Annotated in this window: 92 protein-coding genes and 4 pseudogenes (1 of these 96 running past the window's edge); 42 read left to right on the top strand and 54 right to left on the bottom strand. The window is 61.5% G+C overall.

The genetic code is table 11. The features are described from left to right. Window positions 1-973, top strand: partial view of a linear amide C-N hydrolase gene (locus tag BH683_RS25485; RefSeq protein WP_084839092.1) — the 3' portion only. 47 nt of this gene lie to the left of the window's left edge; 973 of the gene's 1,020 nt are visible here — the last part of the coding sequence; the start codon falls outside the window, past its left edge; the stop codon is at window positions 971-973. A gap of 805 nt (window positions 974-1,778) precedes the next feature. On the opposite strand, the gene BH683_RS25480 is transcribed toward BH683_RS25485, so the two are convergent. The 4 genes and pseudogenes from BH683_RS25480 to BH683_RS25465 form a co-directional block, all read right to left on the bottom strand. Then, complete coding sequence (locus BH683_RS25480; protein ID WP_084839091.1) at window positions 1,779-2,204, bottom strand: cupin domain-containing protein; 426 nt, start codon at window positions 2,202-2,204, stop codon at window positions 1,779-1,781. 34 nt (window positions 2,205-2,238) lie between these two features. Beyond that, window positions 2,239-2,677: pseudogene (locus tag BH683_RS25475) on the bottom strand (transcriptional regulator); the annotation flags it as partial. 348 nt (window positions 2,678-3,025) lie between these two features. Beyond that, entirely contained in the window at window positions 3,026-6,418 is a 3,393-nt protein-coding gene (locus tag BH683_RS25470) for a pyruvate carboxylase (RefSeq protein WP_084839090.1), read from the bottom strand. 97 nt (window positions 6,419-6,515) lie between these two features. Beyond that, the gene (locus tag BH683_RS25465; protein WP_084839252.1) at window positions 6,516-7,940 is read right to left on the bottom strand and encodes an aldehyde dehydrogenase family protein; all 1,425 of its coding nucleotides are present in this window, start codon (window positions 7,938-7,940) and stop codon (window positions 6,516-6,518) included. A gap of 178 nt (window positions 7,941-8,118) precedes the next feature. On the opposite strand from BH683_RS25465, the gene BH683_RS25460 reads away from it, so the two are divergent. The 5 genes from BH683_RS25460 (at window position 8,119) to BH683_RS25440 (ending at window position 14,014) form a co-directional block, all read left to right on the top strand. After that, window positions 8,119-9,318 (top strand): mandelate racemase/muconate lactonizing enzyme family protein, encoded by a 1,200-nt coding sequence (locus tag BH683_RS25460; protein WP_084839251.1) that lies wholly within the window; start codon window positions 8,119-8,121, stop codon window positions 9,316-9,318. 76 nt (window positions 9,319-9,394) lie between these two features. Continuing rightward, window positions 9,395-10,525, top strand: a complete 1,131-nt coding sequence (locus BH683_RS25455) for an NDMA-dependent alcohol dehydrogenase (protein ID WP_084839089.1) — start codon at window positions 9,395-9,397, stop codon at window positions 10,523-10,525. A gap of 26 nt (window positions 10,526-10,551) precedes the next feature. Next, window positions 10,552-11,952: an MFS transporter gene (locus BH683_RS25450; protein WP_084839088.1), complete on the top strand. Its 1,401-nt coding sequence runs from the start codon at window positions 10,552-10,554 to the stop codon at window positions 11,950-11,952. 97 nt (window positions 11,953-12,049) lie between these two features. Beyond that, a complete protein-coding gene (locus BH683_RS25445; RefSeq protein WP_084839087.1) occupies window positions 12,050-13,279 on the top strand; it encodes an MFS transporter in 1,230 nt (409 codons plus the stop codon). Window positions 13,280-13,312: 33 nt separating this feature from the next. Next, complete coding sequence (locus BH683_RS25440; protein ID WP_084839086.1) at window positions 13,313-14,014, top strand: GntR family transcriptional regulator; 702 nt, start codon at window positions 13,313-13,315, stop codon at window positions 14,012-14,014. A gap of 207 nt (window positions 14,015-14,221) precedes the next feature. Here BH683_RS25440 and BH683_RS25435 read toward each other — a convergent pair whose 3' ends face one another. From BH683_RS25435 to BH683_RS25400, 8 genes are all read right to left on the bottom strand, one after another. Continuing rightward, window positions 14,222-16,972, bottom strand: coding sequence for a branched-chain amino acid ABC transporter permease/ATP-binding protein (locus BH683_RS25435; RefSeq protein WP_084839085.1), 2,751 nt, complete (start codon window positions 16,970-16,972; stop codon window positions 14,222-14,224). Window positions 16,973-17,021: 49 nt separating this feature from the next. Continuing rightward, window positions 17,022-18,281, bottom strand: coding sequence for an ABC transporter substrate-binding protein (locus tag BH683_RS25430; protein ID WP_084839084.1), 1,260 nt, complete (start codon window positions 18,279-18,281; stop codon window positions 17,022-17,024). A gap of 24 nt (window positions 18,282-18,305) precedes the next feature. Further along, complete coding sequence (locus BH683_RS25425; protein ID WP_084839250.1) at window positions 18,306-19,007, bottom strand: ATP-binding cassette domain-containing protein; 702 nt, start codon at window positions 19,005-19,007, stop codon at window positions 18,306-18,308. A 51-nt stretch (window positions 19,008-19,058) separates the two neighbouring features. Further along, on the bottom strand, window positions 19,059-19,898 hold the full coding sequence (locus BH683_RS25420; RefSeq protein WP_084839249.1) for a mycofactocin-coupled SDR family oxidoreductase: 840 nt from the start codon (window positions 19,896-19,898) through the stop codon (window positions 19,059-19,061). Window positions 19,899-19,903: 5 nt separating this feature from the next. Further along, a complete protein-coding gene (locus tag BH683_RS25415; protein WP_143696131.1) occupies window positions 19,904-20,353 on the bottom strand; it encodes an iron-sulfur cluster assembly protein in 450 nt (149 codons plus the stop codon). Window positions 20,354-20,358: 5 nt separating this feature from the next. After that, window positions 20,359-21,462, bottom strand: coding sequence for an amidohydrolase family protein (locus tag BH683_RS25410; RefSeq protein ID WP_084839082.1), 1,104 nt, complete (start codon window positions 21,460-21,462; stop codon window positions 20,359-20,361). A gap of 72 nt (window positions 21,463-21,534) precedes the next feature. Beyond that, a complete protein-coding gene (locus BH683_RS25405) occupies window positions 21,535-21,960 on the bottom strand; it encodes a heme-binding protein (RefSeq protein WP_084839081.1) in 426 nt (141 codons plus the stop codon). A gap of 46 nt (window positions 21,961-22,006) precedes the next feature. Continuing rightward, window positions 22,007-23,212: a CoA transferase gene (locus BH683_RS25400; RefSeq protein WP_084839080.1), complete on the bottom strand. Its 1,206-nt coding sequence runs from the start codon at window positions 23,210-23,212 to the stop codon at window positions 22,007-22,009. Between the two features lie 190 nt (window positions 23,213-23,402). On the opposite strand from BH683_RS25400, the gene BH683_RS25395 reads away from it, so the two are divergent. Continuing rightward, on the top strand, window positions 23,403-24,296 hold the full coding sequence (locus BH683_RS25395) for a hydroxymethylglutaryl-CoA lyase (RefSeq protein WP_084839079.1): 894 nt from the start codon (window positions 23,403-23,405) through the stop codon (window positions 24,294-24,296). Between the two features lie 130 nt (window positions 24,297-24,426). Next, on the top strand, window positions 24,427-25,092 hold the full coding sequence (locus tag BH683_RS25390; RefSeq protein WP_084839078.1) for a GntR family transcriptional regulator: 666 nt from the start codon (window positions 24,427-24,429) through the stop codon (window positions 25,090-25,092). An 865-nt stretch (window positions 25,093-25,957) separates the two neighbouring features. Here the strand turns inward: BH683_RS25390 and BH683_RS25385 are convergent. Next, window positions 25,958-26,650, bottom strand: a complete 693-nt coding sequence (locus tag BH683_RS25385; RefSeq protein WP_246833592.1) for a TetR/AcrR family transcriptional regulator — start codon at window positions 26,648-26,650, stop codon at window positions 25,958-25,960. A gap of 120 nt (window positions 26,651-26,770) precedes the next feature. Between BH683_RS25385 and BH683_RS25380 the strand changes: the two genes are divergently transcribed. From BH683_RS25380 to BH683_RS25320, 13 genes are read left to right on the top strand one after another with little or no spacing between them, the layout of a single operon-like run. Further along, window positions 26,771-28,054 (top strand): ABC transporter substrate-binding protein, encoded by a 1,284-nt coding sequence (locus tag BH683_RS25380; protein WP_168187129.1) that lies wholly within the window; start codon window positions 26,771-26,773, stop codon window positions 28,052-28,054. Window positions 28,055-28,088: 34 nt separating this feature from the next. Next, window positions 28,089-28,976 carry a branched-chain amino acid ABC transporter permease gene (locus tag BH683_RS25375; protein WP_168187128.1) on the top strand — a complete coding sequence of 296 codons (888 nt, stop codon included), beginning with the start codon at window positions 28,089-28,091 and terminating at the stop codon, window positions 28,974-28,976. A gap of 4 nt (window positions 28,977-28,980) precedes the next feature. Then, window positions 28,981-29,892 carry a branched-chain amino acid ABC transporter permease gene (locus BH683_RS25370; RefSeq protein WP_084839075.1) on the top strand — a complete coding sequence of 304 codons (912 nt, stop codon included), beginning with the start codon at window positions 28,981-28,983 and terminating at the stop codon, window positions 29,890-29,892. Continuing rightward, on the top strand, window positions 29,889-30,725 hold the full coding sequence (locus BH683_RS25365) for an ATP-binding cassette domain-containing protein (protein ID WP_084839074.1): 837 nt from the start codon (window positions 29,889-29,891) through the stop codon (window positions 30,723-30,725). Before BH683_RS25370 ends, BH683_RS25365 begins: the two co-directional genes overlap by 4 nt. Beyond that, on the top strand, window positions 30,709-31,401 hold the full coding sequence (locus BH683_RS25360) for an ABC transporter ATP-binding protein (RefSeq protein ID WP_084839073.1): 693 nt from the start codon (window positions 30,709-30,711) through the stop codon (window positions 31,399-31,401). The genes BH683_RS25365 and BH683_RS25360 overlap by 17 nt, the downstream gene beginning before the upstream one ends. A gap of 31 nt (window positions 31,402-31,432) precedes the next feature. Next, the gene (locus tag BH683_RS25355; protein ID WP_084839072.1) at window positions 31,433-32,968 is read left to right on the top strand and encodes an AMP-binding protein; all 1,536 of its coding nucleotides are present in this window, start codon (window positions 31,433-31,435) and stop codon (window positions 32,966-32,968) included. Beyond that, window positions 32,965-34,179: a CoA transferase gene (locus tag BH683_RS25350; protein ID WP_143696130.1), complete on the top strand. Its 1,215-nt coding sequence runs from the start codon at window positions 32,965-32,967 to the stop codon at window positions 34,177-34,179. Before BH683_RS25355 ends, BH683_RS25350 begins: the two co-directional genes overlap by 4 nt. Window positions 34,180-34,194: 15 nt before the next feature. Further along, the gene (locus tag BH683_RS25345) at window positions 34,195-34,971 is read left to right on the top strand and encodes an enoyl-CoA hydratase/isomerase family protein (protein ID WP_084839070.1); all 777 of its coding nucleotides are present in this window, start codon (window positions 34,195-34,197) and stop codon (window positions 34,969-34,971) included. Between the two features lie 52 nt (window positions 34,972-35,023). Then, window positions 35,024-36,205, top strand: coding sequence for an acyl-CoA dehydrogenase family protein (locus BH683_RS25340; RefSeq protein ID WP_084839069.1), 1,182 nt, complete (start codon window positions 35,024-35,026; stop codon window positions 36,203-36,205). A gap of 4 nt (window positions 36,206-36,209) precedes the next feature. Further along, window positions 36,210-37,205 carry a phosphotransferase family protein gene (locus BH683_RS25335; protein WP_094647760.1) on the top strand — a complete coding sequence of 332 codons (996 nt, stop codon included), beginning with the start codon at window positions 36,210-36,212 and terminating at the stop codon, window positions 37,203-37,205. Then, on the top strand, window positions 37,198-37,581 hold the full coding sequence (locus BH683_RS25330) for a DUF6285 domain-containing protein (RefSeq protein WP_084839068.1): 384 nt from the start codon (window positions 37,198-37,200) through the stop codon (window positions 37,579-37,581). The genes BH683_RS25335 and BH683_RS25330 overlap by 8 nt, the downstream gene beginning before the upstream one ends. Continuing rightward, on the top strand, window positions 37,574-38,329 hold the full coding sequence (locus BH683_RS25325; RefSeq protein WP_084839067.1) for an SDR family NAD(P)-dependent oxidoreductase: 756 nt from the start codon (window positions 37,574-37,576) through the stop codon (window positions 38,327-38,329). The genes BH683_RS25330 and BH683_RS25325 overlap by 8 nt, the downstream gene beginning before the upstream one ends. Window positions 38,330-38,388: 59 nt before the next feature. After that, window positions 38,389-39,363, top strand: a complete 975-nt coding sequence (locus tag BH683_RS25320) for an NADPH:quinone oxidoreductase family protein (protein ID WP_084839246.1) — start codon at window positions 38,389-38,391, stop codon at window positions 39,361-39,363. Here BH683_RS25320 and BH683_RS25315 read toward each other — a convergent pair. Next, the gene (locus tag BH683_RS25315) at window positions 39,360-39,728 is read right to left on the bottom strand and encodes an EthD domain-containing protein (RefSeq protein WP_084839245.1); all 369 of its coding nucleotides are present in this window, start codon (window positions 39,726-39,728) and stop codon (window positions 39,360-39,362) included. The genes BH683_RS25320 and BH683_RS25315 overlap by 4 nt on opposite strands. A gap of 114 nt (window positions 39,729-39,842) precedes the next feature. Between BH683_RS25315 and BH683_RS25310 the strand changes: the two genes are divergently transcribed. Continuing rightward, window positions 39,843-40,640, top strand: a complete 798-nt coding sequence (locus BH683_RS25310; RefSeq protein WP_246833591.1) for an enoyl-CoA hydratase/isomerase family protein — start codon at window positions 39,843-39,845, stop codon at window positions 40,638-40,640. 1,141 nt (window positions 40,641-41,781) lie between these two features. Here the strand turns inward: BH683_RS25310 and BH683_RS25305 are convergent. Further along, entirely contained in the window at window positions 41,782-43,485 is a 1,704-nt protein-coding gene (locus BH683_RS25305; protein WP_094647758.1) for a CocE/NonD family hydrolase, read from the bottom strand. Between the two features lie 232 nt (window positions 43,486-43,717). On the opposite strand from BH683_RS25305, the gene BH683_RS25300 reads away from it, so the two are divergent. The 4 genes from BH683_RS25300 (at window position 43,718) to BH683_RS25285 (ending at window position 47,870) form a co-directional block, all read left to right on the top strand. After that, window positions 43,718-45,283, top strand: coding sequence for an AMP-binding protein (locus BH683_RS25300; protein ID WP_246833603.1), 1,566 nt, complete (start codon window positions 43,718-43,720; stop codon window positions 45,281-45,283). Window positions 45,284-45,306: 23 nt separating this feature from the next. After that, entirely contained in the window at window positions 45,307-46,098 is a 792-nt protein-coding gene (locus BH683_RS25295) for a TIGR03084 family metal-binding protein (protein ID WP_084839065.1), read from the top strand. Between the two features lie 111 nt (window positions 46,099-46,209). Beyond that, entirely contained in the window at window positions 46,210-47,289 is a 1,080-nt protein-coding gene (locus tag BH683_RS25290) for a GAF domain-containing protein (protein WP_143696129.1), read from the top strand. Window positions 47,290-47,297: 8 nt separating this feature from the next. Next, entirely contained in the window at window positions 47,298-47,870 is a 573-nt protein-coding gene (locus BH683_RS25285; RefSeq protein ID WP_168187126.1) for a response regulator transcription factor, read from the top strand. A 423-nt stretch (window positions 47,871-48,293) separates the two neighbouring features. Here BH683_RS25285 and BH683_RS25280 read toward each other — a convergent pair whose 3' ends face one another. Next, on the bottom strand, window positions 48,294-49,193 hold the full coding sequence (locus BH683_RS25280) for a LysR family transcriptional regulator (protein ID WP_084839062.1): 900 nt from the start codon (window positions 49,191-49,193) through the stop codon (window positions 48,294-48,296). A gap of 109 nt (window positions 49,194-49,302) precedes the next feature. On the opposite strand from BH683_RS25280, the gene BH683_RS25275 reads away from it, so the two are divergent. Together BH683_RS25275 and BH683_RS25270 are read left to right on the top strand one after the other, a co-directional pair. Next, entirely contained in the window at window positions 49,303-50,799 is a 1,497-nt protein-coding gene (locus BH683_RS25275) for a CoA-acylating methylmalonate-semialdehyde dehydrogenase (RefSeq protein ID WP_084839061.1), read from the top strand. A gap of 26 nt (window positions 50,800-50,825) precedes the next feature. Next, complete coding sequence (locus tag BH683_RS25270) at window positions 50,826-51,986, top strand: iron-containing alcohol dehydrogenase (protein WP_084839060.1); 1,161 nt, start codon at window positions 50,826-50,828, stop codon at window positions 51,984-51,986. A gap of 150 nt (window positions 51,987-52,136) precedes the next feature. Here the strand turns inward: BH683_RS25270 and BH683_RS25265 are convergent, their stop codons facing one another. From BH683_RS25265 to BH683_RS25250, 4 genes are all read right to left on the bottom strand, one after another. After that, window positions 52,137-53,060: a hydroxymethylglutaryl-CoA lyase gene (locus BH683_RS25265; RefSeq protein WP_084839059.1), complete on the bottom strand. Its 924-nt coding sequence runs from the start codon at window positions 53,058-53,060 to the stop codon at window positions 52,137-52,139. Next, a complete protein-coding gene (locus tag BH683_RS25260) occupies window positions 53,060-54,265 on the bottom strand; it encodes a CoA transferase (protein WP_084839058.1) in 1,206 nt (401 codons plus the stop codon). The genes BH683_RS25265 and BH683_RS25260 overlap by 1 nt, the downstream gene beginning before the upstream one ends. Window positions 54,266-54,340: 75 nt before the next feature. After that, the gene (locus BH683_RS25255; protein ID WP_084839242.1) at window positions 54,341-56,299 is read right to left on the bottom strand and encodes an aconitate hydratase; all 1,959 of its coding nucleotides are present in this window, start codon (window positions 56,297-56,299) and stop codon (window positions 54,341-54,343) included. Between the two features lie 73 nt (window positions 56,300-56,372). After that, complete coding sequence (locus BH683_RS25250; RefSeq protein WP_084839057.1) at window positions 56,373-56,861, bottom strand: heme-binding protein; 489 nt, start codon at window positions 56,859-56,861, stop codon at window positions 56,373-56,375. Window positions 56,862-57,072: 211 nt separating this feature from the next. On the opposite strand from BH683_RS25250, the gene BH683_RS25245 reads away from it, so the two are divergent. The 3 genes from BH683_RS25245 to BH683_RS25235 all read left to right on the top strand — a co-directional run bounded on the left by BH683_RS25245 (window position 57,073) and on the right by BH683_RS25235 (window position 60,849). Beyond that, window positions 57,073-58,470: an FAD-dependent oxidoreductase gene (locus tag BH683_RS25245; RefSeq protein WP_084839056.1), complete on the top strand. Its 1,398-nt coding sequence runs from the start codon at window positions 57,073-57,075 to the stop codon at window positions 58,468-58,470. 526 nt (window positions 58,471-58,996) lie between these two features. Beyond that, the gene (locus tag BH683_RS25240; RefSeq protein ID WP_168187125.1) at window positions 58,997-59,968 is read left to right on the top strand and encodes a substrate-binding domain-containing protein; all 972 of its coding nucleotides are present in this window, start codon (window positions 58,997-58,999) and stop codon (window positions 59,966-59,968) included. 38 nt (window positions 59,969-60,006) lie between these two features. Then, window positions 60,007-60,849, top strand: a complete 843-nt coding sequence (locus BH683_RS25235; protein WP_084839054.1) for a mycofactocin-coupled SDR family oxidoreductase — start codon at window positions 60,007-60,009, stop codon at window positions 60,847-60,849. 46 nt (window positions 60,850-60,895) lie between these two features. Here the strand turns inward: BH683_RS25235 and BH683_RS25230 are convergent, their stop codons facing one another. The 11 genes from BH683_RS25230 to BH683_RS25180 all read right to left on the bottom strand — a co-directional run bounded on the left by BH683_RS25230 (window position 60,896) and on the right by BH683_RS25180 (window position 72,259). Further along, complete coding sequence (locus BH683_RS25230) at window positions 60,896-61,747, bottom strand: fumarylacetoacetate hydrolase family protein (protein ID WP_246833590.1); 852 nt, start codon at window positions 61,745-61,747, stop codon at window positions 60,896-60,898. Between the two features lie 66 nt (window positions 61,748-61,813). Next, window positions 61,814-62,848: a cupin domain-containing protein gene (locus tag BH683_RS25225; protein ID WP_084839052.1), complete on the bottom strand. Its 1,035-nt coding sequence runs from the start codon at window positions 62,846-62,848 to the stop codon at window positions 61,814-61,816. A gap of 34 nt (window positions 62,849-62,882) precedes the next feature. After that, the gene (locus BH683_RS25220) at window positions 62,883-64,067 is read right to left on the bottom strand and encodes an FAD-dependent oxidoreductase (protein WP_084839241.1); all 1,185 of its coding nucleotides are present in this window, start codon (window positions 64,065-64,067) and stop codon (window positions 62,883-62,885) included. Window positions 64,068-64,212: 145 nt separating this feature from the next. After that, the gene (locus BH683_RS25215; RefSeq protein ID WP_094647756.1) at window positions 64,213-64,707 is read right to left on the bottom strand and encodes a nuclear transport factor 2 family protein; all 495 of its coding nucleotides are present in this window, start codon (window positions 64,705-64,707) and stop codon (window positions 64,213-64,215) included. A gap of 107 nt (window positions 64,708-64,814) precedes the next feature. Further along, window positions 64,815-65,396 (bottom strand): nuclear transport factor 2 family protein, encoded by a 582-nt coding sequence (locus tag BH683_RS25210; RefSeq protein WP_084839050.1) that lies wholly within the window; start codon window positions 65,394-65,396, stop codon window positions 64,815-64,817. Between the two features lie 114 nt (window positions 65,397-65,510). Then, window positions 65,511-66,395 (bottom strand): SDR family NAD(P)-dependent oxidoreductase, encoded by an 885-nt coding sequence (locus BH683_RS25205; protein WP_084839049.1) that lies wholly within the window; start codon window positions 66,393-66,395, stop codon window positions 65,511-65,513. 56 nt (window positions 66,396-66,451) lie between these two features. Continuing rightward, window positions 66,452-67,294 (bottom strand): mycofactocin-coupled SDR family oxidoreductase, encoded by an 843-nt coding sequence (locus BH683_RS25200; RefSeq protein WP_084839048.1) that lies wholly within the window; start codon window positions 67,292-67,294, stop codon window positions 66,452-66,454. A 206-nt stretch (window positions 67,295-67,500) separates the two neighbouring features. Beyond that, entirely contained in the window at window positions 67,501-68,460 is a 960-nt protein-coding gene (locus tag BH683_RS25195; RefSeq protein ID WP_246833589.1) for a TIGR03619 family F420-dependent LLM class oxidoreductase, read from the bottom strand. A gap of 76 nt (window positions 68,461-68,536) precedes the next feature. Then, complete coding sequence (locus BH683_RS25190; protein WP_084839046.1) at window positions 68,537-69,979, bottom strand: aldehyde dehydrogenase; 1,443 nt, start codon at window positions 69,977-69,979, stop codon at window positions 68,537-68,539. Window positions 69,980-70,015: 36 nt separating this feature from the next. After that, window positions 70,016-71,128: an NAD(P)-dependent alcohol dehydrogenase gene (locus BH683_RS25185; RefSeq protein WP_084839045.1), complete on the bottom strand. Its 1,113-nt coding sequence runs from the start codon at window positions 71,126-71,128 to the stop codon at window positions 70,016-70,018. 129 nt (window positions 71,129-71,257) lie between these two features. Further along, entirely contained in the window at window positions 71,258-72,259 is a 1,002-nt protein-coding gene (locus BH683_RS25180; protein ID WP_084839044.1) for an enoyl-CoA hydratase/isomerase family protein, read from the bottom strand. A gap of 262 nt (window positions 72,260-72,521) precedes the next feature. Between BH683_RS25180 and BH683_RS25175 the strand changes: the two genes are divergently transcribed. Further along, on the top strand, window positions 72,522-72,986 hold the full coding sequence (locus BH683_RS25175; protein ID WP_168187124.1) for a MarR family transcriptional regulator: 465 nt from the start codon (window positions 72,522-72,524) through the stop codon (window positions 72,984-72,986). An 84-nt stretch (window positions 72,987-73,070) separates the two neighbouring features. On the opposite strand, the gene BH683_RS25170 is transcribed toward BH683_RS25175, so the two are convergent. The 18 genes from BH683_RS25170 to BH683_RS25085 form a co-directional block, all read right to left on the bottom strand. Continuing rightward, window positions 73,071-74,597 (bottom strand): aldehyde dehydrogenase, encoded by a 1,527-nt coding sequence (locus BH683_RS25170; RefSeq protein ID WP_084839042.1) that lies wholly within the window; start codon window positions 74,595-74,597, stop codon window positions 73,071-73,073. Then, window positions 74,594-75,817, bottom strand: coding sequence for a CoA transferase (locus BH683_RS25165; protein ID WP_084839041.1), 1,224 nt, complete (start codon window positions 75,815-75,817; stop codon window positions 74,594-74,596). The genes BH683_RS25170 and BH683_RS25165 overlap by 4 nt, the downstream gene beginning before the upstream one ends. Window positions 75,818-75,821: 4 nt before the next feature. After that, window positions 75,822-77,576, bottom strand: coding sequence for a thiamine pyrophosphate-binding protein (locus tag BH683_RS25160; protein ID WP_168187123.1), 1,755 nt, complete (start codon window positions 77,574-77,576; stop codon window positions 75,822-75,824). Window positions 77,577-77,703: 127 nt separating this feature from the next. Then, entirely contained in the window at window positions 77,704-78,477 is a 774-nt protein-coding gene (locus tag BH683_RS25155) for an enoyl-CoA hydratase/isomerase family protein (protein ID WP_084839039.1), read from the bottom strand. 27 nt (window positions 78,478-78,504) lie between these two features. Continuing rightward, on the bottom strand, window positions 78,505-79,353 hold the full coding sequence (locus BH683_RS25150) for a CoA ester lyase (RefSeq protein WP_084839038.1): 849 nt from the start codon (window positions 79,351-79,353) through the stop codon (window positions 78,505-78,507). Between the two features lie 41 nt (window positions 79,354-79,394). Next, window positions 79,395-82,802: a pyruvate carboxylase gene (locus BH683_RS25145; RefSeq protein ID WP_084839037.1), complete on the bottom strand. Its 3,408-nt coding sequence runs from the start codon at window positions 82,800-82,802 to the stop codon at window positions 79,395-79,397. A 197-nt stretch (window positions 82,803-82,999) separates the two neighbouring features. Beyond that, on the bottom strand, window positions 83,000-83,656 hold the full coding sequence (locus tag BH683_RS25140) for a response regulator transcription factor (RefSeq protein WP_094647754.1): 657 nt from the start codon (window positions 83,654-83,656) through the stop codon (window positions 83,000-83,002). Further along, window positions 83,653-84,816, bottom strand: a complete 1,164-nt coding sequence (locus BH683_RS25135) for a GAF domain-containing protein (RefSeq protein WP_168187122.1) — start codon at window positions 84,814-84,816, stop codon at window positions 83,653-83,655. Before BH683_RS25135 ends, BH683_RS25140 begins: the two co-directional genes overlap by 4 nt. A 92-nt stretch (window positions 84,817-84,908) precedes the next feature. Continuing rightward, complete coding sequence (locus tag BH683_RS25130) at window positions 84,909-86,141, bottom strand: cytochrome P450 (RefSeq protein ID WP_143696128.1); 1,233 nt, start codon at window positions 86,139-86,141, stop codon at window positions 84,909-84,911. A 71-nt stretch (window positions 86,142-86,212) separates the two neighbouring features. Then, window positions 86,213-86,410, bottom strand: a complete 198-nt coding sequence (locus BH683_RS25125; protein ID WP_084839033.1) for a ferredoxin — start codon at window positions 86,408-86,410, stop codon at window positions 86,213-86,215. Window positions 86,411-86,623: 213 nt separating this feature from the next. Beyond that, complete coding sequence (locus tag BH683_RS25120) at window positions 86,624-87,151, bottom strand: nuclear transport factor 2 family protein (RefSeq protein ID WP_084839032.1); 528 nt, start codon at window positions 87,149-87,151, stop codon at window positions 86,624-86,626. Window positions 87,152-87,340: 189 nt separating this feature from the next. After that, on the bottom strand, window positions 87,341-88,276 hold the full coding sequence (locus tag BH683_RS25115; protein ID WP_168187121.1) for an ABC transporter permease: 936 nt from the start codon (window positions 88,274-88,276) through the stop codon (window positions 87,341-87,343). A gap of 113 nt (window positions 88,277-88,389) precedes the next feature. Further along, on the bottom strand, window positions 88,390-89,868 hold the full coding sequence (locus BH683_RS25110) for a sugar ABC transporter ATP-binding protein (protein ID WP_094647772.1): 1,479 nt from the start codon (window positions 89,866-89,868) through the stop codon (window positions 88,390-88,392). Window positions 89,869-91,302: 1,434 nt separating this feature from the next. Further along, a complete protein-coding gene (locus tag BH683_RS25105) occupies window positions 91,303-92,094 on the bottom strand; it encodes an SDR family NAD(P)-dependent oxidoreductase (protein ID WP_084839029.1) in 792 nt (263 codons plus the stop codon). Between the two features lie 179 nt (window positions 92,095-92,273). After that, window positions 92,274-93,293, bottom strand: a complete 1,020-nt coding sequence (locus BH683_RS25100) for a hypothetical protein (protein WP_084839028.1) — start codon at window positions 93,291-93,293, stop codon at window positions 92,274-92,276. A gap of 240 nt (window positions 93,294-93,533) precedes the next feature. Next, on the bottom strand, window positions 93,534-94,730 hold the full coding sequence (locus BH683_RS25095) for a cytochrome P450 (RefSeq protein WP_168187120.1): 1,197 nt from the start codon (window positions 94,728-94,730) through the stop codon (window positions 93,534-93,536). A 309-nt stretch (window positions 94,731-95,039) separates the two neighbouring features. Beyond that, entirely contained in the window at window positions 95,040-96,122 is a 1,083-nt protein-coding gene (locus BH683_RS25090) for a CE1758 family FMN-dependent luciferase-like monooxygenase (RefSeq protein WP_084839026.1), read from the bottom strand. An 89-nt stretch (window positions 96,123-96,211) separates the two neighbouring features. Beyond that, window positions 96,212-96,805: a cupin domain-containing protein gene (locus BH683_RS25085; protein WP_084839025.1), complete on the bottom strand. Its 594-nt coding sequence runs from the start codon at window positions 96,803-96,805 to the stop codon at window positions 96,212-96,214. 206 nt (window positions 96,806-97,011) lie between these two features. Here BH683_RS25085 and BH683_RS25080 point away from each other — a divergent pair, with 206 nt between their 5' ends. Both BH683_RS25080 and BH683_RS25075 read left to right on the top strand, forming a co-directional pair. Next, complete coding sequence (locus BH683_RS25080) at window positions 97,012-98,214, top strand: FAD-dependent oxidoreductase (RefSeq protein WP_084839024.1); 1,203 nt, start codon at window positions 97,012-97,014, stop codon at window positions 98,212-98,214. A gap of 145 nt (window positions 98,215-98,359) precedes the next feature. Further along, window positions 98,360-100,078 (top strand): FAD-dependent oxidoreductase, encoded by a 1,719-nt coding sequence (locus BH683_RS25075; RefSeq protein WP_084839023.1) that lies wholly within the window; start codon window positions 98,360-98,362, stop codon window positions 100,076-100,078. A 377-nt stretch (window positions 100,079-100,455) separates the two neighbouring features. Here the strand turns inward: BH683_RS25075 and BH683_RS25070 are convergent, their stop codons facing one another. Next, the gene (locus BH683_RS25070; RefSeq protein ID WP_084839022.1) at window positions 100,456-101,736 is read right to left on the bottom strand and encodes a multidrug effflux MFS transporter; all 1,281 of its coding nucleotides are present in this window, start codon (window positions 101,734-101,736) and stop codon (window positions 100,456-100,458) included. Window positions 101,737-102,152: 416 nt separating this feature from the next. Here BH683_RS25070 and BH683_RS25065 point away from each other — a divergent pair, with 416 nt between their 5' ends. Further along, window positions 102,153-102,932 carry an SDR family oxidoreductase gene (locus BH683_RS25065; RefSeq protein ID WP_084839240.1) on the top strand — a complete coding sequence of 260 codons (780 nt, stop codon included), beginning with the start codon at window positions 102,153-102,155 and terminating at the stop codon, window positions 102,930-102,932. A 97-nt stretch (window positions 102,933-103,029) separates the two neighbouring features. On the opposite strand, the pseudogene BH683_RS25060 reads toward BH683_RS25065, so the two are convergent. Both BH683_RS25060 and BH683_RS25055 read right to left on the bottom strand, forming a co-directional pair. Next, window positions 103,030-104,193 (bottom strand): annotated as a pseudogene (locus tag BH683_RS25060) (IS3 family transposase). Window positions 104,194-104,981: 788 nt separating this feature from the next. Continuing rightward, window positions 104,982-105,391 (bottom strand): annotated as a pseudogene (locus BH683_RS25055) (RidA family protein). A gap of 78 nt (window positions 105,392-105,469) precedes the next feature. Between BH683_RS25055 and BH683_RS25050 the strand changes: the two are divergent. Next, window positions 105,470-105,849, top strand: a pseudogene (locus tag BH683_RS25050) (helix-turn-helix domain-containing protein). Between the two features lie 648 nt (window positions 105,850-106,497). Then, complete coding sequence (locus BH683_RS25045) at window positions 106,498-107,388, top strand: PE-PPE domain-containing protein (RefSeq protein ID WP_168187119.1); 891 nt, start codon at window positions 106,498-106,500, stop codon at window positions 107,386-107,388. Window positions 107,389-107,457: 69 nt separating this feature from the next. On the opposite strand, the gene BH683_RS25040 is transcribed toward BH683_RS25045, so the two are convergent. Both BH683_RS25040 and BH683_RS25035 read right to left on the bottom strand, forming a co-directional pair. Continuing rightward, window positions 107,458-108,216 (bottom strand): GAF and ANTAR domain-containing protein, encoded by a 759-nt coding sequence (locus BH683_RS25040; RefSeq protein WP_084839020.1) that lies wholly within the window; start codon window positions 108,214-108,216, stop codon window positions 107,458-107,460. Between the two features lie 25 nt (window positions 108,217-108,241). Beyond that, window positions 108,242-108,877, bottom strand: a complete 636-nt coding sequence (locus tag BH683_RS25035; protein ID WP_084839019.1) for a TetR/AcrR family transcriptional regulator — start codon at window positions 108,875-108,877, stop codon at window positions 108,242-108,244. 107 nt (window positions 108,878-108,984) lie between these two features. Between BH683_RS25035 and BH683_RS25030 the strand changes: the two genes are divergently transcribed. The 5 genes from BH683_RS25030 (at window position 108,985) to BH683_RS25010 (ending at window position 115,343) form a co-directional block, all read left to right on the top strand. Beyond that, entirely contained in the window at window positions 108,985-110,109 is a 1,125-nt protein-coding gene (locus BH683_RS25030) for a VOC family protein (protein ID WP_084839018.1), read from the top strand. Continuing rightward, the gene (locus tag BH683_RS25025; protein WP_084839017.1) at window positions 110,106-111,050 is read left to right on the top strand and encodes a fumarylacetoacetate hydrolase family protein; all 945 of its coding nucleotides are present in this window, start codon (window positions 110,106-110,108) and stop codon (window positions 111,048-111,050) included. The genes BH683_RS25030 and BH683_RS25025 overlap by 4 nt, the downstream gene beginning before the upstream one ends. Then, window positions 111,047-112,612 carry a bifunctional 3-(3-hydroxy-phenyl)propionate/3-hydroxycinnamic acid hydroxylase gene (locus BH683_RS25020; RefSeq protein WP_084839016.1) on the top strand — a complete coding sequence of 522 codons (1,566 nt, stop codon included), beginning with the start codon at window positions 111,047-111,049 and terminating at the stop codon, window positions 112,610-112,612. Before BH683_RS25025 ends, BH683_RS25020 begins: the two co-directional genes overlap by 4 nt. After that, window positions 112,609-113,802 (top strand): cytochrome P450, encoded by a 1,194-nt coding sequence (locus BH683_RS25015; protein WP_084839015.1) that lies wholly within the window; start codon window positions 112,609-112,611, stop codon window positions 113,800-113,802. Before BH683_RS25020 ends, BH683_RS25015 begins: the two co-directional genes overlap by 4 nt. A 317-nt stretch (window positions 113,803-114,119) precedes the next feature. Continuing rightward, window positions 114,120-115,343 (top strand): oxygenase MpaB family protein, encoded by a 1,224-nt coding sequence (locus BH683_RS25010; RefSeq protein WP_084839014.1) that lies wholly within the window; start codon window positions 114,120-114,122, stop codon window positions 115,341-115,343.

Genomic DNA, 115,343 nt, shown 5'->3' with positions numbered 1-115,343 from the left:
CGGCCGCAACATGGACTACCACCGCGACACCGCGACCAATCTGTGGAAGTTGCCGCGAGGCATTGTCCGCGACGACGGTGTCCGCGGCGAACTGCAATGGACCGCGCAATACGGAAGCGTGGTGGCCACCGGATTCGACATGATGACTGTCGACGGTATGAACGAAGCCGGGTTGTCGGGACACATCCTCTGGCTTGCCGAGTCGACCTACGGTCCTCGCGACGAGTCCCGCCCGGCATTGAGCATGGCGGTCTGGCTCCAATACTTTCTTGACAACTTCGCTTCCGTCGCCGACGCCGTCGCCTGGATCGATGAGACCGGCGCCCAGGTAGTACCTCTCACCGATCCGACGTCCGGTGAAACACCAGCCATCCATCTCGCACTCGACGACGCCACAGGCGACTCTGCGATCATCGAATACACAGCGGGCAACGCCACGATCTATCACGGTCGCGAGCACCAAGTGATGACCAACTCCCCCACCTACGACCAGCAGATCGAACTCCTCAAAGAGGTCGAGGGCTTCGGCGGGAGTAAACCGCTGCCCGGTTCAACCCTGGCATCTGACAGGTTTGCCCGCGCAGCCTTCTACCTCAGTCGACTCGCGCAACCACAGAGCCAACTCGAAGCAGTTGCCGCGGTATTCAGCGTCATCCGCAACGCGGCTCAACCGTTCCGCAGCCCCGACCCGGGAAAGCCCGACGCTTCCCAGACCATCTGGCAAATTGTTGCAGACCTGACGAACAAGCGGTACGTCTTCGAATCAACCACTCGACCCAACATCGTGTGGGTCAACCTCGATGACCTCGACTTCACCGAGGGATCGGCCGAACTGAAGCTGGATCTCATGAGCAAACTCGCGCTCGAAGGTGGCCTCGCAGGAAACGTCAGCGACAAGTTCGAAGACGACGGCTCGCTCAACCTTCTCTCCCTTGCCATGCTGGAACAACTGGAGACTGGCGCCAAAAGCTAAGCCCCACCGGGAGAGTCACTTTCTTACGGTTTGACGCGAGCAACACCACCGCTCGACCTTCTCCCCAGCGTAGCGTTTCAAGGTCTCAACAAGGTTGTCACCCGGCCCCGCCGCCGATGTGGAGCGCTGTCGGGTGACAGACGATCTGCGACTAGTGACAGCAGTCGACAGTGCCGGCCCGGCGGGTCCCCGATATCTGATGTCGCGCAGTGACATTTGTATCGGACAGCTTCGACGATTTGACCCAATTCTCGACTGTTGTGACGGCCATAGTGGAACCTGCCTCCGCACGGATCCCTAGGGTGGCAGGTTCCGATGTACCACCCCGTGGTCATCAACTGCGCGAGATGAGGTTCAAGCTCTTAATTACGACGCCCATCGGAAGGCAAGGCACTTGGATCAGTGACACCTGGCCGACAGCCTGACCCGCACCAGTCACCGGGGTGATGATTTGTGAAGTCCCGACCGCGTTGCCATCCACAAGCGCGGCCGATGCTCAAGTCAAGGCCAGAGCCTTGAGCTGACGTAATCTTAATTATCGGCGTAACCGTCTGTGACGCACCCCAATTCGTAACCAGTGACGAAATGCTGTTGGCGGTGTTCGGGCAGTTTCCTAGTAGATTCTGACCCGCCAACCAAGCCCTGAACCTCCGCCGGGCCTGCAACCACGGATAGTGGCAGATGGGCTAGACGTTCGTCGAGCCATTCGTCAGTGTCGGAACTGCGGCGTCCGGCGTATTGCTCATTCAGCCGAGTGCCACGAACGAACTCTGGAGTTCCAGTTCCACGGCGGCCTGTCGGCATGTCAGCTAGTGACGCAGGAATGGTCTTTGCTCGCAAGGCCGTACTCTTCGTCGGTGACCGGCGAAAGCCATTCGGCCGCGTCGTGGTCGTCGTCGGCTTCGTTGATGGCCAGATGAACTATGAGACGGTCGGGTGCGGCTCCGTGCCAGTGTTCTTCGTCGGCTTCGAATAGGACTCGATCGCCGGGGCGGATGACCTCGATCGGTCCGCCACGGCGCTGACACAGCCCCACTCCCTCGGTCACGAAGACGGTTTGACCGAGTGCGTGGCGGTGCCAGTGTGTCCGGGCACCGGGCATGAAGTGCACCAGGTTGGCCGACACCCGCGACGGAGATGGCGCAGCGGCGACGACGTCGATGTAGACATCCCCGGTGAACCAGTCCTGGGGGCCCTTGGCGGTCTGGATGGAACTGCGAACGATCTGCATGATCAAGCTCTCCTTCGACGTGGGTTTTGGTGTTTCAGGACTGGACGTCGCTTCGTTCGGCAGCCCACGAGCCGAGCAGCCTCAGTCGCTCAGCGCTCGGCGAGCCCGGTTCTGCGGTGTAGACCATCATGATCGACCCGGGATCGGCGGTGATCACGAGTTCCTCGTACGCCAGGCTCACCTCGCCGACAACGGGGTGGTTGAAACGTTTGGTACCCGACCCGTGGGGTGCGCACGTTGTGCGCACCCCACAAGGTCCGGAATACGTCGCTGCGCGTGGATAGTTCACCGACCAGATCCTGCAGACCCTTGTCGTAGGGATCCCGGCCGGCCTCGGCCCGCATGATCGAGACACACATTTCGGCGAACAGATCCCAGTCGGGGTAGAAGTCTTTCGAGGCCGGGTCGAGGAACTGGAATCGGGCGAGGTTGGGTACACGCCCACCATCACCGATGACCGGTGAATAGAACGCTGCGCCACGAGCCCTAGCCTCTCTCCGCGTTAAAAGTTCTGCAATTTGGTCTGCGGTCGCGTTTGTGTCGCCGCTCGCGTCAGACGTTTATGGGCTACGGCTTCGACGAGAGCCGCTTCATCAGGGGGCAAGTCTGTCCTCTCCGCTGCAAGCAGCTTCGCCACACGCGCGAAGAAGACATGTTCGCGAACTCCAAACTCCACCCAGATATCCTCGGCGAGACCTCCTCCGTAGTGATACCAGCGTCGAGCGAACTCCAACACCCTGCGTGTCTCTGGCGAATCTGCTTCTGTGAGTTCCTCTGTACTCATTAACCGTAGAACCTTTCGATTTCTTCTATGGTCGTCATCACTCCAGTTCGATGAGGAGGTCGCCGCCTTCGACGCTGGTGACCGAGGAAATGGCGACGCGTTTGATGGTGCCGCCTTGGGGTGCGGTGATGGCGGCTTCCATTTTCATGGCTTCGATGGAGCCGATGGCGGCGCCGGCGGCGAGGGTTTCACCGGGTTCGACGACGATGGTCACGACGCCTCCGAAGGGTGCGGCGATGTGTTTGGGGTTACCTGCCACAGCTTTTTCGGCAGCGGTGTCGGTGACATCCAAGGACCGGTCCCGGACCTGGACCGGGCGCAGTTGTCCGTTGAGAATGCACATGACTGTGCGCATCCCCCGCTTGTCGGGTTCGCTGATCGCCTCCAACCCGATCAACAACTCCACACCGGGTTCGAGTTCCACGCGGTGCTCGTCGCCGTAGCGCAGGCCGTAGAAGAACTGATTCGCCGACAACCTGGAGGTGTCGCCGTAGGCCTTCTGGTGTTCTTCGTACTCTTTGGTGGGTCCCGGGAACAGCAACCGATTTAATGCCGCCCGCCGCACCTTCTCCTCAGGCGATTCCAACTGCTCGGTGTCTTCATCTGACAGCTCCACCACAGGTTTGGGTTCCGCTCTTCCTTCCAACGCACGGGTGCGCAGGGGTTCGGGCCAACCACCGGCCGGATCGCCGAGTTCTCCACGCAGGAACCCGATCACCGAATCGGGGATGTCATAGGCGGTGGGATCGGTGGCGAACTCGTCGGCCGAGACCCCGCGCCCGACCAGGGTGAGGGCGAGGTCGCCGACGACCTTCGACGACGGGGTGACCTTGATCAACCGTCCGAGCATCCGGTCGGCGTCGGCGTACGCGCCTTCGACGTCTTCGAACCGGTCCCCCAACCCCAACCCGATGGCTTGCTGGCGCAGGTTCGACAGCTGCCCACCGGGGATCTCGTGGGTGTACACCCGCCCCGTCGGGGCGGGGAGGCCGGACTCGAACGGCGCGTACACCTTGCGCTGCGCTTCCCAATAGGGCTCGATGTCGCACACCGATGCGAGGTCCAGGCCGGTGTCGTAGTCGGTGTGCGCGGTCGCCGCCACGATCGCCGACAACGCCGGCTGCGATGTGGTGCCGGCCATCGCCGCACTGGCGCCGTCAACAGCATCGGCCCCGGCGGTCCAGGCCGCCAAATAGGTCGCGAGCTGCCCGCCGGGGGTGTCGTGGGTGTGCACATGCACCGGCAGGTCAAACCGGCTCCGCAACGCCGACACCAGGATCGACGCCGCCTGCGGCCGCAGCAAGCCGGCCATGTCTTTGATCGCCAGAATGTGTGCGCCCGCCTCGGCGATCTGCTCGGCCAACCGCAGGTAGTAATCGAGGGTGTAGAGATCCTCGCCGGGATTCGACAGATCCCCCGTGTACGAGAGGGCGACTTCGGCGATGGTGGTGCCGGTCTCGTTCACCGCGTCGATCGCCGGCCGCATCTGATCAACGTTGTTGAGGGCGTCGAAGATCCGGAAGATATCGATACCGGTCGCCGCAGCTTCCTTCACGAACGCGGTCGTGACCGATTCCGGGTAGGGGGTGTAGCCGACCGTGTTGCGGCCGCGGAGCAGCATCTGCAGGTTGATGTTCGGCATCGCCTCGCGCAGCTCGGCCAGGCGCTCCCACGGGTCTTCCTTCAGGAACCGCAGTGCGACATCGTAGGTGGCGCCGCCCCAGCACTCGACCGACAACAGTTGCGGCGTCAGCGCGGCCACATACGGCGCCACCGCGACCAAACCGCTGGTCCGCACCCGCGTCGCCAGCAACGACTGATGAGCATCACGGAATGTGGTGTCGGTGACGCCCAACGCTGTCGATGCCCGCAGATCCGCAGCAAACCCGGCGGGGCCGAGTTTCAACAGCCGCTGCCGGGACCCATCGGGCGGCGACGACAGCAACGAGGCGTCAATCTCAGGGAGCTTGTCGCGCGGATACACCGTCGCCGGGCGCTCCCCGTGCGGCTTGTTGACCGTCACATCCGCCAAATAGTTCAAAATCCTGGTGCCGCGGTCCGCCGACACCCGTGAGGTCAGTAGTTGTGGGCGTTCTTCGATGAACGAGGTGGTGACCCGGCCTTCGCGGAAATCGGGATCATCCAAGACCGCTTGCAGGAACGGGATGTTGGTGGCCACCCCGCGGATCCGGAACTCGGCCACCGCCCGCCGTGCTCGTGCTACCGCGGTCTCGAAATCACGCCCACGGCACGTGAGTTTGACCAGCATCGAATCGAAATGCGCACTGACCTCAGCACCCAGGGTGGCGCCACCATCGAGGCGCACTCCCGCACCGCCCGGGGTGCGGTACGCGGTGATCCGGCCCGTATCGGGGCGGAACCCATTCGTCGGGTCTTCGGTGGTGATCCGGCACTGCAACGCCGCACCACGGATCTGCACCGCCTCCTGCGACAACCCCAAATCCTCGAGTGATTCTCCGGAGGCAATGCGCATCTGCGACTGCACCAGATCCACATCGGTGATCTCCTCGGTCACCGTGTGCTCGACCTGGATACGCGGGTTCATCTCGATGAACACATGCTGGCCCTCACGGTCGACGAGGAACTCGACCGTCCCGGCACACGAATATCCGATCTTGCGGGCGAACGCGACGGCATCAGCGCAGATCTTCTCCCGCAACCCCGGCGGCAAATTGGGTGCCGGAGCCAACTCGATGACCTTCTGATGACGACGCTGCACCGAACAATCCCGCTCGAACAAATGCATCACATTGCCGTGCTGATCGGCCAGGATCTGCACCTCGATATGCCGCGGCTCGATCACCGCCTGCTCCAAGAACACCGACGGATCACCAAACGCCGAATCCGCCTCCCGCGCCGCGGCCTCGATCGCCTCCCGCAAACCCTCGATGGTCTCCACCCGCCGCATCCCACGGCCACCACCACCTGCAATCGCCTTCACGAACACCGGGAACGTCATCGCCTGCGCCGCAGCCATCAACGCATCCACATCCGACGACGCCTCGCTCGAGGCCAACACCGGCAGACCCGCCGCCTTCGCCGCAGCGATCGCCCGCGCCTTGTTACCCGTCAACTCCAAAATCTCCGCCGACGGACCCACAAAGACGATCCCCGCCTCCGCGCACGCCGCCGCCAGATCAGGGTTCTCCGACAAAAAGCCGTACCCCGGATAGATCGCATCAGCACCCGCACGCTGCGCGGCGGCGATGATCTCAGGCACCGACAAATACGTCCGCACCGGATGACCCGGCTCCCCGATCTGATACGCCTCATCAGCTTTCAACCGATGAACAGAATTACGGTCCTCATACGGAAACACCGCCACCGTCCCCGCACCCAACTCATACGCCGCACGAAACGCACGAATCGCGATCTCACCACGATTAGCCACCAACACTTTGTTGAACACCCGCTGTCATCCCTTCTTTCAGCGGTGTCGCCGCTGTTCGGTAGTCACGAACGCTCTCGGGTAGGGTCGCGCGCCGGGACGGCCGTGTCGTTTGCTCTCATGCGTGCATGTAAACGGATTTCGTCTCGAGGAACTCTCGGAGTCCGTGTGCGCCGAACTCACGGCCGTTTCCGGACTGCTTGTAGCCGCCGAACGGTGCGCGGTTGTCCAGTGGTGCGCCGTTGATGTGGACCATCCCGGTGCGGAGCCGGCGGGCGACCTCGAGGGCTCTGTCCTCGTTGTCGGAGAATACTTTTCCGGACAGCCCGTACTCGGAGTCGTTGCTCATCGCGATAGCCGCATCCTGGTCGGTGTAGCCCGTCACCACCAACACCGGCCCGAACACTTCTTCGCGCCAGATCCGCATCTCAGGTGTCACGTGACTAAATACAGTTGGTTGCACGTAGTAGCCCCTGTCCATGCCCTCCGGGCGGCCCAGGCCTCCTACCACCAACTGGGCCCCTTCTTTGATCGCCGAGTCGATGAGGTCTTGAACTTTGTCGAACTGCTGTTGAGAGACGACGGGGCCGACCTGGGTTGCTGTATGACTCGGGTCGCCCACCGCGACAGTGGCCGTGGCCTTGCGGGCAATGGCCGCGACGTCGGAAAGAGACTCCGCTGGGACCAGGAGTCGTGAACCGGCGTTGCATGACTGTCCTGAGTTCTGGTACATCGCAAGAACTTCACCGGTGACAACGTGCTCGAGGTCGGCGTCGTCGAGGACGATGCTTGCTGATTTTCCACCGAGCTCCTGGGCAACGCGCTTGACCGTACTCGCGCTTGTGCGTGCCACCTCGACGCCGGCGCGGGTCGAGCCCGTGAACGACATCATCGCCACGTCAGGATGTCGCGACAACGCGGCCCCGACCGTCTGCCCATCGCCGTTCACCAAGTTGAACACCCCCGCGGGCACGCCGGCTGCAGCGAGCGCTTTGGTGAACACGATCGCATTGAGAGGCGCGATCTCTGAAGGTTTCAACACCATCGTGCATCCGGCGGCTAATGCCGGGGCGACCTTCGCCGCGATCTGATTCAACGGCCAATTCCATGGGGTAATCAGGCCGCACACACCGATAGGTTCGTGTACCACGCGGGTCGTGCCGATGCGCTCGTCGAATGCAAACTGCTTGAGAGCCTCCACAGTCGCCGTGAAGTGGCCTAGACCGGAAGGAACGTGCGCCTCGCGGGCGAGCATCACCGGCGCCCCCATCTCCATGCTCAACGTGGTCGCCAATTCCTCCCCGTACTTGCGATACGAGTCGATGACCGCCTCGAGGAGCGCGACACGGTCATCCACGCTGCTGCGACCGTACGTCTCGAACGCATTGCGAGCGGCCTGCACTGCGCGGTCGACGTCGGCGGCATCACCCATCGACACGGTGGCGCATACCGATCCGTCCGCGGGGTTGCTGACCTCGATGGGCGAGCCAGCCAGCGGACCGGTCCATGTGCCGTCGATGTAGAGCGAGCGATCGATATTCATCATTTCCTCCGTCGTCCTTCCTCGGACAGGCTCCGTATTGTCAAGGATTAACAATGAGCTTAGAGTGACCTGCAGCACTGCGTCAACACAGTGGGCTGATCACAACGCGGCAGACTCCGCAGACACCTCTACGACGCATCGAACAGTGCGGCCTGTAAGCGAACACATGGAAGGCAATATGAAGATCACGTCGATCGAGACCCTCGCCTGCGACGCAGGGTGGCGCAACTACCACTTCCTGAAAATCGCCACAGACGAGGGCATCACCGGGTGGGCTGAGTTCGACGAAGCGTTCGGCCCTCCCGGACTGGCAGAGGTCATCGAGCAGTACGGCCGGCGACTGATTGGTCGAGATGCTTTCAGTCACGAACTGCACTATGTGACGCTCGCGTCTACTGCACGCCCAGCGCCACACGGGCTGACCGCGGAAGCATTCGGCGCCATCGAGAACGCGTTGCTCGATATCAAAGCCAAGGCCCTTGGAGTACCGGTCTATGAACTCCTGGGCGGGAAAGTTCGCGATCGCGTCCCGATATATTGGTCGCACTGCGCCAGTTGGCGAATCAATCACCCCCAGTACTACCCGCCGGCGATCCGCGACCTCAACGGCGTACGAGAAGCAGGCATCGAAGCTCGCGAGCGTGGGTTCACCGCGGTCAAGACCAACATGTTCGTTCACCAACCCAGCGGTGCGCGAGCATGGATGGCCGGCTTCGGAGCACCCTTCGAGCCGGGGCTAAACGTCGACCGCACACTCATTGCGAGTGTTGTGGCACACATGGAAGCACTGCGCGACGGCGTAGGCGAGGGCGTAGACATTCTGCTCGATCTGAACTTCAACGCCCGGACCGAAGGATTCCTCAAACTGCTGCGCGCACTTGATGGTTTCGACCTCTTCTGGGTCGAACTCGACCTACATAATCCTGAGGCCCTCGCATACATCCGCCAGCACTCCAAACAGCCGATCGCTTCGCTGGAGACGTTGTTCGGAGTTCGCCAGTTCAACCCCTACTTTCGGGCCCAGTCGGTCGACGTGGGCATTGTCGATGCCATCTGGAATGGGACCTGGCAAGCGATGAAGATCGCCGCAACAGCCGAGGCTCACGACGTGAACATCGCGCCGCACAATTTTTACAGCCACCTCGCAACGATGACCAATGTGCATTTCGCGGCCGCCGTCCCGAACCTGCGAATAATGGAGCACGACGTCGATCGACTTCCGTGGGACGACGAACTGTTCGACTCGGCACCCCAGATCGTCGAGTCAGCGCTCGTCGTACCCGACGCTCCGGGATGGGGTATCACGCCCAACGAAGACGCGATCCGGGCCCATCCCCCCAAGGTGCACACGGACTATCTCGGGTTCTCGACCACCTGACGCCGAAATATTGACTTCGAATAGTGATCTACGCAACACTCACACTGTTAAGTGTTAATCCTCAACAAGGAGACTCATGAAGACTCAGGGAGCTATCTGCTGGAATCCCGGCAAGCGTGAAGGTTGGAGCGTCGAAGAAATCGAGATCGACGACCCTCAGTCCGTAGAGGTGCTGGTGCGGTTGGCCGCATCGGGTCTGTGCCACTCCGACGACCACATCGATGCGCCCGTGTACCACGATGATCTGGGGCCCACCCTCGGCGGTCATGAGGGAGCGGGGATCGTGGAGAAGGTGGGATCAGCGGTGACGACCCTCAAGCCCGGCGACCACGTTGTTCTGGCGTTCATTCCCGCGTGCGGGCGGTGCGAGCCATGTGTAAACGGTCATTCCAATCTCTGTGAGCTCGGGCAGCACAACCTCACCGGCGTCGAGATCAGTGACCTCAAGCCGCACGTGCACGCCCGTGGACAGGGCATTGGGACCATGTGCCTACTCGGAACTTTTAGCCCCTTCGTCCTCGTGCACGAAGCCTCTGCAGTCAAAATTCGCGACGACGTTCCACTGGATAAGGCCGCGTTGGTCGGCTGCGGTGTCACCACCGGCTGGGGTTCGGCGGTCAACGCGGCACAGACGCGAGCAGGCGACACCGTCGTGGTGATCGGCGTGGGCGGCGTCGGTATGAATGCCGTCCAAGGCGCCCGGATGGCCGGAGCGCGCCGAATCGTTGCCGTAGACACCGCAGAATGGAAACTCGAAAAGGCCAAAGAGTTCGGCGCCACACACACAGCCACCAGTATCGAAGACGCACAGGAACTGGTCCGCGAGTTGACGTGGGGCAAGATGGCCGAGCGGGCCATTTTGACTGTCGGGCTGGCCGAAGGGCACCTCATCAATCCGGCCATGGAGCTCGTCGGTAAGCGCGGAACGCTCGTCGAGACGTCGGTGGCGCCGGCGAGTCAGAAGTCGATCGATCTGGACCTGCTGACGTTCGGCATGTACGAAAAACGCCTCGTGGGAACACTATTCGGCAGCGAGAACGCGCGAACAGCGATTCCCAAGTTGCTCGACTACTACATGGACGGTCACCTCAAACTCGATGAGCTGATCACCAGAACCTACAAGCTCGAAGAAATCAACGAGGCCTACAAGGACATGGCGGACGGAAAACTGATCCGCGGCGTCATCTCCTACGACACGGCTCTCTGAGCACGCACCCAAGAAAGCACACGCACATGACAACCATCGCATCAGAGCGCGACATCTACGACGCCTACGACACCGGGACACCCACAAATCGGATGAAATGGGTATGGATCCTGGGCCTCGGCGGCGTCTTTTTCGAGGCATACGCAGGGGCTGCGCTGGCAACGGGCCTAGACCCACTCAAGCGACAGCTCGACCTGAGCACGACCCAGGTCTCCCTCATCACCAGCTCATACATGCTCGTCGCAGTCCTGTTGTGCCCGTTCGCAGGAGCGTACTCCGACAGATTCGGGCGTATCCGTGTCATCATTCTGGCGAAGATCATCGCCTGCGCCTCGATGATCCTGGCGCTCACCGCGCCAAACTTCGAGCTACTGCTGACCAGCCGCGTGCTGCTCGGCGTGGCCTGGGCGATGGATTTCGGAGTCGTCTTGGCATACATCGCGGAATTCCTTCGACGCCAAGATCAACCGAAACTGAGCCGATGGCAGGGCGTCTGGTACGTCGCCACGACCTCCAACCTGCTCGTCGGGCTGATCATCTTTCAGTTCCATGTCGGTGACTCCATCTGGCGCTATCTCATGGGTACCGCCGCAGTACTGGCAGCCGCACTGGCCGTGCTCCAGATCGCCTTGCTCCCCGAATCACCCCGATGGCTGGCATCGCGCGGCCGCTTCACCGATGCCGTGGTCGCGTTGCAGACCGTCTACAAGGTCGACGCAGTCGCCGGACGCGACAGGCCGATCGGATCACAGGCACCCGACGGGCCCGGCAAAGACACCGGGCGCGCGAGCCCGAAGCAACTGTTCCAGCGCCCACTACTGGGACGAACAGTGCTTTCCACAGTCAGCTTCGGCGCCCAAGCATTGCAGTACTACGCCATCGGATGGTTTCTCCCGGTCATCGCATTGCAACTCTTCGGTGAGAGCTTTCAAGCAGCAACACTCGGCGCGATCGTGTTCAACGCGGTGGGCATCATCGGCGGGTTCAGTGCAGCCGCCATCTATCAACGGTTCGGTATCCGCCCGTCGGTCCAGGTCGGTTTCGCCGCGTGTGCGGGCATCCTCATTGTGTTCGGCATCGGATTTGATCACCTCCCGTTGTGGGCCGCAATCGTGCTTCCGGCGGCGTTCATATTGTTCCACTCAGCGCTCGCCGCACCAGGCGGCGCCGCCTTCTCCGCGCTGGCGTACCCCAGCAGTCTGCGCGGCTTCGGAATGGGTCTGTCCACCACCGCGTGCAACATTGGCGCGTTCATCGGGCTGTTCGCATTCCCTTATCTACAGGAAAGTTTCGGGGATGGAGGCGCGATCTTGGTGACCGCTGCCGTCCCACTGTTGGGCTTCATCGTCGTCTCGGCGATCCGATGGGATCCCGAGAACGAACTCGGCGACCCCGAGCGCGACAACCTGACTGCCGTAGCGCACTGAGCCCAGCTCTGTTCGACCCCGCGGTGCAGTCGATCTTTGGGCCGCCACCTGTGTCGGTCCAAAGATCGATCGCGCCGAACCCGATAAAGAAGCGACGATGATAGACAAACAGCAGAGTCAACGGACCAAGATCTCAGCCCCGCAATCGTCTTCACAGAAGGCTCTCATCGCTCTCGCGCAGGTTCTCTGCCTGGCTGTCTGGTTTTCTGCATCGGCGGTCATGCCTGCGGTCCAGGAGGAATGGAACATCGGGTCTGCCGTGGCGGTCTGGCTCACTGCCAGTGTCCAGCTGGGCTTCGTAGCGGGCGCCGTTCTATCAACCGCTCTCAATCTTGCCGATCGCATTCGCCCGCAGGTACTGCTCGGGGCAAGCGCTTTCGGGGCAGCATCATGCACCGCCGTGTTCGCCGCCTCACCTGGCCTCGCCGCAGGCATACCGCTGCGTCTGCTGACAGGGGTGTTCCTTGCAGGCGTCTACCCAGTCGGGATGAAGCTCATGGCGTCGTGGTCGACGAACGCCAGCAGAGGCCGATCCCTCGGGCTGCTGATCGCAGCCCTCACGCTCGGGTCATCACTCCCCCACCTCATCAGCGGACTCGGCGATCTACCCTGGAGAGCGGTCCTGCTTTGCGCAGCTGCGCTCAGCACCGTCGGCGGACTCTTAGCACTCGGTCTCATTCGGACGGGGCCCTTCGCAGCCAGCGCACCGGCGACGTTCCGTCCGCGATATGCCTTAGAGATGTTTCGATCCCGACGGGTCCTCCTCGTCAACCTGGGCTACTTCGGCCACATGTGGGAACTCTATGCTTTATGGACTTGGCTACCCGTCTATCTCGTTGCCCGGCAGGAGTATTCGACATCCCCGATCAGTCCGTCATTGATGAGCTTCCTGGCCATAGGCCTGGCCGGCATCGTCGGCTGCCTAATCGGCGGATGGGCCGCAGATCGATACGGCCGCGCACCTGCCGCGATAACTGCGTTGGCGATCAGCGGCGCCTGCTGCGCGCTGTCCGGAGCCCTGTTCGAAGCGCCCTTCGCCCTCGTCGTCATCTTCCTCGCGATCTGGGGCGCTGCAGTCATCGCAGATTCCGGCGTGTTCTCCACCAGCCTCACTGAAGTCGCAGACCCCAGGTATATCGGCACGGCGCTCACCGCGCAGACAGCTATCGGATTCCTGCTGACCGTCGTCTCCATCCAGATCATCCCCTACTACGCCGAGCTCGTTGGATGGAAATACGCCTTCACGCTGCTGGCCCTGGGCCCACTGGTCGGCGTGGTAGCCATGGCCTTTTTCAGTAGGACACCGGACCGAACCGCTACCATCTAGAGTTAACAATTAACGCATACCCCAGGGGGTCCCATGAGTTCGCTGACCGACAAGCACTCGCGCGGTCGGACCGTTGCGCGGCGAGAAAGCTTCGACAAACAGGCGGCCGAGTGGCTCCGCGCCGCCATCATTGAGGGCGAGTATCCCCCGGGACAGCGTCTCACGGAAGCATCTCTGGCCGACGACGCTCAGGTATCGCGATCGACCATGCGCACAGCATTGCTATATCTCGCGGCAGAGGGGCTCGTCGTTCAAGCCGCATACTCGGGCTGGAAGGTGACCGAATTGTCTGCGTCCGATGCGCGCGAGGTCTACACCCTTCGCTCCGCGCTCGACGGCCTCGCGGCGCAACTTGCCGCGCAGGCCATGACACCTGCAAGCGCCGACCAACTGCACGAGCGTCTGGCCAGCCTTCTCGAGGCAGCCCGCGAGCACCCATCGACTCGACAACTCGCTGAAGCCGACATGGCTTTTCACTCATGCATCGTCGATCTCGCGAACAATCGGCGGCTCCGCGACCACTACGACCGGATTACTGGTGCGGTGCTTCTCTACGTACACGCGACGAATGTTCGCGCGTCTATCGAAACCATCATCGACGAACACACCGCCATCTACCAGGCCCTCCGGCAAGGCGACCCAGAACTTTCACGACGCCTCGCCGAAACCCACGTACTGACCTATGGAGCCGACCTAGAAGCCGAACTGGCACTGGCACAATCCACCACCGAGTGACCATTAGGATTTCCGCAGGACTATCGGATCGCAGCGTCGGGCTTGCTGTAGTCCAAGCTATATACAAGTGTGAGTTTGGCGGGTCGCCTCATCGCTCGGCGCGGGCACGGTCACCCAATGATCTGAAGGGTCCTGCTCAGCCCAGTCACCAGTCGCCGCTGCTGGCGGCGCGCGCCGGGAGCCGATCCGTTGGGCGGGTCGGGACACCTATGACTTCTTACCGTTGCTGTGGTCGACCAGCTGCGATGGGTCTGCACCCTCGGCATCGGTACCCAGGTAGGCGGTAATGACTCGTGGGTCGCTGAGGACCGCGTTGGGTTCTCCGGTAGTCAGGATCGCGCCTTCTTGCAGTACCGTCAGGCGGTCGCTGATCGCGAGGACGAGGTCCATCTTGTGTTCGACTAGTAGCACCCCGATTCCCCACTCGCGGCTGACGCGGACGATTAGGTCGGCTAACTCGTTAGCTTCTCCGTCGCCGAGTCCAGCTGCAGGCTCGTCTAGGAGCAGGACGTCGGGTCGGCCTGCGACAGCCCGTGCTATGGCGATTGCCTTACGCTGACCGAAGGACACCTCTTCGGGCAGCAGATGCCGAGAGTCTTCGAGTTCGAACTGGTGCATGGCTGCCAACGCGTGCGCACTGAGACGAATCTTGCCGGGGCGGAACAGGTCTGTGATGTATTGCCAGAGTCGCGGTGATTCGGCGGCGACAGCGAGATTCTCTTCAACCGTCAGGTCCCCGAACAGTTCCAGCGACTGGAATGACCGAGACAGTCCGGATGCGGCTCGACGTCGTGGCGACTTGCCGGTCAGATTTCGGTCGCCCAGGGCGACCTGCCCTTCGGAGTGGACGAAGCCCGTGATGGCGTCGATGCACGTTGTTTTGCCCGAACCATTGGGTCCGATCAACCCGTGAATCTCACCTGGACGGACCTCGAGCGACACACCATTCACCGCGAGGACGCCACCGAATCGAACGGTCAGGTCCTGGACTGTGAGTACCGATCGTGGCTGATCTTCGTGCACCGGTTGTCGGTCGATCTCCTCCTCGGGCGCACCGGAATGGGTCCACGGCAGCTTCGCCGAAACGATGTGGGTGAATGCAGCGTACCGATCAGCCAGTGGCGTCAAGGCTTTCGCAAAAAGCCCCACTTGCCCGTCCGGTGCTGCCAACAGTGTGATGAGTACTGCCAAGCCACCGATCAGCGGTAGGTAGAGGTTCACGCTAGACCAGCCGTTGAGCAGTTGACTGACTACCCCACCAGCGATCAGGAGCGCGCCGAACGGCGCGCCGGCAACGTAGGCAACGCCGGCGGTCACGGTGACTGCAACGAGGTAGATCGACTCAAACTCGGTGAAGCTTGCGAAGGTGATCGTCGATTGGCTGAACGCGAGCAGCACGCCGCCGACGGCGGCGATTGCCGAGCCCAGTGTAAATGCATACAGCTTGGATCCGGCGACGTTGATAGCCAGGGCTGCGGCGCCGCGCTCGTTTGATCGGGTTGCCAGCAACTGGCGGCCAATCGCGCCGCGACGCAGATTGGCTACCCCGATCATGACGAGAACGGCAACGGTGAGAACGAAGCTCGCATAGCGGCGGTCGTTGAAGAACGGGTCGATGCTCCAGTTGAACAGGTGCGGCACTGGGACCGTGATGCCGCCGGGCCCGCCGGTGTAATCACTGTTGAGTAGAAACAGGTGCACAATCGCCGAGCCCAGTCCCAACGTCACGATGGCTAAGGTGGCGCCGCGGGTCCGCAGCGCCGGCAACCCCAGGATGGCTCCGATCACGGCGGTGATCAACACCGTGAGCACGAGCATCAGCAGGAACGGCATGTGCAGGGACAGTTTGGCGCCGATCAACGCGGCAAGTCCGGCGAGGGCGAATTGGCCGAGGGAGAGCTGGCCGCCGTACCCGGTGATGACCACCACCGACAGGCAAATGATGCCGAGGGCGATGGTGTAGGTGAACGCCAGCGTCCAATCAGGTCCCGAGTTGAGAATCAGTGCCAGAACGATTCCGTAGGCGATGAGCACCGGGATTGTCAGGATCCTGCCGGTGCCCACGCGCGGAAGTCGGTCCAGCACATAGCTGCGTAGCGGCAGGCCTTTGCCCCGGACAACGAGGATCAGGGTCACGACGATGAACGGCGCTGCGCTCTGCCAGCCGGGGGTCGAGACGTAGTTGGTGATTTCCGATTGTGCGACACCGAGTCCCAGCGCTGCCACGAGAGTGATGGGGAAGGACTTGAAACCGCCGACCAGGGCAGCTGAGAGGGCCGGTATCACCAGCATAACCAGACCTGCCGGTTCGAGGGAGATCGCTGGGGCCACCAAGATCCCAGCTAGGCCGGCGACGGCCGAACCCAAACTCCAGTTCAGGACCGCGACCGTGTCCGGAGAGTGGCCGAGGGAGCTTGCGACCAAACCGTTCTCGGCGACCGCGGAGGTCACCCGCCCCACTCGGGTATAACGGTAGACGTAGGTGAGGATTGCCGTGAGGGCCAGGGCGATCCCGATGATGACCAGTGAGTCGGTTCCGATCGCCAACCGATTTTCCGACATGAGGAAGACGGTATGTTTCGGGATCAGCGATTCCATTTGCTTCGGGTACTGCCCATAAATGAGGTACGCCGCAGACTGCAGAACTACAACGACCCCGAGCGTGGCAACCACCCTGCTCAGCGACGAGGATTGGTGCATCGGCCGCAAAATCAGCAGGTACATGAGCCAGCCGCCGACAGCACACAGTGCGATCGCCAGGATCAAGCTCACGATGGCTGGGACGCCTGCTTGCGAATGCAGGGAATAGTACGAGTACGCGCCCACCATTGCGAACGCGCCTTGGGCCAGGTTGAGCAAACCTGACCCGCGGTATACCAGGACAGCGCCCAGCGCGATCAAGGCGTAGATCGCCCCGGTCGCGAGCCCAAGGAGCGCAAACTCTAGAAAATTGACCATTGTTCAGACTCCTTGGGCGCGACGCCGGCGTTGACTGATCCGAACCGGATCAGTTGACAGATTTCAGTTCGTCGAACGGGTTGATAAAGCCGCCATCAGCTACGAGATTGCCGTCCTGCATTGTCCCGAGCTGAACCTCCGGGTTGAACATGCGCGGCGCAGGCACGTACCCGTCGGTGATCGGGGAGGTGACGTCGACCGTCTTGTACGGACCGATGGTGCCGATGTCTATCGGTGTCGAGATGTTCTGGAACGCTTTGAGTACATCGCTGGCGGTGTATGCCTCGTTTTGTTCGGCGACCGCGGCGAACAGTTTCACCGACGACCATGCCTGGATGGAGAAAAAGCTCAACGGTGCAGAGGGCGCATACTTTTCCATATCCGCTATGAACTGGTCCGAAGCTGGACTTTGTTCTGGGAATGCGGTCTGCGCTGCGACGAGCATGCCGTTGCCGGCTGGTCCGATGGCGTCGATGACCGGGCCCGGCAGGGCGCTGTCGATCGTTGCGATGAGACCGGTGTACCCCTGTGCGCGGAGTGCGGGGACCGACTTCGACATAGATGGCGGCGAACCGGTGATGATGATGCCGTCGGTCCCACCGCTGGCCGCCTTGACCGCTGCCGATCGAAGTGTCGGGTCGGCGCTGGTATCGCCGATGGCGACGTTGACCGGCGACATACCGACAGAATCGAGGGCCTCCTCGGAGAGGTTGACGATCGAATCTGCTGCTGGATTGTTCGCATCGCCGAAGATTGAGATCCGCTTCGCGCCGCTCTTGATCAGGTCGTAGATCGCGCCATATGTGCCGCCGACCACTGATGCTCCTAGTGGGAAGGCGACGTCGCTGTCGAGTTCACCGGGCTGCAGAGCCGGGGATCCAACGACTGCGGTGTCCGCGCGCTGCGCAACCTGGTATTCGGTGACGCCGGTGTCGGCGATAATCACCGGCCCGACAATCGCAGCTACGTTCTTCTCGGTGAGCGACCGGAAACAGCCGAGTTCCTCACGTACTTCGAACTTGCTGTCGCACACCTCGATTTTGAGTTGGCGGCCGTTGATGCCACCGGCGGCGTTGATGCTTTCGACCGCTGCCTCCTGCGCCTGTTTGACTTCGGGGAAGCTCGCAGCGGCCGCGGTGAGTGAGACGGTGCCGCCGATCAGGATGGTCGTGTCATCGCCGCTTGCACCGCTGTTGTCATCGGTGGAATCACCACAGGCGGCCAGAGCGCAGACTGCGACGGTCACAATTGCCAGCCCGCGGATCGACGCGCGCCCACGCCGCGCCGGTTTTAGAACGCTGTTATTCACGGTTTCTCACTTTCTTGGGGTAAGTCACCGCTGCGGCGGACTAGCCGAAGCGGACGGGAGATACATCTGGTCCAGCAATGAGGCGTCGGTGGCCACACCCTCACCGACCATTTCGCCGTTACGCAGCAAGTACCAGCGATCGGCAACCGCCAGGGCGCGTCGGGGCTGTTGCTCGACCAGCAGAACGGCCAGACCCCGGTCCACGCTCGCCCGTTTGATTGCGTCGAATAGCCGGTCGACGATGATCGGCGCCAAACCGAGGGACACCTCGTCGGCGAGCAACACCCGTGGCTCGGTGGCCAGCGCTCGGCCGAGCGAGAGCATCTGCTGCTCTCCACCGGAGAGCAAGCCCGCTGGCCGGGGCAGTAAGCGCTCCAGTTCGGGGAAGTAGGCCACCGCCCCATCAACACCTCCACTGCCCAGACGCAGGTTGTCCTGTACTGACAGGTCAGAGATGACCGACCGTCCTTCCGGGACGAAAGCCAGACCCTCGCGGGCGAATCGGGTCAGTGATTTCGGTCGTTGCTGACCGAGCCACCGGACCTGCCCGCTCATCGTCGGCAACACACCGACAATGGCCGACAATGTGGTGCTTTTCCCGGCGCCGTTGGGACCGAAGAGCGCCACCACCTCGCCGGCACCCACGGTCAGGGACACCTCGCGGATGGCCGCGAGGTCCCCGTAGCCGGAAGTGAGCGCGTGTACATCCAGCACAGTCTCAGCCATCCCCTCACCCGGCGCGGCGTGCGATGCGGGGGGTCGCTTCATCATCGCCACTCATGCAATCGCTGCGGCGGCGTCAACCTGAAGTTGTACTCCCGCTACGTATTTTGATTCCTCGGACGCCAAGAACACGACAGCGTTGGACACGTGTACCGGGTCGATAAACGGGACGCCGAATGGATTCATGCCGGCGAAAGCTGGCAGCGCGTCGTCCAGAGTGGGATGTTCCAGGTCGGGCCGGAAGATCTTGTACAACGTCTCGTTCTGGACCATCTCGGTACCGATGGCGTTCGGGTTGATCGTGTTCACCCGGATGCCGTATTTGCCATACTCGTTGGCGAGCACCTTCATCAGTCCGACCACGCCGTGCTTGGCGGCGGTGTACGCCGCCAGACTCGCCAGCCCTTTGGTCCCGGCTAACGAGCTGACCAGGATGACCGAACCACCCTCTCCGGTCTCGAGCACGTGCGGAATGGCCGCCTTGACGGTGGTGAACACACCGGTGAGATTGACGTCGATGACATCAACCCACGACTGCATCTCCAACTGGTGGGTTTCGAGTGCGTGGGAAAAGATGCCCGCGTTCGCCACCACGATGTCGAGCCGACCCAGCTCTGCCACTCCCTCGTCGACCGCCTGGGTCAGTGCCTGCAGATCTCGAACATCGGCTGTGCGTGCCACGATCCGTCGGTCTAGTGCTTCGACCTGGCGCACCGTCTCTTGCAGGTCGGCTTCGGTCGCGAGATCGTATGCGGTGACGGTTGCGATGTCCTGGCAGATGTCGACCGCGATGATGTCGGCGCCTTCTTGTGCCATTCGGATCGCGTGGCTTCTGCCCTGGCCGCGTGCGGCGCCGGTGACGAACGCGACCTTTCCTTCGAGTCGTCCGTTCATGTGCGTCATCCCTTCGCTTTCGTTGATTGCTTGTTGTGCCGGACCTCTGCAGCGTGTACCGCCTCACGAGAGGACGCGTCGTTGCCTCGGCTTCGTTCGATGATCTTCAACAGCCGGGATCGCTTCTCCTGCAACCGTTCCTTGAGCGCCGGGCTCATGTCATCGTCGGACCAATCGAACACACCGCTCCACTGGATGCGAACTTTATCGAGCTCAGCGATGGCGGCAAGGCTCTGCCGCACCTGGTCTTCAAAGTAGGGTTGAAACGTGCAGGCGGGCGAGGTGATCCGCAGTCCGATCACCGCCTGGGCCCGCCCGTCGGGCATCGTGGTGAGCTCGACACCGGTCACCATCCCCATATCAACCAGTCCTGCTGGCACTCCGCGGCCCACACTGCAGGGGTCAAGTACCTTCTGCAGCGCCTGGTTGACCCGATTGATGTCTACGTCAGCCATTGCGATCAACCCGCCGCGATCCGGGCCCGCTTGAGCGCCCACGGCTTTTCACCGCTGCTCAACCAGTCCGATCGACGCGTGCTGAACTCATCGCCGGCAATCTTCTTCTTCAGCTCCGCGACATCAAGGCCAAGCATGCGGGCGAAGTTCCCACCAAACAGGTCGGCCTTGAGTTCGTCGGTCAGCGCCGGAAGTCCTTCCTGCAGCAGATCATCGGGCATATGAATGTCCGAGATTGCCTCGATAACCGGCTGTGGATGGCCCAGCGGGGCGCCAGTGCCAAACAGCACTTGCTTGGGGGCCACTGCCAGCAGCAAACCAACAGACTTGAGGAATCGTCGAGGCATGCGCCCTGCGGTGTTGGCTGTTGTCTCGAGGTTTGCGTAGATGTTGGGGTTCATCTGCATTTGGAAAGCACAATCTTCTAAGAAGGCCCACCCTGAGTGCACGACCTCAAAAGTCATGTCCGGGAACGCCGCAGCGGCAGCGGACACGTCGTCGGGCCGGTCCTGATGGTGAGGGCCGGGCGCGGTCGGAACAGCCTTGTGCACGGCTATGTGCGTGACACCGAGAGCGCGTGCGTGCTCGAAGAACGGGAATATTGATTCGTCGGCAAAGGAGTAACTCAAGGCAGCACCTCGGAAGTCGGGGAGTCCGTTGACCGGATAGAACTTGAACCCGTCGACCAGGCCCGCCTCCACGCGTTGAGCCATCTTCTCCAGCTCCTCCCCACGGTTGGACAGTGGATCAACCGCCGGATAGAGGAACGTGCGATGCGGTGCAGCCTCTTTGACAGCCACGCATTGCTCCCACGGGTTCGCGCCACGAATGAAAAGGTCGAAGAAGTTCACAGCGTGCATCGCGACCATGTCGACGTCGCTTTCGACGAAGAACATGGTCAGGAGTTCTTCTGTCGTCCACCCCCCGCGAAACTCGTCCAACGACAGCAGGTAACCGTTGCTGGTGGACTCCAGTGGGGCATGTCCGTAGCCGTAGAGCCACTCGATAAAGCCGTCGTATCCCTCAATCGGCACGTTCGGCCGACGGTTGTCTACGCTGAAGTCATACGTGTGCCCGACGGCATCGATGACAAGGTTGTCGTTCCACATCTGTTGTTTCTCCTGGGCTGTTGGTGTTCTATCGGACGCTGCTGCCACGGTCTGACAGCGGCGCAAGAGACATCACTTGGCGAAAGCCTCGACCCCGGCCTTCGCTATCTCCATGTCATCGGAGTAGTGGCCACCGCTGACCCCTACCGCTCCGACGATTGCGTCGTCGGCCGTGAGCGGGTACCCGCCGCCAAAGGCCACCAGCCGATCGATGCCGGTCGGCGCCCCCAGCCGCAGGGGCGCGTCTCCGTCGATGAAGTCGAACCACCCGTCGGTCGATATGCCGAAGCCTGCGGCGGTGTACGCCTTGTCGGTCGCCACCTGCACGCTCACCAGCGGCGCACCGTCCATTCGCAGCGAGGCTTTCACCACACCGCTTTCGTCGACCACGACGATCACAAACGCGCCCCCATGCTCGACCGCTTTGGCCACCGACGCTGCAATCACTGCCTGGGCTGCCTCAGCGGTAATGCTGGCCTTCTTGAACGTTCCACTCACAACGGTTCCTTTCCTCGTGGGCCTCTACTGTCAGACATACTGGCTATCAGTCGGTTTCAGCTGCTGCCGCAGACGCTGGCGTAGCTTGATCTACGCCGAGCCAGTCGGCCAGCACCGCCGATTGGTCGGCGCCGTGGTCCCCGCCGGCCCAGCGAACCCGTCCTGGGGTGGCGCTGAGCTGGGGGGTGACGTTCTGCATAGGCACAGAGCCCAGCGTCGGGTCATCGACCGTGACAATGCTCGAACGAGCCTGGAAGTGGGGGTCGGTGAGCATGTCGACGGCTTTGTACAGCCGGCCGGCCGGCACACCGTGGGCCTCGAAGTGTGCGAGGAGTGCGTCGGCTTCCCAGGTCTTAGTCCAGCGGCTGATGAGTTCGTCGAGCTCGACTTGTCGTTCGCCGCGCGCGATGTGGGTGGCGAACTCTGGGCTCGTAGCCAGTTCACTTGCGCCCATTGCCGTGGCGAGGCGCCCGAATACGGTGTCCTGGTTGGCGGCGATCAGTAGCTGCTCACCATCGGCGGTTGGATAGAGATTGGAGGGGGCGACGTTCGGAAGTACCGAACCCGTTCGCTCCCGGGTAACGCCGGTCAGCGCGTACTCGCTGATGAGCGCCTCGGTCATCGCGAGGACAGATTCGTAGATGGACACATCGATGACCTGGCCTCGTCCGGTCTGCTCGCGGGCACGTAGGGCGAGCAGGACACCTAACGCGCCGTGCAGTCCGGCGAGCTCATCGCCGATGGACACTCCGATTCTGGCCGGCGGGCGATCCGGGTCCCCGGTCAGATAACGCAGACCCCCCATCGCTTCACCGATCGAGCCATACCCGGCTCGATGTGCGTACGGTCCGTATTGGCCGTATCCACTCAGCCGCACGTAGATCACCCCCGCGTTGCGTGTCGCCATCTCCTCATACCCGAGATGCAATCGCTCCAGCGTGCCCGGCCGAAAATTCTCGATGACCACATCCGCCTGGGCAATGAGGGCCACGGCGAGCGCATGCCCCTCGGGCGACTTCAAGTCCGCCTCAATACAGCGCTTATTGCGGGCGATGACTGACCACGACAGCGACTTTCCATTCCGAATCGTTCCCCACTTACGCATCGGATCGCCGGAACCAGGTGCCTCCACCTTGACCACATCGGCACCGAAATCAGCCATCACCTGACCGCAGTACGGCCCGGCGATCAGCTGACCCATTTCGAGCACACGTAGACCACTGAGTGGTCCATCTGACTCGGCTTGTTTCATTGTGACGCCCTTCACAGTTGCTCTTCGATTGCATAGCATCCACGTTTATGGCTCCGGTGTCAACAATCTATTTACTGGGCTTTTAGGCCCTTTCAGGCAGATTGCGCCGCATCCGACCTACAGATGGTGCACAATCTGTCTATCGCGCCGCGAGGTCAAGGGCGTCGTATCCAGGAGAGGAAGCCGAAAGATGGGGGTGTCGATCGTGGAAGTCAGCCCGCGTGACGGACTGCAAAACGAGTCGCTGTATCTGCCTACCGAGCACAAGCTCGCATTGATCAGATCGGCGGCAGCAGCCGGCATTGGCCGCATTGAAGCGACGGCGTTCGTTCACCCCGGTCGAGTGCCTCAGATGGCAGACGCCGAAGAAGTCGTACGCGGTACCCATATTCCGGGGCTTCGCGTCAACGGCCTGGTGCTAAACCGCCGAGGCGCTGAGCGGGCTGTGGCCAGTCAGGTAGACGAGATCACCTTCGTGATACTTGCCAGCGAGACATTCAACAGGCGCAACCAGGGCTGCAGCCGAGCCGAGAGCCTCGCAGAATGGACGGAGGTCTCCGCCCTGTGCCGCGAAAATGGGATCAAGACGACGTTCCTGGTGGGCGCCGCCTTCGGCTGTCCTTTCGAAGGTGAAATCGCGCCCACAGCAGTCATAGAACTCGCCGCCGCCGGCCTGGAATTCGGGGCCGACGAGCTCGCCCTCGCCGACACCATCGGCTGCGGCGTCCCCAAGCAAACCACCGCACTATTCGGGCAACTGCACCTCATCGCCGGCACTACGCCGCTGCGCGCCCACTTCCACAACACCCGCAATACCGGCTACGCGAACGCGCTGGCTGCCGTCGACGCTGGTGTCACCCAGCTCGACAGCAGCTTCGGCGGCCTCGGCGGCTGCCCCTTCGCCCCCAACGCCACCGGCAACATCGCTACTGAAGATCTGGCTTGGATCCTCGAGCGCTCGGGGATCGCGACCGGAGTCGACGTCGACGCGGCAATCGCGATCACCCGCCAGTTGTCCGACTGGGGTTACTCAACACCCGCGCTGCTCGGCCGGGCCGGACCTTTTCCTAGTCCCGACATGTGAACGGGTGCAGGCGACTTTGGTGATCCGGGAGTTTCATCGCCACGACGCCCGCCGGAGGCGAAATTTTCGCAGCTGAAGCAGCATAGAATCCCCGATACGCAGGCACCTAGCCTCAATCGATAGGACTCCGATGACGAGCACCAAATCGGCGGACCGCGCCTACGACGTCATCCGCCTGCAGATCCTCAACGGGACGTTGCAAGCGGGAGCCCGAATTGTCGAAGCGGAACTGGCGCGCGACCTGAACAGCAGCCGAACCCCCGTCCGAGAGGCCCTTCGCCGCCTCGAAGCCGAGGGCTTGGTCGAAGTCCTCCCACACCGAGGGGCCCGCGTTACGGGTTGGACCGCCGACGACCTGCGCGAAATCTACGACCTACGCTCGGCGCTGGAAGCCCTAGCCGGTGATCGGGCCGCGAGCCTAATCACCCCAAGCGATCTGGTCGCGCTCGACGGCCTATGCGATCACATGGAAGAAATCGGCAGCGAATCGAACATCCCCGCCCGCGACCACTACTCACGCCTTAACAACGAGTTTCACGAGATCATCCGCGAAGCTTCGGGGAGCGTCCGACTGGTCGCCATGCTGCACGGAGTCGTCGGTGTCCCGCTCATCGTCCGAACGTTCCACCTGTATCAAGAGGCCGACATGCACCGCAGCTCAATGCATCACCGAGAAATCGTCTCTGCATTGCGGGCAGGGGACGGAGTATGGGCCGGATCTGTTCTGCGCGCACACGTCCTCGCCGCGAAATTCACCCTGCTCGGCAATGGCAGCGCCACCGCCGACCTCCAGTGACGCGGATGGATCGCTCCAAGGGCACGAGGAACCGTCGAACGCTTTCGAACTATCGGCAGTTCCGGATTACTATGGGAACAAGTTTCATACGGGCCTAAACAACTCGAGACTTCCCGAAAAACTGTACGAACGTGGAAGTCTGGTCCAACCACCCAGCCACCTTGAGCCACCGAAACGACAACCCTTTCCCAGAAGTAGATGAGGCGTTCAACGCCGCCCGTTGGAAGCGGATCGAGCGTATCGCTGACATCGTCGTCAGGCCCGGTAGTGGAGACGAGCACCCCGAGAGTTTGATTATCCAAATGACATTCAGCCCACAGCCCAACTCTTGTGGGGTGATCACATCTGCCGTAAGCCGGCCGAGTCTGACTTGCGGTATGGCCGGCGGGAGTTCTCAAACAACCCAGAATGATCGCTCGACGAGAACTGGCGGCGGCGAGCAGAGCGTTAAACACTGGGACACATCGCACGAGGCCATCCTCCAGATCTAGCGCTGTCCCCGACGTCCACGTCGAGCCGACATAGTTACCGATATCGGCGCCGGCCGGCCAAATACCCAAGTGCGCTGGCGGTCGGGCACAGGTGCTTCCTTACCGGGCGATCGTGGAATGACCCGGAGCGACGAGTCGAAACCTCTCAGACTGCCCGGAATTCTTCTTCGTCTAACAGAAACTTCAGCCATCTCTCGAAGCTTCGCACCGACGATCCGCTCTGCCCTGGAACAGGTCTCGCGACTAAAGACCAACCCCAGCTTGTGTGAAGCTAGCGGCGATTAGACCCGCAGCCGAACTAGCGCGATCCGGGGACACCACGTCGACTACTCCGGATCATAGATCCTCCACACCTGCGCGGCGTCGCGGTCAGGCTACGAACTCGACGAGTGGTGCTCGTGCGTAATGCCGAGCGATTGAACCCATAAACGGGTGAGCGTGGCGACAGCTAGTTCCTCCTCGAACTCCTGTCCGAGGACAAACCAGGTGTAGGCAAACCGGTCCACCATGGTGCCCAGCGCGTTGGCCGCGTAGTACGGGTCGATGTCCGGATCGGCGATTCCCTGATCCTGCCATCGCATAATTGCCCGCTTGTTCCGATCGGTGAACTTGCTACGCAAGCCAATTCGCATCTGCCGGATGTCCTCATTGAATGTGGCGACCTGCTCGAGGGTCGCCATGAGTTTTGCGTTGCGCCGATACGAGTGCAGGTACTGCCTGTTCGACGCCTCGATGAGGTCCCACGGTGCATCGCTTCGGGCTGTCGGCATCAGGTCGTTCGTGGTCATGTCCTGCTGGACGCCCATTATGACTTCCTGGAAGATTTCCTCTTTGGATTGGAAGTACGTGTAGAAGGTGCCGTACGCAGTTTTTGCCTCTGAGCAGATGTCGCGAATCCTGGCCTCGAGAAATCCGTCCCGGGCAAACACGACTACAGCGCCGGCGATGAGCGCATTTCGAGTCCGGATCCCCCGTTTGGTGCGAGCTGACTTCGAAGGCGCTTCCGACAGCGTCGGAGCCGCCTCATCACTACCCTGAACTGCTAATTCGTCGGCTGTTGGCCGCACCCGAGCCTCCCTCCGCAGCTGTGGCTACTTCCTTCAACTTATCCCCAAACTGGGATCAAAAGCTAGCGAAAGATGATGTTGACATCGAGATCGACTTTTGATCTTATGAACCATCGACGTGTGGCGATCATCACGTCCGATTCGAAGCGTTACCTGCGACACGTATCTCGTGCGTTTGATGCGAAAGGGTTGGTCCACCAAATGAACTCAAATCGGACACTAGCTACGAAGGGGGCCGCCATCGCGGCGGCGGCCCTGATGGTGGGCGGCCTCGCGGCGTGCGGAAGCGGCGCCAGCGGTCCCTCAACCACCGACGGCATGCCGTCGACAATCCGGATCGGCGTCCCCCTCGACCTGACCGGAAGCTCCGCGATCACCGGAGTCGGCACCGGCGAAGAGGCGGGCGTGAAGTTCGCCATTGACGAGATCAACAACAGCGGGTACCTCGGAGAATCCAAGCTCGAGGGCGTTTTCTACGATACGAAGGCCAACAAGACCGAGGCAGTTTCGCGCACCATTCAGCTGACCACGCAGGATCCGGTCACTGCGATCGTCGGATACACGCTTACGGACTCATTCCTTGCCGCGGCCCCGACCGCACAGGAGGCCGGCATACCCGTCATGGCGGTCGGACTGTCTGGCGCAGGCGTCACGGATGTGGGCGACTACATGTTCCGCGAGCTGCTGGACTACACGCATCTTTTTGAGAACGGCGACCCTCTGTACGTCAAGGCCACTGGAGCCAAAACCGCGGCGTACCTGTATGGAAGTGACACGGTCACGACATCAGGGCAGTTCGAAACGCGCTCAAAGCTTTTGGAGTCGCTCGGTGTCAAGACCGTGGGAACCGAGACCCTCACGGCAACGACCACTGACATCAGCGCGCAGTTGACAGCGATCAAGTCCGCGAACCCGGATCTCCTCGTGATCAATGTGGACACCGGACAGGTACCGCAGGTGCTTAGCCAAATCGCGGCATCGGGGCTCAAGACGCAAATCCTCGGTGACAATGCGCTTGCCTCGAAACAAACGCTGGCAAGTCCCACAGCCCTCCAAGGGGCCGAGTGCGGTCTCTTCACCCAGGCGTGGTTCACCGAGAGTCAGGCTGGCATCAACCCGCAGTTCGTGAAGAACTGGAAGACGGCGAACAACGAGGATCCCGACATGTTCAACGCCCTTGGCCGGGACGCGGTCTGGGGCGTCGCGACCGCGATCAAACAGGCCGGAACGGTCAACGGCGAGAAGGTTCGGGACGCACTACACAACTTAGACGCGTTCCAGGGTGCCCTCGGCGACTACAAGTGGGCCGAAGACGGGCAACCTACCTATCAGGGCGTCACCATGCAGATCCGCAGTGGAAAGCCAGAAGTGTGGACCCCGGAAACTCCAGCCTGCCAACAATGAGCAATTCAGTGATTGGCCGTCCACGATTCACCGATTGGAGGTTGACGTGCTGCAGCAAACAATAAACGGCATCTCCTTAGGCGCCTCGTATGCGCTGCTGGGATTGGGAGTAGCACTGATCTGGGGAGTTCTTCGCGTATTGAACTTCGCTTTCGGACAATTCATCACGTGGGGCGCGTTCGCCTGCTTCTACTGCCTGCAAGCGGGAGTTCCGACGTGGTTGTCGATGGTCATCGGAATGATCGTCGGCGGCCTGCTCGCGGTCGTGGTCGACAGTACGGTTCTCGCGTACATGCGACATAAGCGATCATCAGAGTTTGCGATGGTCGTGGCTACGATCGGTGTGTCATACCTTTTGATGTCGATTGTGCAGTCCTACACCGATTCTCAGATCGAAGCCTTTCCCGCCGAGAAGTTCCCCCGGGGATCGGTGTCCATCGGCTCCCTAGAGATCCCCGAGCTGGTTCTGATGTCCCTCGCAATCGGCATCTTCATGATGGCCGTCCTCGGTATATGGCTGCAGTACACCAAGTCTGGGCGCGCCACTCGGACGGTCTCCTGGTCGGAAGACACGGCAGCCCTTCTCGGTGTGCGAAGCTCTACGATCTTCGCACTGTCGGTATTCATTTCCGGCGCGCTCGCGGCAGTGGCCGGCATCTGCATTTCGGCGGCCACCGCCACGCTGTCGTATTCCACCGGCGACCCCTTGCTCGTGATCGCCTTTGCGGTGATCGTCATAGGGGGAATGGGTTCGGTATACGGAGCGATGATCGGCGGTCTGCTCTTGGGACTGGCTCAGGTGTATACGACGGCGTACATCGCAAACGAATTCAGTGAAGCGGTCGGTTATATCGCGATCATTCTTATTCTCGTGGTGCGTCCGTCTGGACTCTTTGGGCAATCGGAGGAACAGCGTGTTTAATTGGATGGATGCCTATTCACAATTTGTAGGCGGTAGTCTGCTCATCAACGTTTTGCTGGTGCTGAGCATGTTCGTCGTGTTCCAATGCGGCGTTCTTTCGCTCGCCACTGTCGGGTTCGCCGCCAATGGCGCCTACATCGCCTCCCTGCTGAACATGAAGGCAGGACTGCCGGTCGTGGTCTGCGTCCTCGCCGGAGCGCTGGGGGCGGGCGCGATCGCGATGATCTTCAGTCGATTGGTTCTGCGGTTGCGTGGAATCTATTTGGCCCTGGGCAGTTTCGCTGTCGGTCAGGTTTGCGTTCTCATCATCGCCAACATCGACTTCACGGGCGGTAACCAGGGAATCGTCGGGATACCGACCGAAGTCGACCTGACAACCATCGTCGTAGTATTGATCGTGTGCTGTGTGATCTTGCAGCTGTTACATCAGTCCAGGATCGGGCGGGCCTTGCGTTCCATGCGACTCGATGACCGTGTCGCGGCGGGTGTCGGTGTCCCTACCGCTGCGTACAGGGCCTGGGCGTTTACCGCGAGCGGCGTGATCGCCGGTCTTGCAGGGGCGCTCGATGCCTTCCGGACCGTCACCATCAGCCCGACCCAGTTCAACTTCAGGCTGCTGGTGGAACTCTTGGCGATGGCGATGATCGGCGGTGCGTTCCACTGGTCAGGCGCTGTCATCGCAGCGGTCGTCATGGGCCTTGTCCGACTCAACCTCGGCGAGACCGGGCCGTTGGTCGAAGGCCTGTTGTACGGCGGGCTTCTGATCATCGTGATGCTTCTTCTGCCGGAAGGGATCGTCGACCGACGCACGATCAGATGGTTGCGAAGAGTCCCAGATCTGATCCGGCCGGGACCGGGAAGCGGACAACCCCCGAAGGCGCGCGAGGAGGAGCACGTGGCGGTGGCTAAATTATGACCATCGAGAGCCAGGAAGCGGCCGCTACCAGTGCGCTGGAGATCGCGAATCTCACTCGCCGATTCGGCGGTGTCGTCGCAGTCAACGACGTCACCTTCGACGTTCCGCAGGGCAGCATCGTCGGCGTGATCGGGCCGAACGGTGCAGGCAAGACGACGTTGCTGAACCTCATCACCGGGTTCATCAAACCGACGAGTGGAACAGTGAAGATCGCAGGTCATGATCTGACCGGCGCTCGGCCGCACACCGTGGCCCGATCCGGTGTAGCCCGTACCTACCAGAATCTGTTGCTCCTGGAAGACGAGACCGTTTACGAGAATGTGCGGATCGGTCGACACCTTCCGGCACGGAACACATCGCTCAGCCTCAGCGCGAGGCGGGCTCATGCTGCCCGCGAACGAGAGATCATCGAAGGTCTTCTGGAAGAGCTCGAACTGTCCAGATTGTCATCAACACCTGTCGTAGGTCTGCCCTACGGCGTCCGGCGTCGAGTTGAGATTGCTCGTGCTCTGGCGACCGAGCCGAGCACCCTGATCCTGGACGAGCCGACCGCAGGCATGACGGGCGACGAGTCGAAAGATATCGGAGCCATCATCACCGCGTTGCGCGATCGTGGCAGCACAGTGCTGCTCGTCGAGCACAACGTTCGACTGGTGACCGACATCTGCGAGGAGGTCCTCGTCCTCAACTGGGGTGAACTGATCGGCCGCGACAGCGCGGATCGGGTGTGGGAACTCGACGCGGTCAAGACCGCCTACCTCGGTGTCGCACTCGACGACGCGGCAGCCGACGAATCGCACGAAGAGAGGGGTTCCGATGTTGCGGGTAACTGACCTCAACGTGAGTTACGGGAAGATTCGGGCGCTTCGAGGGGTGAGCATGTCGATTCCGGACGGCGGATCGGTTGCAGTCCTGGGGCCCAACGGCGCTGGAAAGACCTCGCTGCTGCGGGCAATCTCGGGACAGATCAAGCCCACGGGTGGATCTGTCACGTGGGGCGAGGATGACATCACCGGGAGACCGGCGTACAAAGTGGTTCGGTCGGGACTCGTGCATGTGCCCGAAGGACGCGACGTCATCGCGCCGCTCAGCGTGTACGAGAACCTGCTGATGGGCGCCTACAGCGTCGGACGCCAAGGAGTGGCGGATCGTGTCGAGGAGATGCTCGAGTTGTTCCCGTCACTGCGTCGGCGGTTGAAGATCGCCTCCGGTCGGTTGTCCGGCGGCGAGCAGCAGATGTTGGCCATCGCCCGAGGCTTGATGTCGAACCCACGGCTCATCGCCATCGATGAACCGTCGATGGGACTGGCGCCGACCGTGGCCAACGACGTCCTCAACGGTCTGCGCAAGGTGCACGCGGCAGGCACCGCCGTCCTTCTCGTAGAGCAGAACGCCGCGCTCGCATTGCGGTTGGTGCAGGACATCGTCGTCCTCTCGCGCGGCGAGGTCGCCGTGGCGGGACCTGCGAAAGACCTCGAGGCCGAGGTCCTGGCGTCTTATGCGAATTAACAGATCACGAAGCTAGGAAGGTTGTGGACTCATGCTCAGTCACGTAGATGTACTGCGGCGAAATGCGTCGGCATACGGCACTCGAATCGCGCTGACGTCCGAAAATGGTCTCGATATCACGTACACCGAGCTGGACAGGACGACGAATGCGCTCGCCAACGCCTTCTATGCGGCCGGCCTGCGGCCCGGAGACCGGCTGGTGTGGTTGGACCACAATTCCGCTGACTTCCTGGTGGCCTACTACGCGACCGCCAAGGCGGGACTGACGTTCTCGTCGCTCAATGCGTGGCTGCGCCCGCACGAGCTGACGCCGCTACTGGACCTGCTCGAGCCTGCCATCGTCGTCGCAGGCGACTCGTTCGTGTCGACGATCGAGGATGCATGGCCGGGCCGGGCGGGGCTGCGCTTCGTCCGCGGCGGAGTCGCCAACGGGCAGTGGGAAAACTGGGAGGATTTCTCGCGCTCGGGAGCGAGTGATCAGCCGCCTCCCATCGAGAATGACGAGGACCGCATTCACGAAATCGTGTTCACGAGCGGCACCACCGGACAAGCGAAGGGTGTGATGCGCACCCAGCGAGCACGAGTACTAGACAGCGCCTTTGCAGCACTGGGCTACCACCTCCACCGGGACGACCATTTGCTGGGGATCCTCCCGCAGTTTCACATCGGCGGCGCCGCCGTGCCGAACCAGCTGATCCTGCAAGGCGCCAGGGTGACTATCCTGAAAAAGTTCGATCCGCTCGAGATGGCCTCCGCCCTCGGTGCCGGGGTCACCTACATCGTCGGCGTTCCGGCTCACTATTCGCTGCTGTTCGAGTCGGGGCACCTGGCCGGCGTCGACACCTCGGCAGTGCGCGGAGTCTACGTCGGCGGCAGTTCGGCGACGCCCACGCTGTTGGAAGCGATTGCGCGGAACTTCCCCGGCGCGGAACTGGTGCAGGGTTACGGGTCGACGGAGTCCGCTCCCCACACGCTCGCACTGCGCGGCCAAGCTTTCCTGGACCACTTCGGTTCGTTGGGACTCCCGACTGCCGGCACGGAGGTCCGCGTGGTCAGAGCCGACGGAGTGGATTCGGAGGTCGACGAGGTCGGCGAGCTGTGGGTGCGGTCGGACTCGGTGATGACCGGCTATCTCGGTCGACCGGATCTGACCGCGGACGCTTTCGCCGAAGGCGGTTGGCTCAAGACCGGCGACCTGATGCGACGCGACGCCGACGGCTACTTCTCGATGGTGGACCGGGTGAAGGATCTGATCATCTCCGGTGGCGAAAACGTGTATCCACGCGAGGTCGAAGACGTCATCGCAACCTTCCCCGGCGTCGGCGAGGTCGCCGTCGTGGGACTACCGGACCCGCTGTACGAAGAGCGCGTGGTCGCCTTCGTCCGGATGGTCGAGGGCGATCCGGTCCCGGATGTGGCCGATCTGACGGCCTACGTCCGTGAACGGCTCGCGGGGTTCAAAGTGCCCAAGGCCGTGCACTTCGTCGACATCCTTCCCCGTAGCGGAGCAGGCAAAGTGCTCAAAGGCGAGCTGCGACGCCAGTGGTCGGGAGTGTCGGCGTCATGACCGGTGGATACAGCGGACTGCGCGTCCTCGATCTCAGCCAGGTGATCGCCGGGCCTTTCTGCACCCGCCTCCTGTCCGATCTCGGAGCGGACGTCATCCGCATCGAATCCCGGGCCGGGGACATCATGCGCCGGCTGCCGATCGGATATGGAACCGACTTGAGCACCGCGTTCGCCCAGTACAACGTCGGCAAGCGATCGGTCGGCATCGACCTGAAAAGTCCCGCCGGACTCGAACTGGCGCTGCAACTGGCCGAGCAGTCTGATCTCGTCGTCGAGAACTTCCGCCCAGGCACACTTGACCGGCTCGGCCTCGGATACTCGGCACTGCAAGAACGCAATTCGCGCATCGTCCTGTGCTCGATCGGACTCTTCGGCTCGACGGGACCGTACTCGCAGATGTCCGGGCACGGAATGGTCGCGGAGGCGTACTCGGGACTGATGTCCTTGACCGGCAACGACGGCGGACCGTTCACGCACTTCGGCACCCCGCTCGGCGACATGAACGCCGCCGTGCACGCGGTGGCCGCGATCGGCTCCGCGCTCTACCAAAGAGAACAGACCGGCCAGGGCAGCCATGTCGACATCTCGTCGTTCGACGCGCTGTTCGCGATGATCGATCAAGCGGTCGGGCAGGCGGTGTTCACCGGCGGTGAGCGCGAGTACGGCCGGTACGGGAGCAAACATCCACAGACCGTGCCATCAGGCGTTCTCACGACAAACAGCGGTGCAGCCGTTACATTTTCGGCAGTCGGCGACGGCCCGTGGGGCACCCTCGCGGCACTGATCGGCCGACCCGAACTGGCGGACGACCCAAGGTTCGTCGACATCGAGTCGCGCATCGCCAATCGCGAGGAACTCTACGAAATCCTTGACAACTGGGCGCTGCGGTTCGGCACTGCCGATGACCTCGTCGCAGCGCTGAGTGCGGCCGGGCTGCCTGCCGCCCGGATCAGGTCCGTGGCCGAGAACGTATCCGACCCCCACCTGATCGAGCGCGGAACACTTGCGCCGGTGGACATGGGTGGCGGCACCGGCGAGAAGCTCGTGCAGAGCGCCCCGTACGTGATCTCCGGCGCCGACGTACGCCCACAGTCCCCGCCACCCCACATCGGTGAGCACACCTCGCAGGTGCTGACTGAACTACTCCGACTTCCGCAGAGTGAGCTCGATGAGCTCTACGCCGCCGGAACCATCTACACCTCCAATTGAAAGGTGCTCGCACCCATGACTGATTTCCCGCACTCGATCACTCTCGAAGAATCGGACAACATCGCTCGATTGACCTTTCGCAGTGAGCATCCGGCCAACGTCTTCACACTGCCGATGCTCAAAGAAATGGCCGCGCACGTCGACAAACTCGCGAAGAACGATACGGTCCGAGTCCTTGTGATCGAAGGTGCTGACAACACCTTTAGCGGCGGCGCCGACCTGCAATCAATGCTCGACATGAGCGATGAGACGTACCTCGACTACGTCGAGACGGAGTACGCCCTGTTCCGGGCCATCGAGACGCTGCCGTTCCTCACCGTCGCGGTCCTGCGCGGCAGCGCCTGTATCGGCAACGCCGCAGAGATCGCGATTGCGTGCGACTTCCGGCTCGCAGCCGACACGATCCGAGTCGGCTGGCCCGAGATCCACGTCGGGTTCATCGCACCGTCGCAGCGATTGTCGCGCTTCATCGGTATCGGCCGCGCGAAGGAGATCATCTTCACCGGCCGTCTCCTCAAGGCGCCGGCAGCCGCAGCCCTCGGCCTCATCACGGAAGTCGTTCCCGCTGAGGAACTGTCAGGCGCCGTGGAGAAGCTGGTGACGTCACTTGCCGGTCGTGCTCCGGTGTCCGTCCGGATCACCAAAGAGGCTCTCGAGCGGGCGTACTCGTTCCCGCCGGAGAACCCGGGTCTGGAAGTCGACGGTGCCGCCGCGACGTACGCCACCGACGACTTCCGCGAGGGCGCCACCGCGATTCTGGAGCGCAGGTCGCCGATCTTCGTCGGTCACTAAAGCACGTGAGCTGCGCTATTTACTCGCCTATTTCATCTGAGAGGTATCGATCATGAACGAAGAACTCCGGGAACTCCGCCAAAGGTTGCGGACCTTCATCGACGAGGAGGTCATCCCGGCTGAGGCGACCTTCTTCGAGGAGCAGGAAGAGACCGGATACTGGCACGCGCCTGTCCTGGACCGGTTGCGAGAATCTGCAAAAAAAGAGGGGCTGTGGGCCCTGGGCCACCCAGCCGAAATCGGCGGCGGCGGAGTGTCGTTCATGGACTTCGTCTACCTCAATGAGGTCATCGGCCGATCGGAACTGGGACAGTTTGCCGTTGGTTCCGCGTCGATGCAGGACTGTCACATGCTTCACCTCTACGGGACCGAAGAGCAGAAGGATCGCTGGCTGCTGCCGATGGTGCGCGGCGAGATCTTCCCCTCCGTGGGACTCACCGAGCCCGAGGTCGCCGGGTCGGACCCCACACTGATGCAGTCCAAAGCGCGCTTCGAGGACGACGAAATCGTCATCAACGCACACAAGTGGTTCACCAGCGGCGCCAACAATGCGGCGTTCACCACGATTTTCGCCGAGACCGACCCGGAGGCGGAATCGAAACATCGCCGATTCTCCTCGATCATCGTGCCCACCGACACTCCGGGCTACCGGATCGAGCGTGTGGTGCCGACGATGGGGCATGTGGGCGGCGGGCACTGCGAGATCCGCATCCAGGAGGCACGGGTGCCGGCAGGGAACTTACTCGGTGGCCGCGGCGAAGGCTTCGTGATCGCGCAGAAGCGGTTGGGCCCCGGACGGATCTTTCACTGCATGCGCTGGCTCGGTCAGGCCCAGCGCGCTTTCGACCTCATGTGCGAACGCGCGAACAGCCGCTACGCACACGGTTCGATGCTGTCGGAGAAAGGAGAGATCCAGCGGTACATCGCCGAGTCTGCGGCCGAGATTCAGGGGCATCGGCTCATGACTCTGGATGCGGCCCGCAAGCTCGACTCCGGTGACGACGCCCGAATCGAGATCGCGCTCATCAAGTTTCACGGCGCACAGATGCTCCACAACGTGATCGATCGTGCCATCCAAGTCCACGGCGCCATGGGACTGACCAGTGACACCCCGCTCGAGCGGATGTATCGCGAAGCCCGGTACGGCCGGGTGTACGACGGGCCGGACGAGGTGCACCGCATGTCGGTTGCGCGCCGTCTCCTCAAGGACACGTCGCTTGCCCCGTGGGCGTGATCGAGTGACGGCGACAGCGGTGCCTGTGGTGGACGGCGGGCTGGGCGATGGCGCGGTCGAGCAGACACTCCGACAGGTGTGGCCCGACGACGAGGTCGTGGTGTTGAACATGCAGCGACTGTCTGTGGGCGCATCGCGATTGTCGTGGGCGATCGACGTGACCGTCGGCGGTGAGCTTCGGGGACTGGTCCTGCAGCGGGAACGTCGCCGCGGGCTCGGACGCGGAGACATGGAGCACGAGGCTGCTCTCCTGTCTTCGGCGGCCACCGCGGGTGTGCCGGTTCCGGCAGTGATCGCCGCCGACTCCGACGGCGGTCCGATCGGAGCGGGGTACCTGATCACCGCTCGCGTCGATGGTGAGACCATCCCGCGCCGCATCGTCCGAGATGAGAGATTCGCTACCGCACGTGCGGGTTTCGCGCGGCAGTGCGGAGAGATTCTCGGCAGAATCCACAGTCTGCCCGTCGGGGACCTGCCCGATCTGCCGAACCCGGACCCGCTCGATGCTGTGCTAGAGATGCTCGACGGTACCGGGCAGTCCCGGCCGTCGTTCGAGGTCGCGCTGCGGTGGCTGCGCGAGAATCGTCCACCGCAGCGCTCCCCGACCCTCGTTCACGGGGACTTCCGCAACGGAAATCTGATCGTGGACGAGAACGGCATTGTCGCGGTCCTGGACTGGGAGCTCGCCCGCCTCGGCAATCCGATCCAAGACCTGGGCTGGTTGTGTGCCCGGCCGTGGCGCTGGGGACAGGCCGCACCTGTGGGTGGTATCGGCGAGATCGATGAGCTCCTCGACGCGTATCGCCCGTGGAACGGCGACGTCGACCGCACCGAGCTGCGGTGGTGGATTTTGTACTCGAGTGTGTCCTGGGGCGTCATGTGCCTCGAACAGGCCCGAGTCCATTTGAGTGGCGAGCACCGGTCGGTCGGGTTGGCCGCCCTCGGGCGGCTGGGAACAGAGATGGAATACGACGTTCTCCGGATGGTGCAATATGCCTGACGGCTCTTTGACCGAGCACGATGACCTCTTCACCGGACCGTCCGCGGTCGAACTGATCGACGCGGTGGGGGAATTCTTACGAGCCGTTCGCAACGATGTCGGTGCCGATCAGGCTTTCGAGCTCCGGACTGCGATCAACGCGCTGGAGATCGTGGGACGACAACTCGGGAACGAAACGGAGGTGGGGCATGAGCATCGGCAGGCGCTGGCCGAACTCGGATACCGGACCGATGCAGAACTCGCACAGTCGATCCGGTCCGGCGAGCAGGCTATTGGGCCTGACCTGGTCGCCGTGTTGAAAGACGACGCGGAGCGACGTCTGACGGTCGACAGCCCTCGCTACGTGGAGCGCTCGGCGGCACCGTCCGATGACTGATCTCAGTGGCCTCAACGTCGTCGTCACCGGCGGCAACGGCGGAATCGGTCTCGGCATGGCCGAAGGCATCGGCAAGGCGGGAGCGCGGATCGTTGTCTGGGCTCGCGACGCAAGCCGCAGTGAGCAGGCGATCTCTCGGCTCGCCGCCTCGGGAATCGAGGCGTACGCGGTCACCTGCGACGTCCGTGACGAAGCCGCCGTCGACACCGCGATGATAACGACCCTCGATCTCGTCGGTCACGTCGACGGTCTCGTCGCCAATGCCGGAGTCGCGCAGCCAGTTCCCTTCTTGGAAACTTCGCTCGCGGTCTGGCGAGACGTGTTGCAGACAAACCTCGACGGGACGTTCTTGACCACCAGAGCCGTGGCCCGCCACATGGTGGAGAGCGGACACCCCGGCGCGATGATCATCGTGTCTTCCCTCGCCGCCCGCTTAGGGGCACCCAGCCAGTCGGCGTATGCGACCTCGAAGGCAGGGGTGCTGGCACTGGGCCGAACGCTGTCAGTCGAACTGGCCCGCTACCGGATCCGATGCAACATGGTGCTGCCCGGTTGGGTCGAGACGGAAATGACAGCGGGAGCTCGAGAAAGCGAGAAGTTCCTCGACGCGACCACCACGAGGACCCCTATTCGTCGATGGATCCAGCCTTCGGAGTTCGGCGACCTCGCGGCGTTTCTAGCCGACCCCCGACACGCCGCGCACACCGGCACCGAAGTCGTCGTCGACGGCGGCTACAGCATCTTCTGACTTCAACAGTCTTGCTCGACTGAATGTCTCACGAAATCATTAGCAAGAAGGAGAAACAGGTGAAGGCAGCAATACTCAGAACTCTCGGCGGTCCGGATGCGGTGGAGTATGGCGAAGTTCCCGACCCGGTGCCCACCGGATCGCAGGTGGGCATCGACGTCCATTCATCTCAGGTGACATACCCGGATCTGCTACTCACGCAAGGCAAATACCAGTTGAAGCCGGAACTACCGTTCATTCTGGGCGGCGTGGTGGGCGGTGTCGTGACGTCTGCGCCCGTCGGTTCGGACTTTGCCGTGGGCGACCGGGTCACGGCCATCACTTCGACCGGTGGGTGGGCAGAGAAGGCGGTCGCAGACGTCGGAATGACCTTCGCCATTCCCGCCGAGCGAACAATCACAGAGGGCACCGCGGTTCCGTTCAACTACACGACCATGTACTTCGCGCTCGTCCGACGCGGACGCCTGGGCGCCGGCGAGACGGTGCTCGTTCACGGCGCGGCCGGTGGCATCGGCACGGCGAGCGTGCAGATCGCCTCCGCTCTGGGGGCGCGGGTCATCGCGGTCGTTTCGAGTCCCGACAAAGTCGACGCGGTACGCGCAGCCGGCGCAGACGAAGTCATCCCGGTGGAGGGATTCAAAGACAGGGCACGCGAACTCACCGGGGGACGCGGCGTCGACATCGTCGTGGACCCCGTCGGCGGAGATCGCTTCACCGACAGTCTTCGCAGCCTCGCGCCTGAAGGACGATTGCTCGTGATCGGGTTCACCGGCGGCGACATCCCGACGGTGAAGGTCAACAGGCTGCTCCTCAACAATCTGGACGTCGTCGGCGTCGGCTGGGGTGCGTTCTGGACGCCTCGTCCGACCTATCTCCGCGACCAGTGGTTCGAGCTGTCCAATCTGATGGCAACCGGGCGGCTCGTGCCCATCGTCGGTCAGACGTACACCCTGGAGAACGCCACCGATGCTCTGCACTCCATGGCGGAGCGCCGAGCGACCGGCAACCTCATGCTGAGTATCCGCGAAAGTTAGACAACAACCCGGTCGTCTGCCAACCAGAGTGGCGACTTCTCCAGATCGATGAATCGCTTCTCGTCCTCCAGGAGCTCACCGGCGGCTCGCCGTCCTTCCGGCGTCGAGCCGCCGGCCTGAAACTGCTCCAGAGATTCGAACCACAGTGATGCGACGCCGTCGAACGGATCCGGAGCGCCGCGCAATTGCGCGATAGGACCTGCTGGATTCCCGGGCACGGGATGGGCCTGTTCGTAACGAAGGATCCCTAGTACCTCTGCCCGTTCCCGGACAAGCGGTCCGTGAACATTGTGCCAGTAGTCAAGAAATTTCTCTTGTGAAATTGTTTCCAAGCGCTTAACGCAGAAAATTAAATGCACGCTCATGATGAATACTCCTTTAAAGCGACGTTTCACTCGACGCTAGCCGAGAACCGCCCTCGGTGCTAACCATCGATACCGACGCGAAAATTTCTCGATTTACACAGAAAGGCTGATTCAGTGCTGGTGAACCTTTCAGAGCCAATGCCCGGAGTCCGTCTGCTGACCCTGAATCGTCCGGAAAAACTCAACACCCTCAACCGCGATTTTGTCGAAGAGTTCAAGGCCGCGTTGGCGGTCGTCAGAGTCGACCGCAACTGCCGAGTGGTCGTGCTGACCGGCGCGGGCCGCGCATTCTGTGCCGGCATCGATCTGGGCGGATACGGGGATGAGGACCAGATCGGGGAGCCGTCGCCGATCAACTACCTCGTAAGACAGGAGAGCATCGCCGATCTTTTTGTGCAGCTACACGAGCTGGAGGTTCCGGTCATTGCGGCGATCAATGGTGCAGCAGCAGGTGCAGGCCTGGCATTCGCGTGCGCCAGCGACATCCGGATCGCGGCAAAATCTTCGATCTTTGCGGCGTCGTTCATCAGAGCCGGATACTCAGGCTGCGACGTCGGCGTCTCCTGGCTCCTCCCCCGAATCGTCGGCGCGGGGCGAGCTCACGAACTCATGCTGACAGGACGCCGCTGCGGCACGGAAGAAGCACTACGGATCGGGCTGGTGACCGCCATCGTGGAGCCCGACCAACTTCTTTCAGCGGCCTATTCCAAGGCCGCTGAAATCATGCTCAATCCCCCGTTCTCGGTGCAACTGACCAAGGAAGGGATGTGGCACGCGGTCGAGAGCACCGATATGCGATCAACCGTCGCATTCGAGAACCGGCAACAAGTGTTGACGGCTTTGACGCAAGATTGCGACGAAGCGCAGAGGGCGTTTCTGTCCAAGCGGGCGCCTGTTTATACATTTCGTTGACTTTCGAAGCAAGGGGCCGCAGACAAGTCATCGATAGTAAACACCGGGGCGCTCTTCGTGCTGATTTGGCAGGTACAGCGCGCAATAGACTTCGAGCGTCCCGCGGTCGACGCCCGCGCGAGTCTTCGCGCTCGCGGCGTTCCGAACCACCAAAGCTTCGCGACCCCCGGCAGAATGCGTAGCGGTTACTTGCGCGGCCATCGCGCGTACTTCTCCACCGTCTCGCCGTGACAGCTCGCCGCAAATGCGCCGACGCATTCCTCGTAGGGGATGTCCAGCCTGGACTCGAACTGACATAGTTACCGATTATCGGCGGCCGCGGACGAGCGGCAGCCGAGATTTCAAAGCGGTCGCACCCCGACCATCACGGTCAGCACCACCACAACTGTGGGCAGGATCGCGGCAATGAGTGCAACTCCGCCCCAGTCGCCCCTACACCAGGTTCTGTTCACCCGACAGATCAGGCACGGCAGCTAGGTGATGCTTCACTGCCGCCTCGCCCGCGTCTGCAGGTTCCTCGACCGGACGGCCGCCACCGATCTCGCCGCTGCGTGGCCTAATGTCCTCGCAGCCACACGCCCTCGTCCCCTGCAATCGGGGCACGCCCCACTTCGGTTGTGCGGAAAGTAGATTCGCCCACGGTTGTATAGACAGTAGGTTCGCCCACGGTCGCGCAGCCACCCGTCGCACTACGCGGCAGACGCTACGAACGATTGCGGCCGACTGACCTGGGGTCAGGAATAGATATCCACCCGAATATTGTTGTCGTACTTCGCATCTTGCTGAGCTGACCATACGAATCCACTCAAGAACAGTGAAGGCGGACGGACGGGTCCGAGATCGACTGCGACTGAGCGACCAGCAGGGACGATAGCGATGGTGTACTGCCCAGTAAGGCTCGGCGGGACACCTAACACCAACAGCACCACATTGGTGGCCGGCGCCGAGCCCACGTTGCTGACGGCCACCGCATCCTCGCCAGCGATTGGACTACCCACGACCAGATCAGGCCGCTCGGCGGGAGGCGGTGGAGGTGGAGGTGGAGGTGTCAGGCGATGGGAGGTATGTCCGAGGCAGCAGACGCACGCGGTTCGGCGACATCGATCTGGCGGGAACAGCCGACACTATCGCCGGCTGTTTCTCACGCTTCGGTCACGTCAGGGATGATCGGCAGGACGATGAAAGAGCGGCGCACAGCGTCGTGGCCGATTCCCTGTGCAGCCGTAGTCATCTGATCCGCTGTTCCATCGGACGCGCGTGCATTCGTATTTCTGTCCCATCTTGGGAAATTACTCGAAGTGACCTGGACGCGAACGCGATGCCCAGCTCGGAACACGTAACTTGTCGACCACAGGTCGATGATGTGTTCCATGTACTCGTCCGGCCGAGTGTCCACTCGGAGAATGCCATCGACGACGTTGGTGGATGTGCCTGTCGGGTCGACATCACACAGGCGTACAACCCAGTCGGTTGTTTCCGCATCGGTCACCGCATGAAGAGTTGCGCGAACGCGGCCAGTTACTTCGAGGTCGGCAGTCAGTTGCTCACTGGTGAAGACCGTGACATCAGGACGTGCCTCGACGACCGCCTGATCCATAGGTCCTGCCCGAAACTCGCTGGACATGAGAATCGAACCACCGGTGGTGGGGACCGGGTTGTGGGGGTTGTACGAATAGTGGCTACTTCCTTCATCTTCGAGCGGCGAGTCCTGGGTCAGTCGACCGTCGGCGCGCAGAAACCAGGACGTTTCCACGGCACGTGCGAGTGGCCACTCGCTTTCCTCGCGCCACTGGTTGCTTCCCATCACGAATAGGAGAACCGGAGGTAACGCACCCTGTACGGCTGGGGGTTCGGCGTCGACGGCGTCAGGTGCCAACCACTGCCGAAGCCATCGAGATTGAATGTCGATCAGTCGTCCACGGAACCCCATGAGATCACCACTTGCGCCGAGGCCGAAGTTGGTGTCGCCGACTTGCGAGTAGGGGCCCGGATGGGGCCACGGCCCGACGATCAGGTTTGCCGGCCGGCCGGCGGCGCGAGCCTCTGTGAAGTTGTCGAGCGACCCCTGGCCGAAGCAGTCCCACCACCCCGCTATGATCAGACTAGGTACCTCTACCTCCTGGTAGCGCCCAGCGACGCGACACGACGCGGCCCACCCGGGTTCCCGGCGGGAGTGCTCGAAACCCAGCTCGCGGATGTCATGACGAACGAAGGCCGGATGGTGGTCAGCCGGTGTCTCCCAGTAGGCAGTCGTACAGATCTCGTCGAGATCCTTCACCAGAGCGGCGACCGCGTCACCGACCACTGCGGGGCCGTCGGCGGCGTGACGACGCATCACGGTGTCGATCCCCTGGGCGAGGGACCATGGTAAGGACAGGCCCAGCTCGAGTGCACCACCGCGAGAGAATAGGCCGTCGTCAGGATCTGACCACGTGACCTGTGGGGCAATCGCCTTGAGCGCAGGTGGTCGCGACAGCGCGGCCATCCACTGCGCATTGCCCAAGTAGCTGCTCCCATACATTCCGACGGATCCGTTCGAGTCGGGGAGGGTGGCCGCCCACTGCACTGAGTCGTAGCCGTCCTGTTCCTCGTGAGTCCACGGTTCCCAATCGCCATCGGAGCTGAAACGGCCTCTGGTGTCTTGCAGCACGACGATGAAGCCTTGCTTGGCCAGGGCGGTCGGTTCGAGCATGGCGAGCAGGGACGGGGCCCCTTTGCCATATGGCATGCGGCTCAACAGTACCGGCCACGGTCCCTCCTGGTCTGGCCGGTAGATATCGGCCCGCAACACGGTGCCGTCTCGCATTACGGCCGCCATGTCGAACTCGACCACTATCTTGGTCACTTTCGTACCTCCTGAGGGGCTGAACGCACCCGATTGTCGAGGCGCCCGTAGGGATCGTCACTGCCTGTCGGTTGTACCTGCCAGTACCCGCAGCGAGCGGGGTCATTGGACAACCCGTGTGGTGACTGTGTCACCTATCACTTGATTTTGGTACCGCCATTTGGTGGTGGTGGAAGAGATCGCACCCGGGATAAAACAGGTGCGGAACCGACTAAAGAGATGGAGCCCCAGCATGGGCACGACCACGAAAGTACTTCGCCGTGACCTCGCGCCAATTGATGGCCTTGGGCAACTGTTGCCGAGACTTGCTCGCAGATGGGGAGAATCGATTGGGCTGGCGACGGCTGGTCGTACCCTCACCTACTCAGAGCTGAATCACGAAGCATACCGAGTCGCAGAGGCTCTGCGGGCGTCCGGTATTCACCCGGGGGACCGGGTTGCGCTGTACTCGCAGAATCGGTGGGAGTGGATCGCGGCATATCACGGGATTCTCAGAATCGGTGCGACTGTTGTTCCGTTGAACGTCATGCTCACCGGCGAAGAAATTGGTTATGTTCTTCGAGACTCAGAAGCCAAGGGTATTCTCTTGTCCGATGAGCGTCTCCACGCCGTTGGGGGCGTACTGCGATCGCTACCCACCTTGGCGCTGATTGCCTCCTTTGACAAGGGAGATGGCAGCGTCACGAGTCTGTTGGATACTGACGTCAGCGACGACGAACACCAAAGGGAGCCTGCGTCAGTCGACCCAGACTCGGTTGCGTGTATCGCCTATACATCGGGCACGACCGGACATCCCAAAGGCGCGATGCAATCACAGCGATCACTTGTGCTCAACTGCGCATACACCGCCACCATGCACGGAAGGACAAGCCGCGACGTCGTGGTGACGGCCTTACCGGCGCCGCATGTCTACGGCAATGTGGTGATCAATTCGACCTTCATGGCCGGCGGCAAGGTCGTATTGCTCGAGCGATTTGACGCCGACGACGCCCTACACGCGATTCAGCGTCACAAGGGGACGATGATCGAAGGTGTGCCCGCCATGTACGCCATGATGCTCGCCAGCCCCGCGATCGACGATGTGGATTTGTCGACCTTGACCAGAAGCACCGTAGGAGGCCAGACGATAGCCGAGAGCCTCATCGGCCAATGGGAGGAGAGGACCGCTGCGCCGCTGATCGAGGTGTGGGGAATGACGGAAGTGTCGGGCCTCGGTACCACGCACACGGTGCACGGCCCCAACATTCACGGATCAATCGGTGTCGCGTACCCGGGAGTGCAAGTGAAAGTGGTTTCGTTGGAGGACGAAGACGAGGACTGCCCGATTGGTCAGCGAGGCCAGCTAATGGTGCGGGGACCGATCGTCACGATGGGCTACTTGAACAACCCCGAAGCAACGGCCGAGGCGATCAACGCCGACGGATGGTTGCGAACAGGCGATGTCGCCACGCACGACGGCAATGGACGCTTCTTCGTCGTTGACCGACTCAAGGAACTCATTCTGACCGGCGGATACAACGTCTACCCCTCAGAGGTTGAGCGAGTTCTCATCGGACACGAGTCGGTGGCGCTGGTCGGTGTTGCACCCGAGCCAGATGAGGTCAAAGGTGAAGTGGCACACGCATACATCGTTCTCGCCCCTGGTCAGCAAGCCGATGCTGACGCCCTCCGGGACTATTGTCGCCAGCGCCTCGCCGCATACAAGGTTCCTCGCGCATTCCACTTCGTGAGTTCCCTGCCGACCACGTCAAGCGGGAAACTCATGCGAAGAAAATTCCGGGCAAGCGTTCTGTCGTGAAGACTATGGTAGCCGGAGGGTCCATGACCCGGTGTGAGGCTGTTCTGGCCGATCTCGCGGCCGAGAATGCCCAGCTCGACGAGTGGATCGACAGCGTCGATGTCTCGAACTGGGACAAGGTCACAACGATCGAGGGCTGGACCACCATGCACCAGATCGCCCACCTGCACTGGACTGACCTGACATCGATCGACGCCATATGTGCTCCGGAACGTTTCGAGGGAACTCGCGAGCGGGGTATCGCAGACCTCAACGAACTCATCAACTCCACGGCCAAGTCTTTGGCACTGCTACCCCCGAAGAACCTGTTGGCCATGTGGAGGCGTGGTCGCACCGACGTCCAGACTGCGTTGCGTGAGGTACCCGACGGCCAGAAAATCCCATGGTTCGGGCCCCCTATGAATCCGACCACGATGGCAACCGCACGGCTGATGGAAACATGGGCTCATGGACACGATGTAGGCGAAACACTGGGCCTGCAGATTCCGATGACATCTCGGGCGCGACATGTTTGCCACCTGGGTGTCAAGACTAGGACGTTTGCCTATGCCAACCGTGGCCTGCGCGCCCCGGACATCGAGATCCGAGTCGAATTGGCCGGGCCCAGCGGCGAGATCTGGTGCTGGGGACCAGAAGACGCGGCCGAACGGGTCACCGGCCTGGGTCATGACTTCGCGCTACTCGCGACGCGCCGCAGGCATCGTGACGACGTGGACGTCTCAGCCACGGGAGAAAATGCAGCGGATTGGCTCAAGGTCGTGCAAGCCTTCGCAGGGCCGCCTGGCCGCGACCCGGTGCGCCTTGCCGACAGGTGACATGACGCCAGGCTTCCAACTTCGTCCAAAAGCGCGCACACTGGTCCTAGAGATCAGTGTCGACAGAAGGTCATTGTGGTGGAATCGGACCGGCCGCCGTTGGAGACCGTGATGGGGGCGCTACTGGACGTCAGAACAGTCTTCGATGAGGATTCGGCTGTCATCTCGACGCTGCGCGAGGCCTTGGAAAGTGATGGTCACTCTGGCGCGGTCGCATGGGTGGCTCTACCCGACCAAACCGGCGGGCTCGTTGTGGAGCGGGTGCTGGGGCAAGAGACGGGTGGCTTGATTCGATTGAACGTGGGGGCGGGCGAAGGCATGACTGGGCGAGTTTTCGAACGCGCCACCATTCATTGGGTCGACGACTATTTCGGATCCCCGACCATCACCCATCAGTTCGACCACATCATCGAGTCCGAGCACGTGCAACGTATGATCGCCGCTCCTTTGAGCCTAGATAAGGACATTCTAGGGGTGTTGACCGTCGGCCGCCGAAGCTCAGGGCCTTTCGCAGACAAAACGGTCAGCAATATAGAAAATCTGGCACAAAGGGCGAGCTTTGCGCTCGGGATCGCAAAGCGGAGCCGAGACAAAGCCGCTGCTGCGGCCCTGGCTGAACGGCGGCGGATCAGCGAGGAGCTCCACGACGGCCTCAGTGCCATGCTCTTCTCCATTGCTGCCCGGACTGATCAGCTGCAACGTAGGGCAGCAGCGATCGAAATCCAACGCGAGATAGCGGATCTGCAACGCGAGTTGGTCGAAGCCGGTGGACTGGTCCGATCCCTGGTCAGCCAATGGCATGGTGAGGCAACAGCAGACCTACACGCGGAGGTGCAGGGCGTTGTCGACGAGTTCGAACGGCGCACCGGTATCACATCCGTTGCAGTGTTTCTTGGATCTCTACCGCCTATCGACGGCGCGCGTGTGCAAGCTCTTTCCCGATTCGTAGCTGTGGCCCTGTCCAATGTCGAGCGTCATACCAACGCCCATCACGCATCGGTGACGGTCGCTTCTGTCCCAACCCAGGTGACCGTCGCTGTGTCCAACGACGGACCTGCCCCAGCCAGTCTGGTGCCGGGTATTGGTCTGACCGGAGCAGAAGACAGAATCACGAGGCTCGGTGGGAGTATCGCCGTGCTCACCGAGGATGACGTAACAGGTTTCACCATCAGGGCGCGCCTGCCCACATGACAATCTCCGTGTTCATCGTTGACGACCACCCTATTGTCCAACACGGGGTGGCAAAGATCCTCGAAGGCGCTCCGGAGTTCTCCCTGGTCGGGGCAGCGGCAACCCTTCAGGAAGCGGTTGCCGTGGCGCGCCACACACGTCCCACCGTGATTCTCCTGGATGTGCGCCTGCACGGGACTGACGTGCTGACCGCGGTTACATCAATTCGCTTGGCAACGCCGACCTCTCAGATTCTGCTGTTCACCGCACACCCAGGCCACCCGGACATTACCAAAGCGCGACGTGCCGGTGCGATCGCCACTCTCCCGAAGGAGCTACCCCCCGCACGGTTGCGCGAGGCGATGAGGGCAGCAGGTGACGGCAGTCTGCAGGTAGACGAACCCACACAAGATCGGCTGACGCCAAGGCAACGAGAAATTCTGAACCGGGTGGCAACGGGCATGACGAATGCTGAGATCGCCGATGAACTCGGACTACAGACGAGCACTGTGAAAGCGTATTGGCAGGACGCAATGCAACGATTGGACGTTCGCAACCGCGCCGAGGCGATCGTCGCTGCCTACCGTCTCAACCTCCTCTGAATGCGGCATGTTCGTTGCCGCGACGTCAGTCCCCAGCCAGCGGGTGATGCCAGAGATCAGGTTGGCCTGGCGACGATCGGCCGCCACCAGCGATTGCAGCTGGGGCGGAGACTCTAATATCTGACCTGGACTTTCGAGCTCAGAAGGTACGAGTAAGACACTGGGCTTGAAGATCCGACCTGGAATTTGGGCCGGTTGACGCACAACCCTGCCTCAACAGCACATGCTGTATAGCTATCTAATACATTCGCGCTTAGGCAATCGAACGTGGGACGCGACGGCACTGAGTAGCCTCTGCAGCGTCCGCGTGATAACTCTCCACGAGGAAGCTGCCCAATCCACATCAGCTTCGTACACGACAACTCAGAACTTGATGTAAGGACTACCCAGTTCGCCAAGGCAGTTGATGCACTCGGCCGATTATTACTGTGTTGCAACAGGTTCAGCGGTCAGATGATTGTGATTGGCGACCGTGTCCGCCAATATGCCAGCGACCGCCCGCACCCGGGTGGATCGGGCGATATCGCGGGGAACGACCTGCCAGTACTGGCCAATGACCGAGAAATGTTGCGGCAGAATCCTGATTAGGCGGGGATCTGGATCACCTACATAGGTAGGCAACGGCGCGATGCCCAGACCCGACCGTGCAGCCTGATGATGTCCGGCGATGTTGTTCATCTGGACCTGGGCAGCCACACCAGGTCCCAAGTGGTCGAGGAGTTGCAAGGGTGCGACATCGAGTAATGCATCTACGTACCAGATTAGGGTGCACTCGCCCAGCTCGGATAGGTCCGCTGGGTGTCCGGTGGCATCGAGATAGTCTTCGGCGGCGTATAGCCCCAGGCTGTAGGTGGCCAGTTTGGTGATGATGCTGGAGCGACGTTGCGGTTTCACCAGGGTGATGGCCACGTCAAACTCCCGAACCGTCAAGGGATCCTGACTAGTGGCGGTCACCACCTCGATGACCAGCCCCGGATGAGCCGCCCGAAGCCTTGATAGAGCGGGAGCCAGAACATACACACCGAATCCATCGGGGGCGACAATCCGGACAGCGCCAGTCAGGGTGGCGCTGTTGGTGGTGTCGTATGCGGCTGCCATCGCTGCCTCCACAGACTCGGCGTACGGCAGCATACGTTGGCCGGCGACGGTGAGCTGCCAGCCTGAGATATGTCGATCAAACAGCCGCTCGCCTGTCTCACGTTCCAACGCCGATATCCGCCTGCTGACGGTGGTGTGATCAACGCCGAGCCGCCGGCCAGCCTCGACCAGCCGGCCCGATCGGGACAGTTCGAGCAGGTATCGCAGATTGTCAGCGCTAGGCACCAAACCATCATGGCTGTGCATTCTTGCAGAGGCAAATGCAAAAGTGGTTCTTGACCTGTGCGGAAGTACAGATGCAGGCTAGGCAGGACACCGATCGAAGGAGGATCCTATGGCAGAAATCACGCACTGGTCCGAAGGCAAACCTTTCACCGGGGCTTCCGATGCTGTGGCGCCGGTGACCAATCCGGCGAACGGCGACGTGACCGGCGAGGTACGGCTTGCCACGGTTGACGATTCGCGTGCAGTCATCGAGGCCGCAGCAGCCGCATTTCCGGGCTGGCGGGACACGTCTCTATCTAAGCGGACGGCCGTAATGTTCAAGTTCCGCGAACTGCTCAACGAACGCAAGGGTGAACTCGCCGAGATCATCACAGCCGAACACGGCAAGGTCGTCTCAGACGCCCTCGGGGAGGTCAGCCGCGGCCAAGAGGTCGTCGAGTTCGCTTGCGGCATACCGCACTTGCTTAAGGGCGGTTACACCGAGAACGCCTCCGCCAAGGTCGATGCATACTCGGTGAGCCAACCCCTGGGCCCGGTCGCAATCATTTCACCGTTCAACTTCCCAGCCATGGTTCCGATGTGGTTCTTCCCCATCGCGATCGCCGCCGGTAACACGGTCGTGCTCAAACCCAGCGAGAAAGACCCATCGGCCGCGCTCTGGATGGCGCGGCTGTGGGTCGAGGCCGGTCTGCCCGACGGGGTCTTCAATGTTCTGCAGGGCGACAAGACTGCGGTGGACGAATTGCTCACCAACCCGGCCATCAAGTCGGTCTCGTTTGTGGGCTCCACGCCCATCGCCCGGTACGTGTACGCCACCGGCACGGCCGCCGGGAAACGCGTCCAAGCTCTAGGCGGCGCCAAGAACCATGCGATCGTGTTGCCCGACGCCGACCTAGATCTGGCTGCCGACGCAATGGTCAACGCCGGATTCGGCTCAGCAGGTGAGCGGTGCATGGCGATCTCGATTCTGGTGGCCGTAGGCGACATCGCCGACGAACTGGTCGCCAAGATCGCCGATCGCACCCGGCCCCTCAAGACTGGCGATGGTACTCACGACTCTGACATGGGGCCGCTAGTAACTGCCGCACATCGAGACAAGGTTCGCAGCTACGTCGATGCCGGTGCGGCCGCTGGCGCCACCCTCGTCGTCGACGGACGCACCATCACCAACGGCAACGACCTTCCCGCCGAGGGATTCTGGCTCGGGCCCACGCTGCTCGACAACGTCACCCCGGACATGACTGTCTACACCGACGAGATCTTCGGCCCCGTGCTGTCGGTCGTCCGGGTCAAGACATACGATCAGGCACTCGAGCTGATCAACGCCAACCCCTACGGCAACGGCACCGCCATCTTCACCAACGACGGCGGAGCAGCACGCCGATTCCAGAACGAAGTCGAAGTCGGCATGGTGGGCATCAATGTCCCCATTCCCGTGCCCATGGCCTACTACAGTTTCGGTGGTTGGAAGGCCTCGCTCTTCGGAGACAGCCACGCTCACGGTATGGAAGGTGTGCACTTCTTCACCCGCACCAAGGCGATCACCAGCCGCTGGCTCGATCCAAGCCATGGGGGCATTAACCTCGGATTCCCCGAAAATAGCTGATCACCATGACATTAAAAGGAGTTACCATGATACCTGATATCGCTTTACCCCGGCTGCTCCGAGTCGGCGGCGGCGCACTGGCATCCCTCGGGGAGGTCACTACCACCTTGGGTGTCAGGCGCCCACTGATCGTCACCGATGCGTTCTTGGTCGGGTCTGGAGTGATCGACTCCGCCGTCGAGATCCTCACGACGGCCGGAACCGAGGCCGCAGTCTTCTCCGATACGATCCCCGACCCGACGACTGAATCCCTGGTACCCGGTCTCGACGCAGTGCGAGCACACCGCGCTGACGTGGTGATCGGATTCGGCGGCGGAAGCCCCATGGACACCGCCAAAGCCCTAGCGGTCCTGGCTGTCACCGGTTCGGAGATGACGCAGCTAAAGGCGCCTAGTCAGTACGCCGGTGCGGCGCTACCCGTCATTGCGATTCCGACGACCTCCGGAAGTGGCTCTGAAGCAACGAGGTTCACTGTGATCACCGACAGTGCGACGGATGAGAAAATGTTGTGCCCGGGCACCTCATTCCTGCCGACAGCCGCAGTGGTCGACTACGAACTGACCCTGAGCATGCCGCCGCGACTCACCGCCGACACCGGTGTGGATGCACTCACCCACGCGGTCGAGGCGTATGTGAGCCGCAAGGCCAACCCCTTTACGGACGGCCTGTGTCTCACTGCGATCAACACCATCGGTAAACACCTCCGCGTCGCGTATCGCGACGGAGGAGACCGGTCGGCACGCGAGGCGATGATGTTGGCGTCGATGCAGGCCGGGATGGCCTTCTCAAACTCCAGCGTCGCGTTGGTGCATGGCATGAGTCGGCCGATCGGCGGGCACTTTCATGTGGCGCATGGCTTGTCGAACGCGATGCTCTTTCCGGCAGTCACCGCGTTCTCAATCTCGGGAGCACTACAGCGCTACGCCGACTGTGCTCGCGCGTTGGGCGTGTCCAGCGATGCGACCCCTGACCCGGTCGCTGCTGGCGCTCTGGTGGATGCACTCAAAGCGCTGTGCATCGACGTCGACGTCCCGACACCCTCGGTATACGGTATTGCGCAACATGATTGGGAGACACGAATCCCCCTGATGGCCGAGCAAGCACTGGCATCGGGATCCCCGGGCAACAACCCGCTCGTACCCGACGCAGACCAGATCTGCGAGATTTATCGCGCGATCTACCGTTGATCCGATCGAGACCCGCACTGATTAGGGCGCCGCGCTCACGCGTGATTCAGCCACGGGTCCGACATCAGCCCATCGTCGTGAGCTGACCCGTCTGACTGCAGCTCAGCTGATGGCTCGACGATGGAGCGGCGCAATGTCGCCTCTACAGCCTCAGATGACCCAGTCGAACGCCTTTGCATTTGACCGTGCGCCCTGAACGGTTTTTGACCGTATCGGTTCTCCCAACTCGGCCAACAGCTTCTCGGAGATCTCGACCATCGACGCCAGTGACTCTGGCCCGAACCATTGCGGCCGGGTCGCGAAAAGGATGTCCTCGCTCGAGGTGTTTCCGCTGGCACCGGGCGCAAATGGGCATCCGCCCAGCCCACCGAGTGAGCCATCGACCATCGTGGCTCCCGCGGAGATCGCCGCGAGTGTGTTCGCCACGCCCAGGCCCCAGGTATCGTGCCCGTGAAAGACAATGCGCCGCTTCGGTGATTCCGCGGCTACACGTGACAGCAGTGACGACACCTGTGCGGGCACGGCCTGTCCCAGTGTGTCGCAGAGGACGATATCGGTTGCACCTGAGGCGCGCGCGTCGTTTGCGATCGCCAGGACCTTCTGCTCTGGGATGTGGCCTTCGAATGGACACGTGAAAGACGTTGCGATACAGAGTTGCATCTCGCCGCCGACCGATCGGGCGATGTCCGCCGCGTCAGGCATCGCCGCGAGGCTGACTTCTGTGGTTCTGCCAATGTTGGCCTTGTTGTGGGAGTCGGACGCCGAGAAGCAGTATTGGAAGTTGCGGGCGCCGGCTGCGGCTGCCTTGTCGACGTGCCGTGGTGTGGCGACCCAGACCCAGCATTTCTCGAGTTCGGCGGCGGTGAGTTCGCCGATGACTTCGAGGGTGTTGGCCATCGGTGGCACCACGTCGGGACGGGCCATTGATCCGATCTCCAGCGACGGTACACCGAGTGCGATCATCCGCCGGATCACTTCGAGTTTCCGGTCGGTGGAAAGCATTTTGCCGGTGAGTTGGAGACCGTCACGCATGGTGACGTCCCTGAGCTGCGCTGTCGGCGTGAACTCATACATCAGCGGTTCATTTCCTCGTCGGACCGGCCGAGCAGACCCGACAGCACTTCGTAGGTGTGCTCACCGAGGTCGGGTCCGACCGACCTGATCGGGACGGACTTGTCGCCGATGACCGGTACCACTCCGACGAAGCCAACTTCAGATGGCTCGTCGCTCCCGGTGTCGACCTGGAAATGCTGGATCATCCCTCGTGCGGCGTACTGTTCGTCTGCCACGATGTCAGCGGCGGTATAAATCGGGCCCGACGGCACACCCGCGGCGTCGAGAATCTTCAAAGCCTGTTCTCGCGAACGTAATCCGGTCCACGCACTGATCGCGGCGTCGAGTTCGTCGCGGCGCTTCCAGCGGCCGGCGTTGGTCGCCAAATCCGGCTCCGACCCCAGGTCGGGTCGCTCGATGATCTCCATATACCTCTGGAAGATCGAATCGCTATTGCCGGCGATGATGATCGAGTGACCGTCGTTGCACGGGTATGCATTCGACGGTGCAATGCCTTCCATTCGACCGCCGACGCGCTCGCGCTCGACCCCATACGCGAGATAGTCCGGGATCAGAGATTCCATCATCGACAACACCGACTCATTGAGTGCCACGTCGATGGAACGCTCGGGCAACGACAGCGCCGTATTCGTCGTCTCACGCTGGAACAGCGCCATGACACACCCGAATGCTGCATACAGACCGGCAATCGAGTCGCCGATCGACACTCCTACACGCACCGGCGGGCGGTCCGGGTCACCGACCAGATTTCGGAATCCGCCATACGCTTCTGCGACGGCTGCGAATCCGGGCCGCTCCGACATCGGACCAGTTTGCCCGAACGCGGAGATCCTGGTGATGATCAGGTCCGGATTCGCCCGACTGAGAACCTCTGGCGAGATGCCCCACTTTTCTAGTGTGCCCGGCCGGAAATTCTCCAGAACAATGTCACATTTCGCGGCGAGATCAACAACATCCTTGCGGCCTTGATCGGTACGGAGATCGAGAACAATCGACTTCTTGTTGCGATTGATCGTGCGGTACAGCATCGAGGTCGTGCCCGAATATAGGCGCCAATTGCGCAGCTCGTCGCCGGTTCCGGGACGTTCGACCTTGATCACCTCCGCGCCGAAATCTGCGAGCATGCGCGAGGCCGTCGGTGCGGCGATGTAGTTGCCTAGCTCGAGCACTCGAATACCACTGAGGGGCAGTGTCTTCTCGGTCATGTTGTCCTTTCCGTATGACGCTGCAGTCCGCGTCGGCGGTTGTCGACGACCAGCACCATATGTTGCTCCATTCCCTCAGACGAGCGCCGGCTCGGGGATCCGCTTGCGGCCGCCGTCTCGAATGTGGGCAAGTAGGCCACCTGCCAACAGAACCGACCTCTCGCCATCGGTCAGGTCGAGTGTCAGCTTCAAAGCGCTTTCGCCGTCTTCGCTGGTGATATCGATGGTCGATGCACCCTCAATCAGTGCCTGCCGGAGGCCGATCACATTCCAGGTCTGTCCCACTGCGGCGTCGTTGCCGCCGGAACGCACCAATGGCACGATGCCTGCGGCAATCAGATTGCGGCGGTGGATACGCGCATAGCTGCGAGCGGCGATCACCCGAATGCCGAGGTATACCGGGATGAGGGCGGCATGCTCGCGGGAAGAGCCCTGCCCGTAATTGTCACCAGCCACGATCACTCCACCACCCCACTCCTGGGCACGGTCAAAGAACGCCGGGTCGAATCGGTTGAACATGAACCGCGCGCACAGTGCGATGTTCGACCACACCGACATCGCGATCGCACCGTCCGGCGCCATGTCGCCGGTGGACACGTCGTCGCCGACCGTGATGAGAACTCGCGAAACGAAGTCGTCACCCAGCGGTTCGGGCAACTGCGGTGAGACCAGGTTAGGACCACGCTCGACCGCGATCGCGGTTCGATCACCGACCGGCAGCGGCGACGAGATGTGCCGGTCGTGGATGGCGGGGTCGGGTGCACCGGCGGGCCGGGGCTGGATCGGCGATCTCCCCGACGGGTCCGTGATCCGGCCGGTCAGCGCGCTGGCAGCCGCCGTCGATGGACTGCAGAGGTAGACCTGGTCCTCCGCGGTGCCGCTACGCCCAGGAAAGTTCCGGTTGAACGTCCGCAGAGACGGTGCGCCCTGCAGCGGCGCCTGGCCGATACCGACGCACGGGCCGCAGATCGGTTCGAGCATGCGAGCCCCTGCTGCCATGAGGTCCTGGTAGACGCCAGATTCGATGATGGTCGTCAGGATCTGACGTGACCCTGGGGTCACGGTCAGCTGGATCCGGGGATGGATAGTCTTGCCACGGAGCGCGGCGGCAACCGTCGCGAGATCGTCGTAGGAACTGTTCACCGAGGAACCCACACAGACCTGCGCGAGCGGGGTGTCCGGCAATTCCGACACCGGCAGTACGTTTCCAGGCGAGTGCGGTACCGCCACCAGTGGAGCGAGTTTTGCGAGATCGATCGTGATCCGCTCGTCATAGGCCGCACCGTCGTCGGCCTCGAGCGCGGTGAAATCTTGGGGTCTCCCCTGCGCTACCAGCCATTTCTCAGTCTCGCGATCGGACGGAAATACCGCTGTGGTGGCGCCGGTTTCGATGATCATGTTCGCGATCGTCGCGCGTCCCGAAGTCGTCAAGGTGCGAACACCGTCGCCGTGAAACTCGAACACTGACCCCCGACCGCCGCGAACCCCGTACTGGCGCAAAATCTCCAGTACGACGTCCTTCGGTTCGACAGCGTCGCGCAGTCGACCGGTCAATTCGACACCGATGACACGTGGGCACGGGAAGTCGAACCCGTACCCGCCCATGGCGACTGCAACTTCCAGTCCGCCCGCGCCGGTGGCGAACATCCCGGCGGCGCCCGCAGTCGAAGTGTGCGAATCGGCGCCAAGGATCAGGGCGCCTGGCTTGCTGAAGCGTTCCAAGTGGATGTAATGCGAGATTCCGTGTCCTGCAGGTGAATATCTCAGTCCGTATCGGGCACTGAAAGTGCGAAGGTATGTGTGGTCCTGCATGTTCTTGTCGTCGATCTGCAGCACATTGTGGTCGACATACATCACCGCTAGCGGCACGCGGACCGAGTCAATACCCAGTTCCTCGAACTGCATGGCGGCCATGGTGCCGGTGGCGTCCTCGAGCAGCACCTGGTCCGTGCGGACTGTGATGTCGCTGCCGGGTCGAAGGTCACCGGCCACAAGGTGTGCCCGCAGAATTTTGTACGTCAGATTGTCTGCCATCGAGTTCGCCTGTTCGTTGAGTAGAGGTGCTCCATGGTTGCCGCCGAAGCTACGCCTCGACCGCATCCGGCCATCACGTTCTGGCGGGATCCACGTCCGACCATGCACGGGCCGGTTCTGCGGATACAGGAGAGTCGATGCCCGCAACCGAGGCAAGTGCATACACAGCAATATCGTCATCCTCGCTGTAATGCGAACCCGAGACGCCGAGACCTCCAACGACGACCCCGTCTACATAGATCGGAATGCCGCCGGGAAGCAGACTAAGTCCGTCGATCCGCGGCACCCCTTCCAACAGCACCCGATCTTTGACTATAAAAGGGATCCAGTCACGGGTTGGCATGTTCCACGCAACTGCCGACCACGCTTTGCGGAATGCGACATCGCTGGCGAGCAAAGGGGCACCGTCCATGCGCACGAACGCTTTCTGGTTCCCGGCTGGGTCCACCACGCAGATTCCCATCGGCTTCCTCACCTCAGAAGCGCGCGCCACCGCAGCTTGTAGAATCTGCAGGGCCGTTGTACAGGTAATTTCGGCCGTCGCGCGAGTCACTGTGTTCATGTCTCTCCATTTCGAGTCCGAAGAACCATGGTGGTCGGGACTTGCTCCGCACGCCACCCGCGAATGCAGGGTTGACAACGACGCGATGCGACCGATGCACTTGACGTCTGCGTCCCCGGACCGCCGGTACCGAGAGCGCGGGCTTGTACTTACTCGCTAGACGTCTGCGAGGTTTTCACAGACTGACAACGAACACGAGGAGTTGGTTCGTGTGGATAACGAAAGTCTCGCCGCAGCATTCGGTGGACAGTTCGACCTGATCGTCGTCGGCAGCGGGATCGCGGGCCAAGTCACCGCGCTCTCGGCGGCTGAACGAGGTTTGACTGTCCTGCTTCTAGAAAAGACAGACCGAGTCGGCGGATCCTCCGCCATGAGCGGAGGGTGGTTCGCCTTTAGCGGCACTGATGAGCAAGCAGCTGCGGGCGTGCATGACTCCGATAGCCAGTTCTACGACGACCTGCTCTCCGTTGGCAACCAGGAGAATGACGTTGCGCTGGTTCGCGCGTTTCTCGACGAACAACAGAACACTTATCGTTGGCTTAAGAGCCATGGGGCGGAGTTCGGTGAGCTCTCCATAAGTAGCGGCCAAACCATCAGCCGGAGTCACCTGACACCAATAGGCCCACTGCTCTCGAAGCTGCAGAATCGATTCGTGGAGGTCGGCGGGGACATTAGACTGGGGCATCAGGTAATTCGCTTGACCCGTGATTCCGAGGGCCAAGTGTGCGGAGTCATTGTCGACTTGCCTGATGGGCAGTACGAATTTCGCGCTCATGTTGGTGTGGTTCTCGCGACCGGAGGTTTCAGTCGGGGCACCGACCTGCTCAAGATTTTTGCTCCCGAACAGCTCGCGGCGATGCCGTACGGCGCCAAAGGAAATACCGGCGACGGCCTACGGATGGCGTGGAAGCTCGGTGCAGGCCTGGCCGACATGTCGCACATTAATGGGAGCTACGGTTCTCACCCGGACACGAACGAGGACTTCCACGAGCTTCTCACTGCGTACTACCTCGGCGCCATCGTGGTCAACAAGGAGGCGCGTCGATTCACCGATGAGTCTCAGGACTACAAGACTCTCGGCACGGCCGTGCTCAGACAGCCCGGCGGAATTGGGATTCAAATCTTCGATTCTCGCGTCCGGGCCATGTCACGTCCGGGAGTGCCGCTGAAGGACATCGATGCGTTGGAAAATATTGGGCATGTGCACCGCGCTGAGACCCTCGGTGCGCTCGCCGGCGAGGTGAATATCCCGACACAGGAACTCGAAGACACCGTCGACCGCTACAACGAAGTTGTCCGCGGTGATAGATCCGACGACATGGGCAGAACTCGCCTCTGCAACGGTGTCGGCCACCTATTGCCCATCGACGCTCCGCCCTACTTCGCCTACCCGGCACGGACACTGCTGACCACAACATACTGCGGCATCACGATCAATCCGCAGGGACTCGTCACCGACGTGAACGGTGAGGTCATCGACGGCCTCTTTGCCGTCGGCGAGGTCACCGGAGGTTTTCACGGCGCGGCGTACATGACGGGCACGTCCCTCGGTAAAGGCGCAGTCTTCGGGCGAATCATTGCCCGAACAGCCGCGTCATTGATCCACTAAGTGCGACCCTCTCTAGGTTTTCGGCAATCGCGGGCCACCCGCATCTGATCTGAGTTGTCGCGGGCCACCCGCATCTGATCTGAGTTGTTACGGGCCGCGCCCGCATCTGATCTGAGGTGCGCACCGGCCGAAACGCCTGTGACGGCGCAAGGACGCGGTTTGCACTCATCTCCGAATTCGCAGCCTGGCGCAGTTGCCTGAAACATGTTGACAGCAATATGTGATCTCCGTTACGCTCCCAGCCAGTCCTCAGTACACTGAGTAATGTAGCGGGTTTCGGTCCTCCGCCCCGCGAAACATGTACGGCCAGAAGGGTTGCAATTCAATGATCAGAGTCATCAAACCGAGACTTCCGGGGATCGAACGATCGCGCGGGCTGCGCCGACGCTCCCTCGTTCTCGCTTGCCTGGCGGCGATAACCGTCACCGCCGCTTGCTCATCCGGTTCATCGGGCACTACCGGAGGCACCCAGAGTGAGCCCCAGTCAGAGTGCGGGAAAGCAGCGCAGTCAGCATACGAAAGCGCGATGGCTCCGCCGGAGTTCGAGCTACCCCCTGCCTTCGACACCACTTCGATGACCGGGAAGAAGTTCGCCTACGTCTCGATCATCACGAACTCGATCATCCAAGAGAAGTACGACGCCTTTGCCGCTGCTCTCAAATCTGTTGGAGCCGAGGCTATCTACTTTGACGGCAAAGGCCGACCCGACGTGATCACCGCAGCAATTCAGTCGGCAATCGCACAGAGAGTCTCCGGTATCGTCGCCGACGGTATCGACGCGGCCGCTCTGGCAGGTTCAGCAGTCGACGACGCCAACGCGGCCGGTATTCCTGTCATCAACACCAACGCCGGCGACCCCAGTACCACGTTACCTAAAGGGATCGCCGCGAACATCGCGCCGGGAATCTTCAAAACAGGAACCCTTCAGGCTGACTACGCCCTGGCTAAGACAGATTGCAAACTGACAGCTGTGGACGTCTACACAACGGCGGCAAAGCTGACCGTCGATGCAGCGGAAGGCTTCGACAAGGAAGTCAAGCGTCTCTGCCCGGACGACTGCAAAGTGATCAAACTGGAGTTCAACGCAGCCACCTACCCGACGAGCCTAGAACCCCAGCTACGGACAGCGCTGCAACGAGATCCAAGCATCAACGCCGTCGTGCTGAGTTCAGGTGACGTCACCACGCCCTACGTCACCGCCGGAGTCCAGGCAGTCAACTCCAATGCCATAGTCATCGGCGCGCAGGGTGACGGATTGGTCGACGCACTCAAAGGCACACCCCTCAAGGCGGATGTGGTATGGCCTCCATCTCAGACATTGGGCTACTACGCGGCCGACGGAATAATGCGGGCTGCGCTTAAACAGCCACTGACCGTAGAGGTCCCGGTTCGGCTCGTGGACTCCACCAATTGGGGTGATGACCCGGCCATCAGCGCACAATTCCCGGGCTCAGACGAGATACCAACCAACTTCCAAACTGTTTGGGGCGTCAAATAGCCACACCAGGCCAGTCAAAACATGGGAGGGGCGCTTCGGTGACGAACGGGCGAGTACAAGACAAAGTTGCCTTCGTCACCGGAGCGGCCCGCGGCCAAGGGCGTAGCCACGCCGTCCGACTGGCCGAGGAAGGCGCCGACATCATTGCCATCGATCTATGTGACCAGATCGATTCGGTGCCCTACGCCATGGCGACCCGGGCCGATCTAGAAGAGACAGTCAGACAAGTTGAGGCACTTGGACGGCGGATCTACGCAGCGGAGGCCGACGTTCGCAGTGCGGCCTCACTCGACGCCGCACTGGCCCAAGGTGTAGCCGAACTCGGGGGACTCGACATCGTCGCAGCCAATGCGGGTATCTATAGCCTTGGTCGACTCGAAAACCTGCCGACGACGACCTGGCAAGACATGCTCGACGTCAACCTGACAGGCGCATGGAACACGGCTGCGGTATCCATACCGCATCTCCGGAAGACCGGCCGCGGCGGATCGATCATCTTCACCAACTCGACCGGTGGGCTCAAGGGAGTGGAGAACATCGGCCACTACGTCGCCGCGAAGCACGGGCTGGTCGGCCTGATGCGTTCATTCGCGCTGGAGCTGGCCACCGACTTCATTCGGGTCAACTCAGTGCATCCAGGCAGTGTCGACACAGACATGATCCAGAACGCGGCGACATACGCTGTCTTCGCACCAGAAGTGCACCATAGCGCGCGAACTCGCGAAAGCCTTGCGATCAGATTTCAGTCAGTCAACGCGATCCCGATCCCCTGGATGGAGTCGCGAGACATCTCCAACGCGGTCCTGTGGCTGGCATCCGACGAGTCCCGATACGTCACAGGCGTAGCACTGCCGGTCGATGCCGGCCAGATGGCAAAGTAGGTCGCCGAGCGCCTTGCTACGGAACCGCCCGTAGCAAGGCGTCTCGCTACGCTTTCGTCGGGCAGAGAACGGCTCCGACATCCGATACGGACACCGTCAAAGAGCCTCCGATTCCCTGGATCTCGACGTCGATCGAGTCCCCGGTCGCGACCGGACCTACTCCCGCGGGAGTACCGGAGGTGATCACATCGCCGGGGTGGAGCGTGGTGATCGTCGACGCGTAGGCCACCAGATCTGCGATACCCCAGATCAGATCAGACGTCACCGCGTCCTGCCGGACCTCATCGTTCAGGCGGCATGTGAAAGCCAAGTTCTCCACATCATTGGCATCGTCTCGGTCGAGGGTCACGATCCACGGACCCATCGGGGTGAACGTCTCGAAGGACTTGCGCGTCGACCGATCCTCCTTACCCCGCATCGTCATGTCCAGCAACGCCGTGTACCCGAAAACGTAGCCGAGCGCGTCCGCCTTACTGACATTTCTCGCCTGCCGACCGATCACAACAGCGACTTCACCCTCGTGGTCAAACCGTCTGTCCTGATAGGGAAGACGGACGATGTCCCCGTGGCCGACCAGTGACGACGGAGCCTTCAGAAACAGCCCCAACCCGGAGACCTGGACGCTTTCGTTCATCTCCACCTGATGGTCGCGATAGTTCACCGGTGCCGCGAAGATCTTCGTCGGGTCGGGAACCGGGGGCATGAGCGTGACGTCAGCGAGGGGCACGGGGTCCAGGAGTGGCAGGCCGTCGCTCCAGCCTCCGGTGTCCCAGCCTTCTATCAGTCGGCGCATCGCACTCAACTGACCCGGCCTGGTGCCTCCGAATCCTGGTATCTCATAAACGTGATCGTCTTTGACGAAGCCGACTCGACCGTCGTTGAAACTAGCTATACGCACCAGATCCTTCTTCCCTTGATACCGAAGTTGAGTTGCGACTGTCCACTCCCTGCTGATCTCCGTCGATCAGAGCGACTCTTCGCGATACAGATTGAGAGACTTCATGACCGGTTCATTCGAGTACGTGAACAGCACCGCATCGTCATCGGTTGCGGCGTTCTTGTGCTGATAGGTGGACCAACCCGGTATGACGAACACATCGTTCGGATGCCATTGAAGTAGCGTTTCGCCGACCTGCGTCGTCCCATGCCCCCGTACCACGTGGCAGATCACACTGGGGGTCTGGCGGCGAGGGCGTCCACTGAATCCTGGCTTCAACCGCTGGACCCGGCAGCCGATCGTCGGAAGTACGGGACCACCGTTGAGCGGATTCGTGTACTCAAGGGCGATGCCGTCGTGTTCGCAGCCGTCGACATCGTCGCCGATCGCCGACAGCGCACGCTCGGTCTCGCTCCATGGATAGTTCCCTACGGGAGTGTTCGGCGACGTTCGAGGGATCCAGGTGGGATTCAGTCGCCCGTGGATGAACTGGCGAGTCGAGATGTCATCGGGCGCAGTCGACTTTTGATAGGTGTCGGGGAACTTCTCGTAGAAGCCCGCTTCCAGCGAGTTGATCAGGGGGTAGTCGAGCCCATCGAGCCACATCATCGGCTCGTCCGCGGGGTGGAAGTGATCGTGCCACTGCATACCGGCCGTCATCAACAGGTCGCCGGGACGCATATGGACGCGCTCGCCGTCCACAGTGGTGTACACCCCCGACCCTTCGATGACGAACCGGAAAGCATTGGACGTGTGCCGGTGCGCCGGCGCTTGTTCCCCCGGCAACAGGATCTGAATACCCGCGTACAGGGTGTTGACGGTCGCGGGCGGTTCTTGCAGGCCTGGATTCACCAGCATCAACACCCTGCGCTGTGCGTCCTCGATCGGCAGGTGCTCGGCGAAGTACATCGCGTATTCGCGCAACGCCTGATAGTGCCAAATTGTCGGAATTGCAACAGATTTCGGCTCCGGTCTAAATAGGTCGCCGAGATACCTCCACAGTGGTGCAGCGTCAAGTTTGGTCAGCCCGCTGTAGGCATCGTCATCGTTCGCAATCGCCATCAATCTACTTCCTTATCCACGTAGCGGTTCACAATCAGGGATTTGCTAGATAGAGCCAGTCCACGGGCTCGTAATCGAGTTCACTTCGGCGGCGGAGCATGTAGTCGCGCATGGCGGCCATCGAACCGCCGGTATGCAGTACTTCCCCGAACATTCGTGCCCTCGTCTGCACTGTCGAAGCGCGAGCGAAGCGCTGCTCCTCGTACTGTTTCAGTCCGTGTTCGATGCCCTGCGGATCACCCACGCTGCGTCCGAGTATCTGCGCGTCCTCAAGGGCCTGACACGCGCCCTGTGCGAGATACTGGAACATCGGGTGTGCAGCATCACCGAGTAGAGCAATCCGGCCATCCACCCATCCGGCCGTCGGCTCGCGGTCGAACATCTCCCACCGGCGCGACGTGTCGATCAACGTCACGCTGCGCCGCACGGGGGCCGCGGCCATCTCGAAACGCGCTTCCAATTCCGCCGGCGTTCCCCACTCGTGGGCGTCGCCGCCATAGTTGTCGCTGCGGAAGACAGCTACCTGGTTGCACAGTTGGCCACCGCGTACGGGGTACTGGACCAGGTGCATGGACGGCCCGATCCAGATCACCATGTCAGTGAGCTCGCGCGCTCCAGTCGATTCGATGACTTCGTCAACCGGAACGGTACCGCGGTAGGCCACGTACCCAGCGCCCTTCGGCACACCATCCCCGATGAGCTGTTGCCTGACCGCGGAGTTGATACCGTCGGCGCCGATCGCAACACCGCCGTCGTAGGCCGTGCCGTCGGCGCATCGCACCTGAACGCCGGTCGAGTTCTGCTTGATGTGGGTGACCGTCACGCCCGCCACCAGGGTAATGTTCTCCGACTCGGTGCAGGCGTCTAGGAGAGCGCGATGCAGATCGACCCGGTGCGCGACCAGGTAGGGGTATCCGTAGCGCGCCGTGAAGTGATCGTCTGTCCTCAAAGCGGTGATCTCGTCGCCGCCGATGGCGTCCCGTAGAACGAGTCGCGAGGGACAGAACGCCGTTCGTGCGACGCTGTCGAGGAGGCCGAGTTCGTCGAGCACCCTCGATGCGTTGGGCGCCAATTGCAAGCCGGCACCGACTTCGCCGAACTCCTCTGCCCGCTCCAGCACGGTGACGTTCTGAATCCCGTGACGAGCCAACTGAAGTGCCGCCGCGAGGCCACCGATTCCGCCGCCGACGATTACGACGTCTGGTTTGTGAGATTTCATCTTGTAGCCAACCACCCTTTACTCAGTACACTGAGTAATCATAGGTGTGGGCAGACTCTCCGTCAATCGACTTCAGGGTTCTCGAGCACTTTCAAGGTTTCGACGCCCATTCTAAATCGTGAACCCCGCCCACCGTTCTACCTTGCTATTGCTTATTGTTCTGCGCTGCCGCTGCCCTCAAGAAGCCATAAAACGACTCACTCGCGACATGCTCGACCAAGGTCTTTCGTTCCGAGATCAGCCATCGCCCGGCGGTCCGCGTGAACCTGTCTTCGTAGCAACCGCTGTGGTCGTATCCGACGTCGGTGATCACAAAGTAGTAACTGACGCCCACCGCGTGCGAGCTGTCCAGAAATGACAGCCGGGTGCTGGTCAAATGGTGGCGGGAGAAGGTCATTGCCGTCTTCCCCTCGTCTCTCGCCGACTCTGCCTGCTTCGCCCGGGCAGCGAGGCTGCGATAGCGGGACATGATCGTCTCCCGCCCGTCGTATCTACCGACGCCGACCCCAGGGACCAACATCACGGCGTCATCGGCCCAGATACGATCCATCCGTTCCCATTCCGCCCTGTCATTACTCAGCGTGTATTCACTGATCAGATCCAGAATCTCGTGCCTCGAACACACTTCGTCAACATCCATGACCACTCCGCTCGCCGTCGCCCGCTGTCCTATCAGGATTGTGTTGCCCAGGAAGCAGATCAGGCACGTCCCCGACCTTCCGGTGGACGCGCCTGATCCTCGTGACGTCAGAGCCCGGAGATCAATTCCGCGGCGTCATCGCTACCCATCGTCCGCCTGATGTTCTCAGCGATCTTCCACACACCGTCGACCTTTCGGAAGGTCCAGCGATTGAGGCAATAGTGCTGATACTGAAGCGTGGGCGAAAAGTTCGCTCGCTGCCTCGCCAGCACAACCGAATCGCTCACGATGATGGCAGAGTCGTCGTCGAGCAAACGGAAGATCGCCGGTTGGGCATCCATCCGATGCTGCGCCCGACCCATCAGTCGCTCGTGACGAGGCGCCCTGATGCACACCTGTAGTTCGTCACTGCCCGTGAACACCGAACGTTTCAGCGGGAATTCGATGGTGGTCGGATCGGCCGAACTCGGTTTCATGTCGTCGTCGAAATAGTTGGAATCGTCGTAGAAAGTAAAGTCCATCACGGCATCAGTCGTGAACAGATTCACCCATTCGTCGTGGAGCATGTGGTCGGCATAAAACCCGTAGCGTGCGAGTATCTCGCGACACTCGCGTTCGACCTCCAACATGGTGATGCGTTGCTCGATCGTGAGATCCTGCGAGACTTGTTCGGTCTGGTGAACGGACATGGTGCGCCCTTCGTCGAGGTGGTGTCAGTTTGATGTGAAAATTCTCAGCTTGCTGCGGGCCCGAAGCACCGACCGGCGATCAAGCCTCGAAGTACGGGGCGGCGACGAGGAGGGCTAGTCATCGTACTGCGCTTGAGCTGATCGGAGGACTCTGAACTCAGAGACATCCAGGATGCGGTCGATGGCCTCGGCCACATCGTCCGAGGTCAGCCCGGTCGGCGTGAGACCGTGTGTCTTGCCGGTGAATACCCGTGCCCACACCCCGACGCCGGCGCTGAGGGTCTCGCCACTGAACTTGCAGTCGTCGCCCACCAGGTACATCGCAACCGGTGTCACCCACTTGGGATGCACGACGTCCTTGTCGACATGCGATCTGGAATCGAAATGGTCAGGATCCATCATCGTCCGAGCAACGGGGCAGATCGAGTTGATCTTGATGTCCAGGTCTGCGTTGTCGAGGGCAGCCGATCGACTCAGTCCGAGGATTGCCGTCTTGCTCACAATGTAGGGAAAGAAGCCTGGGGCACCGAAAGCAGCTGCCCCGGAGGATGTATTGAGGATCCGGCCGTAGCCCTGCTTCCTCATCTGACGCAGCGCGGCGCGCTGCGTCCAGAAGGAACCGAGGAAGTTGACGCTGAACGTATCCATGAGGAACTTCGTCTCGGTATCGTGGGAGGTCCCGCGCGCGATGATCCCGGCGTTGTTGATCAGGACATCGATCGTTCCAAAGCGTTCGATGGTGCGGTCTACGAGCCCGGTTGCGTACTCCTCATCGCCGATGCTGCCGGTGTCGGCCACTGCGGTCAGCCCTTCCGCGACCAACTCGGCGGCGACCTCTTCCGCGGTTGCCTCCTCGGGCCGTGCACCGTGCGTCGTCCGGACGTCGTTGAGAACAACTTTGGCTCCCAGGCGTGCCAGAGTTGTTGCCTCCTCATAACCGATGCCGCTCCCTGCCCCGGTTACGAGTGCAACACGACCTTCGAACTGGCGTTCCACCATTTTGCATATCTCCTTCTGTGAGACGTAGCTGCTACGTGAGAGTTGTCAGCCGATTTCTAGCGAGCAGTCGCCCCGGCATCGACCGGAAACTCAGCACCCGTGATGAAGTGCGCCTCATCGCTGGCCAAGAAGGCAACCGTATTCGCGACGTCCTCTGGTGTCATCCACTTCTCGCCGAGTGCATTCATGAAGATGGGGCCGAGTGTCGCTGCCACCTCAGGTTTGTTCAGCTCGCCGGCGAACGGGTTCGACTCACCCTTCTCGCCGTTCCAGTCGTAACCGGCCATCGGCGTCTGGACGCCACCCGGGAGGACGACGTTGACGCGGATTCGATGCCGCCCCAGTTCATTCGCCAGGGTCTTCGCCAACCCCACCACGCCGTGTTTGGATGCGACGTACGGCGCTAGGAACGGCTGGCCTTTCACACCTGCCACTGAACTCGTGACGATGATCGAACCACCTGTTCGTTGCTCGATCATGTACGGGGCAACGGCTTTCAGGACCTTCCATACGCTGGTGAGGTTGACCGAGATCACTTCATCCCAGTTCTCCTCCGTGACTTCCCAGGTGTTGGAGTAATGACAGATGGCGTGATTGACGACCACTATGTCCAGACGACCGAATTCTTCCGTACCGGCGGAGACCAAGTTTTCGACGTCGGCGAAGTTGCGGGCATCGATTTGTCGCCACAGTATCCTTCGCCCCTGGGCCTTTACGAGTCTCGCGGTCTCTTCCAGATCCGCGAGAGTCGACGGATCGTAATTCGTGCTGGCGAATGTGGCGCAAGAGTCGAACGCGATGATGTCAGCGCCCTCACTCGCCAACCTGACTGCGTGCGCACGCCCTTGGCCTCGCGCAGCACCGGTGATCAACGCCACCCTTCCGGACAGTCGTTCCATTCTCAGATCCTCCTAGTCGGCACGCGAAACACCTGCCGGCAAGCGATCACGGCGGCTGGCCACGTCACTTGTTGGCACACGTGTTCTTAATCGGCGCCACATTGTCAACTACCTCGAAAATCACTCGACTGGAGTGCATTACCTCATGATGCAGGACGATTCACGTTCAACCTTTCACCGGTTCGCCTCCACTCCGCGGTGCGCCGCTACTGCCCGACGGTATGAGCCATCGAAGTATCGGTTTTGCTTCCGCTTGCCCGCTCGATGCCTGCCGCCTCTCGAAAGTTCGATACCAGGGTGCCGATGACTTCGGTGGTGCCGTCGATATTCAACGGGGGGCGTAGTCGATACAGGGTGACGTCGGTTACCCCGGCGTCCGCGAGTTTCGGGATGGATTCCAGAGTCTTGGGAAAGTTCGGCTTCCCCTGCTCGTCATTGTCGACGAACAATCCGACCTGCACCGGGAATGGCTGGTCGGATCCCCCTTCCGATTCAACGAGGTCGCGCATCCGCGTGATGCTGCCCGCCATGGCGTCGGCATTGATATCCCAGGTTATCCAGCCGTGTCCATACCGTGCGATCCGACGCGCGACATTCGCATTCGCCCGCCCTCCACACCAGATGGGGACACCACCAGCTTGTAGCGGCTTCGGCATGGAGTGGATGTCGGAGAACTTGAGTTCCGGACTGGCATAGTCCGCCCGCACTTCGGACCACAGTAGCTGACAGATCTCAAGCGTGTGATCGAGGAGCCGACCTCGTTGCTTAAAGTTCAGACCTGCTGCTTCGTACTCTTCCTGTTGCCATCCGACGCCAACACCCAGATCCAGCCGACCGTCCGAAATTACGTCGATAGTGGCTGCCGCTTTTGCCAACACGATCGGACGGCGCAGTGCAGCTAGCAGGATGTTGGTCCCGAGTCGAACATTCTGTGTCACAGCGGAGATCGAGGCGAGGAGCGACATTGGCTCGAAGTAGTTGCCGTCCGATCCTGTGGGTTGGGATCCGTTCGCGACTCCCCCCATCTGCGGATTCGAATACGCTTCGAGTCGCTCGCCGAAGACCACGTGATCGGGGGCAACGATCCGGTCCACACCGGCCTCATCGCAGATACGGGCGAAATCAAGGACGAACCGCCAATCGTTCACATTTTCTGTGATGTTCATAGGTACCGAGACAGATAAGCGCATTGAATTCTCCTAGTAAAGCCGGTGCGGAAAACCGAGCCGGGAAAGATCGGCCCTACGCCGCTGGGAACAGCGACTTCAGAACCTGGTAGGTCTGCAACCCCTCAGGCCCCAGAGCGCGGCCGATGCCGCTGGCTTTCACTCCACCGAAGGGAGCGCCCAAATCTCCTTGGAAGCCGTTGATTCCTACTGTCCCGGTATGGATTCGCCGAGCGACATCCAGACCACGGTCTTCATCAGCGGTCCAGACAGTACCGCCGAGACCATAATCGGAATCATTCGCCTGGGCGAGAGCATCGTCTATCCCATCGTAGGGAATTACACAAAGAACGGGACCGAACACCTCTTCACGGGCGATCACCGACTTGTTGTCGATGTCAACGAACACTGTGGGTTCGACGAACCACCCCCGATCCTGCCCGACCGGCCGGCCGGAACCGACCGTGGCCCGGGCTCCGTTCGCGAGCGCACCCTGGATGTATCCCTCGACCCGGTCGCGGTGGGCGGCCGAGGTCATCGGCCCGATGGACGTCTTCTCGTCCATGGCGTCGCCGATGACCTGATTGGCCACGATATCGGTGATGATGTCCGTGAACTCACCAAAACGTTGCTTTGGCACCAGGATTCGTGTGCTCAGCCAGCACGTCTGCCCGTTGTTGTTCATCGTGGCATAGATGAACTCATTGCTGAGTCCCGCGAGGTCGGCATCCTCCAGCACAATTGCGGCTGACTTTCCACCGAGTTCGAGTTGCACCGGTCGGATCAACTCGGCGCACGAACGCGCAACCTGACGTCCACCGACCGTCGAACCCGTGAACGACACCAGGTCGACGTCAGGGTGGCTCACGAGATAGGCACCGATCTCGCGGCCACCGGGCAGGATGTTGATCACGCCGGGAGGGAAACCCGCCTCGGCCACGCATTCGGCAAGCAAGTAGGCGTCCAAGACCGTTTCCCGCGACGGCTTGGCGACTACCGTGCAACCAGCCGCCAGCGCCGGCGCAAGCTTCATGAACAGGATGCCCAGCGGAAAGTTCCAAGGGATGATCGCCGCAACAACGCCCGCCGGCTCACGACGGACCAGAATCGTACGATCGCCGGCCGGTCGCCGTTCTTCGAGTGGATGCTCCCGTATCAACGATGCGTAGTAGCGGAGCATGTAAGGTCCGGACCACGCTTCGCCGGGTGCGCTCTGCGAGATCGGCATACCGTTCTGCGCACTCACCAGACGACCGAAAGCCTCGTGGTGCGATTCCAGAATTCCGGCGAGCTTCTCCATCAGTTCAGCGCGCTTCTCGGCCGGCCATCCAGACCAGCCCGTCGGGTCATCGAATGCCTTGCGCGCTGCCCTCACGGCGGCATCCATATCGGTTTCGGTGGGGTCGGGTACCGATCCGATCGACTCCTCGGTGCTTGCTGAGAGCACCTCGATGACACCGCCTCCGGCGGCCGGCCGATTCCACACTCCATCGTAGAAAAACGAGTCATACGATTTCAACGAAGTTCCTCTTTTCAAAAATTGGGACGCGATTGGTCAGTCGAGCTCGTCGAAGAGCAGAACTGGTTTGATCGTCGCGCCGGATTCCATGTCGGCGATCGCCTTCTCGATGTCGGCGAATGGATAGGTGCGCACGAGCTTCTCGACCGGCAAGGCCCCGGCCGCTCGCAGGTCCAGGAGCTTTCCGATGGTCACTGTCGGCGTCCCGCCGCCGAAAGGCGCGCCCAAGACCGTTCGGCCACTGACGATGCCGATCCAATCAAGCTCGATCTTCGTGCCGAAGGGCGGGGTACCGAGCAGTATGCAGGTGCCCTGACCGTGCAGGCTGTCAACCGCCAGCGGCCCGGCGGCTCGTGCACCGCTGGCCTCGACGGAGAAGTCAGCACCACTGCCGGTGGCATCGTGGACCGCTGCCACCACGTCGTCGGTGGACGGATTCACGGTGTGCGTCGCGCCGAGCTCGCGCGCCAGGTCCAATCGACCCTCGAGCATGTCGACAACTACAATCTGTTCACAGCCAATGTGTTTGGCTGCCATGACAGCGCTCAATCCAACTGTACCGGCCCCGAACACAACAACCGATTCAGATGCTTTCGGTTGCAGCACATTCAGGATCGCACCCGCACCTGTCTGCACCCCACACGCCATCGGCGCTGCAACTTCCCACGGGATACCCTCCGGCAAAAGGGCCAGATTGGGCTCTCGCACGATCGCGTGGGTCGCCCACGAGGACTGACCCAAGAACGCACCTGACACCTGCGCCCCTGATCCGTCCGAGATGATCGAGGACCCATCTTTTCGCGAGCCCTTCAGCGCGAGCTCGGTGGTGTATCGGCAGGCAGTGACCGAACCCGCCAGGCATGAATCGCATTCGCCACAGAACGCCTGACTCATCACGACCCGGTCTCCGACCTTGGCTGCGGTCACCTCGGAGCCGATGGCCCGGACGATCCCAACTCCTTCGTGTCCGAGGACCCCGGGAAGCGGAAAAGGATAGAGCTGGTCTCGACCCGATAGGTCGGAATGGCAGATTCCGGCCGCACGCACCTCGACGACCAACTCGTTCGGTCGCGGTTCGGCAAGTTGCAAGTGTGCGAAGTCAAGGGGTTGATGTGGCTCTCGTGCGACTGCGGCAAGTATGTCGGGCATCGACCGGAATCTCCTCGGTTCAAATATTCATTTCGTCAGTGTACTGATTATAATTTGAGTGTAATGTCGGTCACTTCGCGCGTCAAGAGCCGAGGTGACCACGCAGCTGCGGCGAGCCGCGGTGGGCCGTCACCCTGCGATACGGGCGACCAGATCCCGATCGACATCGGCCAGGCGGTGGGGACGGAACCGCGCCGCGCCGTCCTTGTCCACCAAGACGGCACGCACTCCCTCGACGAAATCGTGGGTACGAGTGATCTGCAGCGCGGCGCGGAGCTCCCGCTCGAAACACGCCTCCAAGGTCGAACTCGCGCCGAGTCGGATCATCCTGGCAGTCACCGCCAAACTCGTTGGCGAGGCCCTGTTCAGTTGCGTCACCGCCTCGCTGGCCCAGCCGACTCCGGTCAGATTGCGCAGGCGATCGATGATCTCGGTCAGGGGCATATCACCGAAATGCTCCTCGAGCGCATCCAGATCAAGACGTGCCGGTGGGCCACTTCCGGCCCACCGATCCAGCAGCTTCGAAACTTCGGTCCCCTGCCGTAGTCCTTTGGTCAGCTCACCGAGGTCAACGCTCGGAACGTAGTGGGTGGCCAGCCGCGAAGCCACAATGTCCACACCGCGAATCCGTGCACCCGTCAGCCCGAGCCACAACCCGACCCCTGCCGGTAGGCGCGGGAGGAAGTAGGTCGAACCCACGTCAGGGAAGAAGCCGATCGCGGTCTCCGGCATGGCGAATACCGCGTTTTCCGTGACCACTCGGAACTGTCCGTGCACGCTGATGCCCAGGCCTCCGCCCATGGCCACTCCGTCGATCACTGCCACGTACGGCTTCGGATACCGGGCGACCAGCCTGTTCAGTTCGTACTCGGCGTCGAAGTACCGATAGATCGTAGACACGTCATCTGCTGCGGCGGCGGCACTCACCGCGCGGATGTCACCGCCTGCGCAGAACGCGCGATCGTGTGCGGATGTCACCAGCACGAGATCGATTGTCGAGTCCCCGGCCCAGTTCGTCAGGATTCGGAAGAGGTCGTCGACCATTGTCTTGTCCAAGGCGTTGAGTGCCTTAGGGCGATCCAGGACGATCTCGCCGACCCCGTTCGACACCGAAGAACGGATGTAGGACATTCTTTTCCTTTCAGTAGCAAGCGATTTCCCGTCGACTCATCAGTGGATTCACCCGCGGTGGGCCTCGCCTGCCACCACCAGGAGGAACGATCTCACGTACACTGACGAAATCGGGCGGCGTAGGTTACCCTTCATCGCAGGTGGGCAGTGCGGACTCTTGCAGCAAGAGCAATACGAAATGCTCCTTGTGCTGCTGGGGACTTGGGCGCGTCATGATCAACGTTGGCGCCGCCGGATACACAGAGAAGAAGCCAGGAGCGTCATGACCAAGTCACGGATTGATACAGACTTCAACCTCAACACGATGGTCGGTTACCTGATCCGCGTGTCGCAGCAAGTCCATTATTCGCTGTGGAATGCGGCCAGCGACGTGGGGAACCTGACATCGCCACAGTTCGCGGTGTTGCACGCACTCAGCCACGACCACCCGCTGGATCAGACCGCCCTTGGCGAGAGGGCCTCACTCGATCGCACCACTCTCGCCGAAATCGTCACCAGGCTCTCCAAGCGCGGCTTGGTCGCCCGGACCCGGGATACCGAAGACGGCCGTCGCAATCTCGTGACGATCACCGACGAGGGTCGCGAAGTCCACGACACAGCCGCTGTCGGCGCCTACGACATCAATGAACGATTCCTGTACGCCGTTGCGCCCGAAGACCGCGAGGTCTTGGTTCGGGTACTCGGTCAGATCATCGCGACGCACCGCGAGAACCCGAACCTACCGTGACCTGACAACCCGCAGTCCGCGAGCGGGACGAAGCTATGACGAACGAAGCTGATCCGATCACCACGCCGCGTCATCCGTTGAAGGTCATGCCAAGCGGAACGGATCTCGGGCCTTCTGGTTCGTGTCGATCCAGACCGTCTTCTCCTCTGTGTATTCGCGCATGACTTCGGTGCCGTTCTCGAGTCCGATACCACTGGACTTCACACCACCGAACGGTGCCGCGTACGAAACGCGACGATAGCAATTGACCCACACCGTTCCGGCCTCGATGGCGTGGACCATCCTCTGAGTCCGTCCGAGATCAGTCGTCCAGACAGCAGCTGCGAGACCGTACTGCGTGTCATTGGCGATCGAGATCGCCTCCTCTTCCGTGCTGAAACGCAGAAGCCCGGCCACCGGTCCGAAAATCTCCTCTCTCGCGATCTCCATGGATGAGGTGACGTCGGCGAACACCGTCGGCGCGACATGGAATCCACCCGGGGACGGTGGGGTCAGCGGTCGACCCCCACCGATCACCAGACGCGCGCCCTCCGCCCGGGCCTTGTCGATTCGCCGAAGGACCGAGTCAAACTGTTCGCTCCACGTCAGCGCACCCATCTCCGACGACCAGTCGAAAGGGTCGCCGATCTTCACGGCACCAACGCGCTCGACCAGTCTCTCGAGTACCGCATCGTAGATCGAATCCTGCACCAACACCCGTGATCCCGCGGTACACATCTGCCCGCCGGCGGCGAAGCTGCCGGAGATGATCCCGTTCACCGCCAGGTCGATGTCGGCATCATCGAACACGATGTTCGGAGACTTTCCGCCGAGCTCGAGCGAGACGCGGCTCAAGTTCTCCGCGGCCGCCTTCATCACCTTCTTACCGGTCGCCGTCGATCCGGTGAACGCGATCTTGTCCACCCCCGGATGGGACGAGAGCGCTGCTCCCGCGGCGCGTTGTCCGGACACCACGTTGACCACGCCGCGAGGCACCCCCGCCTCGTCGAGGACGCGGGCGAACTCCAACGTCGACACCGGAGCGACTTCAGATGGCTTGATCACGATCGTGTTTCCTGCGGCCAGCGCAGGGCACAGCTTCCACAGCATGAGCAGAATCGGCGAGTTCCACGGCGTGATGGCGGCCACGACTCCAATCGGGCCCGGCACCGTATAAGTGAAGGTCTGCTCCATCGGAACCGGAATCGTACTGCCGCGGAGGGATTCTGCGACACCGGCGTAGTAGTAGCACCACGTACTGAATGCACGCGCCAGCCCTATGGTCTCTCGGATAACCTTCCCGGTGTCCAACAACTCGTGGACGGCGAGGCGTTCGATCACGTCCGGCCTGGCAAGAACATCTCCCAGTCGTCTCAATACCGCGGAGCGTTCGGTTGCGCCGGCGTTGCGCCACCCACCGTCGAAAGCTCGCCTGGCCGCGGTGACCGCGGCATCGATGTCATCCGCCTGTCCGTCGGCCACCTCCGCCCAGATCTCACCGGTCGACGGATTGACCGACGTAAATGTTTTGCCGCCCTTGGCATCGACCCATGAGCCGTCGATGTAGAGCTGGTAGCGTGCCACCCCGGAATAGGGATTGGTCAGCATCGGCTCGGCCATCAGATCGGTCATGCCGGCTCCCTGTTCGCTGCTCTCGAAGGATCGATCTGCACGGTGCGTGCCTCTATCAGGATGTCGACGTCGTCTGTGCCGATACCGATCTCGGCAAGGACCGAGACGGTGTGTTCACCAAGGTGAGCGATGTCGCCGATACTGCCCGCCGGGTCCGCGACCGGCGTTCGAGGTAGGCAGACACCTGCGGGGGTGGTACCCCACAGTTTCATCGCATCGAGCTGTGGGTCGCTAGCCAGCGCGCCGATCGGCCGTACCACCGAGGCCGGCACGGATACGGCAACCAGCCGGTCGACAACCTCCGAGGCCGCGATCGTCGACGTCGCCGACTCGATGTCGGAGATGAGCTCGTCGCGGTGAGCGCTGCGGTCGGGATTGGTTTGATAACGCGGGTCTTCCGCCAGCTCCGGAACACCGAGCGCCATCGCGGTGCGCTGCCACATCGCATCGCTGTTCACACCGATCATGACCATCTGGTCAGCGGCCCGGATGGCTTGATAGGGCGCGAAGTTGTGCTGCGCGGTCCCCAGACGCTGGGGCTCCACCCCGGCGAGCCTGACCGACGTCAGATGATGCATCAGGTAGCCGACGGCCGTACCGAGCATCGTTGTCTCGATCTGACGGCCCCTACCATCCTGAAGTCGCTGCATCAGCGCCGACACGACGCCGAGCGCGGCCCATACTCCGGACCCGACGTCGATGACGGCACCGCCGACGCGCGCCGGGTCACCGGAGGGATGGCCGGTGAGGTCCATCAGTCCCGAGTATGCCTGGATGACCGCGTCGAACCCGGCGACGCCGGCCATCGGCCCGACCGTACCGAATGCGTTGACACTGCAGTAGATGAGACGGTCGTTGATCTTCTCGAGATCCTCCCAAGCCAGCCCCAGCGCGGCAGCCTTCCCCGGACGCATACTCTCGACGAACACGTCGGCCATCTCGACCAGACCATGGATCAGCTCGCGACCTCGAGAAGTCTTGGCGTCGATAACGATCGACTCTTTGTCGCGGTTGAACGCCGAGAACACCGTCGAAGTCCCTGTTGGGTCCTGCGGGAACCACGACCGGGACACATCGCCGCCGGGCGGTTCGACCTTGATCACCCGCGCACCGAGATCGGCCAGGATCAGCGTGGCCGAGGGCCCAGCGATGTTCACGGTCAGATCGACGACCGTGATCCCTTCCAGCGGACGCCGGCTGACGGCTTGGACGTCACTCATCGACTCAGCCGACTGCGAGGCGGTCGAAACGCCCCGGTGATTGAGTTCCGATGGCGTCGGCGGGCCACTGCCGAGCGGGCCACTTCACCTTGCCGCCGGATCCGGTGGCGGGGTACTCGTGCGCGGAACTGATGGGCACATCGATCACATAGACCGTCCCCGACCCCACGCCGCGCTTCACGGCTGCATCCAGGTCGCCGGCATCCTCGACACGCTCACCGTCCGCACCGTAGGCCCGGGCCAGGGCAACGAAGTCGGGATTGTTCAGCGCAGTCCACGACGGCTGTCCGTAGAGGTTGGTCATGAATCCCTTGTTGGCGCCGAGCGCTGAATCGTTGAAGACCACGATGGTCACCGGGATGTTCTCTCGGAGTGCAAGCGCAATCTCATTGTGCGCATAGCCAAATCCGCCGTCACCGACACCGACGACGACGTTGGACTCGGGGCGTGCGAGTTTGGCGCCTAGTGCCATCGGGAAGCCCGCTCCGAGTACGCCGCCGCCGAATGTCGTCACCAGCCGCCGCGACCGCTCTGCTGTGGTGCCCTGGAAGATCCATCCGGTGTTGTTCCCGGCATCGGACACAATCACGTCTTCCGGCGACAGCGCCGACTCGATGGCATCGACTACCCGCCACGGGCTGATCGGGCTCTCATCGACCTGTGCACGCCGGCGCTTCTGCACAACCCACTCTTCTTTCGCCTCAACCACCGCGGCATGATGCGCGCGCTCCTGGTACGGGGCCTCGATGAAGTCCGGGTTCTGCCGCGTTGCCTCGATGATCTGCCGGAGCACGGTACGGGCATCGCCCACAATCCCGATCTCGGGAAAATAGAAGTTGCCTAGCTGATCGGAGTCGGTGTCGATGTGCACCAGTCGTCCTGGCATCGGGGCGGTGAACGATTGCGAGTAGCCCCATTCGGAGATCCTCGAACCGACAGCGATGACGAGATCGGCATCGGCAATCCAGTCGTTGGCGCACCGCCACCCGATCGGTCCGCTCGTCCCGAGGGACAACGGATGCGACTCGGGCAGGATGCCCTGTGACGTCAGAGTTGTCGTCACCGGGATTCCGAGGAGTTCTGCGAGTTGCTTCACCTCGGCATCGGCGCCCGAAGACACCGCCCCACCACCGACGATGAGAACCGGGCGTTTCGCGCCCACTGCGAGGTCGACCACAGCTCGGATCTGCTCGGGGTCGGCTCCCGGGCGGTGCGTCGGCGCCGACCACCCCTTCGGAATGTCCATCTCGGCAATGTCAACCGTCAGATCGAATGGGATATCGACGAATGTGGGACCCGCCGGCGATCCATGTGCTCGCTGAATCGCGCGATTTATGGTCTCGGGTAGCTTGTCCGGCCGCTCCACCCGCGTTGCGTATCGGGTCGTGGGAGCGAGAGATTCGACGTTCGGCATCTCCTGCATCGAATCGCGGCCCTTGAAAGACCCGTCGACGTTGAACCCGAGGTGGACGGACGGAATCCGAGAGAACATCCCCTCGTACAGCGCCATCGGGATCAGCAGCGTTCCGCACGTGTGCCACAGACCGGCGGCCGCAGCTCGGCCTTTGATGTAGTTGTATCCGTTGATGAGATGGGCGCCGCCCAATTCTGTGGCCGGATACATGGTTCGCATACCGGTTCGTTCTCGGGTGGCATCGGCCAGCTCCTGGGTCGTATGACCAATGTAACCGACCAGGAGATCGGTACCACCCTCCTCGAGCGTGTCCAAGATCGCGTCTGCGCCGCGCATAAGAGCCATCGAAACTCTCCTCATTCATTGATCTTGACGCCGTGGCCCGGACCGGCTCACTGCGTAGTACATCGAACGTAACGTCGCTCGCCGACGTCTAACATCTGCATTTGCAAGGGGCCACTAGGCCCCTGGCTCAACGTCCTCGCCACACGGGGTCACGCTGCTCAGCAAAGGCGGCTATCCCTTCCGCTCCGTCGTCGGTGAACTTGAGCATCCGCAGCATCGTCTCTTCCAAACGAAGACCGGAAGTGCGATCCATGTCGCGAGCCCGAATCGCCAATTCCTTGCAGGCTTGCACCGCCAACGGCGGCAGTGCGGCGAGGCGACGTGCGTAATCGGTTGCTGCCGTCAATAATTCGTCCATCGGAACCACCTTGTTGATCAGGCCCCACCGCAGAGCCGTTTCCGCATCGATGGGCTCACCCAGCAGCAGCATCTCCATCGCGATGGGATGGGGCAGTTGCTCGAGTATTCGCTGCGTTCCACCGTTCGCAGGCAGCAATCCTCTTTTGACCTCACTCAGCGCGAAGGTGGCATGGGAGGCAGCGATTCGCAGATCTGTCGCCAACAGGAGGGTGACGCCCCCTCCCATGCAGTATCCGTTGATGGCGGCGACGACAGGTTTGTTGACCTCGAGACCCTTGTTCAGCAATTGGTCCTTCTGCGTCATCCAGAATTCCGACAAGTCGCCAGGAGAACCGACGAAGGATTTCAGGTCGGCTCCCGCGGTAAAGGATCTGTTGCCGGCCCCGGTGATGACAGCAGCGCGAATGTCGACGTCGTCGCGTATCCGGATCCACGCATCCGAAAGTGCCTGATATGTGGGGCCATCCATCGCATTGAGGCGCTCGGGTCGGTTGATCGTCACCGTCGCCACGCCGTCATCCACGTCGAAAATCAAAGACATGTTTCACTCCTACCTTCGTGTGCTTGTCTATTCCTGCTCAGCGGCGGATTCGCCTTCACCGGCGGTGAGAATCGCCTGTGCCATGGTGATCATCGGCCCGTCCACCATGCGTCCTTCGAAGTTGATGACCCCGGATTCTGCGTCACCGACCGCAGCCATCAGACCCGACGCCCACCTGAGCTGATCGTCGTTGGGACGGTATGCCTTCCGGATCAGAGGAATCTGATGTGGATGGATGGCGACCTTTGCCGCAAACCCCATCGCGACGGCCTCGATGCATTCTGTTTCGAGGCCGTCCATATCTGCGATGTCCAGAAACACACCGTCCCATGCGCCGATACGGGCTGCGGCGGCCGCGATCAGTATTCGGCTTCGCGCGTAGTCCACGTGTGGAAGGTACTTGCGGTCACGCCCTCGACTGCTCCAGCCGCCGATATCGGCAGTCAGATCTTCTCCGCCCCACATCAGACCGACGCACCTGTGCACCGCGGCTATCTCGTGGGCCGCCTGGACCCCCCGTGCCGACTCGCACAATCCGATCACCGAGAACTGCGAGAGTGAATCGATCGCTTCTGGATCCTCTGCCTTCGGCACCATCACGGTGCGTACCCCTGATTCACCGATCATCTCCAGGTCTCGTCGGCCCTCCAAGGTGTCAATCGAGTTGACCCTTACCAGTATTCGATCAACTGGCAGGTCGGGAAGCGCTTCGCGCAACGCGGATCGAGCCGCATCCTTCCGAGCGAACGAGACAGCGTCCTCTAGGTCGATGATGACCGCATCTGCTCGTGCAAGTGCTTTGCCATACCGATCGGGGCGGTCTCCGGGACAGAACAACACCGCCGGTCCGAAGGTCGGAACGGTGCGGACGCTCATGGCTGTATCTGCAGGTTCTTCAGCTCTGTTCATGATCACCGCTATTCGAGATTCGTCGCGTCGCCCACACTGATGACCGCGATCAGATCGCCGCCCTCGACCTTCGCCACGCTGGCGATAGCTGCACGCATGATGGTGCCACTGCGCTGTGCAGTGATCGACGCCTCCATCTTCATGGCCTCGATGGTGGCGATCGTGTCACCCATCGACACCGAATCACCTTCCGCCGCGATCAGCGTGACCACCCCTGCGAACGGCGCAGCAAGATGTGCTGGGTCGGAGCGGTCGGCCTTCTCCGCAAGCGGAACCTCAGCGGCGATCGATCGGTCGCGCACTGCCACCGGCCGCAACTGACCGTTCAAGATACACATCACCGTCCTCATGCCGGCGCCGTCAGGCTCGGAGATCGCCTCGAGTCCGATGAGTAGCTCGACCCCTTTCTCGAGCCGCACCCGATGCTCCTCCCCCTGGCGCAGGCCGTAGAAAAACTGGTTGGCGGACAAGCCCGTGAGATCGCCGAATTGTTCACGGTGCGCCTCAAACGCTTTGGTCGGACCAGGAAAGAGCAATCGGTTCAGCACCGCGCGCCGGACAGTTCCGTCTCCGTCGAGTAACTTCTCATCGTCGGGAGACAACGCCACGACTTCCCGCGCCGCGCCCCGCCCCTCGAGTGCCTTCGTCCGAAACGGTTCCGGCCAGCCGGCCGCGGGCGTGCCCAGGTCACCACGTAAGAACCCGACGACAGAATCCGGGATGTCGAAGTCCGCAGCGTTGGCCGCAAGCTCGTCGACAGACACCCCCGAACCAACGAGATGGAGCGCGAGATCACCGACGACCTTGGACGACGGCGTGACCTTGATCAGGCGACCGAGAAGGCGGTCGGCATCGGCATAGGCCTGTTCGATGTCTTCGAATCGGTCACCGAGTCCGAGCGCGATCGCTTGCTGGCGCAAGTTCGACAGTTGACCACCAGGAATTTCATGGGTGTACACGCGCCCTGTCGGGGCCGCCAGCCCCGACTCGAACGGTGCGTACACCATTCGTACCGCCTCCCAGTACGGCTCCAGATCGCAGACCGCGCGGAGATCGAGGCCGGTCGCACGGTCTGTATGTGCTGCAGCAGCCACGATCGCTGACAACGCCGGTTGGCTGGTGGTACCTGCCATCGCCGCGGTGGCTCCGTCGACTGCGTCAGCGCCTGCTTGCCACGCTGCGAGATAGGTGGCGAGCTGGCCTCCGGGCGTATCGTGGGTGTGCACGTGAACGGGTAGATCGAACTCCGACCGCAACGCGGTGACGAGGGTTGCGGCTGCGGGCGGACGAAGCAACCCTGCCATGTCTTTGATCGCCAAGATGTGGGCGCCGGCCTGTACCGCCTGCTCTGCGAGTTTCAGGTAGTAGTCCAGCGTGTAGAGGCTCTCACCGGGGTCAGATAGGTCGCCCGTATACGAAAGCGCGACCTCGGCGACGGCGGTTCCCGTTTCGCGCACCGCGTCGATGGCCGGCCGCATCTGGTCGACGTTGTTGAGCGCGTCGAAGATCCGGAAGATGTCTACCCCGGTTGCTGCTGCCTCGGACACGAACGCCCGCGCGACCTTGTCCGGGTACGGGGTGTACCCGACGGTGTTTCGGCCACGGAGCAGCATCTGCAACGCGATGTTCGGTACGGCCTCACGTAGTGCGGCCAGCCGCTCCCAGGGGTCCTCAAACAGGAAGCGCAGCGCCACGTCGTAAGTCGCTCCACCCCAACACTCGATCGAGAGCAACTCCGGGGTCAATCGAGCCACATGACCGGCGACACCGAGGAGCCCGCTCGTTCGCACTCTGGTGGCCAGCAACGACTGATGGGCATCACGAAACGTTGTATCCGTCACGGCCAGTGGCTTTTGGTTTCTCAGTGCCTGGGCGAACGCATCGGGCCCGAGCTCACGCAGACGCTGACGGCTACCGGGAGGTGGTGGCGCCGTCAGGTCCACGGCGGGCAGCTTGTCGATGGGGTAGACAGTCGACGGACGGTTGCCATGCGGCTTGTTCACTGTCACGTCGGCCAGGTACGTGAGAAGCTTTGTTCCGCGATCGCCGGATGCGCGCGCAGTCAGTAGTTCGGGGCGCTCTTCGATGAACGATGTCGTCACCTCCCCCGCGCGAAAGGCCGGATCGGCCAGAAGACCTTGCAAGAACTGGATGTTGGTGGCAACGCCCCGGATACGGAATTCCGCGATACCACGTTGCGCTCGCCTGACCGCATCGTCGAAAGTCCTTCCACGGCAAGTCATCTTCACCAGCATCGAGTCGAAGTATGCCGATATCTCGGCCCCGACCGTGGTTCCACCGTCCAGTCGGATTCCGGCACCTCCGGGCGTTCGATACGCGGTGATACGTCCGAGATCAGGCCGGAACCCGTTCGAAGGATCTTCCGTTGTGATGCGGCATTGCAGGGCGGCGCCGCGAATGAACATCTCTTCTTGTCGGAGCCCGATCTCCTCCAGCGAATCACCGGACGCGATGCGTAACTGCGCCTGCACAAGATCTACGTCGGTGATCTCTTCGGTGACGGTGTGTTCGACCTGGATCCGCGGGTTCATCTCGATGAATACGTGATTGCCGTCGCGGTCCACCAAGAACTCGACGGTCCCGGCGCAGGAGTAGCCGATCTCCTTGGCGAATGCGACCGCGTCCCGGCACAAACGCGACCGCAAGTCGTCCGAGATGTTTGGCGCCGGTGCGAGTTCGACCACCTTCTGATGCCTGCGTTGCACACTGCAGTCGCGCTCGAACAGATGTATGACATTGCCGTAGGTGTCCGCGAGAATCTGCACCTCGATGTGGCGAGGGTCGATCACCGCCTCCTCGAGAAACACGGTGGCGTCTCCGAATGCCGACTCGGCCTCCCGCCCGGCCGCTTCGATGGCCCCGCGCAGGGCGGCTCGGTCGGGCACGCGGCGCATCCCGCGGCCGCCGCCGCCCGCAACTGCCTTGACGAACAACGGGAACGACATCGATGTCGCCGCATCCATCAGTTCGTCGACATCGGCTGACGGCTCCGACGACTCGAGGACGGGCAAACCTGCGGCTTTTGCCGCCTCGATGGCCCTGGCCTTGTGGCCGGTAAGTTCCAACACCTGCGCGGAGGGCCCGACGAAGGTGATGCCCGCTGCGGCACAGGCAGTGGCCAGATCTGGATTCTCTGACAAGAACCCGTAGCCCGGGTACACCGCGTCTGCCTCGGCCCGGATTGCCGTATCGACGATGTGGGATACTGAGAGATAGTTCCGAACTGGATGGCCCCGCTCTCCGATCTCGTACGCCTCGTCCGCCTTCGTGCGATGAAGGGAGTTTCGATCCTCGAACGGAAAGACCGCTACCGTCGCCACGCCGAGCTCGTAGGCCGCCCGCAGGGCGCGTATCGCAATCTCTCCACGGTTGGCGACGAGCATCTTCGAAAACATGTGATCCTTTGCTAGAGAGTGGCCATCTTTCTTCGCCGGGCCAGGATTCTGGCTACCTACGTCTTGCTGTGACTACGGCTGTTCGATCAATAATACTCAGTATACTGAGTATACTTGGAAAGTTCGACGAAATCCGCGTTCTTCCGACAACCGATCTCACGAGACCGTCAGGGCAATAGATACTTTCGTGGCGCCCTCTACAGAAGGCGAAGACGTCGTGCCGTTGTCACTGCCTCGATGCGCGTATGGGCATTCAACTTGAACAGCACCGACTGCACATAGCTGCGGACCGTGTTCACCGACAGGCATAGTTCACCAGCGATATCTCGGCTCGTCATCCCGTGGGCGACCAGTCGCAACACGTCGTGCTCCCGGGACGTCAGCGACGAAACACCACAACCTGCCGAACGTCTGACCTCATCGGAACTCGACCTCGTCAACCGTGGATCGAGTACCGTCTCGCCCGCGACGACCTTTTCCAAACTCTGGACGATATCCATCTCGATGGTGTCTTTGAAGAGCACGCCGGCAACTCCGGCGTCGAGGCAAGCGTTGATGAGCTGCCTGTCGTCGTGTCCCGTCAACACCACCACTCGGGGTATCGAGCCGCCGTGTAGACGTAGCTCCCGCAAGACATCCGGCGCGAGGTCGTCACCGAGGCGCAGATCCAAGATCAGGATGTCCGGTTCTCGCGCTCGATAGGCCTGCACGCACATCGGCCTGCTGAGTGCCTGCCAGATGACCTCGTAACGCGTTTCGGCAAGAAGCTGGCGGACACCGCGCAGTACCACCGGATGGTCGTCGGCGATTCCAACCGAGAGCCCGGAATCGGATGTGATCGCATGGGCGCTCATGGCAACGCCGGCACCCAAGCCCGGACCGTCAGGCCACCATCCTCGTTCGAAGACACCTGTAACCGTCCACCAAGCAGTGACATGCGATGGCGCAAACTCTTCAGGCCGAACTTGACTCGACCTGCAGACGAGGTCGTGAGCGGCGAGAGGTTCAGCTCACGGTGTCCGCCGCCATCGTCCATCACCGCGACCGTCACCATGTCCACACCGAAGGTCAGCGTCACGGCCACCCCGGAGTCTGGGGCGTGTTTCATGACGTTGTTGAGTGCTTCGGTCACCACACTTCCCAGCGTGTCCGAAGCCGCCTGGTCCAGCAGAAACGGTGTGCCGGCCACACCAAAACTGATGGGAGTCGCGGCTCGCCCATTGAACCTTCTGGTGACGGTCCGCAGTCGCAACGCGAGATCTCGGCCATCAGGGACCGCATCGGTAGCGTCGAGAGCGTCTCGCGCCATCGAATTCGCGGCCCCGGCGAGGGACTCGATCGACCGAAGCTGGTCGTGCAGACGCCGATCGTCCAGCGCTGCGATCTCGCGAGCGCGGCGGGCATTGACCCCGATACCGAACAGTAGCGGGATGAGCTCGTCGTGGACCTCCCGTACCAATCGCTGGCGCTCATCGGCTCGCGCCGCCTCCACGGCCTGAGCCATCTGCATCGAAGCACCGACCATCGGGCTGACCGTGGCGGCTATATCGTTCAGTCTCATCGCATCGTCCTGCGAAATCGTCTTCTCGCCCCGTCGGCCGACAAACAGCAGACCAAGGGCCTCGGCATGGACGAACAGGGGGAAACCCGCTGCGGCCCTGATACCTTCGCGGCGGACCATGACGTCGCGGAACGGAAGCGGCGACTGGACCTGAGCATATTCATCCACATTCACCGGTCGCCGCTGCGACAACGCCAGTCCGCCCAGTCCGGTTCGCACCGGAAAGCGCATTCCGACCATCTCTTCGGTCCGGTTCCCGGCAGTCGCACGGACGACGAGATCCCGCTTGTCCAGGATCGTCATGTTGACCAGATCAACGCCCAGATCTGAGCGGACGTAGTCGGTCACGCGCTGAGCCAGGGCGTCCAGTTCCATGAGACCGAGAGCTGAGAACTGCAACTCCGTTACGGCCTCGGGCTCACGAATCCGAACGGCTTCACTGACTGCAGTCACGCCCGGCCTTCCTTTCTGTATCGGAGTGCCCAGCGGCACAACGACAATCGTCATCTCGACCGTGATGCCCGCTCAACGAGATGAGCTCGTCGTCACCACTCGACCAGCAACCGCGTCAGACCGTAGTTCTGTCCGGTTGTCTTGAACTCCAAGTCCTCAACGGGCATCGCCAGTCGAAGGCCAGGAAGCCGCTGAAACAGCCGGCACCAGGCGACCTGGAGCTCCACACGGGCCAGGTTCTGTCCGACGCACTGGTGCGGACCGAATCCAAATGCGACGTGGTGGCTGATTCCCTCGCGGGTGACATCCAGGTCGTCGAGCGACCGGTCCCCCGAGTCGAACGCCTGCGGATCGCGGTTTGCCGCCATGATCGACATCACCACCCCGTCCCCGGCGCTGATGAGCTCGCCGCCCACCTCGATATCCGCTGTGGCAATCCGGCTTGGTTCGACCTGAACGATGCTGAGGTACCGCAACATCTCCTCCACGGTCGACGGCGCGAGCGCCGACGGATCCGACATCAGGAGACTCAACTGGTCAGGATTTCGCAGGAACGCGAGTATTCCGAGCCCGATCATGTTGGCGGTCGTCTCATGCCCTGCGCCGATGACGAACCGGCCGATGGTGACGATCTCCTCGAACTCCAATTTGCCGCTGGCAACAGTGACATTGACCAATCTCGACAGGAGGCTCTCGTCCGGGTTGTCGACCTTCTTGAGTGCCGTTTCCCTGATCACGTCGAGGACGAAGTGATTGGCCGCAACCCGATCTTCGGGCGCTGAACCCAGATCGAAAATGTTCTCCATGGCTTCGACGACTCGAACCGCATCTGAGTGTTCGACACCGAGGATCTCGCAGATCACTGCAGTGGTGATCTTCAGGGCGAAGTCCTCCACCACATCGACGGGACCTCCTTGCGCGATCATCGCATCGAGGGTCTCGTCGACGATCTCAATGATTCTCGGCCGGTGCCGCTCGGCTTGTTTCGGAGTCAGCGACGAGATCAAGGTCCGGCGTCGCAGTGCGTGTTCGGGACCGTCCATTCGGATGAACAGCCCCGCCTCGGTCTCCACCTGGGTCGGCGCATTGTTGGGATATCCGTGGGCGGTGATGTCCGTGCTGAAACGTGGATCGCTCAGCGCCTGCCGCACATCTGCGTGCCGGCACAGAAGCCATGGCTCCCGCCCGTTCCACGTCTGCACGCGGGTGAGGCCTTCGGACTCGCGCGCACGCTTCAACTCGTCAGCGAGCTCGAACGGCTCATTTCTGATGATGGGGTACGAGGTTCGAGCGGCGGTTTCGGCCACTCCGGCTTTCTCAATCAACGTATCTCCTCGAGGATGTGACTGTTCCCCGCCAAGTGCGCGGAACAAGGAGGGTGGCAGCCCAGCAATCGTCAGTCGCCATCGACGCGAATCACGCTCGCAGGGCAACGATTGGCTGCCTCTTCCACATTGCCACGCTCGGATGCGGGTGCGTCAGGCGAAACGAGGACAACGATGCCGTCGTCCTCACGTTGATCGAAGACGTCGGGTGCCGCCAGAACACACTGGCCGGCACCGATGCAGGCGTCTTCATCGATTTCGATATGCATTCAAACCTCCTAGACAGGGCAACAGAACCAGCGCCGGCCGCAACCGGAACACCGCGCCCATTCGCTGCGCTGACGAACCGGGCTGACCATCGGCTTCAGGGTGGTCGGGCTCCGCCGTGTATTTGTTCAGTACACTGAGTAGTGTACTGGGTCACACCTGGGCGGTCAAGACAACGGGGACGATTCCGCGCGCAGTGGGGTTGACCCCGACCGTCACCCAGCAGGCGGTTTACCGAGGAATGCAGTGCGCGGTTCGACCGTGTCGAGTTGCGCGCAGAACGTGATCTGGAGGACGAACGACTCGATCATCCACCGTGAGGCCGCACGGCGGAACCGCAGCGTATGCGTGCCGCCAATTGCGAGCAGTGTTCCCGAACCACGACCGGTCAGCTCGAAGAAACGCCCCGCCAACACTGCCGTGTCACCGGAAACCTCGACTTCACAGGTCGTTCCGTGATGGCCGGAGTACACCCGATCGTCGTCGGCAGGGCGAGGCGGTGACACCCGCTCGAAGAACTCACGCTTGATGACGTCCCGGCCCCGCCAGGCTCGATCCCCGCTGTCGGCGCCTCGCGCCTCGAAGATCGCGTCGTCGGCGAACATGTCACCGAGTTCCTCGTGGGCGCCGCCGCGGTCGTAGAGGAGCATGTACGAATGCCACAGGGCGCGGAGCGAGTCGGTGTCCTCGAGCCGCTGAACTCGCTCTTCCAAGGACTGCGAATCGCCGGTCAACTCAGCCACCTCCCGCGAGCCGTCACACCCTTACGACAGTGCAGGTCAGACATATGTCGAGTCACCTTCGAACTCTCCTCTCGTTGTGGTCATGTGAGTATTTCACCGGTTGCCGGCGTGCCAGCCCTGTTCGCTCGCAACGGAAGCCCAGACTTCGATCGAGCCGCACCAGCTCTACTTCGACGAGGAACAACAGTTCTACTTCGACGAGGGGCGTCGCAGGAAGATCGTCAACCCCACAGCGAAGATCAGGAATGCACCGTTGAACACGTCCGCGATCCAGCTGTCGAAACCGAGCATCTGGAGCCCGGTGACACCAACAGCCACCAGGTAGATCGCGACCAGCGTTCCGACGACATTGAATCGGCCTAATTTGATCGCGGATGCACCGAGGAACGCGGCCGTGATCGGAGGGAGCAGGTAGGCGCCGCTCGCTGTCGGGTCTATCGACCCCAGCGAACCTGCGGCCAAGATCCCGGCGAGCGCACTGAGCGTGCCCGACACCACGTAAACACCCTGGCGATAGGTGTTGACCCGCAGTCCGGCCAACCGCGCAGCTTCGGCACTGTTGCCGATGAACAGCAGGTAGCGGCCTGTCGGCGTCCACTCGAAGACGTAATAGACGAGTAGCGCGATTCCCCAGCCGATCCAGACAGCCATCGTCAAGTCCAAAAAGCTCATCCGAGTAAAATCCAGTAGCTCCGTCGGCACCGTGGTCATCAGCGCGCCACCACTGATCAAGCTGGCAAGGCCGACCAGGACGGTGAGGGTGCCGAGAGTTGCGATGAAACTGTCGATTCCGATCCGAACAACCAACAAGCCGTTGAGGAGGCCCATGACCGGACCGATCAGAAGCGCCAGCAGACACGCGACGATCGCCGAAACACCATGGGCGGTTAGATAGCCGAGAACGCATCCGGACAGAACCATCACCGCCGACACCGACAGGTCGAAGTCACCGGCACGCAGCGGAATGACGATGGCGATCGACAAGAGCAGAATCGTCGCCTGTCCGATGATGAGGACGCGGACGTTCGTGGTCGTCGCGAATGTGTCCGGTGCAGCAATGCTGAACACGACACAGAGCACGACGAACAGGAATGGCACCGCCCAAGGGCCCAGAGATGTCAGCATGCCCGTCCGGACGCGAACGTCTCTGTTCGGGGCCGATGGGGGCGGTGGCTCAACGCTCGACGGGACCGGAGAATTCGACTCCGATTGATTTCCAGAAATCATGGCTAATTTCCCTACTCGACGACTGATGATTGTTGCGACAGTGTGAGGATCCGGTCCTCGGAGACCTCGCTACCCGTAAGAGTCGCCGAGATGGATCCGTACCTCATGACGTGGACGCGGTTGCACAACTGGGCGACCTCCTCGGCATCCGACGAGAAGACGACCACGGCCGCACCATCAGTTGCCGCCTGCCGGACCACATTGAGAATCTCCTTCTTGGCCCCCACATCAACCCCCTGGGTGGGCTCATGGAGAAGCAGTACGCCTGGCCGCTGCCGAAGGGCACGAGCCATCACCACTTTCTGTTGATTCCCGCCGCTGAACTTGGTGATCTCCAACGATGGCCGCAGAGGACGTACTCCGAAGTCGTGCAGGGCACTGTCCGAGAACCCGTGTTCGGTCGCCCGTCGCAGGCGCCATCTCCGCCAGAAGTCCTTCAGGAATGGAAGCGTCAAGTTCTCCGAGGCCGAGCCCCCAAGCCACAGCGCGTCCCGCTGCCTATTACCTGGGACCAGTTGCATCCCCAGCTGTTTGGCCGAGCGAGGTTCACCATCGGTCGCCACGCCGTCGACGGTGACCTCACCGGACAGGCGCGTGCGCCCCCCAGCCAGCAAATACGGCACATCGTCCTGTCCCATACCCGTCAGCCCCGTTATTCCCACGATTTCTCCCTGGCGCGCCTGAAAACTCAATTCCGACACGGGACCGTGGGTCATTCGATTCACGTCGAGCCGCACAACCTTGTCAGAGCTCTCGGGTTTGTCCGGATAGAACTCACCGATCTCATAGCCGAGCATAAGTTCGACGATCTCCGCCTCCGAGGCACTCGACGACTCGCGCGTTGCGACGATTTTCCCGTTGCGGAGAACGCTGATTCGGTCACACACACTGAGCACTTCGTTCATATGATGGCTGATGTAGAGGACAGCAGTCCCGTTGCCGGCCATCGTCCTAAGCAGTTCCAGGAGCCGAAGCGACTCACCTCGCGGCAGCGCCGCCGTCGGCTCGTCCAGAATGATGACCTTGCGCTGGTCTCCGTCGCCGAGTTGCCTCAGCGCACGAAGGATCGCCACGACCGTTCGCTCCGCAGGCGACAACGTACCGACGAGCCGGTGAGGATCGAGCGCGAAACCGAATTGTTCACAGAGCTTTCCGACGACCTCCGCTTCACGTCGGGAGCTGATGGGCGCGGTGAGTGGCCGTTCGTAGCCCGTGGATATTCCGGTGTTGTCGGCCACCGACATCGACTCGACCAGAGCCAGATCCTGATGGACAATTGCCAATCCGTGTTGCTGGGGGTCACGCACGGGCAGGTTCATCGCATTGCCGTGCAGCCGGACTTCCGAACCACTGTCCGGCGTATGGATACCGCCTAAGATCTTGACCAATGTAGACTTGCCAGAACCATTTTCGCCGACGAGTCCGTGTATCTCACCTTGTCCGATGGACAGATCAACATCGTGCAGGACCTTGACGTTGCCGAACGTCATGGACACACTCTTCGCTGCCAGTGCAAGTTTCGTCACTATGATGCCACTCTCCGGATTCGGTCCGACCCACGTTTCGGGTAACGCATCAGTGCCCCTCCAAGGTCTCTGCACGGTGCCTGAAAACTGCGCATCCGAGGGTTGCACACATTTTGTTGATTACTCCTTCATCGGTGCCAGGCTGCTGATCTCAATACCGACGAGCCCATGAGCAGCAGGAAGAGTATGGAGACGGACCGCTTCTCGGACTCTCACACACCCACGGGTCGGAGTCCTGCGTGGTCGGTTGCATCGAACAAATTACTCAGTGTGCTGATGAGTTGACGAAAATGTAGCCCCTTCCAGGGGGTGTGTCAACCGTCACAGCGACGAGGTGCAGTCTTACTTCATGAGCTTCGAACATCAAAGCGCCCGGCTCGTCCTGGAGCCTGGTCGCGAAAAGGATCGAGCACACTGTTCACGACCATGAAGGTATCCATCGTGGCCAGGTCGAAGCCCCCGCTTGTGGATCAGATGGAGTCCGCTTTAAGTCCGTAGTTGTCGACAGGACCCTCAAGACGCCGGCGAAGGTGTAATTACCAACCACCCAACCTTGGGATTTCCATTGGAGAGGGTGATGCCCGCCAATGCCCCTGGCGCGGTTCAGCTCGGCGCCTTCCGAGTCCGCGCTGGAGGCGCGCCTTCGACGGAAGTAAAATGAGGGGAAGTACTAGCCACTTCTCGCTCTCTGCGGGGTGCAGGACGGGTCCACCGGCGGCGGCCCGCAGAATCGACCACTCTTGTGTATCCGGTGCTCATCAGCGCGCCACTCAGCGGCCGCTGACTGATCGTAATCACCGTTAGGCATCCCCGGCTTTACCCAACTGTGAAGAAATGGTGCTGCGGACCCGGAGAAGGCAGCCAGGCCATTCTTAGTTCGGCCTCTCGTCACGACTGCCCTACTCGAGCTCCGAATTGGACACGCAGCTGTCGTTGGGTGCCGCACGCCACCCTATTGCTCAAGACCCTGAACCCAGGGATTGGTGACCTTTAACTGGTTCCGCGCCGCTGATGTACGCCACCTCGGCCACCGGCGCCGCAGCACCCACGTCCACGCCCGCTCCGCGAAAACCCTACTGGACCTTCGGTTGCCACAACGCCTCTGAGTACGCTCTCGAAGAGAGCCTACCCACATCACCGCGTGCGAAGGACTCCGCAGAGACGGGGTTGCGACGCAGGACTCGCCACGCAAGCCTCGCAGCAAATCCCGCAACCCGACTAGAAGACGACCGACACCAGTACGACGCGGATGTGCCGGAGTTCCTCATGTTCGATCAATGGCGCCGACTCAGTAGTGTTTCTTCGCATCTGGTTACTCGAGCCCGCCGCAAGTCAGATTCATCAGTGGAACCGATGATGAGGCACCGAGCTTAGGCCGGTGTTCAGTCTGCTCTGTCATCAGTACGGGGAAGAACCACCGTCGACATTGATTGTCGTCCCAGTGACCCCGGCTCCGGCCGGCGACGCAAGGAAGAGTGCCGCTGCAGCCACCTCTTCGACGGTAACCGCCCGCCGAATCGCCGAATCTTTCACCAATTCTGTTATGAGGGAGTCGATATCGGGCAAACCAAGGACCTCAGCAGTCCGCGGACCGGTCTCGTACAAAAGGTCAGTGATCACCAGGCCGGGGCAGATCGCATTCACGGTAACTCCTTCGGTGCCGACCTCATGCGCGCATCCCTTAGTGAGACCAATCATCCCGTGTTTGGCAGCCACGTATCCCGGCAGACCTGGCGTACCACGTTTGCCCTCCAAGGATGACATGTTGATGATCCGACCGGACTTCTGTGGAAGCATATGTGCAAGGGCGGCCCGCATCGACCAGAAGATCGACGTCAGATTCAGGTTGAGTTCGTAATCCCACTCCTCATCCGTCATCGAGGCCAGCGGCGCTGTGTCCCTCAGGCCGCCTTGGTTGAGAACCGCGATGTCCAGGCGACCGAAATGTTTGACAGCACCGTTGATTACTCCCTCGACGTCACCCTTGATCCCGGCATCGCCCTGAATGAAGTGAACTCGATCGCCGAATCCCGCTGCGGAGATTTCTTCAATCGCCGTTCGACCCTTATTCGCGTTGCGGCCATTGATGACCACCGACGCACCCTCTGCGAGAAAGGCCTCCGCCACTCCCCGCCCAATGCTTCGGGTACCGAATGTAATAGCAGCTACCTGCCCGTCGAGCAATCCCATTAACTTCTCTCCTTTGGTCGGACTTTGTCAATCGAATACGTGCGCGGTCCAAGTCCGGACGCGACACAGGTCAAGAGGTTCTCATTGTTGATGATCCGCACCGGCGACTCGCCTGTAGCGAGCCGGGCCGGGGTCGAGTGTGGGCCAGGCTCAGCGCCCACAACCCAACCCCTCCGCATCTATCCCTCAGGTGTCAATGGAATTTCGATGTATGCCAACCGGTTTCCGGTGAACTGACCGAATGCAATTATTCCGGGACGGGCGGAATTCAGGTCACACGGCGCAGAACTGGGCGTCGGCGTGGTCAGATAGTCATCCACCTTCGTGACTGTGTCGAAACGCCCGAGTTTGTCTCCGTTCCGATACATTCCGGTCACGAAGTAAAGCTTTCCGTCACTACCGAACCGCATGGCGCCGGGATCCAGCGTGGGGCCGCCATTCAACACAAATTCCTCGATCTCGCCAGTCCCGGGATCGAGTCGGCCGAGTTTCTGGGCTCCGCTTTCAGCAAACCACAGGTACTTACCATCGGGCGACCGCGTAAGCCCCCCCACCAAGGCGTCCGGCGTAGGGACCTTATATAGTTTGATTTCCTTCGTGAATACGTCGAGAAGCCCAATTTCATTGCTGTTCCAGGCACTGAACGCTATGGTGTTTCCTGGGCCGGGCTGCATACAGAAGAGACCAGAGCGCGGCGTTTCCAGATCCCATTTCGTAAATGTCTGTTCTTCCATGTCGAAGCGGCCGATGGCGTTTATGCCGGCCATTAGGAAGTACAGGTGGCCATCTTTGCCGAAGCTCATGTCGAAAACGGTGGCGGTGCCAAAGGTATGCGTGCCTCGGCCCTCTGGCCCGACATCGTAGATGCGCGCCCACGGCAGCTCGAAGTTGGTGAGCGTTTCAGTTTTGGGGTCCAAACGCCCGATCCCGTTACCGTGCACCTGCCCGTACCAGATGGTACCGTCCGGTGCCTTTTCCATCGGCCCTGGCGCCGCCGATTTGTTTGGGACTGGTATTTCAGTTATCTCATGAGTGTCGAAGTTGATCTTCGCGATTTTATTGCCACTAACCTGAGCAGTCCACATATTGCCCATATCGTCCCACTCGACCTCGCACGGGTAGCACCCGATCGTCGGAAACTCCGGCAAATCGATGATCGGGCCCCATGCCTGCACGGGCGGGGCTACGTCCTTTGACATTATCTTCCTCTCGTAGACTGTTTGAGCGAAATGGCTTTACTTATGCGTTCAAGACCATTCGTAGATCGAATCGGGCCATGCGTCCTGCGCTGTAATCGAGGAACTGTGATCGTCCTGAATTCACGGCATCCATTGCGTTGCGCGCTCATGGGGGCGCGCGGCAAGGCCGGCCAGGCGTGAGGGCACTCGCTACTTTCTCGGAGGAGTCGGGATCGGTCCCTCCGAGCATCGTGCCCCCGGTCACCAGGTGCTGTCGAGATCCTGGAATTCTCGTCCTACCGTCCAGACAACGTTCACGTCGCTCGGATTTGTCAGCCGTAGGGCGGGCATCCGTAGCAGCACCTCTTCGAGCACGATCTGCATCTCCAGACGTGCTAGTGGGGCACCAACGCAGCGATGAATACCTGCACCGAATGCAATATGCTTCTCACTGTTTTCTCGATCGAGGCGGAAGTCTTCCGGGTTATCGAATACATCGGGGTCTCGGTTCGCAGATCCCCACATGAGCATCACCCGATCACCTTCGGGGATTGTCACGTCGTCGACTGTACTGTCGTGCTTAGCCATTCGCCCCAAGCCAAACAGTGGCGTCTCGATACGCAATGCCTCCTCAACTGCTACGGAAACCAGCGACGCGTCTTCGATCAACTGATCGCGCACCTCAGAATCTTGAAAGACACGATAGAGAAGGCCTCCAATCCCGCCGACGGTTGTTTCGTGCCCGGCTCCGAGGAGCAGAAATGCGAGTGAGACTGCGTCTTTATGTGGAATAACTTCGCCATCTATAACTAGAGCGGCGAGGTCAGAGAGCATGTCTCCCTGAGGATCCGCACGCCGTTCTTCGATTCGGTCGCTGAGATACCTCAGGACGTCATTTGCGGCAGCGCCTGCACCTTCTTTGTCACCGACCTGAGCGAGACGAAGTGTTGTCGCCTCGCGTTCGCGGAACCAGTCCCAGTCTTTCTCTGGAAGTCCGAGAATAAGTGCGATAACCATCGGCGGAACTGCAGCCGCAATCGCTGCCAAGTCACCCTTTCGGTGGTCGACCATCTCATCGATGAGAGTCGTAACGATCCGGCGGACCTCCGGTTCTAGCTCTTGCATGCGTTTTGCAGTGAACCACCCCTGCAGAGGTCTCCGGTATTTCCGGTGTTCAGGGTCGTCCTGCTCGATGCAGATGACCGGTGGTTGTGGAATCACCGGGATTGTCATACCGCTAGCACTGCTGAAGATTTGGGGCTTGAGCGCAGCGTCGAATACATCTTGGTACCGCGACAGTATCCAGAAGCCGTCGAAGCTGTCGCTGTGTGCCACGGGACACTTGGAGCGCAGGTCTGCAAAGAACTCTCCTGGATCCTTAGCCACCTCCGGCTCGGTCAGTCGAAAACGAATCGAGTGCGCTTGGGCGTCGTCGGCGGGAGCGACAGTTTCAGCCACGGTGTTCCTCCGGAGGAGTTGTATGGGAGACGAACTTGGTACATCCTGAGCGATCCTCGGTCGAGTATTGCTCAGTGTACTGACAAGTTTAGTGTCTGATGCCACTCTGTCAACCCTTGACATTGACATACGGCAGGTTTTCTATGCCCAGACGGGCAGTCCTGACCGCGACAGACAGAACTACTGCCATAGTCGAGGGCTCCGCCCGCACAATCCGACCGAGGCTCAGCGACAGGAGCACCCCACCGAATGGTGATGGTGGCCCGGTGTGATGCGGTCCTAATCGATTTGCACCAGGTAGTCAACTGTTCAGCGGCGGTGAGCCAGTACCGCACGAAGAGACTGATGCGTAGGAGCATCCGGAACATGTGCAGACTTTCGTGAGGCAAATTCGGCCCTCAGCACAGGTAGCACTTCCTCGCCGAGAAGATCGAGTTGCGCTAGAACCCTCTTGAGCGGCAACCCCGCGTGGTCGATCAAGAACAATTGACGTTGATAGTCACCGGCGTAGTCTCTGAAGCCAAGCGTTCGATCGATGACCTGCTGAGGGGAGCCTACTGTGAGTGGAGTCTTCTGCGTGAACTCTTCCAAGGAACGCCCGTTGCCGTACAGCGGCGCCTTGTCGAAGTATGGACGAAACTCGCTGACCGCGCGCTGACTGCTGCGATGCATGTACACCTGGCCACCGAGTCCGACGATCCCTTGACTGTAGGTGCCGTGGCCGTGGTGTTCGAAACGGCGGCGGTAGAGGTCCACCATCCGCGCAGTATGTGCGATCGGCCAGAAGACATGGTGCGCAAAATAGCCGTCACCGTAGCGGGCGGCCGTTTCGGCCACCTCGGGGCTGCGCACTGACCCGTGCCACACGAACGGGGGTACACCGTCGAGTGGACGAGGGGTAGCGGTGAAGCCAGCGAGCGGGGCTCGAAAACGACCGGCCCAGTCAACGCCTTCATTTCGCCACAGTTGATGAAGGAGCGCATAGTTCTCGGAAGCGAGTTCTATGCCGTGTCGAATATCTTGACCGAACCAGGAGTAGACCGGTACTGCGTTCCCGCGACCCAGCATGAGGTCCAGCCTGCCATCCGAGAGATGCTGAAGTTGAGCGTAGTCTTCAGCAATCTTGACCGGATCGGTCGTGGTGATCAGTGTCGTTGCGGTTGACAAGATAATTCGTTTCGTCCTAGCCGCAATGAACGCGAGTGTCGTCGCCGGTGACGTCGCCGCAAAAGGCGGACCGTGGTGCTGGCCGAGTGCTACTACATCGAGGCCGACCTCTTCTGCCTTAACTGCGATCTCGACGGTTGCCTTGATGCGTTGATGTTCGGTCGGAGTGACCCCACTGGTGGGGTCTGTTGTCACGTCACCGATGCTGAAGATCCCGATCTGCATCGCTGCGACTCCTCGCTCTCGGTATGGCCACCTGGCCGTTCATCATCGGGCCGGGCAGGCCTCGACCTCCGGCACTACGTCCATCCGCATCATCTGCACACGTGCTGCGCGGCCCAGTGAGACAGACCCTCCCCTCCGGGGCTGCCCACGTCAACCGTCCACGCATCGTGACATTTCCGACACTCCGCTTCTACCGGCGTCATGGACGTTGGATGACAGCTGACAATACGAATCGTGGGTTCAAATTCATCCGGAAACTGGTCGGAGGGCGCCGACGGCGCGTCCGACCGGAACCCCTCGGGAACGATGACTATGATGCGCGCGGTGCGATCTCCGGCGACCTGGAATGCGTGTCCGGTCCCAGGATACGTTGTGACAAAATCCCCAGGGCACAACGAGACTTCGTCACCATTACTGAAGGTCATGACACCTTCGCCGTCAACGAGGATGTAAATCTCCTCGACGTCTCGGCCGGTCGGGAAATCGCGATGGATGTGAAGCCCGATCGAATCCCCTGCCACCCCTGCGGGTATTTCGAGCAAGCTCATCTGCAACCGCCCGGGCCCACGATTGAACGCAGCCGCGGCCCCGATTGCAGTCTTCGCGCCATGCGCCTTGACCTCGTGCATTGTCGCGTTGTCGAAGGAATAAGCCTGCCAGCCACGGCCATAGTTCTGATCCATAGTCACTTAGTCTCCTTTGTGATTCGGCTCGACACCGACACCCGCCGGCGCCGAGGACACACCGCAATGCTGGGCCTCCGCCCAGCACGCACTTGACTCCAAGTGTGACGAACACTACCTTTCCTCAGTGTACTGATCAATATTGATGGTCGCCGATTCGCCTCGAGGGCCAGCGCCCAGACCTCTACTACTAAAGCTTGGATCCGATGGACAAGAGACACCCGAACCGGATTGTGATCGTCGGTGCGTCCGCGGCCGGCCTCACTGCCGCCGAGACGCTCCGTAAAGACAACTTCAACGGCGACATTGTGATGGTTGGAGCCGAGAACGCCGCCCCGTATATGCGGCCACCGCTATCGAAGCAGCTCCTTGCTGGAACCTGGACCGAGGACCGGGCGCAGTTTCGCTCACCCGACAAGCTAATGGCCTTGAATGCCCAATGGCGCCTCGGAAGCGCTGCAGTACACCTCGATCGTGAAGCCCAGCGGGTTGAGATGGCCGACGGCTCCAGCATCGAATACGACGGCTTGATAATCGCGACCGGCGTGAATCCGCGCCGCTTCCCAGACACTGCCGGCATCGACGGGGTTCACATCCTCAGGACCACCAGTGACGCTCGCGCGCTCCGAAAGGACTTTGCACCGGGACGTCGATTGGTTGTGATAGGGGCGGGGTTCTTGGGTTGCGAGGTCGCCGCAGTGGCAAGGAAATCGCAGCTCCACGTCACCATCGTCGACCCCCTGACGACTCCAATGATGCGCCAACTCGGCGAAGAGATCGGGGACCACGTTGCGACGTTACATCAGTCCCATGGTGTAGAGATGGCTCTCGGCAGTGAGGTGGCAGCACTTCGCAGCCACCACGGTCAGGTGACGGGCGTCGCGATGAACGACGGATCGGTGATAGACGCAGACCTCGTGCTGATGGCCATCGGATCAACCCCCAGCATCGACTGGCTGGCCGACAGCGGCCTTTCGCTCACTAACGGAGTGGACTGCGACGAGTTCTGTGTCGCAGCACCGGGAATCGTCGCGGCTGGCGACGTTGCCAGCTGGCACCATAGGGTCTACGGACGCCGAATGCGCTTGGAACATCAGACCAATGCGCTCGAACAAGCAACTGTCGCCGCACGCGCACTGGTGAGTGCGCGCAAAGAACCATTCGCACCAATTCCGTTCTTTTGGAGTGATCAATTCGACGTGAAAATCCAGGTTTACGGGATACCGCACAATGCCGCCACCGTGTCGATTACCCGCGGCGATCCTTCACAGGGACGTTTCGCAGCCGTCTACAGGCATAGAGGCCGGATGGAAGCAATTCTCACCTGGAACTTACCTCGAGAGACCATTCGGTTACGCCAGGAATTGCTGTCTGACATGGCCTTACGGCCAATTACATCGGGTCTATGAGCTCTTCGGAGCTCGGAAACTTCGCGCCGGGGCAATACCGCCGCACCGGCCATCAGCTTCATTGCACGTCTTAGTTAGTCAAACGTTTCGTCAGCTGCAACTCGCGGTATGTGTTCCGGGCCAAGTTGCGAGATTAGGAGATTCTGTGCCGCATGTGATAACGCAGCCGTGTTGCAACGATGCCAGTTGCATCAGCGTCTGCCCGGTCAATTGCATTCACCCAACGCCGAATGAGCCCGAGTTCATAAATGCTGAAATGTTGTACATTAATCCTGAGACGTGTATCGATTGTGGTGCTTGCATAGACGCGTGCCCCGTCGAGGCGATTTTCCCAGATGACGCGCTCTCAGAGCCCCAGGAGCGTTATCAGCAGATCAACGCCGACTATTACACCGACCACACCATCTCCGGCTCAGTGTTTTCTCCGCACCAGAAGGCACATGTGCCCCCCGGCGTCGAACTTCATGTGGCGATCGTTGGGGCCGGTCCTGCCGGGTTCTACGCGGCTGAAGAGCTCGTCAAGCACTCGGCAATCCACGTCGACATGTTCGACCGACTCCCAACCCCCTATGGCCTCGTACGTGCTGGCGTTGCCCCCGACCACCAATCAACGAAAGGCGTAGAAAAGGCCTTCACCGCGACCGCCGCGAAACGAACGTTTCAATACTTCCTGAACGTAGAGGTCGGCAAACACATCACCCATAGTGAATTGCTTAACCACTACGGTGCAGTGATATACGCTCATGGCGCGGTCACCGCCAAGCATATGGGAATCGAAGGTGAAGATCTTCCTGGTTCGTTCGCGGCTAGCGATTTCGTGGCCTGGTACAACGGACATCCGGATTTCGCTGACCATGTATTCGATCTGAGCACAGAGCGGGCGGTGATCGTCGGCAACGGCAACGTGGCTTTGGACGTCGCACGGATTCTGCTTGACGATCCCGATAATCTGGCCAAGACCGACATCGCCGATCACGCGTTGGACAAGCTCCGATCGAGCAACATTAAGGAAGTCGTTCTGCTGGGCCGGCGGGGGATCGCGCAGGCGGCCTATACCAACGCAGAATTTTTAGCGATGGGCGATTTGACGGGGGTCGATATCGTTATCGAACCCGAGGAACTCGTGCTCGACGTAGCCAACCAAAAGGCTCGAGAAGACGGCTCCCTTGAATCCACAATCGCGACCAAGGTGCGAATCGCAGAAGAGTTCGCCAACCGGCCTCTGACCGGTGGAAATAAGCGTCTTATATTACGCTACATGGTCTCACCCACAGCCATCGTGGGTTCGGAGGCTGGCGTCGAGCGGATTCGATGTGCGCGCAACGAATTTTTCGAAGCTCCAGACGACTCTACCGACAATTTTGACCGTCCCCCGAGGCCCAGCTCGGGGCTGATCAGCGTCAGGCCGACCGGTCAGATGTTCGATATATTCACCGGCGCAGTCATGCGCTCAGTCGGATACACCGGACATCCTTTGAACGGTTTACCATTCGATGGAGCACGAGGCGTAGTGCCCAACGAAGAAGGACGAGTCATCGATCCGCTCCGAGGTGAGCGGACGGAAGGGGTGTACGTCACCGGCTGGATAAAGCGCGGCGCTACCGGTGGCATCGGCATCAACCGCATATGTGGTCAGGCGTCAGCAAGGGCTGTTATTACCGACTTCATCAAGGGCGAACTACCCCAGCCGGCGAAATCCTGTGAGCACGTCCTCGATCTGATTGCAGAGCGGGGGGCTGAACGAATCGACGGCGCCGGGTGGAAGAAAATCGATCTCGCCGAAAGGAACGCCGGCAAGAGTACCGGTCGTCACCGTGTCAAGTTAGTCACAACCGAGGCATTGATCGCCGCGGCCCAAGCCTGATGAGCGATGAGCGATCGAACTGATGAAGCCGTAGTGCCCCACCACTTAAGGAGAGAGATCTTGCGATATGGCCACGAAGTTTCACTGCTGCGAGTTCTACGACGTGACTTCTATCGCGGGACGACCTTCTACTTTACTGAGTCTGACTGGCGTCTCCTTGCGATGGATTCGAGCGAAAAAATGCATCTAACTGTGAAAACTTCGGCAAACTAAAACTTTGTTATGTTAAGGACCTCGCTGCACACCGTGGAGCCGAGCCCGCCGGCCTTCCCGGCATCTGACCGTTGGCGGCATCGGACTATCTTCACTGTCGAAGTGCTCTGTGCGCTGCGCATGAGATAGCCGGACGTACAGAAGACGCCGATCACCGTTTCGAGTTAGCTTACCGTCCTACGATTCTTCCTATCGTTTGGTAGCGTGAGAATCAGACCCATGGCCAGTGCAATACAGCCGGTCATAGCGATCGCGATAGCAAGACCGGTACCGCCCATCGCGCCGACTACCGGGGCGATTGCCGCACCCAATCCAAACTGCAGTGCTCCTAGCAAGGCTGATGCGCTTCCTGCCGAGTCCGGGTGTAGCGAGAGCGCCAGTGCTTGCACATTCGGGATAAGAAAGCCAACAGTACCGATCAAGAACCAGACAACAATTCCAAAGATGATCAAACTGCTGTTATCTGTGGCAGATAAAGTGATCAAGGCCGTTCCGATTAATGAGCCAGCAGTCACCGCAGCGGTCGCAATAGTCCGCGGCGTCCACCGCCGCAGTAAGTGAATATTGATTTGGGACGCCAGAATGAGGGCTAGTGCACCGATACTAAAAACAACCGCGAAACTCTGCTCGCCGAGTCCGTACTCTTCTTGATATGCAAATGACGAGCCGGAGACATAAGAAAACATCGCGCCGATGCCGCAGCCTGCGGCCAGTGCGAAGGCGGAGAACTGTCTATCACCGAGTAAAACCCGATAGGTACTCAATATAGAGCGGAACGCCAGTGGTTGGCGGCTTCCCACTGGCAACGACTCTGGTAGATAGAACAGTGCGACCAATAAGGTTAAGATTCCGATTAGACCCAGAACGACGAAGATCCCGCGCCAGTCGACCACTGTGAGAATTGCTCCTCCAATACTAGGGGCGAGCAATGGTGCGGCCCCAATGACGAGAAGAAGACGGCTTAACATCACTGCAACAGTTCGCCCGCTATATAGGTCACGTACCATGGCGAGGCTTATGACCGCCGCGGCCGCCGCACCCAATCCCTGAAAAACTCGAGCGATTCCAAGTACTCCAATGGTGGGCGCGAACACAGCCAGGGTTGATGCGGCGATATTGACACAGATGCCGACTATCAACGGCCGTTTTCGTCCAAGCGAGTCCGATAGCGGGCCAACAATCAACTGTCCTATTCCGAGTCCGAAGAGAGTGCCGGCCAGCGTCAATTGCATCGTGGATGCAGATGCCCCCATTTCCGACCCGATGTCAGGTAGCGCTGGAAGGTACATGTCTATAGCAACAGGACCAAGGGTAGCCATCAATCCCAGGGCGATAATCATCGCCAACGTGGGTTCGTGTTCCGTCAGCGTGGGCCTTGATTTAGGACGATAATTTTTGCGGGACAGGGGTGAAACTATCTCCCCGTCATGAGCTATGGGCAGCATCGTCCCGTCGCTACGAGGTCTAAACTTCAAAGTTGTTGTCCTTCTCATGGTCGGTAAAGCTGCCTCGTGCAACTAGTGCACCGAGCCCTGGGGCGTCTCCCGCGTATGTGTTATTTTGCGAGGCAAGAGACGTGAACCGTGGTGCGCTAGAACAGCGCGACGGTTAGTGACTATTGCCATGGAAAGTTCCCGAAGTCCGTCGCGCGATGATGACGAACAGCTGCGCCTTCGGGTTTGTAGGGCACTTGCAGCGGTGTTCGCCGCCGATCACTCTTCGAGAATGCCGCGCCCGTGTAACCGCGCGTCGAGTTAGTATGTTCAGTACACTGACAGTGTAATCAGTCGTTCCGACGTAGGTCAACGCTCCCGTTTGCTGACGATCGCTAATGCCGCTACTCTCCGAGAGGTTCCACACCATGAGTCTTGAACTTGCAGGTAAGCGCGCTGTAGTCACCGGTGGCGGAACCGGGATCGGGTTCGCTATTGCGGCCGAACTTGCTCGCCAGGGCGCGTCGGTGGTCATCACTTCGCGGCGAAGCGATGTACTGAAAGACTCTGCGGAGAAGATCGCGGGAGAGACTGATTCTGACGTATTCGGTGTAGTATCCGATACCGGAAACGATGCGTCCGTCAGGGCTCTGGTTGACACGGTCACTCGTGCGTTCGGCGGCATTGACATCTTGGTCAACAACGCTGCGGAACAGCCAGCTCAGCTCGGGCCATGCTTCTTAGATGCCGACGACGAGCGGTTTCAGCGTCAGGTCAACGTGAAGGTGATCGGATATTTGCGGACCATCCGAGCGGTTGCTCCGCAAATGATTGAGAATCAGTGGGGCCGAATCATAAATATTAGCGGAACCGCTGCGCGTCAGACAGGTTCCCTGATTGGCTCAGTTCGAAACGCGTCGGTTGTTGCATTAAGCAAAAATATTGCCGACGAACTGGGCGGCCATGGAATAAACGTCAATGTCGTGCACCCGGGTCTGACCCGCACTCGAGATCACCTTGACCTCCAGCAGAAGGGAGAAGCCGGGGGCTTTGGGCCCGGGCGGACATCTGCGAATATTATCGGTCGAATTGTGGAGCCGGAAGAGGTGGCCTGGGTGGTTAGCTTTTTGGCTTCTCCTCGCAGCTCTGCAATTACTGGCGACTGCATCGTTGCCGGCGGCGGTACGCCAGGCCTCATCTTCTACTGATGACTGAGTCAGCGCGCACCTAGGTTGTGACGGCTTTGCGGGGCCGGGGGCGGACTTGGGACTGCCCCCACTCCGGTTGACGAGTGGGTCGAGCGTTTCAGGCCGCGGTTGCGGTCTGGTTGATTGTCTCAAACTCGATCGGAGTGAGTCTTCCGAGCCTGCGTTGGCGGCGCTTGCGATGGTAGGTCCGCTCGATCCAAATCACGATCGCCATCCGCAGCTGCTCACGGGTAGACCACCGTTGCTGGTCGAGGACATTCTTCTGCAAGAGCGCGAAGAACGACTCCATCGCAGCATTGTCACCGCATGCGCCAACCCTTCCCATTGAACCATGTAGTCCATTGCGTGACAGTCGCTTTACGAACTTCTTAGACCGGAACTGGCTGCCACGATCTGAGTGGACGATGGTGCCGGCCGGGTTGCGTTGATCGACAGCATTTTGAAGTGCCCGGACCGCGAGTGAGGCCTTCATGCGGCTGTCGATCGAGTACCCGACAATCGGAGTTCGAGTACAGGTCTTTGATCGCACAGAGGTATAGCTTGCCCTCGTCGGTCCAGTGTTCGGTGATATCGGTCAGCCACACCTGGTTGGGTTCGTCGGCAGTGAACTTACGACCGACGAGGTCATCGTGGACCGGCGGCCCCGACTTGCGGTTAAGCCCTCGCTTCTTGCTGAACACCGACCAAATCTGCTCCTGACTGCACAGGCGCGCGACGCGGTTTTCGCCGGCGGTGATGCCGTGCTCGGGTAGTTCGTCAGCGATGAACCGGTAGCCGAACATGGGGTCGTCTGCATGGATCTTTCGGGCGGCGTTGATCAGATGCGCATCGTCCCAGTCACGTTGGGACACTGGGCATTTACGCCACTTATAGAAGGCTTGGGTAGAGAATCCAAGCACCCGGCAGGTCACTGTGACGGGAATGCCGTCGCCAGCAAGGTCGAGGACCAGCGGGTACATCATTTTGGGTTGACGTTTTGCGACAGATAGCCCACCGCCCGGCGCATCACCTCCGCTTCCTGCTCAAGGAGTTTGATCCGTTTGCGGGCCTCGCGCAGCTCAGCAGACTCATCGAGCCCCGACGATCCGGCCTGCCGGTTGGAGTGGTTGATTCCGTCCTCGTGGTCGGCGATCTTGAGCCAGCGCTGTAAACAGGTTTCTGAGATCCCGAAGTCTATGGCGACCTGACGCACCGTCGCCTCGCCCTTGCGTGCTACAGCGATCACATCGGCGCGAAACTCCTTCGGATAAGGCTTGGGCATGTCGAACATCCTTTCACCGTGAGATCAAATCTCACAGGTCAGATGTCAACCAAAGTGGGGGCAGTCCCCTTCTTTCAAATCATCGATTGCTGGATGAGACCGATCCCAGCGCATCCGGTTACCGTTGCTGGCAGGTTCGCGGTGGTCGCGGTTAGCACACTGATCACCGCATTCTTCGACACCGGACTGGTCGCGGGCCCCGCGGCACTCGTTGCGGTGGACACCGCTGCCGTCTAACAGTCCCGCAGACGTGCGGTGCCCGTCGATGGCGTGTTGTCCCCCTGGACCGTGTCCAGGCAGTTGTCCTAGCATACGAAACCGGGTTTATTATCCCGAGGGATCCGCGCACCGATTGACTGCCTGCGACGAGGTCCCCTCAGCCCATCGCAGAAGTCAGGGATCGAGCGTTCGATCAGCGCGAGGGCCGATCGCAATGCTGTTGACCAGGTCCGGTGTAGCACAGCCGGCGATAGACCTGCCGTAGCCCAGACTTATTCCACCCTGCAGCAGACGCGCGCTAGATACGACCGCAAGCAGTTCTTCGACGCAATACGCCCAACGGACCCGCCTCCCATCATCCAGCGGGCGATCCCACCAGCTCCATTAGCCACCTTCAGGGTCCACACGCTGTTGAGGCTCCTTGCATCTGCGCTAATTGGATTTAGCGCAGTACTCCCGGAGCAAGATCACCGTCACTAATCGACCGTCCGGCCAACAGCTGCAGCCTGGACCCATGCAGTGAGACCCCGACCCGGCAAACCGGGTCGGGGTCCCGCGTTCGGTAGTGATCAGTCGATGATCGCTGTGGCTTCGACTTCCACGAGCACATCGGGTTCGAAGAGATAGTCGACTCCGATCAACGAGGCAGGTGGCATCGGAAGCGCTAGTCCTATCTCATCGGCGACACGTTCGACGCCGGCCATGAACTCTCCGATCTTGTCCGGCGACCAGTGCGTGACGTAGAACGTCAGCCGCAGGACGTCGCTGAACGTGGCTCCTGCGCCGACCAGCACGGTCGCCGTGTTGCGCAGCGCCTGCGCGACCTGTCCCGCCAGGTCACCCGGAGCAACAGGCGAACCGTCGGCCAGGCGGGCGATCTGTCCACTGACGTGCACGTGGCGCGATCCCGTACCCACCGCGAGGTGGTGATACGGCGTGGGTTGTGCATTCCATCGGGAGTCGAGTAACTGACGGGCACATTGTCTCCTTGGTGTGAAGCGGTAGGTATATCTCGGATACCTGGTACACCAAGGGCACTTCAAGGAGACGTGGTTTCATGACCGATACCCCCGGCGCGCCGGCTGAGCTCACCATCACCGCGCCACACCGCGAGTTACTCGATCAAGTGCTCGACAAGTGGTCGTTGGCGGTGCTCAACGAACTCTGCGAGCAGCCTTGCCGGTTAACAATCTGCGGCGGGCAATTCCGGCCCTCACCCAGAAGTCGCTGACCGCAACACTTCGCAAGCTCGAACGGAACGGAATCATCGAGCGGGTGCTACTGAGTTCCCGCCCGGTCGCGGTCGAGTATCGGATCACCCCACTGGGTAAAACGCGCCGTCCGCCGATCGACGTGATCCTGCACTGGGCAACCACGCACATGCCAGCTATCGAACGGGCGCGCACGAGTTTCGACGCTGCCGAGGACAGCGCGTAGTTGCTGCTGTTCAAACGATCAGAAGAGGTGCGCTGGAGACCAGCTATGCCCCGCCTCTGTAACAGAGTGCGGGGCATAGCAATGTCGTTCGCGTCAGCGAATGATCAGCCGAGCAGGCCGCTCAGGGACTCGGCGTTGTCGATGAGGAACTGAAAGATGTCGAGCAAAGCGATTTCGAAGGTCGAAGTCATCGTGAAAACCTTTCGCGTGTTCGTATTCCGCAGCCGAGTGTCGACCACGGTCGAGGACGGCCAGGCCGTGTAGCAAGCCTCCCGTCATCCGAAACGATTGTGGCACTTTTCCTTAGCCCCCGCACATGGCCGACGCACGAACATGTCGCGTGCGGAACTTTTCGAAATATACTGTTGCACAAACTTTTTAAACGCTTAGCGTCAACCTGTACACCAGAGCGTGACCTCCCGTGTACCTACTCTTGGCAAAGACGTCACTTCCGCGTCAGATGATGTTCGGACAATCGGTCCGGGTACATGTTCGCCCGGTGTTCACACCGCAGTACCGATCAATCATTCATCGAGCAACAGTCACCACCTAGCGTGACCACCAGCAAGACGTGATCGTGAAAACAGATGCGATTGCCGACTGGGTGTCAGTCGATCCCCAGTCATTCGTCCGCCTTCTGGAGGCCCCGTGTTGTACAGATCAGCGATCGCTGCCGCATGCCTCAGTGTCGCCGCGGCCGGAACCTTGGTGAGCACCTCGCTGTCGGCGGCATCGCCGGCCTCACCAGGCTCGTGTCCCGACCAGGTCACGTTCGCCGTGGGCGGCACCGGAGACACGCATTCGCAGCACGTTCCGGGTGTTCCGGCAGGCCCACGCGAGAACATCGACTATCCCGCATCCATTCGACCGATCGGCGTAGTCACCGGCAACGAATCGATCTCAGTGGGCACCGATGAACTCGACTCTCGGGCAAGGTCTTACCGCTCCCGCTGCCCCGACACCCACATCAACGCCCAGGGATACAGCCTGGGGGCTGTGGTGGTGTCAACGGTCTGCGACCGTTGGCAGATCGACAGCGTGATGAGCGGCAACACCACGTGTACCACCGTCGGCAACCCCATCCGCCCCCAGCGAGATGGGACGTCCGGCATCCTGGGGCAGCTCCCCCCGATCGTGCCCGGGTTGGCGGTCGACAGACACGACAACCGCGGCCCGATTCCCGTCACCGACGTCTGCAACTCGAACGACATCATTTGCAACGCACCCAATCCTGTCGTCAACCCGCTCGAGTTCGCCAACGGCATCCTCGGCTACTACGAGGGTGACCATGGCTATGCCCAGCCCATTCCGAACGACCCCGGTGACTACGTGTACTACCAGCAGCCCCGCATCGACGGTGCCCGCCCGACGACACCCGCCCTGCAGTCGCTACCCACCGTCCCGGTGGTCCTTGACGCCGTCGAACACGGGCGCTGGCCTGCGCCTTCAGATACCTTCACAGCGACACTCATCGATGCCGCGTTCCACGTGGCCGCCGAGCTGGCGGCCACAACACTTGTAGACCGAACTCTCGATTAGTCTGCCGGATCAGGTTTTCGGACGCTCCGGCGTGGCGATCACTCGGGCGAATGTCTGTCCGCGAGCCCGTCACGTCTCGTTGTGGCGAGCCCGGGCGCGACGACCGGCGTCGTCGACCAGCGACTGCGCGATGTCGCTGAGTTTGCGGTTGTCCTGTTGACTGATGACCCGCAAGGCGTCGAAGGCCTCGGCAGGCGTGTACCCGCTGCGGCTGATCAGGATTCCGATGGCGTGGTCGATCGTCGCCCGGTGCGTCAGGGCCTTCTCGAGGCGTTGGGCCAGCAACACCGCGCCGGCCAGTGCGCGCGCATTCTGCACCGAAACCGCTGCCGGCCCTGCGAACAGCTCGCCTAGTTGTTCAGCGCGTGTGTCGAATGCGTTCTTGGCATAGGCGTAGACGTTCATGGCCCCGATGACTCCATCGGCGGTGTGCAGTGGCAGCGACAGCACACTGTGAACCCCCAGCCGGCCAACCTTCGACCCGAACGTGGGCCACCGCGACTCCCCTCCCAACGACCCTGATCGCACGATTTCGCCGGTGCGCGTGGCGGTGATGCATGGCCCCTCGTCGAGGCCGAATTGGATGTCATCGATCTCGCGAACGAAGTCAGCGCCGGCGACGACCGTGTCGGGCCGGTCATCGTGAAGCACCGTAAGGCCGGCGCCGTCGGCGCCAGGGATGGCCCGGACCGCGAGCTCCGTCACCTGGGTGAGCGCATCGGCCAACGACAACGACCCGGTGGCCAGGTGGGACAGACTCGACAGGGCGCTGCGCAGATCGTCGTCGCTCTCGGCGGCCGCAGGCCTCGCGGGCTCGTGTTCAGTCATCGATGTCCTTGCGCGCGGTGCGAACTCAGATGAGCGTGGGTTGATTCAGCGGGCGTCGCGACACCTCACGCGCTTCGGCCTTGGTCAAACCGAACATCGTGAGCAAGCTGGCGGCCAGATCATCTGCAACAGTATCGGTGTCGAGCGACGGGTCTTGTTCGATCAGGTGGATACAGCCGAACAGGGCGCCCGCGGTGCAGGCCACCGCCATCGCGGTGTTGTCGATGTCGAGACGGCCTGACGCGGTGGCCGCCTCGAGGTCGCGGTAGGCACGCGGCGCCAACCCTTCGGGGCTGTCCAGGTAGCGAAAGCCCACCTGAATCATGGTGTGCGCCACCTTGGGATGAGTCGTCCTCATCCGCAGAGTCATTCGCACCCCGGCGGCGAAGACCTCTGCGGGATCATCGAGGCCGGCCGTCGCCTCGTCGAACAACCGGCCGTGGAGTTCGAGGACAGTGCTGATGGCGACCTCGAACAGCTCTGACTTACTGGTGAAGTGGTTGTAGAACGACCCGAGACCGACGTCAGCGAGGTTGGTGATGTCGGAGACGCTCGCCTCGGTGCCTCGTGGAGTGGCCAACAGATCGCACGCGGCATCGACGAGCGCCGCTCTGGTGCGCGCCTTGCGGCGCTCGAGTCGGGACTGCGCAACTTCCTGCATCGACCCAGCCTAAACGATTCAGTTCTGAACCTGATTCCAAGACTGAAGACCGTTGACGATGAAGACGTCACAAGTGACGATCGGTTCAGAAAGGTTGGTGATCCTCCATGACAGTTCCGGCACGAACAGCGCACAGCGATCTCCATGGCGAAGACGGCGCCCGTGCGAGCGATCCCCGAGACCGATCTGCCTCGCCCGTCGTCAAGGTGGTCGACCTCGCGTGGCTCGAGTTCGAGAAACTGAACGTCGCGCAGGCTGAACACTTCGGCCACGATTTCGGCTTCAGCACCGTCTCGCGGACCGCCGACGAGTTGTCGCTACGTGGCACCTGGTCGGGCGCGCCCTGCGTCCTGATCCGGCGGTCGCATCGGTCGAGGTTCAGCGGCCCGGCGTTTCGGGCCGCCGGAAAGGATGACCTGTCCAGGCTGTCCCGCGAATCCGGACGGCGCGTGTACCCGCTCGGTGATCTCGGTGGCTGGGCCATAGACCTCACCGACCCCTCCGGGATGCAGGTCCGGGTGGTTGCCGATATGACCGATCTGCCCGCGCTCCCCGACCAAGAACCCCTGACCTTCAATGTCAGCGGGAAGGTCGAGCGCTTCAATGCAGTTCAGCGTCCACCGTGTGAGCCGGCGCGGGTTCAACGGCTGGGGCACGTAGTGCTCGAGACTCCGCGCTTTCGCGAAAACCTGGCCTGGTACCAGGAGATGCTCGGGCTCATCGTCAGCGACTTCCTGTTCTTCCCCGGCCAACGCGATCGAGGGCCGACGATGGCGTTCATGCGCTGCGACCGCGGCGGCGACGCAGCAGATCACCACACCTTGGCGATGACGCTGGGGCCGATGTCGCGGTACGTACACAGCGCATATCAGGTGGCTGATCTCGATGCGGTCGCCGCCGGTGGCGCCTACCTGGCAGATCGGGGCCACCACCACGCGTGGGGCATCGGTCGGCACATCCAGGGCAGCCAGCTGTTCGACTACTGGCGTGATCCCGACCGGTTCATGGTGGAGCATTTCGCCGACGGGGACATGTTCGACAGCACCGTCGAGGCGGGATGGGCGCCGATGACCGCCAGCGGATTGTCCCAGTGGGGACCGCCCGTCACCCGCGACTTCCTCGGCGCCAACCCCGATCCCGAGCTCATCAAGGGAATGCTCACGGGTCTTCGAGACGACAACGAGTTCGATATCCATCGCCTTCTGGGCCTACTGAAAGTGGCACGTTCATGACCACAACCGTCTTGCGCACCGATAGTGGCTGGTGGGTCCAGCGCGGCGACACCGCGTACCCCATCCGCACCCCGGCAGAGACCACCGGCGAGTTGTTGGCCGACCGCGCTGCCATCGACGGGGCCGCCACCGGCGACGAATCCGACGCGACACCGGTGGAAGATCTGACTCTGCTCTCCCCGGTGACCGTGCCGTGCCGTGTGGTGGCGCAGATGGTCAATTACCGCAGTCACGCAACCGATTCCGGCATCAACCCTGTCCGGGTTTCGGCGACCTTCTTTCGCAAGACGTCCGGGTCGATCACCGGACCGTTCGACGACATCGTCAAGCCGGCACATGTCCAGCTGCTCGACTACGAAGTCGAGATCGGCATGGTTGCCGGCGCCACCATCGGGGTCGGCACGACCATCACCGCCGATAACCTCAGCGAGTACTTCGCCGGCGTGGTGATCACCAACGACGTCAGCGCTCGCGACCTCCAGCTGCCGAAAACCCAGTTCTACGAGTCGAAGTCGTATCCCACATTCACTCCGGCCGGGCCCCGTCTGGTGCTGCTCACCCACGAAGAATGGCGCCGGTTCGATCAGCTCCGCCTGCAGCTCTGGGTCAACGGCGAACGACGTCAGAACGGGCGCGTCGGGGGCGACATGATCATCGACCCGGTCAGCGCATTGGCCGTGCTGACCGGTTTCCAACGGCTCGACGCCGGAGATCTGCTGCTGACCGGCACCCCGGGCGGCACTGCGCTGTCCGCGCCGCCCAAGCCGATCGAGATCATCGGGGCGCTCATCCCACCGCACATCAAGTGGAAGACCTTCTTCAGGCGTCAGGCCTCGAACCCCAAGTACCTCAACGACGGTGACGTCGTCGAGGTTCGTATCGCGACAGATGACGGCGCAATCGACCTGGGGCGTCAACGTTGCCGGGTCAGATTTTCATGACCACCCCGATCGACCCCGTCGTCATCATCGGCGCAGGCCCCGTGGGGGTCGCCTGCGCCCTACTCCTTGCCCAACGCGGCATCGCGAGCGTGATCCTCGAGCGTCACCGCGAACCGTATGCGCTGCCGCGTGCGGTGCACCTCGACGACGAGGTGTTTCGCATTCTGCAGGCCATCGGCATCGCCGACGAGTTCGCGCCGAAGACCCGACCGATGCCGGGTATGAGGTTGGTCGACGGACGGGGGCGGGTGATGACGGAGTTCACGCGCGACACCGGTGACGGTCGCAACGGTTTCCCGCCGGACAGCATGTTCGACCAACCCGATCTCGAACGCATTCTTCTGCACAAGGCAGCGGAGGTCGACCTGATCGACGTGAGACGCGGCTGCCAGGTCACCAAAGTGAGCGGCGGTGCGCGGCCGGTGGTGTGCTATCGAGACCTCGCCGGTACTACCGCGGCCGTCGATGCGGTCGCTGTGATCGGTTGCGATGGGGCCAACAGCGCTGTGCGCGAGCAACTCGGTATCACCATGCGCGACTTCAGGTTCGACGAGCGATGGCTGGTGGTCGACGTGCTCACCCCGGCACCGCTGGACGTGTGGAGTGGCGTTCACCAGATCTGCGACGCCCACCGCGCCGCCACGTTCATGCCGGTCACCGGCAACCGGTACCGCTGGGAGTTCCGAGTTCACGGGGACGAAGACCTGGACGCACTGCGAGCAGAGGATTCCCTGCGACAGCTGTTGTCGCCGTGGCTGTCCCCGACCGCACTGGCCGAGTCCGAGATCATGCGACACGCGTCGTACACCTTCCGGGCGCGAGTGGCACATACCTGGCGCGACGGCAGGGTGTTCCTCGCCGGCGACGCGGCCCATCAGACTCCGCCGTTCGTGGGCCAGGGGCTCGGATCGGGACTGCGCGATGCCTTCAACCTGACCTGGAAGCTGGCCGACGTCCTCGACGGCGTCGCGCAGGACTCGCTCCTCGATACCTACGAATCCGAACGCAAACCACACGCCACCCGGATCATCGTGATGGCCCTGGTCGTCGGATGGGGCCTGACCGGTGGCCAGGACCGCCTCGCGTCCATTCGCAGGGCACTGGTCGCAGCGGCGTGCCACATCCCCCGGATCACGAGTGCGGTGCCCGACGCCAGCCCCGCACTGCGTCGCGGGCCGCTGGTCCGACGCCGCGGGTTTCGGTCGCGCCTCAACGGGACCCTTTTCCCGCAACCGTGGCTGCGGACACCCGACGGCGCCCGCCGGCTCGACGACCTGCTGGGAACGGGCTACGCGCTGATCACTCGCGGCCCCCTGCGTGACCACACCGCCTACCGACCAGCGGCGAACGGCCTGACGCATGTCGACGTGGATGCCCTGACGTGCGTGCCCTCGAGCAACCCGTCGCCGTCTGCCGTGATGCGCTCGCGGCACACCCACGCAGTACTGCTGCGCCCCGATCGTGTCGTGATGGCATCTGCCCGCACCAGCGCGGACGTAGGCGGACTGCTCTCCGCCTACCAGCGTGTACACCGCACCGACCTCGAAGAAACACCGGTATGACACTCGATCTCGCCACCCGACGCTCCGCACGACGACAGGCCCCGACGGTCGACATCGACCTGTACGGACACGACGCGCTGGTCAATCCCCAGCCGGTGTACCGGCAGATCCGCGACGCCGGTCCGCTCGTCTGGCTGCCACGGCACAACGTCTGGGCGATGGGGAGGTTCGACGACGTCCGCAGTGCGCTGCGCGACGACGCCACCTTTCGCAGCGGCAGCGGGGTCGCGGCCAACCCCGTGGCGAACCTCCTCGGACGCAAGACCGTACTGTCCAGCGACGACGACCGACACTCGATGCGTCGCCGAGTCCTGATGCAGTCGTTGACCTCCCGTGCGATCCGGCCGTCGCTGCCTGTCCTGCGTGATGAAGCTCGTGCCACCGTGGAACGGTTGCTCGAACGGGACACGTTCGACGGAATCGCCGATTTCGCCTCGCGCCTCCCGGTCGCCGCGGTGGCGGACCTGGTCGGGGTGGAGGTAGGACCCCGGCAACTACTGAGCTGGGGTGCAGGCACATTCGACATCCTCGGGCCGATGAACCGGCGCTCGCTGGACGCTGCCCCTACAGCACTCGGGCTGTGGCTGTACACACTGCGACTGCGCCGATCTCGGGTCACGCCTGATGGGTGGGCCAGAAGCGTCTTCGATGCCGCCGATCGCGGCGAGATCAGCAGGTCCGAAGCGCGCACCATGGTCATCGACTTCGTGGCACCGAGTCTGGACACCACCATCCTCGCGACCGGCCGGCTTCTCTGGAGCCTGGGAGAGAACCCGGATGTCTACGCCCAATTGCAGGCCGAACCCGAGTTGATCCCGACCGCTGTCGTGGAGGCGGTCCGCCTCTGCTCACCGGTCCGCGGATTCACCCGCACGGTAGCTCGCGACACCGTGGTCGACGGCGTTCGCCTCCCTGCCGGCGAGCGCGTCGTACTGCTCTATGCCGCCGCCAACATGGATGAACGCCGGTTCGACGACCCTGAGACATTCTCGCTGCAGCGCCGGGGCAGCAACCTCGGCTGGGGGCACGGCATGCACACCTGCGTCGGCATGCAACTGTCGAAGCTGGAGATGCAAACCCTCCTCCACGAAGTGCTCACCCGAGTAAAGGCCATCGAGGTCTCGGATCCGGTGCCGTTGTCCAACAACTGCCTCCAGGGGTTCGAATCGTTCCGAGCGAGATTCACGTGACGACGTACGGCAATTGACGTCGAGCCCGGCCAAGAAATACTCGGCAGCGTCAACGATCGGAGCCTTGTCGTGACTGGAGAGACCCACACACCCTGAGATCGTCCATCTGAGCGCCGATGAAGGGCATATTTCCGTTTGCCTGCGCTGATACGGACGATCTCAGGGCCGATCTGCAACGGCCACGGAAGTGGCACCCTGACCAGATGCGGGCGCTGAGGTGACCCTTGTGACCCCGACCACACGTGTGCTATTGATGTTACAGAGAGACGCTTTGCGTTTCATTGCATCAGCCTGCACTGACGGACGGGGACACGGAAATGGATAGTTTCAACAGACGAAAAGCCTTGAAAGCCGGCGGAGTATTAGGAGCCGCGGGGGCCGCGGCCCTGGTAGCGCCGGCAACACCGTGGACCTGGTCGCCCGCAGGTTCGGTCCCGGGCGTCGGCAGCGGCGCCGACCCCAAATACGTCTGGGACGTCGAAGCCGACCCCGTCGTTGCCGGACTCCTGGACCGAGGTGAAGTGCCCAAGGTCAACGAACTCCTCAAACACTGGACCAAGAACTCCCAACCACTGCCCGCCGGACTATCCAGCGAACTCCGCGACTTCATGGAACACGCCAAACAACTCCCCGACTGGGCCGACGAACAAAAACTCGTCAGCGCAGTCAACTTCAACCAAAAACGCGGCACCTACCTCGGCGTCCTCTACGGCTTCGCCAGCGGCATGATGAGCACCGTCATCCCCAAAGAAGCCCGCGCGGTCTACTACTCCAAAGGCGGCGCGGACATGAAAGACCGCATCACCAAAACCGCCAAACTCGGCTACGACATCGGCTCACTCAACGCCTACCAACCCGACGGCGAAATGGTCGTCACCTGCGTCAAAACCCGCCTCGCACACGCCGCCGTTCGCCATTTGCTACCCCAATCGCCGCACTGGGTGAACTCAGCACCCGAAGACATACCCATCAGCCAAGCCGACATCATGGTCACCTGGCACTCACTGCCCACCACGGTGATGCGCAACCTCACAAAGTGGAAAGTCCCCATCGCCGCCGACGAATCCGAAGGGTTCCTGCACTCCTGGCAACTGGCCGCGCACCTACTCGGCGTCGAAGACCAATACATCCCCTCCTCCTGGAACGAAGCCGACTCCCAAGCCAAACAAGTCCTCGACCCCATCCTCGCCCCCACCCCCGAAGGCATCAAACTCGCCGACATCCTCCTGAGCCTGGGCATGAACCTCGACCTCACCCTGCTCAGCAGACCCATCCTCGGCGCCCTCACCCGCTTCATGCTCGGCAACGACATCGCCAACTGGCTCCACATCCCCACCGAACCCGTATGGACACCACTACTCGAAACCGCCTGGGGCCCCTACGTCATCGTCCGCGAAGGCGGACTCGACCTCGGCGTACCCGAAGAAGCCTACTGGCTCTTCGACGAATTCCTCCGCCAATTCGTCCTGTTCTACATGTCAGAACTACGCATGCCCATCAACATCAGCATCCCCGTCATCAACAACCCCAACCACCCCTGA

Origin of the sequence: Williamsia sp. 1138 (assembly GCF_002095435.2) — a bacterium.
Classification (GTDB): Bacteria; Actinomycetota; Actinomycetes; order Mycobacteriales; family Mycobacteriaceae; genus Williamsia.
The sequence above is the reverse complement of the archived record's forward strand: the minus strand, read 5'-3'. Positions and strand labels throughout refer to the sequence as shown.

Excerpts from the sequence above, each read along its gene's own strand:
- BH683_RS25480 (WP_084839091.1), bottom strand. The coding sequence starts at position 2,204 with ATGCAGATCGTTCGCAGTTCCATCCAGACCGCCAAGGGCCCCCAGGAC.
- BH683_RS25465 (WP_084839252.1), bottom strand. The coding sequence starts at position 7,940 with ATGAATATCGATCGCTCGCTCTACATCGACGGCACATGGACCGGTCCG.
- BH683_RS25460 (WP_084839251.1), top strand. The coding sequence starts at position 8,119 with ATGAAGATCACGTCGATCGAGACCCTCGCCTGCGACGCAGGGTGGCGC.
- BH683_RS25455 (WP_084839089.1), top strand. The coding sequence starts at position 9,395 with ATGAAGACTCAGGGAGCTATCTGCTGGAATCCCGGCAAGCGTGAAGGT.
- BH683_RS25450 (WP_084839088.1), top strand. The coding sequence starts at position 10,552 with ATGACAACCATCGCATCAGAGCGCGACATCTACGACGCCTACGACACC.
- BH683_RS25445 (WP_084839087.1), top strand. The coding sequence starts at position 12,050 with ATGATAGACAAACAGCAGAGTCAACGGACCAAGATCTCAGCCCCGCAA.
- BH683_RS25440 (WP_084839086.1), top strand. The coding sequence starts at position 13,313 with ATGAGTTCGCTGACCGACAAGCACTCGCGCGGTCGGACCGTTGCGCGG.
- BH683_RS25435 (WP_084839085.1), bottom strand. The coding sequence starts at position 16,972 with ATGGTCAATTTTCTAGAGTTTGCGCTCCTTGGGCTCGCGACCGGGGCG.
- BH683_RS25425 (WP_084839250.1), bottom strand. The coding sequence starts at position 19,007 with ATGGCTGAGACTGTGCTGGATGTACACGCGCTCACTTCCGGCTACGGG.
- BH683_RS25420 (WP_084839249.1), bottom strand. The coding sequence starts at position 19,898 with ATGAACGGACGACTCGAAGGAAAGGTCGCGTTCGTCACCGGCGCCGCA.
- BH683_RS25415 (WP_143696131.1), bottom strand. The coding sequence starts at position 20,353 with ATGGCTGACGTAGACATCAATCGGGTCAACCAGGCGCTGCAGAAGGTA.
- BH683_RS25410 (WP_084839082.1), bottom strand. The coding sequence starts at position 21,462 with ATGTGGAACGACAACCTTGTCATCGATGCCGTCGGGCACACGTATGAC.
- BH683_RS25400 (WP_084839080.1), bottom strand. The coding sequence starts at position 23,212 with ATGAAACAAGCCGAGTCAGATGGACCACTCAGTGGTCTACGTGTGCTC.
- BH683_RS25395 (WP_084839079.1), top strand. The coding sequence starts at position 23,403 with ATGGGGGTGTCGATCGTGGAAGTCAGCCCGCGTGACGGACTGCAAAAC.
- BH683_RS25390 (WP_084839078.1), top strand. The coding sequence starts at position 24,427 with ATGACGAGCACCAAATCGGCGGACCGCGCCTACGACGTCATCCGCCTG.
- BH683_RS25370 (WP_084839075.1), top strand. The coding sequence starts at position 28,981 with ATGGATGCCTATTCACAATTTGTAGGCGGTAGTCTGCTCATCAACGTT.
- BH683_RS25365 (WP_084839074.1), top strand. The coding sequence starts at position 29,889 with ATGACCATCGAGAGCCAGGAAGCGGCCGCTACCAGTGCGCTGGAGATC.
- BH683_RS25360 (WP_084839073.1), top strand. The coding sequence starts at position 30,709 with ATGTTGCGGGTAACTGACCTCAACGTGAGTTACGGGAAGATTCGGGCG.
- BH683_RS25355 (WP_084839072.1), top strand. The coding sequence starts at position 31,433 with ATGCTCAGTCACGTAGATGTACTGCGGCGAAATGCGTCGGCATACGGC.
- BH683_RS25350 (WP_143696130.1), top strand. The coding sequence starts at position 32,965 with ATGACCGGTGGATACAGCGGACTGCGCGTCCTCGATCTCAGCCAGGTG.
- BH683_RS25345 (WP_084839070.1), top strand. The coding sequence starts at position 34,195 with ATGACTGATTTCCCGCACTCGATCACTCTCGAAGAATCGGACAACATC.
- BH683_RS25340 (WP_084839069.1), top strand. The coding sequence starts at position 35,024 with ATGAACGAAGAACTCCGGGAACTCCGCCAAAGGTTGCGGACCTTCATC.
- BH683_RS25330 (WP_084839068.1), top strand. The coding sequence starts at position 37,198 with ATGCCTGACGGCTCTTTGACCGAGCACGATGACCTCTTCACCGGACCG.
- BH683_RS25325 (WP_084839067.1), top strand. The coding sequence starts at position 37,574 with ATGACTGATCTCAGTGGCCTCAACGTCGTCGTCACCGGCGGCAACGGC.
- BH683_RS25315 (WP_084839245.1), bottom strand. The coding sequence starts at position 39,728 with ATGAGCGTGCATTTAATTTTCTGCGTTAAGCGCTTGGAAACAATTTCA.
- BH683_RS25300 (WP_246833603.1), top strand. The coding sequence starts at position 43,718 with ATGGGCACGACCACGAAAGTACTTCGCCGTGACCTCGCGCCAATTGAT.
- BH683_RS25295 (WP_084839065.1), top strand. The coding sequence starts at position 45,307 with ATGACCCGGTGTGAGGCTGTTCTGGCCGATCTCGCGGCCGAGAATGCC.
- BH683_RS25290 (WP_143696129.1), top strand. The coding sequence starts at position 46,210 with ATGGGGGCGCTACTGGACGTCAGAACAGTCTTCGATGAGGATTCGGCT.
- BH683_RS25275 (WP_084839061.1), top strand. The coding sequence starts at position 49,303 with ATGGCAGAAATCACGCACTGGTCCGAAGGCAAACCTTTCACCGGGGCT.
- BH683_RS25270 (WP_084839060.1), top strand. The coding sequence starts at position 50,826 with ATGATACCTGATATCGCTTTACCCCGGCTGCTCCGAGTCGGCGGCGGC.
- BH683_RS25265 (WP_084839059.1), bottom strand. The coding sequence starts at position 53,060 with ATGTATGAGTTCACGCCGACAGCGCAGCTCAGGGACGTCACCATGCGT.
- BH683_RS25260 (WP_084839058.1), bottom strand. The coding sequence starts at position 54,265 with ATGACCGAGAAGACACTGCCCCTCAGTGGTATTCGAGTGCTCGAGCTA.
- BH683_RS25255 (WP_084839242.1), bottom strand. The coding sequence starts at position 56,299 with ATGGCAGACAATCTGACGTACAAAATTCTGCGGGCACACCTTGTGGCC.
- BH683_RS25250 (WP_084839057.1), bottom strand. The coding sequence starts at position 56,861 with ATGAACACAGTGACTCGCGCGACGGCCGAAATTACCTGTACAACGGCC.
- BH683_RS25240 (WP_168187125.1), top strand. The coding sequence starts at position 58,997 with ATGGCTCCGCCGGAGTTCGAGCTACCCCCTGCCTTCGACACCACTTCG.
- BH683_RS25225 (WP_084839052.1), bottom strand. The coding sequence starts at position 62,848 with ATGGCGATTGCGAACGATGACGATGCCTACAGCGGGCTGACCAAACTT.
- BH683_RS25220 (WP_084839241.1), bottom strand. The coding sequence starts at position 64,067 with ATGAAATCTCACAAACCAGACGTCGTAATCGTCGGCGGCGGAATCGGT.
- BH683_RS25215 (WP_094647756.1), bottom strand. The coding sequence starts at position 64,707 with ATGGATGTTGACGAAGTGTGTTCGAGGCACGAGATTCTGGATCTGATC.
- BH683_RS25210 (WP_084839050.1), bottom strand. The coding sequence starts at position 65,396 with ATGTCCGTTCACCAGACCGAACAAGTCTCGCAGGATCTCACGATCGAG.
- BH683_RS25205 (WP_084839049.1), bottom strand. The coding sequence starts at position 66,395 with ATGGTGGAACGCCAGTTCGAAGGTCGTGTTGCACTCGTAACCGGGGCA.
- BH683_RS25200 (WP_084839048.1), bottom strand. The coding sequence starts at position 67,294 with ATGGAACGACTGTCCGGAAGGGTGGCGTTGATCACCGGTGCTGCGCGA.
- BH683_RS25195 (WP_246833589.1), bottom strand. The coding sequence starts at position 68,460 with ATGAACATCACAGAAAATGTGAACGATTGGCGGTTCGTCCTTGATTTC.
- BH683_RS25185 (WP_084839045.1), bottom strand. The coding sequence starts at position 71,128 with ATGCCCGACATACTTGCCGCAGTCGCACGAGAGCCACATCAACCCCTT.
- BH683_RS25180 (WP_084839044.1), bottom strand. The coding sequence starts at position 72,259 with ATGTCCTACATCCGTTCTTCGGTGTCGAACGGGGTCGGCGAGATCGTC.
- BH683_RS25175 (WP_168187124.1), top strand. The coding sequence starts at position 72,522 with ATGACCAAGTCACGGATTGATACAGACTTCAACCTCAACACGATGGTC.
- BH683_RS25170 (WP_084839042.1), bottom strand. The coding sequence starts at position 74,597 with ATGACCGATCTGATGGCCGAGCCGATGCTGACCAATCCCTATTCCGGG.
- BH683_RS25165 (WP_084839041.1), bottom strand. The coding sequence starts at position 75,817 with ATGAGTGACGTCCAAGCCGTCAGCCGGCGTCCGCTGGAAGGGATCACG.
- BH683_RS25160 (WP_168187123.1), bottom strand. The coding sequence starts at position 77,576 with ATGGCTCTTATGCGCGGCGCAGACGCGATCTTGGACACGCTCGAGGAG.
- BH683_RS25155 (WP_084839039.1), bottom strand. The coding sequence starts at position 78,477 with ATGTCTTTGATTTTCGACGTGGATGACGGCGTGGCGACGGTGACGATC.
- BH683_RS25150 (WP_084839038.1), bottom strand. The coding sequence starts at position 79,353 with ATGAGCGTCCGCACCGTTCCGACCTTCGGACCGGCGGTGTTGTTCTGT.
- BH683_RS25145 (WP_084839037.1), bottom strand. The coding sequence starts at position 82,802 with ATGTTTTCGAAGATGCTCGTCGCCAACCGTGGAGAGATTGCGATACGC.
- BH683_RS25140 (WP_094647754.1), bottom strand. The coding sequence starts at position 83,656 with ATGAGCGCCCATGCGATCACATCCGATTCCGGGCTCTCGGTTGGAATC.
- BH683_RS25125 (WP_084839033.1), bottom strand. The coding sequence starts at position 86,410 with ATGCATATCGAAATCGATGAAGACGCCTGCATCGGTGCCGGCCAGTGT.
- BH683_RS25115 (WP_168187121.1), bottom strand. The coding sequence starts at position 88,276 with ATGCTGACATCTCTGGGCCCTTGGGCGGTGCCATTCCTGTTCGTCGTG.
- BH683_RS25110 (WP_094647772.1), bottom strand. The coding sequence starts at position 89,868 with ATGACGTTCGGCAACGTCAAGGTCCTGCACGATGTTGATCTGTCCATC.
- BH683_RS25105 (WP_084839029.1), bottom strand. The coding sequence starts at position 92,094 with ATGGGATTGCTCGACGGGCAGGTAGCTGCTATTACATTCGGTACCCGA.
- BH683_RS25100 (WP_084839028.1), bottom strand. The coding sequence starts at position 93,293 with ATGTCAAAGGACGTAGCCCCGCCCGTGCAGGCATGGGGCCCGATCATC.
- BH683_RS25090 (WP_084839026.1), bottom strand. The coding sequence starts at position 96,122 with ATGCAGATCGGGATCTTCAGCATCGGTGACGTGACAACAGACCCCACC.
- BH683_RS25085 (WP_084839025.1), bottom strand. The coding sequence starts at position 96,805 with ATGGATCAGAACTATGGCCGTGGCTGGCAGGCTTATTCCTTCGACAAC.
- BH683_RS25080 (WP_084839024.1), top strand. The coding sequence starts at position 97,012 with ATGGACAAGAGACACCCGAACCGGATTGTGATCGTCGGTGCGTCCGCG.
- BH683_RS25070 (WP_084839022.1), bottom strand. The coding sequence starts at position 101,736 with ATGCTGCCCATAGCTCATGACGGGGAGATAGTTTCACCCCTGTCCCGC.
- BH683_RS25065 (WP_084839240.1), top strand. The coding sequence starts at position 102,153 with ATGAGTCTTGAACTTGCAGGTAAGCGCGCTGTAGTCACCGGTGGCGGA.
- BH683_RS25040 (WP_084839020.1), bottom strand. The coding sequence starts at position 108,216 with ATGACTGAACACGAGCCCGCGAGGCCTGCGGCCGCCGAGAGCGACGAC.
- BH683_RS25035 (WP_084839019.1), bottom strand. The coding sequence starts at position 108,877 with ATGCAGGAAGTTGCGCAGTCCCGACTCGAGCGCCGCAAGGCGCGCACC.
- BH683_RS25030 (WP_084839018.1), top strand. The coding sequence starts at position 108,985 with ATGACAGTTCCGGCACGAACAGCGCACAGCGATCTCCATGGCGAAGAC.
- BH683_RS25025 (WP_084839017.1), top strand. The coding sequence starts at position 110,106 with ATGACCACAACCGTCTTGCGCACCGATAGTGGCTGGTGGGTCCAGCGC.
- BH683_RS25020 (WP_084839016.1), top strand. The coding sequence starts at position 111,047 with ATGACCACCCCGATCGACCCCGTCGTCATCATCGGCGCAGGCCCCGTG.
- BH683_RS25015 (WP_084839015.1), top strand. The coding sequence starts at position 112,609 with ATGACACTCGATCTCGCCACCCGACGCTCCGCACGACGACAGGCCCCG.
- BH683_RS25010 (WP_084839014.1), top strand. The coding sequence starts at position 114,120 with ATGGATAGTTTCAACAGACGAAAAGCCTTGAAAGCCGGCGGAGTATTA.